General features: G+C 33.1%; 86 protein-coding genes and 1 riboswitch (2 of these 87 running past the window's edge). Of the genes, 53 read left to right on the top strand and 33 right to left on the bottom strand.

Translation table 11 applies throughout. The annotated features are described in order from the left end of the window. Nucleotides 1-1638 carry the 5' portion of a ComEC/Rec2 family competence protein gene (locus ACUN3A_RS07435; RefSeq protein WP_445550676.1) on the bottom strand. The gene continues 399 nt to the left of window position 1, outside the view, so the window shows 1638 of its 2037 coding nt (coding positions 1-1638); it begins with the start codon at nucleotides 1636-1638; its stop codon lies off the left edge, out of view. A 447-nt stretch (nucleotides 1639-2085) separates the two neighbouring features. Here ACUN3A_RS07435 and ACUN3A_RS07430 point away from each other — a divergent pair, with 447 nt between their 5' ends. Further along, the gene (locus ACUN3A_RS07430) at nucleotides 2086-2544 is read left to right on the top strand and encodes a GNAT family N-acetyltransferase (RefSeq protein WP_315199710.1); all 459 of its coding nucleotides are present in this window, start codon (nucleotides 2086-2088) and stop codon (nucleotides 2542-2544) included. A gap of 2 nt (nucleotides 2545-2546) precedes the next feature. Here the strand turns inward: ACUN3A_RS07430 and lpxB are convergent, their stop codons facing one another. The 3 genes from lpxB to surE form a co-directional block, all read right to left on the bottom strand. Further along, entirely contained in the window at nucleotides 2547-3659 is a 1113-nt protein-coding gene (gene lpxB, locus ACUN3A_RS07425) for a lipid-A-disaccharide synthase (protein WP_445550675.1), read from the bottom strand. 127 nt (nucleotides 3660-3786) lie between these two features. Next, complete coding sequence (locus tag ACUN3A_RS07420) at nucleotides 3787-4059, bottom strand: hypothetical protein (RefSeq protein WP_445550674.1); 273 nt, start codon at nucleotides 4057-4059, stop codon at nucleotides 3787-3789. Next, on the bottom strand, nucleotides 4052-4831 hold the full coding sequence (surE, locus tag ACUN3A_RS07415; RefSeq protein ID WP_445550673.1) for a 5'/3'-nucleotidase SurE: 780 nt from the start codon (nucleotides 4829-4831) through the stop codon (nucleotides 4052-4054). Before surE ends, ACUN3A_RS07420 begins: the two co-directional genes overlap by 8 nt. A gap of 198 nt (nucleotides 4832-5029) precedes the next feature. On the opposite strand from surE, the gene ACUN3A_RS07410 reads away from it, so the two are divergent. After that, nucleotides 5030-7201, top strand: a complete 2172-nt coding sequence (locus ACUN3A_RS07410; RefSeq protein ID WP_445550672.1) for a carboxy terminal-processing peptidase — start codon at nucleotides 5030-5032, stop codon at nucleotides 7199-7201. Nucleotides 7202-7533: 332 nt separating this feature from the next. On the opposite strand, the gene rodA is transcribed toward ACUN3A_RS07410, so the two are convergent. Genes rodA through purH form a run of 6 tightly spaced genes read right to left on the bottom strand, consistent with a single transcriptional unit; the run spans nucleotide 7534 to nucleotide 14710 of the window. Further along, a complete protein-coding gene (gene rodA, locus ACUN3A_RS07405; RefSeq protein ID WP_445550671.1) occupies nucleotides 7534-8769 on the bottom strand; it encodes a rod shape-determining protein RodA in 1236 nt (411 codons plus the stop codon). Nucleotides 8770-8783: 14 nt separating this feature from the next. Beyond that, nucleotides 8784-10724 (bottom strand): penicillin-binding protein 2, encoded by a 1941-nt coding sequence (mrdA, locus tag ACUN3A_RS07400; RefSeq protein ID WP_445550670.1) that lies wholly within the window; start codon nucleotides 10722-10724, stop codon nucleotides 8784-8786. Beyond that, a complete protein-coding gene (locus ACUN3A_RS07395) occupies nucleotides 10721-11227 on the bottom strand; it encodes a rod shape-determining protein MreD (protein WP_445550669.1) in 507 nt (168 codons plus the stop codon). The genes mrdA and ACUN3A_RS07395 overlap by 4 nt, the downstream gene beginning before the upstream one ends. Then, nucleotides 11220-12047, bottom strand: coding sequence for a rod shape-determining protein MreC (mreC, locus tag ACUN3A_RS07390; protein WP_445550668.1), 828 nt, complete (start codon nucleotides 12045-12047; stop codon nucleotides 11220-11222). Before mreC ends, ACUN3A_RS07395 begins: the two co-directional genes overlap by 8 nt. Before the next feature lie 53 nt (nucleotides 12048-12100). After that, on the bottom strand, nucleotides 12101-13129 hold the full coding sequence (locus ACUN3A_RS07385) for a rod shape-determining protein (protein WP_445550667.1): 1029 nt from the start codon (nucleotides 13127-13129) through the stop codon (nucleotides 12101-12103). Between the two features lie 54 nt (nucleotides 13130-13183). Next, complete coding sequence (purH, locus tag ACUN3A_RS07380; protein ID WP_445550666.1) at nucleotides 13184-14710, bottom strand: bifunctional phosphoribosylaminoimidazolecarboxamide formyltransferase/IMP cyclohydrolase; 1527 nt, start codon at nucleotides 14708-14710, stop codon at nucleotides 13184-13186. A gap of 164 nt (nucleotides 14711-14874) precedes the next feature. Between purH and ACUN3A_RS07375 the strand changes: the two genes are divergently transcribed. Next, nucleotides 14875-16122, top strand: a complete 1248-nt coding sequence (locus tag ACUN3A_RS07375) for an ABC transporter permease (protein ID WP_445550665.1) — start codon at nucleotides 14875-14877, stop codon at nucleotides 16120-16122. A gap of 90 nt (nucleotides 16123-16212) precedes the next feature. After that, on the top strand, nucleotides 16213-17097 hold the full coding sequence (locus ACUN3A_RS07370; RefSeq protein WP_445550664.1) for a cupin-like domain-containing protein: 885 nt from the start codon (nucleotides 16213-16215) through the stop codon (nucleotides 17095-17097). A gap of 83 nt (nucleotides 17098-17180) precedes the next feature. Here ACUN3A_RS07370 and accD read toward each other — a convergent pair whose 3' ends face one another. From accD to tamL, 3 genes are all read right to left on the bottom strand, one after another. Further along, a complete protein-coding gene (gene accD / locus ACUN3A_RS07365) occupies nucleotides 17181-18035 on the bottom strand; it encodes an acetyl-CoA carboxylase, carboxyltransferase subunit beta (RefSeq protein ID WP_445550663.1) in 855 nt (284 codons plus the stop codon). Nucleotides 18036-18148: 113 nt separating this feature from the next. Further along, on the bottom strand, nucleotides 18149-19216 hold the full coding sequence (fbaA, locus tag ACUN3A_RS07360) for a class II fructose-bisphosphate aldolase (RefSeq protein WP_445550662.1): 1068 nt from the start codon (nucleotides 19214-19216) through the stop codon (nucleotides 18149-18151). A gap of 61 nt (nucleotides 19217-19277) precedes the next feature. Further along, nucleotides 19278-21902: a translocation and assembly module lipoprotein TamL gene (tamL, locus tag ACUN3A_RS07355; RefSeq protein ID WP_445550661.1), complete on the bottom strand. Its 2625-nt coding sequence runs from the start codon at nucleotides 21900-21902 to the stop codon at nucleotides 19278-19280. Between the two features lie 44 nt (nucleotides 21903-21946). Between tamL and ACUN3A_RS07350 the strand changes: the two genes are divergently transcribed. After that, entirely contained in the window at nucleotides 21947-22675 is a 729-nt protein-coding gene (locus ACUN3A_RS07350) for a TrmH family RNA methyltransferase (RefSeq protein WP_445550660.1), read from the top strand. A gap of 3 nt (nucleotides 22676-22678) precedes the next feature. On the opposite strand, the gene porT is transcribed toward ACUN3A_RS07350, so the two are convergent. The 4 genes from porT to ACUN3A_RS07330 all read right to left on the bottom strand — a co-directional run bounded on the left by porT (nucleotide 22679) and on the right by ACUN3A_RS07330 (nucleotide 25590). Then, complete coding sequence (gene porT, locus ACUN3A_RS07345; protein ID WP_445550659.1) at nucleotides 22679-23392, bottom strand: type IX secretion/gliding motility protein PorT/SprT; 714 nt, start codon at nucleotides 23390-23392, stop codon at nucleotides 22679-22681. Nucleotides 23393-23414: 22 nt separating this feature from the next. Then, nucleotides 23415-24146, bottom strand: a complete 732-nt coding sequence (gene ubiE / locus ACUN3A_RS07340; RefSeq protein WP_445550658.1) for a bifunctional demethylmenaquinone methyltransferase/2-methoxy-6-polyprenyl-1,4-benzoquinol methylase UbiE — start codon at nucleotides 24144-24146, stop codon at nucleotides 23415-23417. Nucleotides 24147-24764: 618 nt separating this feature from the next. After that, nucleotides 24765-25247, bottom strand: coding sequence for a dihydrofolate reductase (locus ACUN3A_RS07335; RefSeq protein WP_445550657.1), 483 nt, complete (start codon nucleotides 25245-25247; stop codon nucleotides 24765-24767). 10 nt (nucleotides 25248-25257) lie between these two features. Then, a complete protein-coding gene (locus ACUN3A_RS07330) occupies nucleotides 25258-25590 on the bottom strand; it encodes a 2TM domain-containing protein (protein ID WP_445550656.1) in 333 nt (110 codons plus the stop codon). A 234-nt stretch (nucleotides 25591-25824) separates the two neighbouring features. Here ACUN3A_RS07330 and ACUN3A_RS07325 point away from each other — a divergent pair, with 234 nt between their 5' ends. Continuing rightward, the gene (locus ACUN3A_RS07325) at nucleotides 25825-26121 is read left to right on the top strand and encodes an isoamylase early set domain-containing protein (protein WP_445550655.1); all 297 of its coding nucleotides are present in this window, start codon (nucleotides 25825-25827) and stop codon (nucleotides 26119-26121) included. Nucleotides 26122-26158: 37 nt separating this feature from the next. Here ACUN3A_RS07325 and ACUN3A_RS07320 read toward each other — a convergent pair whose 3' ends face one another. The 4 genes from ACUN3A_RS07320 to ACUN3A_RS07305 form a co-directional block, all read right to left on the bottom strand. Beyond that, nucleotides 26159-27010, bottom strand: a complete 852-nt coding sequence (locus tag ACUN3A_RS07320; protein ID WP_445550654.1) for a thymidylate synthase — start codon at nucleotides 27008-27010, stop codon at nucleotides 26159-26161. Between the two features lie 95 nt (nucleotides 27011-27105). Further along, the gene (locus ACUN3A_RS07315) at nucleotides 27106-27723 is read right to left on the bottom strand and encodes a bifunctional nuclease domain-containing protein (RefSeq protein WP_445550653.1); all 618 of its coding nucleotides are present in this window, start codon (nucleotides 27721-27723) and stop codon (nucleotides 27106-27108) included. Nucleotides 27724-27883: 160 nt separating this feature from the next. Further along, nucleotides 27884-28852 (bottom strand): electron transfer flavoprotein subunit alpha/FixB family protein, encoded by a 969-nt coding sequence (locus ACUN3A_RS07310; RefSeq protein ID WP_445550652.1) that lies wholly within the window; start codon nucleotides 28850-28852, stop codon nucleotides 27884-27886. 121 nt (nucleotides 28853-28973) lie between these two features. After that, complete coding sequence (locus ACUN3A_RS07305) at nucleotides 28974-29720, bottom strand: electron transfer flavoprotein subunit beta/FixA family protein (protein WP_445550651.1); 747 nt, start codon at nucleotides 29718-29720, stop codon at nucleotides 28974-28976. A gap of 527 nt (nucleotides 29721-30247) precedes the next feature. On the opposite strand from ACUN3A_RS07305, the gene ACUN3A_RS07300 reads away from it, so the two are divergent. From ACUN3A_RS07300 to ACUN3A_RS07275, 6 genes are all read left to right on the top strand, one after another. Then, nucleotides 30248-31225 (top strand): pyruvate dehydrogenase complex E1 component subunit beta, encoded by a 978-nt coding sequence (locus tag ACUN3A_RS07300; protein ID WP_315251735.1) that lies wholly within the window; start codon nucleotides 30248-30250, stop codon nucleotides 31223-31225. 43 nt (nucleotides 31226-31268) lie between these two features. Continuing rightward, nucleotides 31269-33788, top strand: a complete 2520-nt coding sequence (locus tag ACUN3A_RS07295; RefSeq protein WP_445550650.1) for a DUF5686 family protein — start codon at nucleotides 31269-31271, stop codon at nucleotides 33786-33788. Nucleotides 33789-33945: 157 nt separating this feature from the next. Next, nucleotides 33946-34548: a DNA-3-methyladenine glycosylase family protein gene (locus tag ACUN3A_RS07290; protein ID WP_445550649.1), complete on the top strand. Its 603-nt coding sequence runs from the start codon at nucleotides 33946-33948 to the stop codon at nucleotides 34546-34548. A 114-nt stretch (nucleotides 34549-34662) separates the two neighbouring features. After that, nucleotides 34663-35193 carry an inorganic diphosphatase gene (locus tag ACUN3A_RS07285; RefSeq protein WP_445550648.1) on the top strand — a complete coding sequence of 177 codons (531 nt, stop codon included), beginning with the start codon at nucleotides 34663-34665 and terminating at the stop codon, nucleotides 35191-35193. A 65-nt stretch (nucleotides 35194-35258) separates the two neighbouring features. Beyond that, a complete protein-coding gene (locus ACUN3A_RS07280; protein WP_445550647.1) occupies nucleotides 35259-36113 on the top strand; it encodes a T9SS type A sorting domain-containing protein in 855 nt (284 codons plus the stop codon). Between the two features lie 106 nt (nucleotides 36114-36219). Further along, nucleotides 36220-38802: a sodium-translocating pyrophosphatase gene (locus ACUN3A_RS07275; RefSeq protein WP_445550646.1), complete on the top strand. Its 2583-nt coding sequence runs from the start codon at nucleotides 36220-36222 to the stop codon at nucleotides 38800-38802. An 81-nt stretch (nucleotides 38803-38883) separates the two neighbouring features. Here the strand turns inward: ACUN3A_RS07275 and ACUN3A_RS07270 are convergent, their stop codons facing one another. Continuing rightward, nucleotides 38884-39498, bottom strand: coding sequence for a deoxynucleoside kinase (locus ACUN3A_RS07270; protein ID WP_445550645.1), 615 nt, complete (start codon nucleotides 39496-39498; stop codon nucleotides 38884-38886). 257 nt (nucleotides 39499-39755) lie between these two features. Then, nucleotides 39756-41006 carry a methionine adenosyltransferase gene (gene metK / locus ACUN3A_RS07265; RefSeq protein WP_445550644.1) on the bottom strand — a complete coding sequence of 417 codons (1251 nt, stop codon included), beginning with the start codon at nucleotides 41004-41006 and terminating at the stop codon, nucleotides 39756-39758. A gap of 891 nt (nucleotides 41007-41897) precedes the next feature. On the opposite strand from metK, the gene ACUN3A_RS07260 reads away from it, so the two are divergent. The 24 genes from ACUN3A_RS07260 to ACUN3A_RS07145 all read left to right on the top strand — a co-directional run bounded on the left by ACUN3A_RS07260 (nucleotide 41898) and on the right by ACUN3A_RS07145 (nucleotide 72683). Next, the gene (locus ACUN3A_RS07260) at nucleotides 41898-43193 is read left to right on the top strand and encodes an O-acetylhomoserine aminocarboxypropyltransferase/cysteine synthase family protein (RefSeq protein ID WP_445550643.1); all 1296 of its coding nucleotides are present in this window, start codon (nucleotides 41898-41900) and stop codon (nucleotides 43191-43193) included. 98 nt (nucleotides 43194-43291) lie between these two features. Further along, nucleotides 43292-44293, top strand: coding sequence for an alpha/beta fold hydrolase (locus tag ACUN3A_RS07255; protein ID WP_445550642.1), 1002 nt, complete (start codon nucleotides 43292-43294; stop codon nucleotides 44291-44293). Next, nucleotides 44280-45386, top strand: a complete 1107-nt coding sequence (locus tag ACUN3A_RS07250; protein ID WP_445550641.1) for an aspartate kinase — start codon at nucleotides 44280-44282, stop codon at nucleotides 45384-45386. Before ACUN3A_RS07255 ends, ACUN3A_RS07250 begins: the two co-directional genes overlap by 14 nt. A gap of 19 nt (nucleotides 45387-45405) precedes the next feature. After that, the gene (locus ACUN3A_RS07245) at nucleotides 45406-46620 is read left to right on the top strand and encodes a sterol desaturase family protein (RefSeq protein WP_445550640.1); all 1215 of its coding nucleotides are present in this window, start codon (nucleotides 45406-45408) and stop codon (nucleotides 46618-46620) included. 814 nt (nucleotides 46621-47434) lie between these two features. Beyond that, nucleotides 47435-47644 (top strand): hypothetical protein, encoded by a 210-nt coding sequence (locus tag ACUN3A_RS07240; RefSeq protein WP_445550639.1) that lies wholly within the window; start codon nucleotides 47435-47437, stop codon nucleotides 47642-47644. Nucleotides 47645-47879: 235 nt separating this feature from the next. After that, a riboswitch (SAM riboswitch) is annotated at nucleotides 47880-47987 on the top strand. A 70-nt stretch (nucleotides 47988-48057) separates the two neighbouring features. Then, complete coding sequence (locus ACUN3A_RS07235; protein WP_445550638.1) at nucleotides 48058-49029, top strand: alpha/beta fold hydrolase; 972 nt, start codon at nucleotides 48058-48060, stop codon at nucleotides 49027-49029. A 211-nt stretch (nucleotides 49030-49240) separates the two neighbouring features. Next, nucleotides 49241-51655 (top strand): bifunctional aspartate kinase/homoserine dehydrogenase I, encoded by a 2415-nt coding sequence (thrA, locus tag ACUN3A_RS07230; RefSeq protein WP_445550637.1) that lies wholly within the window; start codon nucleotides 49241-49243, stop codon nucleotides 51653-51655. Between the two features lie 45 nt (nucleotides 51656-51700). After that, nucleotides 51701-52516: a hypothetical protein gene (locus ACUN3A_RS07225; protein WP_445550636.1), complete on the top strand. Its 816-nt coding sequence runs from the start codon at nucleotides 51701-51703 to the stop codon at nucleotides 52514-52516. A gap of 12 nt (nucleotides 52517-52528) precedes the next feature. Next, nucleotides 52529-52963 carry an OsmC family protein gene (locus tag ACUN3A_RS07220; protein ID WP_445550635.1) on the top strand — a complete coding sequence of 145 codons (435 nt, stop codon included), beginning with the start codon at nucleotides 52529-52531 and terminating at the stop codon, nucleotides 52961-52963. A gap of 66 nt (nucleotides 52964-53029) precedes the next feature. After that, nucleotides 53030-54202 (top strand): trans-sulfuration enzyme family protein, encoded by a 1173-nt coding sequence (locus ACUN3A_RS07215; RefSeq protein WP_445550634.1) that lies wholly within the window; start codon nucleotides 53030-53032, stop codon nucleotides 54200-54202. A gap of 115 nt (nucleotides 54203-54317) precedes the next feature. Continuing rightward, nucleotides 54318-54836 (top strand): alpha/beta hydrolase, encoded by a 519-nt coding sequence (locus ACUN3A_RS07210; protein WP_445550633.1) that lies wholly within the window; start codon nucleotides 54318-54320, stop codon nucleotides 54834-54836. 97 nt (nucleotides 54837-54933) lie between these two features. Next, on the top strand, nucleotides 54934-55344 hold the full coding sequence (locus tag ACUN3A_RS07205) for an RrF2 family transcriptional regulator (RefSeq protein ID WP_445550632.1): 411 nt from the start codon (nucleotides 54934-54936) through the stop codon (nucleotides 55342-55344). 291 nt (nucleotides 55345-55635) lie between these two features. Next, nucleotides 55636-56337, top strand: coding sequence for a phosphoadenylyl-sulfate reductase (locus ACUN3A_RS07200; protein ID WP_445550631.1), 702 nt, complete (start codon nucleotides 55636-55638; stop codon nucleotides 56335-56337). A 128-nt stretch (nucleotides 56338-56465) separates the two neighbouring features. Beyond that, on the top strand, nucleotides 56466-57365 hold the full coding sequence (cysD, locus tag ACUN3A_RS07195) for a sulfate adenylyltransferase subunit CysD (RefSeq protein WP_445550630.1): 900 nt from the start codon (nucleotides 56466-56468) through the stop codon (nucleotides 57363-57365). Nucleotides 57366-57528: 163 nt separating this feature from the next. Beyond that, nucleotides 57529-58773 carry a sulfate adenylyltransferase subunit 1 gene (locus ACUN3A_RS07190; protein ID WP_445550629.1) on the top strand — a complete coding sequence of 415 codons (1245 nt, stop codon included), beginning with the start codon at nucleotides 57529-57531 and terminating at the stop codon, nucleotides 58771-58773. A 74-nt stretch (nucleotides 58774-58847) separates the two neighbouring features. Further along, nucleotides 58848-60938, top strand: coding sequence for a nitrite reductase (locus tag ACUN3A_RS07185; RefSeq protein WP_445550628.1), 2091 nt, complete (start codon nucleotides 58848-58850; stop codon nucleotides 60936-60938). Next, entirely contained in the window at nucleotides 60931-61707 is a 777-nt protein-coding gene (cobA, locus tag ACUN3A_RS07180; protein ID WP_445550627.1) for a uroporphyrinogen-III C-methyltransferase, read from the top strand. Before ACUN3A_RS07185 ends, cobA begins: the two co-directional genes overlap by 8 nt. Next, the gene (locus ACUN3A_RS07175) at nucleotides 61707-62291 is read left to right on the top strand and encodes a precorrin-2 dehydrogenase/sirohydrochlorin ferrochelatase family protein (RefSeq protein ID WP_445550626.1); all 585 of its coding nucleotides are present in this window, start codon (nucleotides 61707-61709) and stop codon (nucleotides 62289-62291) included. The genes cobA and ACUN3A_RS07175 overlap by 1 nt, the downstream gene beginning before the upstream one ends. 99 nt (nucleotides 62292-62390) lie before the next feature. After that, complete coding sequence (locus ACUN3A_RS07170; RefSeq protein ID WP_445550625.1) at nucleotides 62391-63443, top strand: NAD(P)/FAD-dependent oxidoreductase; 1053 nt, start codon at nucleotides 62391-62393, stop codon at nucleotides 63441-63443. Nucleotides 63444-63644: 201 nt separating this feature from the next. After that, nucleotides 63645-64646 (top strand): homocysteine S-methyltransferase family protein, encoded by a 1002-nt coding sequence (locus ACUN3A_RS07165; RefSeq protein WP_445550624.1) that lies wholly within the window; start codon nucleotides 63645-63647, stop codon nucleotides 64644-64646. An 89-nt stretch (nucleotides 64647-64735) separates the two neighbouring features. Beyond that, complete coding sequence (locus ACUN3A_RS07160; RefSeq protein ID WP_445550623.1) at nucleotides 64736-65254, top strand: hypothetical protein; 519 nt, start codon at nucleotides 64736-64738, stop codon at nucleotides 65252-65254. A 415-nt stretch (nucleotides 65255-65669) separates the two neighbouring features. Further along, complete coding sequence (metH, locus tag ACUN3A_RS07155; protein WP_445550622.1) at nucleotides 65670-68345, top strand: methionine synthase; 2676 nt, start codon at nucleotides 65670-65672, stop codon at nucleotides 68343-68345. A gap of 80 nt (nucleotides 68346-68425) precedes the next feature. After that, the gene (metF, locus tag ACUN3A_RS07150) at nucleotides 68426-69379 is read left to right on the top strand and encodes a methylenetetrahydrofolate reductase [NAD(P)H] (RefSeq protein WP_445550621.1); all 954 of its coding nucleotides are present in this window, start codon (nucleotides 68426-68428) and stop codon (nucleotides 69377-69379) included. Nucleotides 69380-69617: 238 nt separating this feature from the next. Then, a complete protein-coding gene (locus ACUN3A_RS07145) occupies nucleotides 69618-72683 on the top strand; it encodes a T9SS type B sorting domain-containing protein (RefSeq protein WP_445550620.1) in 3066 nt (1021 codons plus the stop codon). An 81-nt stretch (nucleotides 72684-72764) separates the two neighbouring features. Here the strand turns inward: ACUN3A_RS07145 and gldA are convergent, their stop codons facing one another. Next, a complete protein-coding gene (gene gldA / locus ACUN3A_RS07140; RefSeq protein WP_445550619.1) occupies nucleotides 72765-73661 on the bottom strand; it encodes a gliding motility-associated ABC transporter ATP-binding subunit GldA in 897 nt (298 codons plus the stop codon). A gap of 641 nt (nucleotides 73662-74302) precedes the next feature. On the opposite strand from gldA, the gene ACUN3A_RS07135 reads away from it, so the two are divergent. The 6 genes from ACUN3A_RS07135 (at nucleotide 74303) to dtd (ending at nucleotide 80161) form a co-directional block, all read left to right on the top strand. Then, nucleotides 74303-75130 (top strand): prephenate dehydratase, encoded by an 828-nt coding sequence (locus ACUN3A_RS07135; RefSeq protein ID WP_445550618.1) that lies wholly within the window; start codon nucleotides 74303-74305, stop codon nucleotides 75128-75130. Nucleotides 75131-75222: 92 nt separating this feature from the next. Then, the gene (locus ACUN3A_RS07130; RefSeq protein WP_445550617.1) at nucleotides 75223-76368 is read left to right on the top strand and encodes a pyridoxal phosphate-dependent aminotransferase; all 1146 of its coding nucleotides are present in this window, start codon (nucleotides 75223-75225) and stop codon (nucleotides 76366-76368) included. 73 nt (nucleotides 76369-76441) lie between these two features. Beyond that, nucleotides 76442-77299: a prephenate dehydrogenase gene (locus ACUN3A_RS07125; protein ID WP_445550616.1), complete on the top strand. Its 858-nt coding sequence runs from the start codon at nucleotides 76442-76444 to the stop codon at nucleotides 77297-77299. A gap of 68 nt (nucleotides 77300-77367) precedes the next feature. Further along, entirely contained in the window at nucleotides 77368-78450 is a 1083-nt protein-coding gene (locus tag ACUN3A_RS07120; protein ID WP_445550615.1) for a chorismate mutase, read from the top strand. A 231-nt stretch (nucleotides 78451-78681) separates the two neighbouring features. After that, nucleotides 78682-79659: a ribosome small subunit-dependent GTPase A gene (gene rsgA, locus ACUN3A_RS07115; protein WP_445550614.1), complete on the top strand. Its 978-nt coding sequence runs from the start codon at nucleotides 78682-78684 to the stop codon at nucleotides 79657-79659. A 49-nt stretch (nucleotides 79660-79708) separates the two neighbouring features. Continuing rightward, nucleotides 79709-80161, top strand: a complete 453-nt coding sequence (dtd, locus tag ACUN3A_RS07110; protein WP_445550613.1) for a D-aminoacyl-tRNA deacylase — start codon at nucleotides 79709-79711, stop codon at nucleotides 80159-80161. 65 nt (nucleotides 80162-80226) lie between these two features. On the opposite strand, the gene ACUN3A_RS07105 is transcribed toward dtd, so the two are convergent. From ACUN3A_RS07105 to ACUN3A_RS07065, 9 genes are all read right to left on the bottom strand, one after another. After that, nucleotides 80227-81969 carry an APC family permease gene (locus ACUN3A_RS07105; RefSeq protein WP_445550612.1) on the bottom strand — a complete coding sequence of 581 codons (1743 nt, stop codon included), beginning with the start codon at nucleotides 81967-81969 and terminating at the stop codon, nucleotides 80227-80229. A 454-nt stretch (nucleotides 81970-82423) separates the two neighbouring features. After that, complete coding sequence (locus tag ACUN3A_RS07100; protein ID WP_445550611.1) at nucleotides 82424-85330, bottom strand: polysaccharide lyase family protein; 2907 nt, start codon at nucleotides 85328-85330, stop codon at nucleotides 82424-82426. 345 nt (nucleotides 85331-85675) lie between these two features. Further along, on the bottom strand, nucleotides 85676-86623 hold the full coding sequence (locus ACUN3A_RS07095) for a glycoside hydrolase family 43 protein (protein ID WP_445550610.1): 948 nt from the start codon (nucleotides 86621-86623) through the stop codon (nucleotides 85676-85678). Between the two features lie 77 nt (nucleotides 86624-86700). Continuing rightward, nucleotides 86701-87579 carry an alpha/beta hydrolase gene (locus tag ACUN3A_RS07090; RefSeq protein WP_445550609.1) on the bottom strand — a complete coding sequence of 293 codons (879 nt, stop codon included), beginning with the start codon at nucleotides 87577-87579 and terminating at the stop codon, nucleotides 86701-86703. Nucleotides 87580-87637: 58 nt separating this feature from the next. Next, nucleotides 87638-90646 (bottom strand): glycoside hydrolase family 2 protein, encoded by a 3009-nt coding sequence (locus ACUN3A_RS07085; RefSeq protein WP_445550608.1) that lies wholly within the window; start codon nucleotides 90644-90646, stop codon nucleotides 87638-87640. Nucleotides 90647-90804: 158 nt separating this feature from the next. Beyond that, nucleotides 90805-92406 (bottom strand): right-handed parallel beta-helix repeat-containing protein, encoded by a 1602-nt coding sequence (locus ACUN3A_RS07080; protein ID WP_445550607.1) that lies wholly within the window; start codon nucleotides 92404-92406, stop codon nucleotides 90805-90807. A 51-nt stretch (nucleotides 92407-92457) separates the two neighbouring features. Continuing rightward, nucleotides 92458-93825 carry a right-handed parallel beta-helix repeat-containing protein gene (locus tag ACUN3A_RS07075; RefSeq protein ID WP_445550606.1) on the bottom strand — a complete coding sequence of 456 codons (1368 nt, stop codon included), beginning with the start codon at nucleotides 93823-93825 and terminating at the stop codon, nucleotides 92458-92460. Between the two features lie 112 nt (nucleotides 93826-93937). Then, entirely contained in the window at nucleotides 93938-95062 is a 1125-nt protein-coding gene (locus tag ACUN3A_RS07070) for a glycoside hydrolase family 88/105 protein (RefSeq protein ID WP_445550605.1), read from the bottom strand. A gap of 9 nt (nucleotides 95063-95071) precedes the next feature. After that, nucleotides 95072-97822 carry a glycosyl hydrolase gene (locus tag ACUN3A_RS07065; protein WP_445550604.1) on the bottom strand — a complete coding sequence of 917 codons (2751 nt, stop codon included), beginning with the start codon at nucleotides 97820-97822 and terminating at the stop codon, nucleotides 95072-95074. A 605-nt stretch (nucleotides 97823-98427) separates the two neighbouring features. On the opposite strand from ACUN3A_RS07065, the gene ACUN3A_RS07060 reads away from it, so the two are divergent. The 11 genes from ACUN3A_RS07060 to ACUN3A_RS07010 form a co-directional block, all read left to right on the top strand. Beyond that, the gene (locus ACUN3A_RS07060; RefSeq protein WP_445550603.1) at nucleotides 98428-101568 is read left to right on the top strand and encodes a SusC/RagA family TonB-linked outer membrane protein; all 3141 of its coding nucleotides are present in this window, start codon (nucleotides 98428-98430) and stop codon (nucleotides 101566-101568) included. Nucleotides 101569-101592: 24 nt separating this feature from the next. Next, nucleotides 101593-103545, top strand: a complete 1953-nt coding sequence (locus ACUN3A_RS07055; protein ID WP_445550602.1) for a RagB/SusD family nutrient uptake outer membrane protein — start codon at nucleotides 101593-101595, stop codon at nucleotides 103543-103545. A 140-nt stretch (nucleotides 103546-103685) separates the two neighbouring features. Next, a complete protein-coding gene (locus ACUN3A_RS07050) occupies nucleotides 103686-105188 on the top strand; it encodes a sialate O-acetylesterase (RefSeq protein ID WP_445550601.1) in 1503 nt (500 codons plus the stop codon). Nucleotides 105189-105201: 13 nt separating this feature from the next. Then, nucleotides 105202-106233, top strand: coding sequence for a family 43 glycosylhydrolase (locus ACUN3A_RS07045; protein WP_445550600.1), 1032 nt, complete (start codon nucleotides 105202-105204; stop codon nucleotides 106231-106233). Next, the gene (gene rhaM, locus ACUN3A_RS07040) at nucleotides 106230-106553 is read left to right on the top strand and encodes an L-rhamnose mutarotase (RefSeq protein ID WP_445550599.1); all 324 of its coding nucleotides are present in this window, start codon (nucleotides 106230-106232) and stop codon (nucleotides 106551-106553) included. The genes ACUN3A_RS07045 and rhaM overlap by 4 nt, the downstream gene beginning before the upstream one ends. Nucleotides 106554-106950: 397 nt before the next feature. After that, on the top strand, nucleotides 106951-108240 hold the full coding sequence (locus ACUN3A_RS07035; protein WP_445550598.1) for a DUF4861 domain-containing protein: 1290 nt from the start codon (nucleotides 106951-106953) through the stop codon (nucleotides 108238-108240). A gap of 34 nt (nucleotides 108241-108274) precedes the next feature. Continuing rightward, nucleotides 108275-109606: a glycoside hydrolase family 88/105 protein gene (locus ACUN3A_RS07030; protein WP_445550597.1), complete on the top strand. Its 1332-nt coding sequence runs from the start codon at nucleotides 108275-108277 to the stop codon at nucleotides 109604-109606. Between the two features lie 12 nt (nucleotides 109607-109618). Continuing rightward, entirely contained in the window at nucleotides 109619-110968 is a 1350-nt protein-coding gene (locus ACUN3A_RS07025) for a hypothetical protein (RefSeq protein ID WP_445550596.1), read from the top strand. A gap of 16 nt (nucleotides 110969-110984) precedes the next feature. Further along, complete coding sequence (locus tag ACUN3A_RS07020) at nucleotides 110985-112313, top strand: rhamnogalacturonidase (RefSeq protein ID WP_445550595.1); 1329 nt, start codon at nucleotides 110985-110987, stop codon at nucleotides 112311-112313. An 81-nt stretch (nucleotides 112314-112394) separates the two neighbouring features. Continuing rightward, nucleotides 112395-113774, top strand: a complete 1380-nt coding sequence (locus tag ACUN3A_RS07015) for a sulfatase-like hydrolase/transferase (RefSeq protein ID WP_445550594.1) — start codon at nucleotides 112395-112397, stop codon at nucleotides 113772-113774. A 13-nt stretch (nucleotides 113775-113787) separates the two neighbouring features. Beyond that, a protein-coding gene (locus tag ACUN3A_RS07010; RefSeq protein ID WP_445550593.1) for a glycosyl hydrolase 115 family protein crosses the window boundary here: on the top strand, nucleotides 113788-115343 show its 5' portion. 862 nt of this gene lie beyond the right edge of the window; 1556 of the gene's 2418 nt are visible here — the first part of the coding sequence; its start codon is at nucleotides 113788-113790; its stop codon lies off the right edge, out of view.

Genomic DNA, 115343 nt, shown 5'->3' with positions numbered 1-115343 from the left:
TTGTGTTTTTTTTGAACTATTTAAAACTATAAATTCAGTTTGATTTTGGATTTCCCATTTGGTAGTTATACAAGCTATTTGTAAAAGTATAATAGCTGATAATACGGAAAATATGCTTTTTGTATTTTTTACTTGAAAGGCAATAATCAATGTAATAATTACGAGATAGCTACTTATTAAAAGGGAAGTATTTAAGGGAATATTTTTAATAATGAATTGTTCGAAAGAGGCGATTGCACCAATTATTTTGTCTAAATAATAAATACTTAATTCTAGTGTTTTTGCTGGATAATAAGGAACCCAGTTCAATGCCGCCAAAAGCATTACAAGAACCCCTAGACTCATGATAAAACCTAAAAACGGAATTACAATTAAATTCGTAATGAAGAATAATCCAGGGAATTGATGGAAGTAATAAATACTAAGTGGCAAAGTACCAATTTGTGCCGCAAAGGAAACGGTTAGTATGTCCCAAAAGTAGTTCAGGATTTTGTTTTTTGGTTCCCAAAGATCGGCAAATAAAGGCTGCAGCCAAATTATAAAAAATAATGCTACATAGCTTAATTGAAAACCGACATCGAATAAAAAGGACGGCTGAAACAATAAAATAAGTAAAATTGAAACGAGCAATGTGTGATAAATATTAGTAGTTCTTCTTAAGTATTGTCCAATGGCTACAAATGAAAACATGGTCACAGATCGTACAACCGAAGGCGCTAATCCTGCTAAAATACCAAAAAGAGACAAAGAGATTAATACGATTACCAGTTTAATAAAAGAACCTCTTTTGGTATTTGGAAAAGGTTTTAAGAGAAAAGAAATAAAGAGTAATATAAACCCAATATGCAATCCCGAAACCGATAAAATATGTACAGCGCCAGCATATTGATAATCTTGTATAATGTCATTGTCAATATCTTGTTGTTGTCCCATTATCAAGGCAACGGCTACATTGAGTTCTTTAGCTTGGAATTTACTTTTTTCTAAATTTTGAATAATTCTAGTTCTTAATGCTGCGGTGTAATACCAAATATCTTTATCAATTTTTGAATTGATTTGTATTTCATTTGATTCTGCATAGAGTTGAGCATAAATTTGTTTGTTTTCAAGATATTTTGAATAATCAAATTGATTTGGATTTTTTTGAGACTTATTTTTATTTAATAATGCATTTATTTTTAATTGATTTCCAATAATAAAAGAATGTGTCAAGCTGTTTTTGTGAATGTTGAGCAAAATCCTACCTGAGGTTTTCTTTTCGTCAACAAAATTCAGTTGGGCAATATAACGTTCACTGAAAGCGTTGGTTTTTAATTTTTCCCTTAATGTGACTGTAAAAGTGTGTTTTTTATCAAAGATGTTTTTACGTTGCGTATAATTATTTTGCTGTAGGGAATCTGTATGAACGGTTTGTGTTGTAGTTCCGATGGAAAAGGCTAGGAGATAAGTTGTTATTCCAAAAAGGAAATGAGGTTTTGTGTTTCCTATGAATGAATAATAGATTCCAATAAAAAATAGAGTGCTTATAGTAAGAAAAATATATACAATCGAAGGAATAGGTTTTATATAATAGGCGAGAATGATGCCTGCGATAAAGGCTAATGTGATTCTAGTTAATGGGAATTGCAGTACTTTCATATCGCAAAATACAAATATTTTGTAAGAAATAGAATATTTTTTAAATTACTTATTCTATGTTCAATTATTACTGAGCAAAATCCTTTTGAAGCAAAAAATAATCCATCAGAAGATTGCAATCGTGAGGCAGAACTACATATATGCTACACCGTAACATTCACAAGTATTCCGAAGATTATAATAGGAAATTTGAAGTTCGCATCTGGGAAGCCTTTATTATTTGGATACTTTATTTTATTGTGCGTAGCGCAAAAAAATAAGAAGAAACAAAATTCACATTTTTCAAGGTTGTAGCCATTATTTATTATATTTGAAAAAAGATACAAATTAATTTTTATCAGATTAATCTATCTAAATTAAAATAATTAGGTTGATTTTATCCTATTTATTGGCAGTTTAGCGGCAAGTATGCCACACAAGATAAAAAAGCATCTAGAAAATTATATTATGGATATTGAAATAAAAAAAATTAATTTTTCAGAAAATGAAATAGTAACTGAACTATTTAATAAATATCAAATATTTTACAAGCAATCAAATATTGAACTTGCAAAAACATATACAAAAGAGCGACTAGAGAAAAATGAAGCACAAATATATGCTGCATTCAAAAAGGAAAATCCAAACCCTGTAGGTTTTACGTTACTGTACCCAAAAAGTTCTTTTGTTTCTACTAAAAAGAATTGGCATATTGGATATTTATTCGTTGAGATAGACCAAAGAAAAAAAGGTATTGGACAAAGATTAATAAATACAGCTTTAAATTTTGCTAAAAATGAAGGAGCAAATTTTATTTCATTGAACACTGAAACTGATAATTACCCCGCTCAAAAACTATATGAAAACATTGGTTTTGTAAAAGAAGGATATTTTTCTGGCTATCTATATTATCAACTTAATCTCTAAAATTACTTTATAGAATCAACAATTAAGTGTGCTGTTTTTTTGCTGGCACCGATTCCGCCAAGTTTTTCTTCCAGTAAATCGTAATTTTTCAGCAGTGTTGTACGGTAATTGGGTTCAAGAATTTTAGTCAGTTCTTCTCGAATGCGTTTGGTTGAACAATCATCTTGAATTAATTCAGTAACCACTTCCTTGTCCATGATTAAATTAACGAGGGAAATGTATTTGAGAGTGATGATGCGTTTGGCAATTTGGTAAGAAGCCCAACTTCCTTTGTAACACACCACTTCAGGAACTTTGAAAAGCGCAGTTTCAAGAGTTGCAGTTCCAGAAGTTACTAATGCGGCTGTCGAATTACGCAATAATGCATAGGTCTTATTAGAGATAAATTTTATGTTTTCGCTGGAAATAAATTGCTGATAAAATGTGTAATCCTGACTTGGAGCTCCTGCAATTACAAATTGATAATCAGGAAAATCACCAACAACACTTAACATTACAGCTAGCATTTTGCTGATTTCTTGTTTTCGACTTCCTGGTAATATAGCTATAATTGGTTTGTCTGATAATTGATTTTCTATTCTAAAAGCATTCGTGTCTATGTTCGACTGATTGTGAATCGCATCTATTAGTGGGTGGCCAACAAAGGTAACTGGGAAATTATGTTTGACTTCATAGAAATCTTTTTCGAAAGGCAAAATTACATACATTTTGTCAACGTCGTGTTTGATGGCCTTGATTCGGTTTTCTTTCCAAGCCCAAATTTGAGGTGAAATATAATAATGATTTTTATATCCAATTTCTTTGGCCCATTTGGCTATTCGCATATTAAAACCAGGATAGTCAATATATATAATGACATCTGGATTGAATTGTGTAATGTCTTTTTTGCAAATTTCAATGTTATTCAGAACCGTTTTCAGATTAAAAAGTACTTCGACAAAACCCATAAAAGCCAAATCACGATAATGTTTTACTAAAGTGCCACCTACATTTTGCATCAAATCGCCACCCCAAAAACGGATGTCGGCCTGTGGGTCTTCTTCGTAAAGTGCTTTCATCAAATTAGATCCATGTAAATCTCCCGAAGCTTCTCCTGCAATAATATAGTATTTCATTTTTGTGATTTTTTGGTAAACAAAGATAATATTTTAGACTCTAAGATTCTGAGTTACTAAGTTGCTAAGATTAAAGAGATAATAAAAAAAACTAGAATCTAAGAATCTTAGTGTCTTAGTTGCTTTATTAAATAAACAAAGTGATGATGGTCAATATAATTACTGCCAAAACGACGCCTCTTGCCATGAGTTCTTTATTCATTTTTAATAGAATTCCAAAAGCTACTAAGTCGAGTATGGAGCCTAAAGTAACTATTTTTCCGAGGTTGCCTTCATTCTTCATGAGTTGCATTCCCGTTATAAAATCGGTATGCATTATAAATGTGATATAGAGGAACATTCCCAGTATTGAGACAATTATTCCAATTACAAATCCAATGAGTAAGTCTATTTTATTCATTCCATTTCCAGGTGTTTAGTTGTTGCATACTATGATGGGCAGTTAAATCAAATTGAACGGGAACTACAGATATATAGCCGTTTTCTAAAGCCCATTCGTCGGTATCTTCACCTTTATCTTCGTTGATGAATTCTCCAGCAAGCCAATAATAATCTTTGCCTTGAGGAGTTTGTCGTTTGTCAAATTTTTGATCATATTTAGCATTCGCTTGACGACAGATTTTAATTCCCTTGATTTCTTTTTCTTTCAATTTTGGAAAATTGACATTCAAGACAACGCCTTTTGGAAGTTTGTTTTTTAATACTTCAAGAGCTATTGTTTTAACGTACGATGTAATTTGCGAAAAATCAGCATTCCAATCAAAATCTAATAATGAGAATCCAATGCCTTGAATGCCTTCGATACCTGCTTCAACAGCAGCACTCATAGTACCTGAATAAATAACATTTATAGAAGAATTTGTACCATGATTGATGCCAGAAACGCATAAGTCTGGTTTTTGCTTAAGAATTTCGTTTACTGCTATTTTTACACAATCTACGGGCGTGCCAGAACAACTGTATTCTGTTATTGAGTCAGTATCTTTCGATATTTTATTAAGATATAGTGTGTTGTTTATAGTTATGGCATGACCCATGGCGCTTTGTGGTTTGTCTGGTGCGACAACAACAACCTCTCCTATTGTAGCCATTACTTCTATTAAAGTTCTGATTCCAGGTGCCGTCACTCCGTCATCATTTGTGATGAGTATTAATGGCTTTTTGTTTTTCATTATAAAATAATTTTTTAAAAAAAATTGAGTTCAAGAACAAATGTAGTAACACAAAATCTTATATTGCACACAAATAAAATATATTTTTAGTGTATTTTTTTTAAAAAATTAAAAATCTGTTTTATACCTTTAACAAAAAATTATGTAGTGTTGTTAGGGGTTGGCATGGTTTTTAACGTAACTTAGTTTAAAAAATTGATGAATTCTATTGTAAGCTTTATGAAAAGAAATTATAAAATACTCATAGCTGTGGTATGCCTTTCGGTTACCTTATTTGCCTTTAATATAAATTCTAGAAAATCTGTTGATCCAGACAGGGATAAATTACTATTGGAGTTATTGACATTTGTGATTGAGAAAGGACATTATAACCCTGCTGTTATTGATGATAATTTTTCTAAAGGTGTATATAAAGATTATATTTCAGCATTAGATCCTTCTAAACGTTTTTTCTTGCAATCAGATATTAATGAGTTCTCTAAATTTGAATTAGAACTTGATGATCAGTTGACTAACAAAGATTTAACTTTTTTTAATCTTACTTATGATCGTTTGATGCTTCGTATGGATGAAAGCAAGAAAGTATTTAAAGATATTTTAAGTAAGCCATTTAACTATAATATTGATGAGAGTTTTAATGTGGATTATGATAAAGCTCCTTATTCTAAAAATAGTGCGGAATTAGCTGAAAAATGGAGAAAACAAATTAAATTATCTACCCTTTCATCTTATACTGATAAGAAAAAAATGGAAGAAGATAAAAAACTGAAAGATCCAAAATATGTTATGAAAACGGATGCTGTTTTAGAAGCCGAGACTAGAGCAAGCTCTTTGAGTTCTTTGAATGACTCTTTTGGATTTATGAGCGAATTGAAAAGAGATGATTGGTTTACTTTATACATTAACTCAATTATGTCTCGTTTTGATCCACATACAACTTATTTTGCTCCAGAGGAAAAAGAAAGGTTTGATGTAAGTATGAGTGGTAAACTTGAGGGGATTGGAGCCAGATTACAAAAAAAGAATGATTACACAGAAATTTCAGAATTAATATCTGGAGGTCCAGCTTGGAGAGGAAAAAAACTGGAAGCAGGAGATTTAGTGATGAAAGTAGCACAAGGTAATGGAGTGCCAGTAGATGTTGTTGGGATGCGATTGGATGATGTTGTTAAAAAAATTAAAGGACCAAAAGGTTCTGAAGTTCGTTTGACAGTTAAAAAAGTAGATGGAACTATTCAAGTAATTTCAATAATACGTGATATTGTTGAAATCGAAGAAACGTATGCGAAATCAAGTGTGGTTGAAAAGAATGGCAACAAATATGGGGTGATTTATTTGCCTAAATTTTATATCGATTTTGAAAATAAAGATGGTAGAGATGCTGGGAAAGATATCGCACTAGAAGTTGATAGATTGAAAAAAGCGGGTGTAAACGGTATTGTTCTAGATGTTCGTGATGATGGTGGAGGATCTTTGTCTACAGTGGTTGATATTGCTGGTTTGTTTATCGAGCAAGGTCCAATAGTTCAAATAAAATCGGCTGAAAAGAAAAAAGAAATTTTATATGATACTGATAAAAAAATTGAATGGGATGGTCCATTGGTAATAATGGTTAATGAATTTTCGGCGTCAGCTTCTGAGATATTAGCAGCGGCTATTCAAGATTATAAAAGAGGAATCATCATAGGGAGTAAGCAAACTTATGGAAAAGGAACTGTTCAAAATGTGATTGATTTGAATCAATTTGTACGTAATAATGCTGCAGGTGATTTAGGAGCATTAAAAACTACAACTCAAAAATTTTATAGAATCAATGGAGGTTCTACTCAGCTTGAAGGTGTTAGTAGTGATGTGGTTATGCCAGATCGTTATGCTTATTTAAAGATGGGTGAGCGCGATGAAGAAAATGCGATGCCATGGGACAAAATTGATCCAGCTACATATACTGTTTGGAATAAAAATTCAAAATTCGATCAAGCAATTGCTAATAGTAAACAACGAATTAGTAAAAATGAACAATTTCAATTGATCGAAGAGAATGCGAAATGGATTGATAGTAGAAGTAATGAAAATACCTATAGTTTGAATTTTGAAAAATTTAAAATAGCTCAAAATCAAATTGAAGAAGCTGCAAAAAAATACAAACCAATTGTTGAGTATAAAAATAATTTAAAATTTACTTCGTTACCATATGAGTTGGAAGGGTTTACTAAAGATCCAGTTCTGAAAGAAAAGAGAGATAGATGGCATGAAAGTTTAGCAAAAGATATATATGTTGACGAGGCCTTAAATGTACTCGATGATTTGCAAACTAAATCAATTGTAAAAAATACTATTTCGGATAAAAAAGGGAAATTAGTTAAATCTTAATCCTTTTTTAATATTAAAAAAAGCTTCGAATTTCGAAGCTTTTTTTTGCTATTCGTCGTAATTGTTTTGGTTCTGAAAAGATAAAATTATATGACCGCTTTTGTTTAAATACGAATTTACGAATGGTTTTTAAAATGCCATTCTGTGTCTGTAGGTAGGGAAGTATATGAAGCAATATTTGATATGTAGCTAATAACTAGTGAATTGAGACTAGTGTGATTATGAGAGTCAATTGTATTGTAGGTCATACAAAAAATTATAAAACGGTCATGCTTATAATGTGATTCTAGAGTTCTTTTAGTTTTATTACCCTTTAAAAGCAATAAATTAGACTACCATTCATTGACTTTGTTAGCATCCATTTTGATAAAAATGAATAATAAAATTGTAAATCCCCACAGTCCAGATCCTCCGTAAGAAAAGAAAGGTAATGGTACACCAATGGTTGGGAAAACGCCAATGACCATAGCGATATTTACAAAAAAGTGAGTAAATAAAATACCAGCTACACAATAGCCATATACTCTGCTAAATTTAGTTTTTTGTCTTTCTGCAAGATAAATCACTCTAAGAAACAGTCCGGCAAAAAGACCAATTACAACTAAACATCCAACAAATCCCCATTCTTCACCAACGGTTGTAAAAATATAATCAGTATGTTGTTCTGGTACAAAACCTCCTTTGGTTTGTGTTCCTTCAAGAAAGCCTTTGCCTAACCAACCTCCTGAACCTACGGCAATTTCAGACTGGTTGGTATTATAACCAATACCTTTCATATCGACTTCTTTGCCTAATAATATATTAAAACGGTCACGATGATGCTGTTTGAAAACATTTGTGAAAACATAATTTACAGATAAAACAAAGCCTGATATAATTGTAAAAAGAATACCGCTCAAAACAATATTTCTTTCACCAATTCTAGATTTATAATGGACTAGAATAATAACCAAAAGTGATATTAAAATGACATATTCAGGTTCTATAACCAGCGTAAGCACGAACAGCAAAATTGTTATAAATCCTGTCCAGACATACCAAGCAGGTAATCCTTCTCTAAATAAAACAATAATAAAAATACTGTAAATTAAAGCGCTACCAGGGTCAGGCTGAGGTAAAATGAGCATGACCGGTAAAAAAACTATTGCTAATGCCTGTATTTGTCTGTTAGTTTCTTTTAAGTTTATCTGTGTATCGCTGAGGTATTTTGCAATGGCTAATGACGTTGCTGCTTTAGCAAATTCTGAAGGTTGCAATGTAAAACTTCCAAAACCATACCAGCAACGTTGTCCAGCAATTGTTTTTCCGAAAACAAACAGACCTGCAAGAGAAATTAGTGAGACAACAAAGATGATACTGGCATATTTTTCATAAAATTTACCGTCGATGTATAATAAAATAAAAATCATAGGAATTGCCAAAGCAATAAATATCGCTTGCTTTTCATAAGTTCCTTCTGTAGACGATAATGATGAAGAATAAATATTTAACCAACCTAAAAACACAAGTGCTATATAGATAATGATACATATCCAATCAATATTGCTTGATAAACTTTGATTTTTCATTTGATATGAATATATTATTTTTTGGTTTTGGTCGTGTCAATTTTTTTTTGCAAAGCTACTTTTATTTTGCTTTGGGTAATAGAATCTTGTATGCGTAATTGTTTTTTAACGTCTTCCGAAAGCCCACCAAGTTTAGCGTAGCGGCTTTGTAGGCTAATATTTAATACACGTGTTTCTAAATCTGTTCTTGAGATTTTCTTTTTTAAATATTTTTCAATCATTAAGCTGGCAATTGGACCTGCAATAGTTGCTCCAAAACCACCATTTTCGACCAAAACAGCTATTGCAATTTTTGGGTTGTCCTTTGGTGCAAAAGCAACAAATATGGAATGATCCTGCATTTTTGTTCTAACGCCATTAATTTTAGCAAAATTTTCTGCCGTTCCAGTTTTACCACATATATCAATTCCTTCTACTCTAAGAGCATAAGCTGTTCCTCTATTATAAACATCGAATAATCCACTAATCATAGGTGGAAAATATTTTTTATCAATAGTTGTTACGTGTTTTGTCGTAAACTTTGTGTCAATTTGTTCGCCTTTTATCTTTTTAATGATATGGGGAGTGTAATAATAACCCTCATTTGCAACAGCAGACATCATATTAGCCAATTGAATAGGAGTCATTAATACTTCTCCTTGACCAATGGCATTGGATATAATCGTTTTTCCACTATAGCCCCAACCTGGATACATTTTTTTATAAGTTTTTGAAGTAGGGATTTTTCCTTTTCTACCAGTTGGTAAATCGTAACCCATAAATTGACCTAATCCAAAACTTTTAACATGATTACTCCATACATCCACAGCATAAGGAGTCTTTTTATATTTGGCAATAGTTCTCAAATATACATTCGAAAAATAAGCATTACAGGATTTGTAAATCCCAACATGAAGATCTAATACACCACCGCCACAATGGCATTTTTGAAATCGGCCAGGAGCATAATAAAAACCATGATTACAAACAAAAGTAGTTTCCTCGCCAATTACTTCCTCTTGTAATCCAACCAATCCAGTCATAATTTTAAAAGGCGATCCAGGAGGATATTCAGCTAATAATCCTCTATCATAAAGTGGCTTGGCGATAGAATCATGGTATAGTTTTGTGTAGTTCTTAGAACGTTGTCTTCCTACCAAAATCCCAGGATCATAAGAAGGTGCTGTAACAAGAGCCAAAATTTCACCCGTTTTGGGTTCAATGGCAACTATTCCTCCTCGTTTATTTATCATTAATTGTTCTCCGTATTTTTGAATTTCGGAATCAATGGTAAGATTTATATCTTCTCCTTGTTGAGAAATTGTATCGTATTTACCTTCTTTATAAGAGCCAATCTCTCTATTGAATTTGTCTTTTTGAAAATATTTAACTCCTTTTATCCCACGAAGAATTTTTTCATAACTTTCTTCTACGCCTTGTCTTCCAATTAAATCACCACTTTTATAATAATGATTTTTTTCAATAAGTTTTTCATTTGCTTGTGTTATGAAACCAAAAATATTCGCTCCATAATTTACTTCATAATCACGTAAGGAACGTTTTTGAAAATAAAAACCTTCAAATTTTCTGATTTTTTCTTGAAATGCTGCAAATTCATTCTTGTTCAATTGTGCCAAAAATACAGATGGTAATCTTGGACTATATACTCTAGCTTTTTCTATTCTTTTTATAAAATCATCCTTAGTGATATTTAGTAATTTACAAAACTCAAGAGTGTCAGTTTTATTTAACTCTCTTGGTATAACCATGATGTCATAAGAAGGCTGATTAGCAACTAATAAGACGCCATTTCTGTCATAAATATAACCTCTCTCTGGATAATCATATTTTATTTTTATAGCATTATTTTCCGATTTTAGTTTAAAAGAATCGTCAATAATTTGCAAGTAAAAAACACGTATGATTAACAAAGATGCACCAATAATAATTAAAGCTGGCAACAAAACTTTTCTCATCGTTTATTTGGCTTTATTAGGTAAATAAGGATAATACAGGTTAGAATAGTAAATACTGTACTTAAAACTGTTCTAATTAAAATGTCGATAATGAAAGAAATTTCAAAAGATTCTAATAAAAATAATACAGTATTATGTGTGATAACTGATAATAAGATAAAGGTAAATCGTTCTGGCGTTAGTACATCATTAAGTTTGACTGTTTGGTATTCATAACTAAGTCCAAATGAGAATTTAAAAAAAGTAGGTCTCAAATAAGCTAAAAGGACGCATGCAGTAGCATGAACACCTCCTGAGTTACAGAATAAATCCATAATCAATCCTAAAAAAAAGCTGGCGATAAGAAGATTGGCTTTATTCCCGTTTACTGGGTAAAGAATAATAAAAAGAATGTAAGGAAATGCGCTTACATAACCTCCAAAATTCATATTGTTAAAAACTAGAATTTGTAAAGCTAATAAGAGCACAAAACGAAAAATATTCACTAACAACGTGCTATTCATCTTTTCTTTGGTTTTCTAAATTTTTAATCTCTTCGCTGTTTTCTGTTTTTATAATATAGACATGCCCTAAATTGGTCATATCATTAAACAATTTTACATTTATAGTGTAATAATGTGTTTTGTCACCAGGAATGAATATTTTATCAATAGTTCCAATGCCAATGTTTTCTGGGAAAATAACGGATTGTCCACCGGTTACTATGGTGTCACCTTTTCTAATAGATGCTAATCTTGGTACGTCTATCAATTGGACAAAACCAGTATTTTTTCCGTCCCAATTCAAAGTTCCGAAGTGATCTGAATTTTTAATTTTTGCGTTTATTTGTGATTTGGTATTAAGTATACTTATCACAGTAGCATAATTTGTAGAAACATTATCAATAATACCAACTATACCTAAACTATTGATTACTCCCATGTCAGATTTAACTCCGTCTTTTGCTCCGGAATTTAATGTTAAGAAATTTTCATACACATTAAAGGAGTTATGAATTACTTTAGAGACTATAATGTCTTTTGGTAAAACTCCTTTTAGGCTGTCTAAATTAGGGATTTTTGAAGTGTCTTGTGTTTTGAATAATATACTTTTTAAGTTGGCATTCTCTATTGCAAGCTCATTATTTTGCTCTCTTAAATGAAGATACTCTTCTATAGAATTTATTTTTTCATAGACACCACCAGTTAAATAATTAGCAGAACTGATTATTTTACTTCTATGAAAAGAATGAGATTGAATGGTAAGGGATAAAGAAATACCCAAAAGCAGCAAAAACAGTATTCTATTACTGTTTTTTATAATAAATGAAAATATTTGCTGCATTTCTTAACGGTATAATAGTGTTAAATAATTATAAGATTTTGTTAACCTGAGTATTACTTAATTAATATGTTTTTAAATTTTGAAATGTTTTTAAGAGCCATTCCAGTTCCTCTAACTACTGCTCTCAATGGATCCTCAGCAATATAAACTGGTAAATCTGTCTTTTGAGAGATTCTTTTGTCTAGTCCTCTTAACATTGATCCACCACCTGCAAGATAAATACCAGTGTTGTAAATATCGGCTGCTAATTCGGGTGGAGTTTGAGATAAAGTTTCCATTACTGCATCTTCAATTCGTTGAATTGATTTATCCAATGCTTTTGCAATTTCTCTGTAAGATACTTCTACTTGCTTTGGTTTTCCAGTCAACAAATCTCTACCTTGAACCGACATGTCCTCTGGAGGAGTTTCTAAGTTTTCGATAGCGGCACCAATTTGAATTTTTATTTTTTCAGCAGTACTTTCTCCAACAAATAAGTTGTGTTGTGTACGCATGTAATAAACAATGTCATTGGTAAATACATCTCCTGCAATTTTTACAGATTTGTCGCAAACGATTCCGCCTAATGCAATTACAGCAATTTCTGTTGTACCACCACCTATATCTACAATCATGTTTCCTTTTGGTTGCATAATATCAATTCCGATACCAATTGCTGCAGCCATAGGTTCATGTATCAAGTATACTTCTTTACCATTTACTCTTTCACAAGATTCTTTTACCGCTCTCATTTCTACTTCGGTAATTCCCGAAGGTATACAAACAACCATTCTAAGGGCAGGAGTAAACATTCTTTTTTTCAATGCAGGTATGCTTCTTATGAACATACTGATCATTTTTTCAGAAGCATCAAAATCAGCAATTACACCATCTTTTAATGGTCTAATTGTTTTAATGTTTTCATGTGTCTTCCCTTGCATCATATTGGCTTCTTTACCAACTGCAATAATCTTGCCTGATATTCTATCACGCGCCACGATAGATGGACTGTCAATTACGACCTTGTCATTGTGAATGATTAAAGTGTTTGCTGTACCAAGGTCTATCGCAATATCCTCGGTCATGAAATCAAAAAATCCCATATGCCTTTTAGGGGTTAAAAAGTTATAAATAAATTACGCACAAAGTTAAACAAATTAATGTTTAAAATGACGAGTTCCTGTAAATACCATTGCAAGATTGTTCTCATTACAATAATTAATACTCAATTCGTCTTTGATAGATCCTCCTGGTTGAATTACGGCAGTTACTCCTGCTTTTTTAGCTAATTCTACGCAGTCTGGAAAAGGGAAAAAAGCATCACTTGCCATAGAAGCTCCTTCTAAACTAAATCCAAAAACTTTTGCTTTTTCTATGGCTTGTAATAACGCATCTACTCTTGACGTTTGTCCAGTTCCAGAAGAAATTAAAGTTCCATTTTTAGCAAATACGATTGTATTTGATTTAGTATTCTTGCACACTTTTGAAGCAAAAATCAAATCTTCAATTTCTTGCGCTGTAGGTGTTGTTGTAGTAACGGTTTTTAAGTCTGCTTTAGTATCAGTGATATTGTTTCTTTCCTGAATCAACAACCCGTTCAAGCATGTTCTTACCTGTTTTTGAGGTAATTCGACTTCATTTTGAATTAAAATAATTCTATTTTTCTTTTCTTGTAAAATAGCGATTGCCTCAGCATCATAAGATGGAGCGATAACTACTTCGCAAAATAATTTGTTTATTTCATTAGCCGTAGCAACATCTATTGTTGTGTTAGCAATTAATACGCCACCAAAAGCAGAAGTAGGATCACATGCTAATGCAACATTGTAAGCTTCAGAAATAGTTTTTCTTGTAGCTAATCCGCAAGCATTATTGTGTTTTAAAATAGCAAATGTTGGTCCGTCTGTTTTGAATTCGTGAATTAAATTTACAGCGGCATCAACATCAAGTAAGTTGTTGTATGATAATTCTTTTCCGTGAACTTTGGTAAACATAGCTTCAAAATCACCAAAGAAGAATCCTTTTTGATGTGGATTTTCACCATATCGTAATACTTGACCATTTTCTATACTCGCTTTATAGATAGTTTCATCAGTATTAAAATAGTTGAAAATAGCTCCATCATAATGAGAAGATACGTGGAAAGCTTTAGTTGCTAATAATTTTCTGTCTTCTAATGATGTAGCACCATTTTGAGTCGAAATCATATCCAAAAACAAACTGTATTGATCCATAGAAGCAACAATCGCTGTGTCTTTGAAGTTTTTTGCTGCAGCACGGATTAATGAAATTCCACCAATATCTATTTTTTCGATAATATCGCTTTCACTAGCCCCAGAAGCTACAGTTTTTTCAAAAGGATATAAATCAACAATTACCAAATCAATTTGAGGGATTTCATATTCCTTCATTTGTTGTACATCACTTTCGTTGTCTTGACGATTTAGGATTCCTCCAAAAACCTTTGGGTGTAATGTTTTTACTCTTCCACCAAGGATAGAAGGGTAAGAAGTAACATCTTCAACTGGGACTACAGGAATTCCTAAGTTTTTAATAAATTCTTCTGTACCTCCAGTAGAATAAAAAATTACATTTTGTTCGTGTAGTTTTCTAACAATTGGCTCTAGACCCTCTTTTGAAAAGACTGAAATTAATGCTGATTTGATTGTTTTTGTTGTGCTCATCGAGTAGTTAAAATTTTAAAGTGCAAAAATAGTTTTTTTTGATAACATAATTCAATAAAAAACATGTAACAATCTCTTAAAATATTATACCAATTGTTAAATATGTTTTTTTAGGTTTTTGAAATAAAAAGATTGAATTTTACTGTAATAGAAATTTTAAGAATATGCTGGTTTACCTACGATTATTAAAAGAGAGTTTTGGTTTTGCGATGAATGCATTGCGAAGTAATAAACTAAGAACATTGCTTTCTTTGTTGGGGGTTACAATTGGAATATTTTCAATCATAGCAGTACTTGCAGCAGTAGATTCTTTGGATAGAAAAATTTCAAAAGATTTGAGTAGTATGGATAAAAATACTATTTATTTATTAAAATCTCCTTTTGGCGCTTCGGATGTACCACAATGGAAAAGAGAGCAATTCCCTAATGTAAAATATTCTGAATACATTTATTTGAAAAGTGCGATGACGCATACCGACCAATTGGGGTATCGTATATTTACTAGAAGCGAATCTATAAAGTATGGTTCCAATACCGTAAGTTCTGTGCAGATATTACCCGTTTCACATGAATTTATAGATATTGAAGGATTAGAATTTGAAGAAGGAAGATTTTATAATGAATCTGAAGCCAATTCTGGCGCAGCTGTAATTGTGCTAGGGGCGGATGTTGCCAAGTCACTTTTTGAAGATTCTGAACCTATTGGAAAAAATCTACGATTGTATGGACAGCGATTTACAGTTATAGGGGTTTTGAAAAAACAAGGAGCTACTTTTGGAAGCAGTGATGACACAGCGGCTTATATTCCAGTTAATTTTGTTCGAAGATTGTATGGAGATAATAATCCAAATTTAACGAACGTAATTATATTTAAACCCGAAAAGGGAGTTGACATGGAAGAATATAAAGGCGAAATATCACAAAAACTTAGAAATTTCAGAGGATTGAAAGCGGGTGAAATTGATGATTTTTTTATTAATGTTTTTGCAGGATTTTTAGATATTATAGATCAATTTTTAGGAGCTTTACGTTTTGGAGGAATCTGTATAAGTTTTTTTTCTTTTTTAGTTGGCGGTTTTGGTGTTGCTAATATTATGTTTGTTTCTGTAAAAGAACGTACAAATTTAATAGGGATTCAAAAATCATTAGGTGCTAAAAACCGTTTTATATTATTTCAATTTTTATTTGAAGCGATTATTCTTTGTGTAATTGGTGGCTCAATAGGGTTATTATTAGTTTGGATTACATCAATACTTCTTACGAATTTATTAGATTTTGAATTTGTTTTAAGTTTATGGAATGTTTTAATTGGTTCAGGATTATCAATTATTGTTGGGGTTGTGTCTGGTATTATACCAGCTATTGCAGCGTCTAAGTTGGATCCTGTTGAAGCTATTAGAACAGGAATGTAGTATTATATTATTGTAACTTTAGGGTAAATTTGGAGGGATATAAATATTTAATTAGTTTTGGGTAAACATCCAATGATTAAATATTTATAGATGAGCTTTATTTTAAAAAATGTAGATACAGTTGATTCTATTTCTAAAGAGGATTTTAAGAAAAACTATTTAGATAAAAGAAAGCCTTTAATTATAAAAGGATTGACAAATGATTGGCCTGCTCGTGAAAAATGGTCAACAGATTATTTTAAAGAAATAGCAGGTGATATAGAGGTAAAGCTAGTAGATAATTCAAAAGCTGATCCCAACAAACCAATTAATGCGTCTATTGCCAGTATGAAATTTGGCGAATATTTGGATTTAATAAAAAGAGAACCTACGGAATTGCGTATTTTTTTCTTTAATCTGTTTAAACATAGGCCTGAATTAGTTAATGATGTAAAAATACCCAAAGATTTGATGGGCGGTTTTATAGAAAGTATGCCTGCCATGTTTTTTGGCGGATCCAAAGCAATTACTTTTTTGCATTATGACATTGATTTGCCTCACCTTTTTCACACTCACTTCGGAGGTCGTAAACACATTATATTATTTGACAATAAGTGGAAAAAAAGACTTTATTGTATCCCCAATACGACATATGCATTAGAAGATTATGATGTCGCTAATCCAGATTTCGAAAAATTTCCTGCATTAAAAGGGGTAGAAGGTTATGAGGTTTTTCTAGAGCATGGAGATACTTTGTTTATGCCAACAGGAATGTGGCATTGGATGCGGTATATAGATGGTTCTTTTTCATTGACACTTCGTGCATGGGATCGGTCTATTGCTAGAAAAATAGCCAGTGTTTGGAGTCTGTTTATGCATGGAGCTATCGACAGTGCGATAAAAGTAACCTTCAAAGGAAGTTATGCAAAATGGCGAGAAAAACTAGTATTCAAAATTGCTGAAAAGGAACTAAAAAAAGGCAGACCAAGAAACTAAAGGAATTACAGAAGCTTTTAAAGATAGATACAAAACAAAAAATCCCGATTGCTCGGGATTTTTTATTTTTAGAAGTTTAAAAACTATCTAATAGGGTTATTTTGAATTAAATCAAGATATAAATTAATTTTATCTTTTAATTCTTTTCTTGGCGTTATAAAATCTAAGAAACCATGTTCAAGTAGAAATTCTGCAGTTTGAAATCCTTCTGGCAAATCTTTACCAGTAGTGTCTCTTACTACACGTGGTCCAGCGAACCCAATTAATGCACCTGGTTCTGAAATATTGATATCTCCTAACATAGCGTAAGATGCAGTAGTTCCACCGGTAGTTGGGTCAGTACAAAGAGAAATGTAAGGGAGTTTTGCTTCCGAAAGTTGCGCTAGTTTTACAGATGTTTTTGCTAATTGCATCAAAGAATAAGCAGCTTCCATCATTCTGGCTCCTCCTGATTTGGATATCATTACAAAAGGTAACTTGTTTTTTATAGCGTGATCAATTCCTCTTGCGATTTTTTCTCCAACTACAGCTCCCATAGATCCACCAATAAAGGCAAAATCCATACAGCAAATTACTACTTCTTTTCCTTTTGATTTTCCAACTCCAGTACGAACAGCATCTTTGAGTTTTGTTTTTTCCATGACATCTTTTAATCGATCTGCATATTTTTTTGTATCAACAAAATGCAAAGGATCTTTTGAAGTCATGTTTTTGTCTAATTCAACAAATTCATTATTGTCGAATAAAATATCAAAATAGGCTTCACTTCCAATTCTAACATGGAAACCATCTTCGGGACTTACAAATAAATTTCGAGCCAATTCATCAGCATCAATAATTTTCCCAGTAGGAGATTTGTACCAAAGTCCTTTTGGAATATCCATTTTGTCTTCGGTAGCCGTAGTGATTCCTTTTTCTTTTCTTTTAAACCAAGCCATTTGTATAGTATTCAGTGTTCAGTAATCAAGTATTCAGTGTTTAGTAATCAGTTTTTAGTGTTCAATACCAGTTTGAGAACTGAACACTAAAAAACTGAAAACTGATCACTTTTTTATAGTGTATTCACATTATTTAAGTCAGCAAATGCTTGTTCCAATCTTGCATTGAAAGTTGATTCTCCTTCACGTAACCATTTTCTTGGGTCGTAGTGTTTTTTATTTGGAGAGTCTGCACCAGTTGGGTTTCCAATTTGAGTTTTAAGGTAGTCAATGTTGTTAACCATAAAATCACGGATACCTTCTGTAAATGCAAATTGCAAATCAGTATCAATATTCATTTTGATAACACCGTAGCTAATTCCTTCTCTAATTTCTTCTAATGTAGAACCAGATCCTCCGTGGAAAACAAAATCAACAGGATTTGATCCAGTTTTGAATTTATCTTGTACGTAATCTTGAGAATTTTTTAAGATTTTTGGAGTTAATTTTACGTTACCTGGTTTGTAAACACCATGAACGTTTCCAAAAGCTGCAGCAATTGTAAATCTTGGGCTAACTTTAGAAAGTTCTTCGTAAGCATAAGCTACTTCTTCAGGTTGAGTATATAATTTTGAACTATCTACATCAGAGTTGTCTACACCGTCTTCTTCACCACCTGTGATTCCAAGTTCGATTTCTAGAGTCATTCCCATTTTGCTCATTCTTTCTAAATAACCTTTACAGATTTCGATGTTCTCTTCGATAGGCTCTTCAGATAAATCGATCATGTGAGAAGAGAATAATGGTTTTCCAGTTGCAGCAAAATGTACTTCTGAAGCATCTAATAATCCGTCAATCCAAGGTAATAATTTTTTAGCGCAGTGGTCAGTATGCAAAATAACAGTTGCTCCGTAAGCTTCTGCTAATGTATGAATGTGTTTTGCTCCAGCAATACCACCAGCAATAGCGGCTTTTTCTCCAGCGTTAGAAAGTCCTTTTCCAGCGTTAAATTGTGCTCCACCATTAGAGAATTGAATGATAACTGGTGCATTTAATTTAGCAGCAGTTTCTAGTACTCCATTAATGGTATCAGATCCAATAACATTTACTGCAGGTAGTGCAAAACCTTTTTCTTTTGCATAACTAAATATTTCTTGAACTTGATCGCCTGTCGCTACTCCGGGTTTAATATTGTGTGCCATTTTTGTTTCTTTTAAATTGTTTATTTGGTTTAAGTTTGCAAAAATAAGAATTAATTAGCATTTAAAAAGGGTAATTGATCCCAAAATTAAGTACAGAGTTTGCGAAATTATATTGTGTAAACCATCTTTCCCCTATTTCCTTGGCAGGATTGTAGGTTTTAAATCCGATATCGAACCTTATAACAAAGAAACTTAAATCATATCGAACTCCAAAACCTGTTCCTAAAGCGATTTCGCTTAAGTCTTTTATACTATCAAATTTTGCTGATTCGTAGGTAACGGCGTCAAGTACGTTCCAAATATTTCCTGCATCTGCAAATAAAGCACCGCCCCATTTACCTGCAATTGAAAAACGGTATTCTCCACTAAATGCAATTTTCATATTGGCTTCGTTAAAATCATTGGAAAAAGAACTGCTTCCTGGTCCAAGATTATAAGGTTGCCATGCTCTGTTGTCATTAGATCCTCCTGCAAAATAACTCTTTGTAAACGGAACTGAATTTGAATTTCCGTAAGGTACCGCAATACCAAAAAAGGAACGCATGGCAAATATGCCCGATTTACCTAAACTCCAATGTTTAATAAAATCAAATTCTGTTTTTATATATTCGGAATATTCTAAATTAAAAATCTCATAATTTCCGTTTTGATTTTTAGGAATATTTCCAATGGAAGATATTGCGGATAATAGAGTTCCCGCAGATTCTATTTTTGTTCTAAATGTATAAAAATCATTATCCTGCAGGTTTCTTTTACTCGTTTTTGTAAAGCCAAAACTGGTAGCCAAGATAAAATCATTATCTGTTAGTCGTATTCTTTGTTGTTCAATACTATTTACATTTTGAAAATCAGGGTTGCTTGGTGTTAATGCAGTTTGACCTGTTAGAACATCATTTGTAAAGCCAGTTGTTCCACTTTCGATAATCAAATTTCCGTTGGTGTCAACATAGGTTGGGTTTGTGTTATAGGTTTTAGCAATATCATTTAAAGCATCATAAGAACTGGTGTAAACATTGAAATAGTTTTCAGGATTTAGATTTCGAACAAATTGAAAATTTAAAAGATCCAATCGAGTGGTTGTATTTTTCTTTGGTGTCCAATTGTATGAAAACGATCCCGTAAAATTTTCTTTATCCAGTCCAATGTTAGTTTGCTTGGATAGTCCAAGACTTACTACAGTAGAAGGAAGCATGCTTTTTGGAATTATTTTTTCCGTTTTCACGGGAAATAATACCCGAGGAAAGTTTAATTTCGCATCTATACCATATTCGGATACATTAAAGAAGCTGTCTTTTGAATTTGCGATATCATTCGATGCTCCAATATTCCCTCTAGCTGAAAGTTCTAATGTTTCGGCACCATTAAATACATTTCGTATTGTTTCGGTGATGCTTCCGGTAATTCCAAAATCTTCTATATTAGAATGTGTGAAATCTAAAGTATAGCCAAAACTGTATTTTTTTCTTGGTGTTAAATAAATTTTGGCAACCAAGGATTGAGCAGTCGTATCTTTTTTATCCACTTCATACTGAATGGTTGGGTAATTAAATGTCCTTAGATTAGTTAAATATCTAGTAGATAAAACGGTTTTGGTATCACTAAAGTTATCTCCTTTATTGATGAATACAGCATCGGTGATAGCGTGTGGTGTATATTTTATTTTTTGAAAACCATATAAGGTCATATTGTTATAAGTTACGCTATCCTTAACAGGCTGATTGTGATTTGCTGCTGAATAATCAGTGTAAATTTGAACATCACTAATCTTATATATTTTAAAAGGCTCAGTTTTAGTAGAATCATTTTCCTGATAAGAATAATTCTCAATGTTTAAAAGTACAGATGCCTTGTCTTTTTTATTAATTGTATCGATATCAAAATTAATATAGTTGGACTGAAAGCGATAAGCTCCATGGTCTCTAAAATATGTTGTAATATGGTTTTTTTCATTTTCAAAATCCTCTGTTTTAAATTGTTTTCCAATAGTGAGTTGGGAACGCATTTTTTTGTAAAGAGAATCTAAAGCAGGAGTTTTTATTTTGGTTTTTAATGTGTCTATAAAATAAGGATTTCCTGTAGTTAAAAAGTATGATATTTGGGCTTTTTTAGGAGATAATGAATCTAGTTTATAGGATGCTTTAATGTTAAAATAACCATTGTTAAAATAATAACTTCTAATTCTTGCCAATGATTTTTTAGCTTTTAAAGTATCCGCTATTACAGGTGCTTCCCCAGTTTCTTTCAGAAAATTATGAATGCCAAGATACCAAAATGATTTACGAAGTCCTTCAATTTGTTTTGCAGAAAGCCATTTAACCTCTCGGTCATATTTCTTTTTGTTGTTTAAATATTTTAAATTAAAAGTAGAATCAGGGTTTGGGTTGGCCAAATTATAAATATTCAACAACATTCGGTATCCCAGCAAGCTAGAGTTAGGCTGTTGGTATAATTGATCGTTTACGTTTTGGTTTTTGAGTATTTTGTCATTCTCAAAGATTTCGTTTTTGACTAGAAGTTGTTTTTTGGCAGGAACTCTTTTTTCTGAATTACAAGCGTAGAAAAAAGCGCTAATTAGGATAAATAATGATATTTTTGCAACATTCTTTTTCTTTCTAAAAAGTATGGATTGCTTAAAATCTTCAGCAAATCCATTTTTTATTTTAAAAGAAAAAAACCATTTATTCATGTAGGTTAGTGTTATAGAATATTTAATTCAAAAGTACATTTTTTATGCTTAGTAAAAACCAAATAAAGCTGATATCTAGTTTGCAACAAAAAAAATATCGATTTGCTAATCAATTGTTTTTTGCTGAGGGTGCAAAAGTAATTCAAGAATTAGTAAAATCAAATTTTGAACTGGAACATCTTTATACAACTCAAAATAATTTTGAAGAGATTACTTCTGATAAGAGAACTATTATTGATCAAAATGAATTGAATAAAATAAGCGCTTTGAATACGCCGAATAATTGTTTGGCAGTATTCAAAATTCCTTTAGAATCTAATATCGTTGAATCAGGATTGGTTCTTGCTCTCGATTCTGTTAGAGATCCTGGTAATATGGGAACCATTCTCCGATTGTGTGATTGGTTTGGAATTCAGCAGTTGGTTTGCTCTAAAGAAACAGTTGATATTTATAATCCGAAAGTTGTTCAAGCTACTATGGGGTCTATCGCTAGAGTAAATGTTAATTATGTCGATTTAGATGCTTTTCTTGGAAAAACTAAATTGCCAGTTTTTGGAACATTTATGGACAGTGATAACATTTACAAAACAACTTTACCTCAAGAAGGTATTATTGTTATGGGAAATGAAGCAAACGGAATTTCAGAAAGTATAGAAAAATTAATTACAAAAAGAATTACCATTCCTCGTTTTGGAGCACTTCAAATTACCGAGAGCTTAAATGTCGCGACAGCCACAGCAATTATTTTAAGCGAATTTAGAAGACAAAATTAAAGCTTAATGGAAGGTGAAATTAATTAAAATCGCTCTCGATTTCATAGATTCTATATTGCCAGTCCAAGGGCTGTTCGGGTCTTTATCACGAATTAATTCGTCTGAAATTCCAAATTGCCCTCTAATAGAAGGGGAAAATATAAAATACTCCGAAAAAATATCAATACCAATTCCTAATTCATAATTGGTAGTCCATGTTTTTACTCTAAATCGTTCTTCAAGATTGTCATCGATAGATTTAGCATTACTGGATAAATTTAAATTTGCAGAAACACCTCCCAATAAATAAGGTCGGACATTTCCTGTTCTAAGCGCTGAAAATTTTAATAACAACGGGAAGTTAATATAGGTGCTGTTTACTTCTCTTATAGCATCGCTGCGAGAGTCAAAAGCTGCGTTTGGAGGATAATGTAAAGTTCTATCCGAATAATAAAGTCCCGGTTCAAATCGTAAGTCTAAATATTCTTGCAGTCTAAAGTTAGTTACTAGTCCGACATTGAATCCTCCTGATTTGTCTACTTGTATATCGGGTCCTACAGTTTTATAGTCAATTTTGAAATCATAGTTGTTAAATCCTAAGAAAAAACCAAAATAGAGTCTTTTCTTTTGCCAGTTTTCAAGGTTTATTATCGGATCCTTGCCAAAAATACTTTTAGAATTTTGGGAATTTCCTTTTATGGCAATGCTTAATAGGATTAGTACAATTATTTTTTTCATATTTATGCTAAATATTTCAGTATTATTTTTTTGAAGCAGAGTAGATAGTTGCAACGCCAAATGTTTGAGGCATAGCATTTACCATTATAAACCCAGTTTTTTTCAAAATATTGTTTAAAGCTTCTCCATAAGGGAATGCAGCGGCTGATTCAGATAGATATTCGTAAGCCACATCATCTTTTGAAAATAATTTTCCAATCAATGGTAAGATGTTTTTGCTATAAAAGTTGTACCCTTGTTTATATGGTGTTTTGTCTGGAACAGAAGTTTCTAGAATAACAAATATTCCGCCTGGTTTTAAAACTCTTAATATTTCAGTAAGTCCTTTCTCTAGATGTTCAAAATTTCTAACCCCGAAAGCTACGGTTATAGCATCAAAAAAATTGTCCTCAAAAGGCATGTTTTCAGAATCTGCTAATACCATTTCGATAGTCTGTGAGAGATTTTTTTCTTGAATTTTTTTAGTGCCTATTTCAAGCATTCCTGCCGAGATGTCTAGACCAATAATTTTTTTGGCTTTGGTTTGTGCCATCAAAATAGCAAGATCCCCAGTTCCAGTAGCAATATCTAATATGGTTTGGGGATTAGTTTTAGCAACCAATTGCAAAACTTTTTTTCTCCATTTAACATCGATTCCAAATGAAATAACACGGTTAAGGTTGTCATAGTTTCCAGAAATGGTGTCAAACATTTGAGCAACTTGTTCTTTTTTACTAAGTGAAGAGTCTTTATAAGGGGTGATTTCTTTTGGCATTTTTTTAATTTCTACAAATATAAACAAACTGTATAAACTATAAATGTGTTTTTTCTGTCAATCAAAATTTTATTCGATTATCGTTTTCGAAAGAAAAACTCATTTCAGCGTGAATAGCATTTTAAAAGTGAGAATAATTGAAATATCACTAAAAGTGGGTATTGTGGAAACTGTTTTTATTGCGGATGTTTGTACTTTAAAATTTAAATATTTTTAAAATGATTAGACGGGAACTAATGACCCAAACCAAATGGATGCTTCTTGCGCTATTTATCTCATTTGTTCTTGTATTGTTTTTTGAAGGTACCGTCACTAGTGGCAGTATTATTTTAAAAGCGCAAAATACGTTCTTAGGATTAAATTTGTTTTTGGAAATTTTAATTTTCTTCGCCTTTAGTACCTTCGTGGTATTTGGTACTAAAGGTTTTTTTGAGTTGTACTCTCAAAAATCATCAAATTATATTGTCTTCATATCGGGGATGATATTAATAGTTGTGATTTGTATATTATGTTATCAAATTGTAGTACAAGAATAGGTCCTTCCGCTAATCATTTAAAAAAAGCATCCCAGTCATGGGATGCTTTTTTATTTTTATTCATTTGCCTTTTTAATATAAATTATACTTTGACAAATGTTTGGTAAGTATACGCAAATTGATGTTTTTCGTCAATGGGGTTTAGTTCGGTTTGAATTTCTTTCCACTTATTGGAATCGATTTCTGGAAAAAAGGTATCGGCTTCAAAACTATGGTGTACTTTGGTTATTTCAAGTTTATCAGCAAAAGGAAGTGCTAAATTATAGATTTCCCCCCCACCAATTATAAAGGAAGTTTCACTTTCTGGACAAACGGCAATAGCTTTTTCAATACTATCCACTACAATGCAATCTGTTGGGTTGTAATCTTTTTGTCGGGTTATTATAACATGTGTTCTATTAGGAAGAGGTTTTGGAAAGCTTTCAAATGTTTTTCTTCCCATTATTATATGATGACCAGTAGTTAGTGATTTAAATCTTTTGAAATCATTAGGCAAATGCCAAACTAATTCGTTATTCTTTCCTAATGCATTGTTTTCTGCAACTGCAGCAATCATAATGATCATATTTTAGTATTTATTTAGAATTATTCTCTTCAATTTTGGATTCTAATTGAGTTATCTTTTTTTTTTGTAAAGCTACAAGTCGCTCTATTTGATCTTTTTCCCAATATTTATTCATGAATCTGTCGGTTATAAAAACCTTTATAAAGTGCAATACAAAAATAAATAGCCATGCAGCAATAATCCAAATAGACCAATTTAACTCAATTGCAGTTTCAAAAAAATATACTGCAATAAATAAAAATATACTACACAGTGCAAAGAAAACAAAATGGTAGTATAATCTTTTTTTTTGTTTTATACGGTTTCTCGCATATTCATATTGTTCGTATAATTCATTTTCCATAATGTGAAATTTTGCTTCTAAAGATAAAATTTATTTTCAAATGTAACAATTTTGGCTATGGAATATTTAAACTGAAATCGTTTCCTAATATTGAAATTAGTATTTATAGTATTCAATTTTTTTCAATAATAAAAAAAAAGTATAGTTTTTTGTTAATATACTAAAAATGAGGCTCTTTGTTTATGTTTAAAATTATTTTACTTACTTTGTTATAACATTAAAAATTAAATAGTTATGTCTGTAAAAAAACAATTTATAAAAACGAAGCCTGTTTGTAAAGTTACTTTTTCTTTAGAAGCAAAAGAGGCTAATCAAGTGTCTGTAATTGGTGACTTTAATGATTGGAAAGTTGAAGAAGGTGCTTTAGGTAAATTGAAAAATGGTACTTTTAAAGGCACTTTCGAATTACCAAAAGACACAACATATGAATATAAATATGTAGTCGATGGTGTTTATGTGAATGAGCCAGAGGCAGAAGCTTTAAAATGGAATGATTTTGCAGGGGCTGAAAATAGTGTATTAACAGTATAGCATGAAAAAATCCGCTCATAGAGCGGATTTTTATGTTTTATACAGCTACATTGCCTTTTATTAAGGCGTGTGGCTCATATCCTTCTAAAGTAAAATCATCGAAATCAAAATCGAAGATGTTTTTTATGTTTGGATTTAAAATCATTTTTGGCAGTGGTTTGGGTTCACGACTAAGTTGTAATTCCAATTGCTCAAAATGGTTATTGTAAATATGAGCATCTCCAAAAGTATGGATGAAATCACCTACGTCAAGATCACAAACTTGTGCAATCATCATTGTTAACAAAGCGTATGATGCAATATTGAAAGGAACTCCAAGAAATATGTCAGCACTGCGTTGATACAGTTGACATGAAAGTTTTCCTTTCGTTTCTCTTTTAGAAGCATCAGGCGAAGCTACATAAAATTGAAAAAAGGCGTGACAAGGAGGTAAGGCAGCTTTGTTATTGGCTACATTTTCCTCAAATGACTTGGTAGTATCTGGCAATACAGATGGATTCCATGCCGAAACAAGCATTCTTCTGCTGTTTGGATTTGTTTTTAATTCTGTAATAAGTTCTGAAATTTGGTCAATTTCTTCGCTATTCCAATTACGCCACTGATGTCCATAAACAGGACCTAAATCACCATTATTATCAGCCCAGGCATCCCAAATTTTCACTCCGTTTTCTTGAAGGTATTTGATATTAGTATCGCCCTTTAAGAACCAAAGTAATTCATAAATAATGGATTTTAGGTGTAATTTTTTGGTGGTAACCATAGGGAAACCTTCACTTAAATCAAACCGCATTTGATAACCAAATACGCTTTTTGTTCCGGTTCCGGTTCGATCTCCTTTTTGACAACCGTTAGTCATAACATGTTGTACTAAGTCTAGATATTGCTTCATTTGCGTTTAATCGTTAAACTGTTTAATCGTTAATTTGTCGATTTGCTTAACCATAAACGATTAAACAAATTACCGATTAAACTATTTTAAAATAATTATCTTTTAGAAATTTCATCGCGGATTTTAGCCGCTTTTTCATAATCTTCATGCTCTACTGCTTGAGCTAGTAATTCGTTTAATTCCTGTAAACTATGGTTGGAATACGTATTGCCCGATTCGTTGCTCTCGTTAGTTCCAAACGTTTCCGGATTCGAAAGAATATCGTCTATTTCAGTTGAAGCTTCGCTTTCTAGTGGATTTGCTTTCAAAAATATTCCAGCTTTATCCAATATGTTTTTATAAGTAAAAATAGGCGCATTAAATCGAATGGCTAAAGCTATGGCATCAGAAGTTCGAGCGTCAATGATTTCTTCGATTTTATCTCTTTCGCAAATGATGCTAGAATAAAAAACACCATCGACTAGTTTGTGAATAATTACTTGTTTTACAACAATGTCAAAACGTTCTGCAAAGTTCTTAAACAAATCGTGAGTCAAAGGGCGAGGCGGTTTGATTTCTTTTTCTAAAGCAATTGCAATAGATTGAGCTTCAAATGCTCCGATGACGATAGGTAATTTTCTTTCCCCGTCAACCTCATTTAAAATTAACGCATAAGCGCCATTTTGAGTTTGACTGTATGAAATTCCTTTTATAGATAATTTAACTAAGCTCATGTTGGTATAATGGGAAGTACAAAGTACTTTATTAATTGTGTCTTTTCTGGTTTTAAATAAAGTGCAATTTTAATCAAAATTAATGGAACAAAAAAGCTACCTAAAGCAAAGATACAATTATCTTATTTTTAGGTAGCTTAATTATATGAGAAATTAAATATTAGGATTGTTGCTCTTTAAAAGCTTTAAATTTAGCGATTAGTTGAGGTACAATTTCGAATGCATCTCCAACCACTCCATAATCGGCTACTTTGAAGAAAGGAGCTTCTGGGTCACTATTAATAACTACTTTTACTTTAGAGGAGTTAATCCCTGCAATATGTTGAATCGCTCCTGAGATTCCAATAGCGATGTATAGATTAGTTGCTACTGGTTTTCCGGTTTGTCCTACGTGTTCTCCGTGAGGTCTCCATCCTAAATCAGATACTGGTTTTGAACAAGCTGTTGCAGCTCCAAGAACGCCAGCTAATTCTTCAATCATTCCCCAGTTTTCAGGACCTTTAAGACCGCGTCCACCAGATACTACAATGTCAGCATCAGCAATTGAAACTTTTCCTGATACTTTTTCTACTGATGCCACTTTTACTCCAAAATCAGTATCTCCGATAGTTGGGTTAAAATCTTCTTCAGTTAATGATGAAGCGTTTTCAAAGATTCCATAAGAGTTTTTACCAATTGATAATACTTTTATATCAGTATTGATTTCGGTAATATTGAACGCTTTGTTTGAAAAAGCATTTCTTTTTACTTGAAACGGTGAAGTACTCACGGGTAAACCAACAACATTTGAAGCATAACCCGCCTCTAATGCAACTGAAACTAATGGTGCTAAGTAAATACTATCTGTTGTAGATGATAACAAAACTATTTTAGTAGCTTCTTTTTGAGCAGCTTGTTTGATGACATCAGCGTATGCTTTGGCAGTAAAACCTGTTAGTTTATCGTTGTTTACTTTTAAAACCTTATCGACTCCATATTTTGATAATTCAGAAATGTCACCAGTATTTACAGTCACTGCTGTAACGGTTGTTCCTAATGATTCGGCTACTTTTTTTGCATAAGAAGCTAATTCCAATGCTACTTTTTTAAATTTTCCTTCTGCAGATTCTGCATATATTAATATTGACATGATGATTTGTGATTTTAGATTTTAGACTTGTGATTTTAGATTTTAGAAATAAGACTAGAGATTAAAGATTTTTTGCCATCAGCAATCAAAAATCGTTAATCTTCAATCAGCAATCTAATTCTTAAATTACTTTCGCTTCGTTGTGTAATAAATTGATTAATTCATCCAAATTATCTGCTGAGACTAATTTTACTGCTGATTTTGGAGCTGGTTTTTCAAATTTTACCGCTTTGGTATTTACTGCAGCATCAACTGGTTCAAGGATTGTTAATACTTTTGTTCTTGCAGTCATAATTCCTCTCATGTTTGGAATGCGAAGGTCTTTTTCTTCAACTAATCCTTTTTGTCCACCAATAATTAATGGTAAAGTTGTAGCTACTGTTTCTTTTCCGCCATCAATTTCGCGAACAGCAGTAACATTAGCTCCATCAACAGTAATGGCTGTACAAGAATTTAAAAAGTTGTAACCTAAAATCCCTGCAATCATACCAGGAACCATTCCACCATTATAATCTAATGATTCTTTTCCGGCAATTATAATATCGTATCCTCCGTTTTTAATTACTTCGGCTAATTGTTTAGCAACAAAAAAACCATCAGTTGGGTTAGCATTGACGCGGATTGCTTCGTTGGCACCAATTGCCAATGCTTTTCTTAAAGTAGGTTCGGTTTCTGGTCCTCCAACATTAACAACAGTTACTGTAGCACCTTGTTGCTCTTGAAACCAAATAGCGCGTGTTAGACCAAATTCATCGTTTGGGTTTATTACATATTGAACTCCATTGGTGTCAAACTCAGAGTCTCCGTTAGTGAAGTTGATTTTTGATGTAGTATCAGGAACGTGACTGATGCAAACTAATATTTTCATAACTATAATATATATTAAATTCTTTTTTTCTCTGACAAATTTAAAATAATAAATTGAATAATTTACTATGCGTGCATAATATTATTTATAACTATTACGATTTCGTAGCTTATATTGCTTTATGATTGCTTTTAATCAAAGTTTTTATAATTAATCAGCTAAATTTTGTGAATTATAGTTAATTGTGATCAATGCCTGGATGTTTCGAAATGAATTGCAAGTGAAATAAATGTTTTTGAATAAAATAAGGATTAATTATTTTTTTAAAGTTTGAAATTAAGATTTTTTAGAAAAATATGTTTTTAAAGCGCCGATAGTACAAAATAATTGCGAAATCATTCCTGTAAAGGTATTTGTCACAGAAAATATAGCTGATAGTAGGGGCCAGAGAAACGAACTGATGAAGTAAAAAGCTTCTAAATAAAACAATAGTATAAAACCTTGTTATTTTAAATCAGTTTATGCCTTTAAGTAATTTAAAATAATTATTTTTGCATTTCTAAAAATTACACACAGACTATATAAATATGAGAACGATACAATTTAGAGAGGCCATTTGTGAAGCAATGAGTGAAGAAATGCGTCGCGATGAGTCCATATACTTAATGGGTGAAGAGGTAGCAGAATACAATGGTGCTTATAAAGCATCTAAAGGAATGCTAGCTGAATTTGGTGAAAAAAGAGTAATTGATACACCTATTGCTGAACTTGGTTTTACTGGTATTGCAGTAGGATCGGCAATGAATGGTTGTCGTCCGATTGTTGAATATATGACTTTCAACTTTTGTTTGGTAGGTATTGATCAAATTATTAATAACGCAGCTAAAATGCGTCAAATGACAGGTGGTCAGTTTAACGTGCCTATCGTTTTTCGTGGACCAACTGCTTCGGCTGGTCAATTGGGTGCGACTCACTCTCAAGCTATCGAAAACTGGTTTGCAAATACTCCAGGTTTAAAAGTGGTAGTTCCATCAAATGTTTATGATGCCAAAGGTTTATTAAAATCGGCTATTCGTGATAATGACCCAGTTATTTTCATGGAATCAGAGCAAATGTATGGTGATAAAGGTGAAGTGCCAGATGGTGAATATACTATTCCAATTGGAGTTGCTGATATCAAAAGAGAAGGAACTGATGTAACAATCGTTTCTTTTGGAAAAATTATTAAAGAAGCTTATATAGCAGCTGATGAATTAGCAAAAGAAGGGATTTCATGCGAAATTATCGACTTAAGAACTGTTCGTCCAATGGATAATGAAGCGATTTTAACTTCAGTTAGAAAAACAAATAGATTGGTAATTCTTGAAGAGGCTTGGCCTTTTGCAAGTGTGTCATCTGAGATTGCTTACCTTGTTCAGGAGCAAGCTTTTGATTTCCTTGATGCACCAATTCAACGTATCACTACTGCTGATACTCCAGCACCATATTCTCCAGTATTGTTGAAAGAATGGTTGCCAAATGCAACTGATGTTGTGAAAGCAGTTAAGAAAGTTTTATACAAATAATTAAAGTATAACTATTTAAAAAGCTTCATCAATTGTAATTTTGATGAAGCTTTTTTTTATTATTATGAAGAAAACATTAGCCATTATCGTATTAATTTTTATAGCAACCAGCTCCATTTTGGCTCAAACAAAAGTGAGTGGTATTGTTGTAGATAAACTTAAACAACCTGTTCCTTTTGCTAATGTTGTTTTTAAAAATTCGAGTATAGGTATTGTTACTAATGAAGATGGAAGATTTTATATAGAGTCTCCAAATTCTTATACCACATTGGTAATTAGTTCGGTTGGTTTTGCTGATAAAGAAGTTGAGCTTCCCAAAGCAGTTAATTATAATTTTACTATTGAACTAAGTGAACAACAATCGTTGAAAGAGGTAGTGATTTTTACTGGAAAAACTTCCAAAAAGAACAATCCTGCACTTGATATTCTTCGAAAAATTTGGGAGAAAAAGCGTAAAAATGGATTGTACCAGTTTGCTCAATACCAAATGGAGAAATATGAGAAAGTAGAATTTGATATCAATTCTATTGATAGCGCCTATAGAAAACAAAAGATTTTTAAAGGCATGGAATTCATATTTGACCACGTTGATACTTCTAAAGTTACGGGAAAAACATACTTACCTATTTTTATTAATGAAGCATTGGTAGATGTTTATGGTGATAATAAAATAGCCAAAGTTAAAGAGATTACAAAAGCCAATAAAACTTCTGGTTTTGAGGGGAATCAACAAATTTTATCATTCATTAAAGATTTATATTCAGACTACAATATATATAATAACTACATCGCTTTATTTGACAAAAGCTTTACGAGTCCGCTTTCTAGGACAGGAATAGATGTATATAATTATGTGCTAAAGGACAGTGCGTTTATTGATAAAAAATGGTGTTATAATATTGTTTTTTATCCAAGACGAAAAAATGAATTGACTTTCAAAGGAGATTTTTGGGTAAATGATACCACATTTGCCATCAAGAGAATCAATATGGCGGTTACCAAAAGCGCCAACATCAACTGGGTAAAAGATATTTATGTAGAACAAGAATTTGAAGTTTTAAGTGATTCTGTTTTTCTTTTGACAAAGGATTATTTGATGTCTGATTTTGCCCTGAATAAGAACGAAAAATCAAAAGGTGTATATGGGAAGCGAACCACTTATTATCAAAATCATAAATTCAACATTCCAAAACCTGAGAAATTCTACAAAGAGGAAGTCAATTTTGTAGACAACGAAATCTATAAAAAAAGCGATGAATATTGGGAGGAGAATCGTTTTGAGAAATTAACCAAAGACGAGCAAGGTGTTTATAAAATGCTCGACACATTAAAAACAGTCAATGCCTTTAAGCAAATCACCAGTTTGGTAACGATGCTGGCGAGTGGTTATGTCAATTATGGTAATTATGATTTCGGACCCATTTTTTCCACCTTTGGTTATAATGAAGTCGAAGGTTTTAAAACACGACTTGGGGCGCGAACCTACTTTGGCCCTAATGATCCTTGGCGCGTACAAGCATTTATTGCCTATGGCGCGAAAGACAATAAGTTTAAATATGGTTTTGCCGGAAAATGGATGGTCGACAAGAAAAATCGAGTTATTATCTCTGGGGGAAACAGGCGAGACATCGAACAATTAGGGTCTCAATTAACAACAACCAATGATATATTGGCTAGAAATTATGGTTCATCTGCTTTTTTTACGACAGGATCTAATGGAAAATTGACCAATATAGGACTAACCAATGTCTATGTTGCTATAGAACCCATAAAAAATCTAACGTTCCAAACGGGAGTTTCGTATAAGACATTAGAATCAGCATCACCTGTTTTTAGTTTAGATTATTATACCACTTTACCCACTGCAACAAACCCAGATGGAGTAGTAAAAAGCACTACCACGCAATCTGAGTTTAATATTCAGGCAGAGTGGACGCCTAATCGACGAACCATTGCTTATGGAGTTGAAAGAAGTATTGCCAATAGTCCTTATACAACCGTCTTTGTTAATTATAGTCAGGGATATAAAGGAGTCTTTAATAGCGATTTTAATTATAAAAAGCTCGAACTTTATTATAAACAACCCATCGTTATAGGTCCTCTTGGTCGTACCAATTTAATTTTAGAACTTGGGAAAACTTTTGGTGCAGTTCCTCTAGGTTTAATGAGTATAGTGCCTGGGAATCAAACTTTTTTTACTATCGAAAACACTTTTAGTAATCTTAACTATTACGAATTTGTTACCGATAAATATGCAACTTTACAATGGTATCACGATTTCAATGGAAGATTGTTTGCTAGAGTTCCTTTTTTACGAAAACTTAATTGGAGAGAAATTATAGGTGTAAAAGGTGTTTACGGAACCGTAAGTGACGCCAATAAAGCTATAAATGCTTCGGGCTTAGAATACATCGCACCAGAGAATGTGTATTGGGAATACAATGCAGGAATAGGAAATATTTTCAAGATATTCCGTTTGGATTTTTCTTGGAGAGGTGGCTATCTCGACGTGCCAAATGCTAATAAATTTGCTGTAAAAGCATCGGTTGGTTTTTATTTTTAGGAGCTATTTCCAGCTATTCATTACAAGCTTATTCAAAAACTGCTATTTTTGTAAAAAGTAAAAAGAGCTTCCTTTGGTCGCTTTTTTACTTTCACAAAAATTAGCAGTTTTTTTCATAAGGCTTTTCATTTTATCTGGGCTAAAAAACAAACAAACCATGCAAGAAGCCATAGACCATTTATCATCCAAAAGTCCAATATTTTTTGATATCATTGAAAAATATGGATTGCCAACAATTCCCAAAAGGCCACAAGGTTTTGAAACTTTGGTATTGTTAATTTTAGAACAACAAGTTTCAATAGATTCTGCCAAAGCTACTTTTTTAAAAATAAAAGAAGCGCATTCCACATTCAAACCCGAATTATTGGTTGCAGTTTCCGAAGAAGAGTTTAGGGCCTTTGGTGTAAGCCGACAAAAAGCTACCTATATAAAAGCATTGTCATCAGCTATTTTAAATAAAGAAATAGATTTAGAAAGTCTGCCTCAAAAATCAGCACAGCAAGTACGTGAAGAACTCATTAAAATTAAAGGAATAGGCAATTGGACAATAGATATTTATTTGATGTTTTGTTTACAAGAGCCTGATTTGTTGCCATTGGGAGATATCGCAGTAGTGAATACCATAAAAGAATTACTTGATATTCATGATAAAGAAAGTATGGAATTCCACACTATTAATTGGAGTCCTTATCGTTCTTATGCTACTTTTTTGCTTTGGCACTATTATTTAAAAAAGCGAAAAAGAACAATTGTGTATTAAAAATTTAAACTTACGTAAACTTTATCGTTATAATTGTTGTTTTTTATTGCAAAAAAGTATTGTTTGATTACTTTTGCAATCGTTAGTAAATTAAGAAAGATAAAACAAAAAAGAATGACTGCAGACAAAATAAAAACTTTTGATGTATTAATTGAGATACCGAGAGGAAGTAGAAATAAATACGAATACGATTTTGAAATAAAAAGAATGCGTTTTGATAGAATGCTATTCTCTTCTATGATGTATCCAGCTGATTATGGTTTTATTCCAGAAACTTTAGCTTTAGATGGTGACCCGTTAGACGTTTTGGTTTTGATAAACGAACCAACTTTTCCTGGTTGTGTAATTGAAGTAAAACCTATTGGAGTTTTTCACATGGCTGATGATAAAGGTCCAGATGAAAAAATAATCTGTGTACCAGTTTCAGATCCTATCTGGAATTCATTGGAAAACCTTTCTGATATCAATCCACACTTATTAAAGGAAATTGAGCATTTTTTCCAAGTTTACAAAGATTTGGAGAACAAAGTTGTAGACGTAGAAGGTTGGGGAGATATAAACGAAGCATTTGCTATTATCAAAGAATGTACCGACCGTTTTAATGATATTCCAAATAAACCAGAGGGGTTATTTAGTATTAAATAAAAAACATAAAAAATACTTCTATTTTTAGAAGTATTTTTTTTACCCATAACTTAAATTTTTATAATATGATGAAAAACTACTTTTTTATTTTAATAGCAATTTTTAGTTTTAAATTTGCTTTTGCACAAACACTTAGTTCAGCTCCCGTTTTAAATTTCACTAGTAATACTGGAATTTCAACAGATAATAGGGCTACCGATGGTGAAGGTGGTTCAATAAATATATCAGATATTGATATTCAAATTTATAATATCTCAGATGCCAATGGAACATTTGCAACGCCTTTATCTTGGCAAGGCACTGGTTTTTATTTTGCTGGTTCATACACAGGTTTAACTTGCGAAAACAATTCAGGTTCAAAAGGGATGGCAATCAAATCAGTAAGCGGTAGTGAATTTGATCTTAATCAATTTGCTTATTTGAATTGGGGTGAGTCGGCATCCTTTACTAATACTGTAAAAGGATTTAGAAATGGTATAGAAGTAGCTTCAATGACTTTTAACGGATATAATAGTGTTAGTTTTACTCCTATGACAATTGTTTTAAATGCTACATTTAATAATGTTGATGAAGTACGTTTTTACATAACTTCTGGAGGATATTTAGGAAATCAGTCTGCAACAAATCATAGTATTAATTCGATTAAGGTAAGTACTCCGATTTTAGGTTTAGATGATTTTGATTTAAGTTCAAAAATTAGTCTTTATCCAAATCCTGCGACCAGTGAGGTAACTATTGAGGCAAAAGAATTAGATAATGCTAGTTTAGAAATTTCTGATATTAATGGAAGAAAGTTATTGACTCAAAAGTTACATAAAACTTCTAATAGAATAAAGATTGATCATTTTACGCCAGGAATATATTTGTTTAAAATAAATTCTAATGAAGGTAGCTCGATTGCAAAAGTGATTAAAAACTAATATAAAGCATTTTTTTTATTAATAAAGCAATATTTCGTTAGGAGTATTGCTTTTTTGTTTAAATTCGTTTAGTTCGTTGACTATTAACCAAAACTACTTTAAAATTATGAATGCAATTATGATTTATGTGCCGATTATTATGGCGCTAATAGGGCTTGTTTTTATGGCTATCAAAAGATCTTGGGTTTTAAAGCAGGATTCGGGTGATGGTAAAATGAAAGAGATATCAGATTATATTTATGAGGGAGCTTTGGCTTTCTTAAAGGCAGAATACCGATTGTTGGCTGTCTTTGTGTTAATTGCAAGTGTTGTATTAGCAGGTATTACTTTTTTACCAGGAGTTAAGACAAATATATTAATAGTAGTTGCATTTGTGTTCGGAGCATTTTTTTCTGCATTGGCAGGGAATATGGGGATGAAAATTGCAACAAAAACCAATGTAAGAACTACTCAGGCTGCACGTACTAGTTTACCACAAGCTTTGAAAGTGTCTTTTGGCGGTGGAACTGTAATGGGATTAGGTGTAGCTGGTTTAGCTGTTTTAGGTTTAACCGGTTTTTTTATTCTTTTTTTCAGAATATTCATGAACGGACAATGGACTTCGACTGAAGACATGACCGTTGTTCTAGAAACTTTGGCAGGTTTTTCTCTCGGGGCTGAATCAATTGCTTTGTTTGCTCGTGTGGGTGGAGGGATTTATACTAAAGCTGCCGATGTAGGTGCCGATTTAGTAGGTAAAGTAGAAGCAGGAATTCCAGAGGATGACCCTCGTAATCCTGCTACAATCGCAGATAACGTAGGAGATAATGTAGGGGACGTTGCAGGAATGGGAGCCGATTTATTTGGATCGTATGTTGCAACCGTTTTGGCAGCTATGGTTCTTGGAAACTATGTAATAAAAGATATGGGCGGAAATATTCAAGATGCTTTTGGCGGAATTGGACCAATTTTATTACCAATGGCAATTGCAGGTTTTGGAATTTTGTTTTCTATAATTGGTACCATGCTAGTTAAAATTACTGATGAGAATGCCAAAGAAGCTCAAGTTCAAAAAGCATTGAATATTGGGAACTGGGTTTCTATTGTTTTAACTGCGATCTCTTGTTATTTCTTAGTTCAATATATGCTTCCAGAAACTATGAGCATGTCTTTCTTTGGTGAAGGATCAAAAGACATTTCATCTATGCGTGTTTTTTATGCAACGCTGATTGGTTTAGTTGTAGGTGGTGCTATTTCATCGGTAACCGAATATTATACAGGTTTAGGAACAAAACCTGTAATGGCTATTGTTCAAAAATCGAGTACAGGCGCAGGAACAAATGTAATTGCAGGTTTGGCAACAGGAATGATTTCTACTTTTCCAACAGTATTATTGTTTGCGGCAGCGATTTGGTCTTCTTATGCATTGGCAGGATTTTATGGTGTAGCATTAGCAGCTTCAGCAATGATGGCAACTACAGCAATGCAATTAGCAATTGACGCTTTTGGACCTATATCTGATAATGCTGGAGGAATCGCCGAAATGAGCGAATTGCCAAAAGAAGTGCGTACTAGAACTGATATTTTGGATTCAGTAGGGAATACAACGGCTGCAACTGGAAAAGGCTTTGCTATTGCTTCGGCGGCTTTAACGTCTTTAGCTTTATTTGCGGCGTATGTAACTTTTACGGGTATTGACGGAATTAATATTTTCAAAGCGCCTGTATTGGCGATGTTATTTGTTGGAGGGATGATTCCTGTAGTTTTCTCGGCTTTGGCAATGAATTCAGTAGGAAAAGCAGCGATGGATATGGTGTACGAAGTACGTCGACAGTTCAAAGAGATTCCAGGAATTATGGAAGGTACTGGAAAACCAGAATACGCAAAATGTGTAGATATTTCGACTAAGGCTGCTTTACGCGAAATGATGTTGCCAGGTGTTTTAACAATAGGTTTTCCAATTGCTATTGTACTTTTGGGTAAATTGGTATACGGAGATAACAATCAGTTAATCGCCGAAATGTTAGGAGGTTATATGGCTGGAGTTACTGTTTCAGGTGTGCTTTGGGCAGTTTTTCAAAACAATGCTGGTGGTGCTTGGGATAATGCTAAAAAATCTTTTGAGGCTGGAGTTATGATTAATGGAGAGATGACGTATAAAGGATCGGATGCTCACAAAGCAGCTGTTACTGGTGATACTGTTGGAGATCCATTTAAAGATACTTCTGGACCATCAATGAATATTTTGATTAAGTTAACGTGTTTAATCGGATTGGTAATGGCTCCAATTTTAGGAAATGGAAGTAGTACTATTGAAGGTGCTAGCTCTTGTCATATGAAAGAAATCAAAATGAAAGAATGTCATATGGGCGAAGGAGCTATGATGATGGGTAAATGTGACATGTCCAAATGTGCAAAAATGACGAAAGAGGAATGTGCAAAAATGTGTGATAGTCTAAAATGTTCTCCTGAGGAAAAAGAAAAGTGTTTGTCTCATTACGATAAAGACGGAAAATTTATTGCTCCAAAAGGGAAAGCTTGCTGTGCCAAAAAAGCAAAGTCAATGGATCGTGAAATCAGAATTGAAAAAACAAATTTGAATGGAAAAGTAACTGCTACGGTTACCACTACAGTAAATGGAATGGAAGTTGTTAAACAATTTCAAGGAACAGATGCTGAGGTACAAGCACAGATTGATGCTTTGGAATAATAATCATTCAAATATTAAATAAAAAATGCCTTGAAATTTTCGAGGCATTTTTATTTATCTAAATAGAAGAATGATTGAACATTAAAACAATCCATTCAATTCCGCATCAATACGATTAATGATATTTCCTAAATCTTCAGGATTATCAACAAAATTGATATTATCTACATCTATGATCATGATTTTTCCTTTCTTATAGGTTTGAACCCAAGCTTCATAACGCTCGTTAAGTCGGCTTAAATAGTCAATAGAAATGGTGTTTTCGTATTCGCGTCCACGTTTATGAATTTGTCCGACTAAGTTAGGAATTGAACTTCTTAAGTAGATTAACAAATCAGGAGCTTTGACAAGAGATTCCATTAACTCAAAAAGTGAAGAATAATTTTCAAAATCGCGGCTAGTCATTAATCCCATAGCATACAGGTTGGGAGCAAATATATGAGCATCTTCATAAATTGTTCTGTCCTGAACGATTTTTTTACCACTTTCACGAATTTGCATTACTTGACGAAAACGGCTATTCAAGAAATAGATTTGTAAATTAAAAGACCAGCGTTCCATTTGATGGTAAAAATCATCAAGATAAGGATTGTCTACTACTTCTTCAAAATGGGGTTCCCATTTAAAATGTTTGGCTAGCAAACGGGTTAATGTTGTTTTTCCTGAACCTATGTTTCCAGCTATAGCTATGTGCATTACGATGTTGCGATTTTATAATTCATACTTTACAAGATTGTAAAAATAGCTAAAATTTGGTTTTAGCAAAGGTATTTAACGAACGTTTTTTAAATATTAACTTTAGGATTTAAACAATTTTGAAAAGCAAATAGAGAACAGCATAAATAAAGAGAAGATGATATTTTTTGTGTATCGTTTTTTATGGCATGACTTGTATTCAAAAAAAAACCATTCGATTGCCGAATGGTTTTGTATATAAAATTTGTTTTAGATTTTTACAATCCAAAAGCAGCTTTTACTTGATCTACGAAATCTAATTTTTCCCAAGTAAATAAATCAACAGTAACTGTTTTTGTTAATCCACCAGGAGCAGAGAAAATTTTGGTTACAGTTTCAGGAGTACGTCCCATGTGTCCGTAAGCAGCAGTTTCACTATAGATAGGATTTCTTAATTTCAAACGTTGTTCGATGAAGTAAGGACGCATGTCAAAAATAGCTTCTACTTTTTTCGCAATTTCACCATTAGTCAAATTAACTTTAGATGTTCCGTAAGTATCAATAAAGATTCCCATTGGTTTTGCAACTCCAATTGCATACGAAACTTGAACTAAAATTTCATCAGCAACACCAGCTGCAACAAGATTTTTAGCAATATGACGTGTTGCATAAGCAGCGCTTCTATCAACTTTACTTGGATCTTTTCCAGAGAAAGCACCACCACCGTGAGCTCCTTTTCCACCGTAAGTATCAACGATGATTTTTCTTCCTGTCAATCCAGTATCTCCGTGAGGACCTCCAATTACGAATTTCCCTGTTGGGTTAATATGGTATTGAATTTTGTCATTGAATAAATGTGCGTGAGTAGGATTTTTCGCAATGATTCTTGGGATCAATATATCGATGATGTCTTTTTTGATTTTAGCAAGCATAGTAGCTTCTTCATCAAAATCGTCGTGTTGTGTAGAAATTACAATAGCATCAATACGAGTAGGTTTGTTATCATCGCTATATTCTAAAGTAACTTGTGATTTTGCATCAGGACGTAAATAAGTGATTTCATTATTTTCACGTCTCAATATAGCTAATTCTTGCAATAATTTATGAGATAAATCAAGTGCCAAAGGCATGTAATTTTCAGTTTCATTAGTTGCATAACCAAACATCATTCCTTGATCTCCAGCTCCTTGTTCTTCTTTACTTGCTCTGTCAACCCCTTGATTAATATCTGCAGATTGTTCATGAATAGCAGAAAGGATACCGCAAGAGTTTGCTTCAAACATATATTCACTTTTGGTATAACCAATTTTACGAATTACATCACGAGCAATTTGTTGTACGTCTAAGTAAGTGTCCGATTTTACTTCACCTGCCAAGATTACTTGACCAGTAGTTACTAACGTCTCACAAGCTACTTTTGATTCAGCATCAAATGCCAAAAAGTTATCAATTAATGCATCCGAAATCTGATCTGCAACTTTGTCTGGGTGTCCCTCACTTACAGATTCTGACGTAAATAAATAAGCCATAATAAATATAAATTTTAAAATTAATCGAGGAAAATAATTGCAGGAAATGCTAAAGGAGAGTTTCTGCTTTAGCATTTTTTATACTGAAAATTTTTCAGCACTCATAATGAATTCGTTTCATTATGAAGAGGTTGCAATCAGTTCAAATTTTTCCTCTTGTATTCGGGTGCAAAGGTATGAAACCATTTTGAATTGCAAATTATTCTTTTACTTTTTTTATTTAATTAAGAGGAAATTAACAAACTATACTAATTCTATAGAATTTATAAAATAAATCGATTTTTCCTTGGTGGATTCAAAAATAGTTTGCAAATTTGCTCCAAGAAAAAGAAACATAATGAAGTTGATGATGTGTAATATATGTTGTAGAATGTGGAAAATTTCTGCAGAGCGTAGCATTGTTTAAATTGTAAAAAAATTAAAAAACAATTGAAGCCTCTGCTACAACAGAGGCTTCAATTGTTTTAAAAAGAATTATTAAATAAGAATATAGGATGAAACCAGTAAAAAATAAATCAATGAATTGTTGTATGATGTGTATGTGCATCCCAGTTCCCTATTGCTGAAAGTGTAAGATTTAATCTTCGTGTCTAGTTTAATTATTAGCCCTTTTGGTAGCCATCCGAAAGGGCTTTTTTATTTCACAACTTAAATTAAAGAATCATGAAAACACTATATAAAATAATAAGAACAATTGTTTCAAGAAACGCAAATGGTTTATTTCCTATCCAAAAGACGAAACTCAATAAGCTAAAGCATGGATTGCATTCTAATACTGTGAACTCCTTGTTTTCGCAAATGTATTCAGCTGAAAATGGAAATCTTTTCATATAAATAATTCAATTTTTATACTAATAAAATAAAATTCAAAACATCTAAAAAACTAAAATTATGAGCACACAAAAATTCGCAACAAACGCATTACACGCAGGACACGACGTAACTAAAAACGGTGGAAGCAGAGCAGTACCAATTTATCAAACATCTTCATATGTATTTAATAATTCAGATCATGCAGCCAATTTATTTGGTCTTGCTGAAGAAGGATATATTTATACAAGACTAAATAACCCAACAAATGACATTTTAGAAAAACGATTAGCCACTCTAGAAGGAGGAATTGGAGCCGTAGTTACTGCTTCTGGAGCATCGGCAATATCGACTGCGTTGTTGGTGTTGCTTAAAGCTGGTGATCATATTGTAGCTTCTAGCAGTTTGTATGGGGGAACCTATAATTTATTAAAAGTAACACTGCCGCGATTAGGAATTACTACCACTTTTGTAGATGCTACAGATCCAGAAAACTTTACTCGTGCAGCCAAAACAAATACAAGAGCTTTTTTTGTAGAAAGTTTAGGAAATCCAAAATTGGATGTGCTGAATTTAAAAGCAATTTCACTAGAAGCAAAAGCTTATAAAGTTCCTTTTATAGTTGACAATACAGTTGCTTCTCCTTATTTATTAAATCCGATTGAGCATGGTGCTGATATTGTGGTTCATTCTTTGACCAAATATATTTCAGGAAATGGAACTGCTTTGGGAGGAGTAATTATTGATGCCGGAAAATTTGATTGGTCCAATGGAAAATTCCCTGAATTTACGGAGCCTTCTATAGGATACCATGGTTTAGTTTATCATCAAACATTAGGGGCCGCAGCTTTTATTGCTAAAGCGCGTATCGAAGGGTTGCGAGATTTTGGAGCAGCTTTGAGTCCATTTAATGCGTTTCAAATTATTCAAGGGCTAGAAACTTTAGAAATTCGTATTAAAAGACATAGTGAAAATGCTTTGGCATTAGCACAATGGTTAGAGCTTCAAGATGAGGTGGCTTGGGTAAACTATCCAGGTTTAAAATCGAGTAAGTATTATGTCCTAGTGCAAAAATATTTGCCAAAAGGACAGAGCGGAGTTGTAACTTTTGGTTTAAAAGCTGGTTTTGAAGCCGCCAAAAAAGTGGCAGATAACACCAAGTTGTTTTCATTACTAGCCAATATTGGTGATACCAAATCCCTAATCATTCATCCTGCCAGCACCACACATCAACAATTGTCTGATGAGGAGCAAATTACTGCTGGAGTTACTAAAGATTTAATTCGATTGTCAGTTGGACTTGAGGATGTAGAAGATTTAAAAGCAGATTTGAAAGCAGTTTTTGAAACCATCAAAACACCGCAATTAGCATCATAATGAAATTATTTTGTGTTAGTTGAAACTGCCTTAGCATTTAGGATTGTTAGTTTAGGCTAAGGTAGTTTTTTTATAATAATTTTAAAAAAGTACTAAAAATGGAAAATTTAGAAAAAATAGATCTCTTTAATTTTGATTTAGAGATCGGAAAACAAAAGCAGTATCTTCCTTTGTTTTATCATGTTTATGGAAGACCATTGGGCAGTGCGCCTATTGTAGTTGTTAATCATTCTTTGACTGGAAATTCTAGGGTTATTGGAGAAAAAGGATGGTGGAGTGGCATTGTTGGTGAAAATAAAGCAATCGATACTGACTATTTCACAGTCATTGCGTTTAATATTCCTGGAAATGGATTTGATGACAATGTTGATAATTTGATAGATAATTATCGTGATTTTAGTATTCGTGATATTGCCAGAATCTTTTGGGAAGGTTTGTTTTATTTAAAAGTAAAAAACGTTTATGCTGTTATTGGTGGAAGCTTAGGTGGAGCTATAGCATGGGAAATGGCCGCTTTACAACCTGATAAAATTGATAATCTTATTCCAATTGCAACAGATTGGAAAGCTACTGATTGGGTTATTGCAAATGTTTTAATCCAAGACCAAATTTTAAATCACTCTGATGATCCAGTTGTAGATGCTCGTTTGCATGCGACACTATTATATAGGACTCCAGAATATGTTAATCAAAGATTTAAAAGAAGCAAATTAGATGAATTGTCAGTTTTGAAAATTGAGAACTGGTTACTCGATCATGGTTTTGAATTGAAGAACAGATACCGATTGGCGGCTTACAAATTGATGAATCATTTGCTAAAAACAATTGATATTACTAGAAATAGACCTGATTTTTTAACAGTTGCTAATGCCATTGAAGCTAATATTCATCTTGTAACTGTAGATACCGATTATTTGTTTATTGCCGAGGAAACTCGTAAAACCTACAGAGAATTGACGAATAAAAAGCAAAATGTTTTTTATCACCAAATCCAATCTATTCATGGTCATGATGCCTATTTGATTGAATTTAATCAGTTATCAGATATTTTAAAGCCAATTTTTAACTTTAGTAAACAACATCTCTATGCAAGCGCTTAGAATAAATGTTATCCTTTTTGGAATTGGAAATGTGGGGAGCGCATTGATAAATCAAGTGATTGAGAGTCAGCAATTTTTTCTAGAAAATAGAAATATTGATTTGCGCTTTCCTATAATAACCAATTCTACTTTGGCCTTTTTTGAAAAAGAAGGAGTCAAAAATAGTTGGGAGGCTAATTTTACTCAATTAGCATTTCCTTTTACGATAGCGGATATTATTGAATTTGCCAAAAATAATGAGCTAGAGAATGTAATAGTAGTAGACGCTACAAATAGTTCAGAATTAGTAAAGCATTATATTCCTTTTATACAAAGCGAATTTGATATTGTGGCGGCCAATCAAAGCGCAAACGTATTGCACATTGATTTTTATAAAGAAATACGAAGAAATCTAAAAAAGTTTGATAAGACTTTTTTGTATGAAACTAATATTGACGCAGGAATTCCAGTTTTACAAATTATAAAAGACTTGTACTATTCAGGAGAAAAAATAACTAAAATTAGAGGTGTTTTTTCAGATTCACTGAGCTATATTTTTAATACATTTTCATCAAAAGATTTGCCTTTTTCGAGTGTACTAAAGGATGCAGATAAAAAAGGGTTGTTAAAAGCTGATTTTAAAGAAGAGCTTTCGGGAATTGGAGTAGCTAAGAAATTATTGGTTTTAGCAAGAGAATTGGGAAAAGAAACCGAGTTTTTGGATGTAGAAATTACGTCGCTTTTATCACATCGTTTGGAAGAGTCAAATCTCAAGTCCGGATTTTTATCCAATGCAACTGTGTTGGATAAAGATTTTGAAGTTGGCAAAATTATTCAGCCAGAAGGTGAGGTATTACGATATGTTGGAGAGATTTCTATTCCAGAAAACAGACTTGAAGTCAAATTGGTTTCAGAGCCTATATCTTCTGCTATTGGTCAATTAAAAGATACCGAAACAGTCTATGAAATTTATACTCAATCTAGAGGTAATAATCCAATTATTGTTCGTGGAGACAATTCAGAAAAAAAGTCGGAAACCATCGCCAGAGGAATTCTTATAGATATTCTAAAAGTAAGTGAAAAAATAAAATTAAAAGAAACAATTTGGCTCTAAAGCAAATAAAAAATACCCAATGAAATTAAATTATATAGCTCTTGCAGTTCCATTTTTTGCAATATTCATGTTTTTGGAATACTATATTAGTATAAGAAAAAACAAAAAGCTTCATCATTTTAATGAAAGTATTGCCAATCTTAACGTCGGAATTGCCGAACGTATTGCCGATCTGTTGACTACAGGAACTTTTTTCTTTATTTTTTCTTGGCTACATGCAAATTTTTCTATCTTTTCAATTGAACCTACAGTTACGACATGGGTTCTTTTGTTTTTTGCGACAGATTTGCTTTGGTATTGGTATCATAGATTTGGGCATACTGTTAATCTTTTTTGGGCATCTCATATTGTACATCATCAAAGTGACGATTTTAATTACACGGCTGCGGCTAGAATAACCGTTCTTCAGGCTGTTGCCAGAGGCGTATTTTGGTGTGCTTTACCTATTATTGGTTTCAATGCACAAATGATTACTGTTTTATTGTTAATTCATGGAACGTATCCGTTTTTTACACATACACAATTGGTTGGAAAATTAGGTTGGCTGGAATACATAATTGTTACGCCATCGCATCATAGAGTGCATCATAGCAGTAATCCAGAGTATTTGGATAAAAATTATGGTGACATGTTAATTATATGGGATAAAATTTTTGGAACTTTTAAGGAAGAAACTATAGAACCAAAATATGGATTAACGAAGTCGTTGGGGAGTTATAGTTTTTTATGGCAACATTTTCATTATGTTTTGGAATTAACAGTAGCTTTTAGGATGGCTAAAACAGTAAAACAGAAATTAAAAGTAATTTTTGGAGGACCAAATGATATTGATGCAAGAATACGAACGCTTTTAGAAAGGAAGTTTTCTAAAAAAATAGTTGACGTTAATGTGAAGTATTCAAAGAAGTTGACGAACTCAATTATAGCCAAAACAATAGTGACAATGATTGTTTTATTCTTGACTATTCTCTTCTCAGAATTTATAACTGCGTTCAATATTTTTTTAATAACTGTTTTTATTATTTTGAGTGTAATTGCAACTGGAGCTATGCTGGATCAAAAAAAATGGATTTTTCATCTAGATTTTTTAAGAAGTATTATTATTGGTTATTTGAGTTTTTCTTTTTTCCCAGATCCATATTTGCATTTTATTATCGCATTGCTAGGAGTTATAGGTGTTTTATTTTATCAATCGATACATTCAAAGTATCAAAATTTTCTGTTTTCGGTCTAATTTTCAGCTATTTAATAGCGTATAAATGAGAAAGTTTTGTTAAAAAACATAAGAATTTACCAGTATTTATTTGTCTAAATCCTATAGAGTGTTGATTTTTAAGTTGTTTGTGTTTTAACTTAGTATTTATTAATCATTAATTTTACGTTTAGTGTTTGGATAATTGGAAAAAAGTTTGGATATTTGTTCAACAAAATAAGAAAAGAGAAAATGAAATTTAATTTATGCAATATGTCTAAACAAGCCATTCAGGTGAAAACCTGTAGGGAGAGGTATATATAGTATTATTCATAAATTAAATAATATATAACAAAACCTCTCAACTTATTGGGAGGTTTTTTTTTTAGTCCATTTTTAAGTCATTTTTTCAAGGTTAAAACAATAATAAGATTACGTTAAACAATAATTAAATATGCAACAACTCGACACTGTTATGATTACCATTTGCAAGGCGAAGAAGATAATGAAGATGATGCGTGTCAATGCCATGATGGTTGCCCGTATTTGTTGATTCCAAAAGTATAAGTTTATAGTACAACTTAAAACCCTTTTGGATATATGTCTAAAAGGGTTTTTTGTTTTACAGTCTTATTGAAAAAGTAAAAGTTGAAAAGTTAAAAAAGAAGATTATGAGTTCTAAAAAAATAAAATCAAGTGTATCACACGCAGCCAGTTTGTCAACCTTTTTTTGTTGTATTAAACGGGAAAGCGTCCAGATGTTTTTTAGAAAATAAACTCATAGTGACAAAAAATAAAAGAGTAAAAAAATAAATATAAGCCGTTAGTAAAAAATCAATTATAAAATTACAAGATCATGAGAACTATATCATATATCAGAAATAAAGTAGAGTTGTTCAGAAGGACAATTACAAAAACTATAAATATAGAGCCATTCAATCCTAAAAACGAATTGAATCACCCAAGATTTGACGTGGACGAAAACTTCGATTTGAAAGAGAGAAGAGGTAATAATTCTTTGTTGTTTCACATGTATTCTAAAGAGAATGAAACTCTTTTTATTTGAAGCATAAGACAGTTACCTCGGGAAATGTTCAGGTTAAAATTATTTGCCAAAAATTTCACTGATAAAAACACGTCATATTCTTTTTGAATAAAGAGAAATGCGTGAGAATAAGTGCGATTTTTGGCAATTTTTTTAATATTGAAGAATGATTGCTTCTGAGATGAGTTGCATAATTATTTGGTCGTTTGATAAAATTGTAGTTAATTTGCATCATTAAGTTCAGAAACGTATTGAAATGTTATAAAGAAAGGCAGAGGGATTAGACCCGATGAAGCCTTAGCAACCCTTCGATTTATCGAAGAAGGTGCTGCATTCTACCACGCCAAACGTGGAAAGATAACAGAAAAAAAAGCATCTAGTTTTTTTACCTTTCTTTATAATATTTCCAGTACAAATCAAAAAATAATAAAGATTTGAAATTGGAAAATAAACCAACAACAATTACAATACAAAATTTTACTACCGAGAGTGGTGTTTTTTACGCTACTATTAATTTGAGTTATCAGCTTTTTGGCTGTGCATTACATACAGCACCTATTGTTTTGGTGAATCATGCCTTAACTGGGAATTCACATGTGGTGGGTTCAAAAGGATGGTGGAATGTGCTAATTGGTGAGAAAAGAACAATAGACACAAATAAATATACAGTACTGGCTTTTAATGTTCCAGGAAATGGTTTTGATGATACTATTATCGAAAATTATTTGGATTTTACAGCCAGAGATGTTGCTAGGCTTTTTATAGAAGGAATAAAAGCACTTCAAATTGAGCAATTGTATGCCATTATTGGTGGTTCTGTTGGTGGAGGAATTGCATGGGAAATTGCTGGATTGGAACCTAAGATTACAAAGCATTTAATTCCGATTGCTACGGATTGGAAATCGACAGATTGGTTGATTGCCAATTGTTTTTTGCAAGAACAAATTTTGAAAAATTCGGCTAAGCCAATAGAGGATGCTCGTATTCACGCAATGTTGTGTTACCGAACTCCGGAATCTTTTAAAGCGAAATTTGACCGTACAATAAACGAAGATTTAGCGATTTTTAATATCGAAAGTTGGCTGAATCATCATGGTGAGAAATTACAAAAACGTTTTCAGCTTTCGGCATATAAGTTAATGAATCAATTGCTGAAGACAATTGATATTGCTAGAGATAGAGAGTCTTTTATCGCAGTTGCATCAAAAATAGAAGCTGATATTCATATTATCGGAATTAATTCGGATTTGTTTTTTACGGTAAAAGAGAATAAAGAAACTTACGAAACATTGAAAAAGCATAAAGACAATGTGACGTTTCAAGAGATTGATTCGATTCATGGACATGATGCTTTTTTGATTGAATATAAACAATTAGACAGTTTTCTAAAAGAGGTTTTTGTTTAGGAAATATAAAGTTTGGGTCACACCGGTCGCGTGAGGGATAGAAGCTAGCTACCGAAGTAGCGCGGATAGCCCGACAGCATTAGGGAAAGGGGCCGAATGAGCGCAAAGTGGAGTTGGCCCCTTTTTCTAATGGTGGCACGCCCAAAATGTACTTTTAAGAAAAGAGATGAAAAATGGTTGAAACGAGATTTTGACTTTAAAAAATAAGATAATGAAGATATTAAAATTTGGAGGAAAGTCTTTGTCAAACGGAGACGGAATCAATAAAGTGATCGCAATTATTGAGAGTAAAGTAAATGCAGGTGAACAAATTGCGGTGGTAGTTTCGGCACGTGGAAATGCTACGGATGAATTGGAAAAAATATTGGCTTTGGCTTCTAAAAATGGAGATTACAAAACCCTTTTTGAAGATTTTAAACGTTATCAGCAAGATGTTTATGCTGATGTGGATTTGTCTGTGGAGTTCAATAAACTGGAAAAACTTTTTGAAGGTGTGAGTTTAATTGGAGACTATAGTGTGAAGATTAAAGATGAGGTGCTTTCAAAAGGAGAATTGATTTCGGCTAAATTGCTTACTGCTATTTTAACTCAGAAAGGGATAAATGCTCGCTTTACCGACACTAGAGAGTTGATTAAAACGGATTCAAACTATGGTGATGCACAGCCTGTAGAACAACTTTCGAAGAAAAATGTTATCGCTTATTTTAAAGAAAACAATGGTTCAACGGTAAATGTTGTGACTGGTTTTATAGGTTCTAATAGTAAAAATGAAGCTACGACGCTGGGGAGAAACGGTAGTAATTATACGGCTTCTTTACTAGCTAATTACTTGGATGCTAAAGAACTTCAAAATTATACACACGTTGATGGTATTTATACTGCTAATCCTGATTTAGTTTTGGATGCCAAAAAAATTGACCAATTATCGTTTAATGAAGCGAATGAGTTGGCCAATTTTGGAGCAACAATTTTGCATGCGAAAACTATTATTCCTTTGTTGGAAAAAAATATTCCGCTTCGTATTTTGAATACGTTTAATCACGAAAATCAAGGAACTTTAATTACATCTCATGCAGATAAAGAAGGAATTAAAACGCTTTCGGTTCTTGAAAATGTGGCTTTGGTGAATCTGGAAGGAAGAGGATTACTTGGAAAAACAGGGGTTGATGCTCGTATTTTTAGAGTAATGGGCGATAATGATATTAGTGTGAGTATTATTTCGCAAGGTTCTTCTGAACGTGGAATTGGGCTTGTAGTAAATGCTGACCAAGCTACAAAAGCAATGATTGAATTAGAGAAAGAATTTGAAAATGATTTTTATTCTAAAGACGTTAATAAAATTTCGGTAACGGATAATGTTTCGGTGATTTCGATTATCGGACAGGATTTGAGTACGTTTCATAAACCGTATACGGCTTTAATCAAAAATAAAATTGTTCCGATTCTTTTCAATAACACCGTTACGGGTAAAAACGTGAGTCTGGTGGTTAAAAAAGAAGAACTGAACAAAGCCTTGAACGTGATTCATGGTGAGATTTTTGGAGTTTCTAAAAAAATCAATATCGCGATATTTGGTCACGGACTAGTTGGAGGAACATTGATTAATCAAATTTTAGAATCACAAAATGCTATTGAAAAACGTAAAGGCGTTAAACTGAATGTTTTTGCAATTGCCAATTCTAAGAGTGTGCTTTTGAACAAAAATGGTGTTTCGCCAAATTGGAAAAATGAAATTCAAACCAATGGTGCTTCTTATACAATTGATGATGTTATTGCTTATGCAAATGACAATCACTTAGAGAATTTGATTGCTATTGATAATTCTGCAAGTACTGCTTTTGTTGAAAATTATATCAAATTGGCTGAAAATAGTTTCGACTTAATTTCATCAAATAAAGTAGCTAATACTTTGAGTTATGATTTCTATAAACAGTTGAGACAGGTATTGGAGCAGAATCAAAAAACGTATTTGTATGAAACCAATGTTGGTGCAGGTTTGCCTTTGATTGATACGATAAAATTATTACACCTTTCAGGTGAAAATATTACTAAGATAAAAGGAGTTTTCTCAGGAACATTGAGTTATTTGTTTAATAATTTCTCTGCGAAAGATGTTCCATTTAGCGAAATATTAAAAGAAGCTATCGATAACGGTTATACAGAGCCAGATCCAAGAGAAGACCTTTGTGGAAATGATGTTGGTAGAAAATTATTGATTTTGGCAAGAGAATTGGACTTGCAAAATGAATTTGAAGAGATTTCGATTCAGAATTTAATTCCAGAGCATTTACGTGAAGGAGAGGTTTCTGATTTCTTGAATAAATTGAAGGAATTTGATCCTATTTATGATAAAATAAAAGCGGAACAACAACCAAATCATGTATTGAGATACATTGGAGAATTGTCTGGAGATTTGCAAAATGATAAAGGAGATTTAGAGGTGAAACTAGTTTCAGTACCAAAAGATACTGCTCTTGGCGGATTGAAAGGATCGGATTCGTTCTTCGAAATTTATACAGAATCTTATGGAGACAGGCCAATTGTAATTCAAGGAGCTGGAGCAGGATCTGCAGTAACAGCGAGGGGGGTTTTTGGAGATATTTTGAGATTATCGGATAAAGGATAGAAGATTTTAGATTGCAGATTTTCAGATTATAAAGCAATAAAAGTTATGAAAGCCGTCAAATGTTTATTTTTAGTTATTCTTGTTTTTTTGATTTATAGTTGTAATGATAATAAACCAAAGTCAAAGCAAACAATTAGTTATAAGAAGATTGATGAACCAAATCCCAAAAAAGCAATTAGTGATTTGGTAGTTAAATTTCCGCAATTAATTGACGATAAAAATGTAAAAGATAGAGAGTTTAAGCTTATAAGGACTGTTATTGCTGCAAAAACAAAAGTTCAAATTCAACTATATTCACAGGATAAGTATAATAGGTATAGGTCTGTAAAAAAACCTAATCAAATTATTGTTTTTATTAATAAAAATAATAAATGTGTTGCTATTCCATTTTTTGATAATATGTGGAGAGGTTATTGGCAATTTACAAATGAGAAATCAGTTTATAATGTTAACCAGCCAAGCAGAACTTTTGAGAAAGAATATAATTATGCAATTTCTTTATTAGAGGAAGGGAGTAAATTTGAAAAAGAAAACATAGCAATAAATGTTACTATGGAATTGTTTGAATCTGTTTTACATTTGCAACCTATTAATGATTCGAACAGAAATCTAGAAATCTGTAAAAAAGGATATGGAGTTACAGATGTTCCCATAGAGAATGAAGATTCTGTTAAAGTAAGATTTGAAAAAAACTATAAGGATATAAAAAAAGATTTGAAAAATTATAGTTTCGGGTATTACTACGATAGTAATTCATATAGAATTTATGGAATTAATTATGATTACAAAGAGCAAAAATTTAAATTTAAAGTATATAGACAGGATTGTGGTGTCAAACCAATTCAACCAATATATATGTAAAAAAATAAAAAAATGAAAATAACACTTAACAGAGTAAACGAAAATTTCCATTTCGAATTAAAAAACGAACGTGGTCACATTGTGAATGTTGATGCAAGACCTGAATTTGGAGGAAATGATAATGGACCAAGCCCAATGGAATTAGTATTGATGGGTGTTGCAGGTTGTAGCGGTATTGATATGATTTCGATTCTAAAGAAACAGCGTCAGGAAATCACTTCTTTTAAGGCTGAGGTAGAAGGCGAGCGTGTACAAGTAGGAGAAGCAAAACCATTCAAAGATATTTACGTAGTTTTTTCTTTGGAAGGAAATATTAAAGAAGACAAAGCGGCAAAAGCAGCACAATTGTCTTTCGATAAATACTGTTCAGTTTCAAAAACAGTAGAGCCAACTGCAACGATTCATTACAAAGTTGTTTTGAATGGAGTTGAATTGGCAAAAATTTAAATAAAATTATAACTAGCTATTATCGATTAGTAGAAAACTAAAAGGAAATAGCAAAAAGCTAAAAAAATGGACGAACAAGAATTTGGGTTTGAAACTCAAGCAATACGTAATCATTTAGAAAAATCACAATTTCAAGAGCATTCTACGCCTTTGTATTTGTCTTCAAGTTTTGTATTTGATGATGCTGAGGACATGAGAGCTTCTTTTACAGAAGAAAAAGTGCGTAATATTTATAGCCGTTTTAGCAATCCAAATACAACTGAATTTGTTGATAAGGTTTGTGCTATGGAAGGTGCCGAGGCAGGTTATGCTTTTGCAACTGGAATGGCAGCAATCTATTCTACTTTTGCAGCATTGTTAGAATCGGGCGATCATATTGTGTCAGCAGGTAGTGTTTTTGGTTCTACTCATGCGCTTTTTATGACATATTTCCCAAAATGGAATATTGAAACTAGTTATTTTGACATTAATAAACCTGAAACGATTGAAAGTTTTATCAAGCCAAATACAAAAATTCTATACGTAGAAACACCAACAAATCCAGGTGTTGATGTAATTGATTTGGAATTATTGGGAGTTATTGCTAAAAAACATAACTTGATTTTAATTGTAGATAATTGTTTTGCAACACCTTATGTTCAGCAGCCTATTAAATATGGTGCAAATATAGTGGTGCATTCGGCAACAAAGTTGATGGATGGTCAAGGACGAGTTTTAGGAGGAGTTGCTGTTGGAGATGCTGATTTGATTCGTAAAATTTACTTATTCTCGAGAAATACAGGTCCAGCAATGTCGCCATTTAATGCTTGGGTTTTGTCTAAAAGTTTAGAGACTTTAGCAGTTCGCGTTGATAGACATTGCGAAAATGCATTAAAAGTTGCTGAGTTTTTAGAAAGTCATCCAAATGTAAATAGTGTGAAATACCCTTTCTTGAAATCACATCCAAAATATGAAGTTGCTAAAAAGCAAATGCTTTTAGGTGGTAATATTATTGCGTTCGAAATTAAAGGAGGAATTGATGGAGGAAGAAGATTTTTAGATAAAATCAGATTATGTTCGCTATCGGCAAATATTGGTGATGTAAAAAGTATCGTAACTCATCCAGCTTCTACAACTCATAGTAAATTATCTGCTGAAGAAAAATTAGCAGTTGGTATTACCGAAGGTTTAGTGCGAGTTTCTGTTGGTTTAGAAAATGTAAAAGATGTTATTGCTGATTTAGAGCAGGCGCTTTCTTAAAGATAATAGATTTTAGAATGATGATTAACGATTTGAGATTGCAGATTTGTATTGCTTTCAAAAATCGTTAATCATCATTTGTTTTTTGAGATTTATTTCAAAATTTTTTGATCATATGAAGAAACCAAGACTTATCATTTTATCGGATTTGTGGGGAAAAGAAAAATCGGGTTGGGTTTCTGATTATGAATTATTAAAAGATAAATTCGAAATTCAATATTATGATTGCTGTGAATTGGGTGAAATTGATAAAACAAATTATAGTGAAGAAAATCTTCACAATCAATTTATTAATAGCGGAATAGAAAAAGCGGTAGAGAATCTTTTGAAAAAAGAAAAGAATCCAATCTACATTTTAGCCTTCAGTATTGGCGGAACAATTGCTTGGAAAGCGACTTTAAAAGGGTTGAAAGTTAGAAGTTTGTTTGCAGTTTCATCAACAAGATTACGCTTTGAAAACGAAGTTCCAAACTGTGAAATCAAACTGTATTTTGGAGAGAATGACAACAATGCCCCAAATGAAAATTGGTTTGAAAATTATTCAATAAATTTTGAAATTTTGAAAAATAAAGAGCACCATTTTTATACCGAAAAAGAATTTTCAAATTCAATTTGTATTGAAATTTTAAAATAGTTCCATACAATTTGGTAATAAAAGGATAAAGTTTGTAGTTTCGTAAACAAATAAAAATCAAAAATCTTCAATCGCTAATCCGCAATCTTAAATAATAATGCTTTCAAAGAAAACAAAATACGGAATTAAAGCTTTGACATTTTTGGCCAGACGTGAGAATAACGAGCCTGTTGCTATTTCTGAAATTGCTCAGAGTGAACATATTTCGATTAAGTTTCTGGAAAGCATTCTGTTGTTACTTCGAAATTCAGGTTTTTTGGGAGCCAAAAAAGGAAAAGGCGGTGGTTATTACTTGATAAAAGAACCAAAAGATATCAGTATGGCCAAAGTATATCGCATTCTCGAAGGGCCAATTGCATTGCTTCCCTGCGCTAGTCATAATTTTTACGAAAAATGCGATGATTGCGATGATGAAACTACTTGTGCAGCTCGTCGATTAATGACTCAGGTTAGAGATAATACATTAAAAATTCTTGAAAGCAACACATTGGCAGATATAGCTTTTTAACCTTTTATATCAAATCAAAAATAACATGGTAAGAGCTATTTGTTAAGTTTTTTAAACGATATAGTTTTTTATAATTATTTTAATATTCTGTTTTTTAGTTAGTTGTATATTTGAATAAAATTTTTGAGTTATTTGTTTTTTGTAAGAATCTTTTTTAGATGCTTGAGATTTAGTTGTTTTTTAGAGTAAAAATTCCAAATTTTTATTTTGTTATTTAGAAATAAGTAGTACTTTTGCAAAGTAATCTACTAAGCCGATAGGGTAATAGATTTTAAATTAAAAAGAAAAGAAATGAATGTGTCGATAGTACAGACTTTGTTAGATAAAACCAAAGATTTATCCATTGATGAAACTTTGGCTTTTTTAGCTAATGAATATAAAGGGAAAGTGGTGTTTTCTACTTCATTTGGGCAGGAAGACCAGGTTATTACTGCTTTGATTGCTAAAAATGATTTGCCAATTACCATTTTTACATTGGATACGGGAAGATTGTTTCAAGAAACGTATGATGTTTTTCATAAAACCTTGAAAAAATATAAAAAACATATTGAGGTTTATTTTCCGGAAGCTGCTTCAGTAGAAAATTTATTAAAGCAAAAAGGACCAAATAGTTTTTACGAGTCAGTTGAAAACAGAAAAGAATGTTGTTTTATCCGTAAAGTAGTACCTTTGACAAAAGCCTTAAAAGGAAATGAAATTTGGATTACAGGATTAAGAGCAGAGCAATCTGAAAACAGAAATGATTTAGCGCTGTTTGAATATGATGCCAATTTTGATATCATAAAATTCAATCCATTGTTAAGATGGAGTTTAGAAGAAGTTCAAAAATATATTGATGATAATAATGTACCACAAAACGCTTTGCATAAAAAAGGGTTTGTGAGTATTGGTTGTGCACCTTGTACTAGAGCAATTGCTCCTGGCGAAGATATTAGAGCAGGAAGATGGTCATGGGAATCGAGCCATAAAGAATGTGGTTTACACCAAAAATAAAAATTTAAAAAGTTTAATCGGTTATTTGTTTAATTGTTTAATCGGGAAATAGTTTAATAGTTGAGATAAATCAACGACTTAAAGGAACGAATCAACAAAAAACGAATCAACAAATCAACAAATAAATAATGAGTTCAGTATTAAAAACAAATGCTTTAGAAAGCGAAGCAATTTACATATTCAGAGAAGTAATTTCTCAATTTGACAAGCCTGTTTTGCTTTTCTCTGGTGGAAAAGATTCAATTACATTGGTACGTTTGGCACAAAAAGCCTTTTTTCCAGCAAAAATTCCTTTTCCATTGTTACACGTGGACACAGGACATAACTTTCCAGAAACTATCGAATTTAGAGATAAATTAGTTGCTGAATTAGGATTAGAATTAATCGTTAGAAATGTTCAAGACGCTATCGATTCAGGTAAAGTTGTTGAAGAATCTGGAAAATATTCAAGTAGAAACAGTTTACAAACGACTACACTTTTAGATGCTATCGAAGAATTTAAATTTGATGCTTGTATTGGTGGAGCGCGTCGTGATGAAGAAAAAGCAAGAGCGAAAGAACGTATTTTTTCTGTTCGTGATGATTTTGGTCAATGGGATGAAAAAAACCAACGTCCAGAATTATTTGATTTATTAAACGGTAAAATTGAAAATGGTCAAAACGTTCGTGTTTTCCCAATTTCAAACTGGACTGAATTAGATGTTTGGAGTTATATCGAACAAGAGCAAATCGAAATTCCTTCTATTTACTTTTCACACAAACGTAAAGTATTTTTAAGAGATGGTATGATTTGGTCACATTCTCCTTTTGTTTACCAAGAAGAAGATGAAGAAATCGAAGAAAGAATTGTTCGTTTTAGAACTGTTGGAGATATGAGTTGTACTGCTGCAGTAGATTCTTATGCTGCAACAATCGCCGAAGTTGTTGGTGAAATTAGACAATCTACAATTTCAGAAAGAGGTGCCAGAATCGATGATAAACGTTCTGAAGCAGCGATGGAGAAAAGAAAACAACAAGGATACTTTTAGTTGATGGTTGATGGTTTTTGGTTGATAGTTTAGATATCATCAATTACCATCTTTAAAATTCAACAACTAAATCTAATAATTATTTGTTGTTAGGTGATGAACTAAATGGAGTAGTTTAACTCCAACAACCATCAACTAACAACCATCAACTAAAATAAAAAGAATGGAAGTTTTAAAAATAGCAACAGCAGGAAGTGTAGATGACGGAAAAAGTACTTTAATCGGAAGATTATTGTATGATACACAATCATTGACTACAGATAAATTAGAAGCAATAGAAAAAAGCAGTAAGCAAAAAGGATACGATTATTTAGATTTTTCGTTAGCTACTGACGGATTAGTTGCTGAAAGAGAACAAGGAATTACAATTGATGTTGCTCATATTTATTTTTCAACTGCGAAAAAAAGTTACATTATTGCCGATACTCCAGGTCACGTAGAATATACTCGTAACATGGTTACAGGAGCTTCGACTTCACAGGTATCTATCATTTTGATTGATGCTCGTAAAGGAGTTATTGAGCAAACGTACCGTCACTTTTTTATCAATAATTTATTGAGAGTAAAAGATGTGATTGTTGCGGTAAACAAAATGGATTTGGTTGATTATTCTGAAGAAGTTTACGAAAAAATCAAAGCTGATTTTCAAGCTTTAAATGCAAAAAGTGCTTACAAAGAACAAAACGTAAGTTACATTCCGTTAAGTGCATTAACAGGAGATAATGTGGTAGAAACATTAGGGAAAATGCCTTGGTACACTGGACAAACTATCCTTCAACATTTAGAAGGTTTAGAGCCAAAAGATATTTATGATAATGGACAGGCTCGTTTTCCAGTACAAACCGTAATTCGTCCAAAAACGGAAGAATACCACGATTTTAGAGGATATGCTGGGAAATTATATGGTAACAATATTAAAGTTGGAGATGCTGTAACAGTTCTTCCTTCTTTGACAGAATCTACAGTGACTAATATTCACTTTTTTGATCAACAATTTGACGAGGCGAGCGTTGGTTCTTCAGTTACAATTGAATTAGAAAATGATATTAATGTGACTAGAGGAGATATGATTGTAAAATCAGGTGAACTTCCTAAAGTAGAAAAAGATATTACAACAACTGTTTGTTGGATGGACAGTAAAAAATTAGTAGCAGGTGCTAAATATTTTGTACAGCACAATACTAATAGAGTTTTGGCAAAAATTGATAGCGTGAAAAATGTAATTGCAACTGATTACTCTGGAACTACGCCAGCTTCACAATTAGCTATTAATGAAATTGGAGAAGTTACTATTAAATTAAGCAAAGCCATTTATTTTGATGCCTATAATGACAACAAATCAAATGGGGCTTTTATCTTAATAGATGCAGCTACTAATACAACAGCAGGAGTTGGATTTATAAAATAGTTGATGGTTGATGGTTTTTAGTTGATAGTACGCTACCAACAACCATCAACCAACAACCAACAACTAAAAAAAATATGGAAAGTTTTAGAACAGAAATAGAAAACCCGATAGTTCAAAAAGAGATTATCGATTTAGAAAAAAAGATTCATTTATTCCGTGGCGGACAAATTGATGACGAACGTTTTCGTAGTCTTCGTTTAGCACGTGGAATTTACGGTCAGCGTCAGGAAGGTGTGCAGATGATTCGTATTAAATTACCTTATGGTAAAGTGACCAGCGAGCAATTGAGAAGAATCACTGAAGTGTCTGATAAATATTCTACAGGACGTTTGCACATTACAACACGTCAGGATATTCAAATTCACTATGTAAGTTTAGACAGAACTCCTGAACTTTGGGCAGATTTAGCTAAAGATGATATTACGTTGCGTGAAGCTTGTGGAAACACAGTTCGTAATATTACAGGAAGTGAATTAGCCGGTGTAGATGTTGAGGAACCATTTGATGTGACGCCTTATGCACATGGTTTGTTCCAATATTTATTGCGTAACCCAATCTGTCAGGAAATGGGACGTAAGTTCAAAATTTCATTCTCATCATCTGATAAAGATACGGCTTTGAGTTATTTACACGATTTAGGATTTATTCCAAAAATTGTAAATGGCGAAAAAGGATTCAAAATAATGTTTGCAGGAGGTTTGGGTTCTCAACCAAGTCACGCTGAATTGCTTTCAGAATTCGTACCAGTAAACCAAATTATTCCAACTGCTGAAGGTATAATCAGAGTTTTTGACCGTCACGGAGAAAGAGCAAAACGTTTGAAAGCACGTATGAAATTCTTAATCAAAGACCTAGGTCGTGATGAATTTTTACGTTTAGTAGAAGAAGAGAAAAAAGCATTGCCTTTTCACTCTTACGAAATAGATACAACTGCATTTGAAGGACCAATTACAGAGTCTTTATTAGCAGTACCATCAGTAACAATTGATGATGTTGAAGCTTTTGAAGCTTGGAAAAAATCAAATGTAATTGCACAAAAACAAGCAGGATATGTTGCAATTGGTGTAAAAGTACTTTTAGGAGATTTCTACACAGACAAAGCAAGATTATTAGCCGATTTGATTAAAAATTATGGAGCTAACGAATTGCGTTTTTCATTAAGACAAAACATCGTTATCCGTAATATTAAAGAAGAAAATTTACCTTTCTTTTACCAAGAATTAGCTAAATTAGAAATGGTTAGTTTAGGATATGATACGATTGGAGATATCACAGCTTGTCCAGGAACTGATACTTGTAATTTAGGTATTGCAAGCAGTACAGGTATTGCAGACGAATTAGAAAGAGTAATCAAAGCTGAATATCCACAATATCATAACAACACAGAAATTGAAATCAAAATCAGTGGTTGTATGAATGCTTGTGGACAACATAATATGTCTGCAATTGGTTTCCAAGGAATGTCTATCAACTCAGGAAAATTAGTAGCGCCAGCGTTACAGGTTTTGTTAGGAGGAGGAAGATTAGGAAATGGTGAAGGACGTTTTTCTGATAAAGTAATCAAAATTCCAAGTAGAAGAGGACCTGATGCGTTGCGTTATATCTTAAATGATTTTGATGCAAACGGAAACGGACAATCATTCTTGAATTATTACGATGCTAAAGGAGAGAAATATTTCTACGAATTTTTGAAACCATTAGCGGATGTAACGAATTTAACCGATGCCGATTTCGTAGATTGGGGTAATGCCGATAACTACGTAAAAGCAGTTGGAGTTGGAGAATGTGCTGGTGTTGTGATTGATTTAGTAGCTACATTATTATTCGAAGCTAAAGATAAATTAACAGTTGCTCAAGAATCTTTCGCAGATGGAAAATGGTCTGATTCTATTTACCAAGCATACGCAGGATTTGTAAATGGAGCGAAAGCTTTATTGTTATCTGAAAACGAAAAAACAAATACACACTCAGGAATTATTGATTTATTTGATACTGTTTTTGTTGCAACTAATAAAATTCAATTGGATTCTACTTTTGCTGAATTGGTTTACCAAATCAATAAAAATGAGCCTTCTGAAGCTTTCGCAAAACAATACATTCAAGAAGGAATTAACTTTTTTGACAAAATTGAAGTTTACAGAGCCAAAGATTTAGCTGATGCTTAATACCATTCAACCCCAAGTAACTTTAGTAGGTGCAGGACCTGGTGATCCAGATCTGCTTACGCTAAAAGCTGTAAAAGCACTTGCTAAAGCGAATGTGGTGTTGTATGATGCTTTGGCAAATGATGAAATATTAGCCTATGCTCCACAAGAATCGATTAAGATTTTTGTTGGAAAAAGAATAGGAAATCATGCCTATACACAAGATCAAATTAATCAATTGATTGTTGATAATGCGCTTACGTATGGTCATGTGGTGAGATTAAAAGGTGGTGATCCTTTTATTTTTGGAAGAGGAAGTGAAGAAATTGAATATGCAGAAAGTTTTGGAATTCCTACAGCTGTAGTGCCTGGAATTTCTTCGGCGATTGCAGTTCCTGCTAATTTGGGAATTTCATTGACTAAAAGAGGAACTTCAGAAAGTTTTTGGGTAATTACTGGAACCACTTCTGATAGAAATTTGTCTAATGATATTACTCTTGCCGCACAATCATCAGCGACAGTTGTAATTTTGATGGGAATGAGTAAACTATCACAAATTGTTTCATTATTTCAAAAAGAATCAAAAGGAGAAACTCCGATTGCTATTATTCAAAATGGAACAACTCTAAATGAAAAAATTGGAGTCAGTACGATTGATACGATTGAAGCAGTAGTAGCTCAGAACAAATTAAGCTCACCAGCAATCATCGTTATCGGTGAAGTTGTAAAAGAAAGTAATAAATTAAAAGGGTTTTACGAAGAATTTGTATCTGCTGAAATAAAATTATAATGGAAGAAAGAAACGAATTATATCCAATTTTTTTAAAACTCCATAACATCAATGTACTTATTGTAGGTGGTGGAAATGTTGGGTTAGAAAAGTTATCTTTTATGTTGAAATCCAGTCCTAACGCCAATGTTGAGGTTATTGCTACAAAGTTCTTGCCGGAATTGGAAGCATTAGTCGAAAAACATCCTTCGGTTAAATTGACGCAAGCGAAGTTCAAGAAAAAAATGTTGAAAAAACGTCACATGGTTATCGCTTGTACTGATGATTTGGAAGTTAATAAGAGAGTATATGATTTGGCTCGAAAAAGATATTTGATTTGTAACATTGCCGACACGCCACCATTATGTGATTATTATTTGGGTGGAATTGTAACCAAAGGAAATGTGAAAATTGCTATTTCGACAAATGGAAAATCACCAACGACAGCCAAAAGGCTTCGGGAGTTTTTCGAAGAAGTAATTCCAGAGGATATCAATAAAATGGTTGAAAACCTCAATGAATACAGAAAAAGTTTAAAAGGCAATTTTGAAGAAAAAGTGCAAAGAATGAATGAAATTACAGATTCATTAAAAAATAAAGAGTAAAAAATTTGTCAGAGAAATGAATGATAAAAATCATTGAGATTAAAATTATTTTTTCGTTTCTTTGTAATTATTAAGAATGATTATAAATAAAATATAGAAATGGTTAAAACTGATATACTTATAATTGGAGCCGGACCGACAGGTCTATTTACTGTTTTCGAAGCAGGATTGTTAAAACTAAAATGTCATATTTTAGATGCATTACCACAACCAGGTGGACAATTGTCTGAGTTGTATCCTAAAAAACCAATTTATGATATTCCTGGATTTCCAGAAGTATTAGCTGGAGATTTGGTTGATGGATTAATGGAGCAAATCAAGCAGTTTGAACCAGGATTTACTCTTGGAGAGCGTGCAGAAACTATCGAAAAACAAGAAGACGGTAGCTTTATAGTAACTTCAAATAAAGGAAAGAGATTTCATGCACCAGTTATTGCAATTGCAGGTGGTTTAGGAAGTTTCGAACCAAGAAAACCATTAATAGAAGATATCGAATTTTACGAAGATAAAGGAATTAAATATTTCATCAAGAATCCAGAGAAATTCAGAGACAAAAGAGTTGTGATTTCTGGAGGAGGAGATTCAGCTTTAGACTGGAGTATTTTCTTGTCGAATGTTGCTTCTGAGGTAACTTTGATTCACCGTAGAAATGAATTTAGAGGAGCTTTGGATTCAGTTGAAAAAGTACAGGAATTAAAAAATTCTGGAAAAATCAAAATGATTACTCCAGGAGAAGTAGTTGGTTTAAACGGAGCAGAGCATTTAGAATCTGTAGATGTAGAAATCGACGGAGCTCACATGAACATTCCAACGGATTATTTTATTCCACTTTTTGGTCTTACACCAAAATTAGGTCCAATCGCTGACTGGGGATTAGAAATAGAAAAAAATGCAATCAAAGTGAACAATGCTTTGGATTATCAAACGAATATCCCAGGTATTTTTGCAATCGGAGACGTAAACACATACCCAGGAAAACTAAAATTGATTCTTTGTGGATTCCACGAAGCTACAATGATGTGTCAATCAGCTTACCAAATTATCAATCCAGGTAAAAAATATGTGATGAAATACACCACAGTTTCTGGTGTTGATGGATTCGACGGAACTCGTAAAGAAGCTCCAAAAGCAGTAGTGAAAGCGATCGTATAAAACAGCTTTTTGTTCAAATTATAAATAGCCTTACTACTTGCAAGTGGTAAGGCTATTGCTTTACTTTGCAGTTCCAAAATTTTAATAAATTCATTAGAGGCGTAATACATTACGTCTTTTGTAAAATATAGTAATGCGAAGCATCGCATCTAAAAATATAGCATTGCGTTTTAGCGTCTTTGCGGTAAAAAAATAAGTTTTATGTCAACAATTCAAGAAGCAATCAAAGAAAGAATCCTTGTACTCGATGGAGCAATGGGAACGATGTTGCAACGTTACAATTTCTCTGAAGAAGATTTTAGAGGAGAACGTTTCAAAGATTTTCCACATTCTCTAAAAGGGAATAACGATTTATTGTCGCTTACGCAACCCCAAGCTATTGCTGCTGTTCATGCTGCTTATTACGAAGCAGGTGCAGATATTGTAGAAACCAATACATTCTCAGGAACAACTATTGGTATGGCTGATTACCATATGGAAGATTTGGTTTATGAATTGAACTACGAGTCGGCAAAAATTGCCCGCAAAGTAGCCGATGAATTTACAGCCAAAAATCCAGACAAACCTCGTTTTGTTGCTGGTTCAATAGGGCCGACAAACAGAACAGCAAGTATGTCGCCAGACGTAAATGATCCAGGATACAGAGCAGTAACTTTTGATGATTTGCGAATTGCCTACAAACAGCAAGTAGAAGCGTTGCTAGATGGGGGAAGTGATATATTATTGGTAGAAACCATTTTTGATACCTTAAATGCCAAAGCAGCACTTTTTGCTATTGAAGAAGTAAAAGACGAAAGAAATATCGATGTGCCTATTATGGTTTCGGGAACAATTACGGATGCATCTGGAAGAACACTTTCAGGGCAAACGGTAGAAGCTTTCCTGATTTCGGTTTCGCATATTCCGTTGTTGAGTGTTGGGTTCAATTGTGCTTTGGGAGCAGATTTATTAAAACCATATTTGCAGACTTTATCACATAATACTTCATTCAATATTTCGGCACATCCAAATGCTGGATTGCCAAATGCCTTTGGAGAATACGATGAAACACCAGAACAAACACAAGCTTTGATTCGTGAATATTTAGAAGATAATTTAGTAAATATTATAGGCGGTTGTTGCGGAACAACTCCAGATCATATTCGTTTAATTGCTGAAGCAGCTAGCGAGTATAAACCTAGAGTTTCGACGGCGGTGATGTAAATTGTAGAGACACGATTTATTGCGTCTTAATATCTTAACATACGTTTGTTTAATTAGTCGATATATTGTCTAATTTTTATAATAGAGAAATGAAAAAATTAAAGACAATAATAATTGTGTTTGCCATTTTTAGTTTGTTAAGTTTTAGAGATGAAAAATCTTCGCTTATATTGCAAAAAAATGAAAAGTATTCAGTTCCAAATGATTTTAGTTTTGTAATTAATAGTGGTGCTAATGATAGTTATAATTCTAAATATAATAGTTTTTATCGGTTATATTTAGAAGAAGAAAAAACAATAAAAGTGGAATTAACAAAGGGTGAAAAAGAAAAGATATATTCATTTATTATGAAAAGCAATTTTTTCAAAATGCCCGTTAAGTTCCAACCAAAAGGAGTTATTTATAAAACTGATCCAAATTTTTCAGAGAGTATAGTTGTTTATGTAAATGGAAAGAATAAAACAGTAATTTATAATCGTGGTTATACAAATGATTCAAATGATAAAAAAGCAAAACCTTTTTTGAATTTGTATAAAATGATTTGGGATGTTTTATATAAAAAGAAAGAGATAATAGAATTACCAGTATCAGATTTTCATTATGAATAACTTGATAACACGATTGGAATTCATGTCCGAAAAATGAATGTAGTCTAGTTTTGTCATTCCGAGGAACGAGGAATCACATTACGAATATTACCTGATGAGATTCCTCGTTCCTCGGAATGACAGGCTGGATTGAAAAGGAGTTCCATAGGAACGATACATATTTTAGCTATGGAATTTTTCCTTTGAAATTATGAAAAGGGAATCGTTTTTATTGAAAACAGAATAGCATTGAATAGAGCAATATCCGCGTGAGGGATAGTAGTGGAAAGCCCACAGACCAATGGAGTGATAACGGAATTGGACGAGGACTTGAAACGAATAGCCCGACCCTTGTGGTCACGCCCAAAATAAGAAGAATAGAATTTAACTTAATGACTAATAATCTTAGAAAGTTAAGTAACTCAAAATAAAAAAAATGGCAGAAGCAAGAAGAAACTTGGTATTATCGGGATTAGAACCCTTAATCATTACGCCGGAAAGCGTATTTGTAAACATTGGGGAAAGAACGAATGTTACGGGTTCTAGAAAATTTCTTCGATTAATCAAGGAAGAAAAATACGATGAAGCATTAAGTATTGCCAAAGAGCAGGTAGAAGGTGGGGCGCAAATCATCGATATTAATATGGATGAGGGAATGCTGGATGGCGAATATGCGATGGTGAAATTCCTAAACTTAATTGCAGCCGAACCAGATATTGCTCGTGTGCCGATTATGATTGATAGCTCGAAATGGCATATCATTGAGGCCGGTTTGAAAGTGGTTCAGGGAAAAAGTGTGGTAAACTCGATTTCGTTGAAAGAAGGAGAAGAGCAATTTATTCATCACGCCCAATTGATAAAACGCTACGGTGCAGCAGCTATTATTATGGCTTTTGACGAAGTAGGACAAGCTGATAATTTTGAGCGTAGAGTAGAAATTTGTCAGCGTTCGTATGATATTTTAGTGAATAAAGTGGGTTTTCCACCGCAGGATATTATTTTCGATTTGAATATATTTCCAGTAGCAACAGGTATGGAAGAACACCGCCTGAATGCTATTGATTTCTTTAAAGGAACAAAATGGGTTCGTGAAAATTTACCCCACGCACATATTAGTGGAGGTGTGAGTAACGTTTCGTTTTCGTTTAGAGGAAATGATACAGTGAGAGAGGCGATGCACTCGGTTTTCTTGTACCATGCTATCAAAGATGGAATGACGATGGGAATTGTAAACCCAGAAATGCTTTCCATTTATGACGAAATTCCAAAAGATTTATTAGAACACGTTGAAGATGTAATTTTGAATCGTCGTGATGATGCTACGGAACGTTTATTGGATTTTGCCGAGAATGTAAAAGGTGGTCCAAAAAGCACTGAAAAAGAAATTCAGGAATGGCGTTTGGGAACGGTTCAGGAAAGAATAACACACTCTTTGGTAAAAGGAGTAGATGCTTTTATAGAAATTGATGTTGAAGAGGCAAGATTAGCAGCTACAAAACCTATTGAAGTAATCGAAATCAACTTGATGACGGGAATGAATGTCGTTGGAGATTTATTTGGTTCTGGAAAAATGTTTTTGCCACAGGTGGTGAAATCGGCACGTGTAATGAAAAAAGCCGTTGCTTATTTGCTACCTTATATAGAAGCTGCCAAACAGGTTGGTGATAAAGAAGGAAATGGAAAAATATTGATGGCAACCGTAAAAGGGGATGTTCACGATATTGGTAAAAATATTGTTTCGGTTGTGCTGGCTTGTAATAATTATGAAATCATTGACCTTGGTGTAATGGTTCCTCCTGAAAAGATTATTGCAGCAGCTATTGAGCACGATGTAGATATTATTGGTCTTAGCGGATTAATCACTCCGTCATTGGACGAAATGGTGTACCTGGCCAAAGAATTAGATAAAAGAGGAATGAAAATTCCAGTAATGATTGGAGGTGCAACAACTTCTCGTGCGCATACTGCCGTGAAAATTGCGCCACAATATCGTGCTACTGCGATTCATGTTAATGATGCTTCGAGAGCAGTGACCGTGGCTGGAAATTTATTAGACCAGAATAAGGAAACGTATATGAATGGTATTCGTGAAGAATACGATGCTTTTAGAGAAACGTTTTTGAATCGTTCGAGAGATAAAAATTTCTTATCGATTGAAGATGCTCGTAAAAATAAATTGCCATTGGATTGGGCAAATTTTACTCCTGTGAAACCAAATGTAATTGGAGCGCAAACCATTGAAGTGGATTTGGATGTTTTGGTTCCATATATAGATTGGACGCCGTTTTTTCAAACTTGGGAATTGCACGGAAAATATCCTGCAATTTTGACGGATGAAGTGGTTGGTGAACAAGCGACTTCAGTTTTTGCTGATGCGCAAGCGATGTTAGCTGTAATTTTAAAAGAAAAGAAATTAGAAGCTAAAGGAATCTTCGGAATTTTCCCTGCGAATCAAATCAACGATGATGATATTGAATTGACAGACGAAAACGGAAAACCATTGCAGACATTTTTGACCTTACGTCAGCAATCACAAAAAACTAAAGGTGCTCCAAATATAGCTTTGGCCGATTTTATTACGCCAAAGGATAATGGTGTAGTGGATTATATGGGAGCATTTTGTGTAACTACCGGTTTTGGTGTGGATGAATGGGCTGATGAATACCGTGATAATTTAGATGATTACAATTCGATTATGGTGAAAGCTTTGGCAGATCGTCTTGCAGAAGCATTTGCCGAATATTTACACGAAAAAGTGCGTAAAGAATTTTGGGGATATGATTCGGATGAATCTTTGTCAAACGCAGAATTGATTAAAGAAGATTATATAGGTATTCGTCCGGCACCGGGTTATCCAGCTTGTCCTGACCATTTAGAAAAACCAACGATTTGGAAATTATTAAATGTTGAGGCAGCAATCGGAGTAACTTTGACTGAGAGTATGGCAATGTGGCCGGCTTCTTCAGTTTCGGGTTATTACTTTGGAAATCCAAAAAGTAAATATTTCGGACTTGGAAAAATAAAAGAAGATCAGGTTATTGATTACGCCAAACGTAGAAGTATTTCAACAGATATGGCAATGAAATGGTTGAATCCAAATATAGCAGATTAGATTAGTCAGAAAGTCAAAAGTCATAAAGTCTCAAAGAGCGTGACTTTCGACCTTCGACTTTCAAACTTTAAGACATAATAATGAAAGTAACACAGCATATAGAAGAGGCAAAAGGAAAACCATTGTTCTCTTTTGAAATTGTCCCGCCACAAAAGGGAAGTAATATCAATGATTTATACGTAAATATAGATCCTTTGATGGAGTTCAAGCCGCCTTTTATAGATGTAACCACTTCGAGAGAAGAATACGTGTATATAGAAAAAGATGGGCTTTTTGATCGTCGCATTACTCGTATGCGCCCGGGAACAGTGGGTATTTGTGCTTCTATTCAACATAAGTATGGAGTAGATGCTATTCCTCACGTTTTGTGTGGTGGATTTACCAAAGAAGAAACAGAATATTTATTAGTAGATTGCCAGTATTTAGGAATCGAAAATTTGGTAGCATTACGTGGTGACCCAATGAAAGGCGAGAAGTATTTTGAACCTACAAAAGGAGGAAATAATTATGCAGTTGATTTGGTAAAACAAATTAAGGCGATGAATAACGGTCAGTTTTTGCACGATACTTTACCAATGCAAAACGCACCTGATTTTTGCGTGGGTGTGGCAGGTTATCCTGAAAAACATATTGAAGCACCAAGTTTGGAAGCCGATTTGAAAAGACTTAAAGAAAAAGTAGATGCCGGTGCCGATTATATCGTAACCCAAATGTTCTTTGATAATCAACGCTATTTCAAGTTTGTTGAAGCGGCTCGTGCTATCGGAATTACAGTACCAATTATACCAGGAATCAAGCCTGTCGCAGTGAAACGTCATTTGCAATTATTGCCTCAGGTTTTTTGGCTGGATATGCCACAAGATTTAATTCATTCTATCGAACAAGCCAAAGACAATGCAGCTGTTCGTCAGATTGGAGTAGAATTTGCCATTCAGCAATCCAAAGAATTAATTGAATTTGGTGTGCCTTGCGTGCATTATTATTCAATGGGAAAATCCGATAATATTCACCAAATAGCGAGTCATATTTTTTAGAAATACTCACTTTATTTTATATGAAAACCAGCTTTTAAAAGGCTGGTTTTTTTATGTAAACAGGTTTTATCTGATGAAGAGATGTTTTTATTTTTCACATTAAAACTATTTAAAACAGATAGTATATTTTTTAATCGACAAGTATCTAATTTCCATCGATTAATATTGCTAACTGGTATAAGATTTTTGAAGAACATTTTATTATAGGGTAGTTTTACTTCATTAAAGCACCCCGATTTTGAATTTTAAACATCTTATTTTACTGGTAGTAAGCGTCTTTTTCTTTTCGAAAGGACATGCCCAATTATGCACAGGTAGTTTGGGAGATCCTGTTGTCAAGTTAGATTTTGGTTCAGGATCATCGACACATGGATCGGCTTTGGGAACTGGAATTACGAGTTATACTTATACCTCGGCTGATTTTCCAAGCGATGGTTCTTATACAGTTGAAAAAACTACAAATACTGCAGGAACCTGGTGGACTACAACAGACCATACAGGAGGAGGCTATATGATGGTGGTGAATGCCAGTTTTTCGACCACCGATTATTTTTATAAAAACACCGTTTCGGGTTTGTGTGCAGGTACGACTTATGAGTTTGCCGCTTGGATTATGAATCTTTTAAGAAGTCAAGACAATAGCCCACCTAATATTACTTTTACAATTGAAGATACTGGCGGGACTATTTTGGGGACCTATAATACAGGAAATATTGGATTATCAAGTAGCGCAACATGGAAACAATATGGATTCTTTTTTACCACACCATCAGGAGTTTCTACGGTAGTAATTCGGATGCGAAATAATAAAGCAGGAGCAGCTCCAGGTAATGATATCGCTTTGGATGATATTACTTTCAGAGCCTGCGGACCAACGGTTACTTCGGCAATTGTAAACGAGTCGGTAACTAATTTAGAAGTATGTGAAAATGAATCAAAATCAATTACACTTAACGGAATTGTTTCATCTTCTGCCTATACAACAGTAGGTTATCAATGGCAAAATAGTACTGATGGAGGAATTTCTTGGACAGATATTTCGGGTGCAAATGCGGCTACTTATACGTTTGTCTCTGGTGTAGTAGGAACTTATAAATACCGTTTGGCAACTGCTGATAGCTCGAATATTAACTCTAATAATTGTCGTGTTTTTTCTAACGAAATTACTATTAATGTAAAATCAGGGCCAATATCACCAACAGTACAAACCACACAACCGGATTGTGATGTGCCTTCGGGAACTATTACAGTGACATCTCCAGCAGGACTTTTGTATAGTATAGATGGTGTTAATTATCAATCGTCTATGGTTTTTTCGGGCTTGGCGGGTGGCGATTATAAGGTTACAGCTAAAAGTTTCAGTTGCGTTTCGGCTCCAGTTAACGCGCATATTAATTTAATAGCTGTTTCTACAGCGACACCAACAATAAGTATTATTCAGCCTGTCATTTGTAATAGTCCATATGGTACGGTTACAGTAACAAGTTTGGATGCTGAATATAGTTTTGATAATGGTTTAAGTTGGCAGACAAGTAATGTAAAAACAGGACTCTATCCTGGGAATTATTCGGTCAAAACTAGAAATAGTACTTTGTGTGAAACCACGCCAATTATCGCAACAATTATTATTCCGCCAGGATATCCGCCAACACCAATAGTAAATATTACACAACCAGATTGTTTTATAAATACTGGTGCCATAACCGTTTTAGATAATGCAGTGTCTTATAGTTTTGATGGGGGTCAAAGTTGGGGAACAAGCAATAGTAAAACAAACATGGTTCTGGGAACTTATCAAGTTTTAATAAAAAATTCAATCGGTTGTGTTTCTTTCGTAGCAAATACTTCTGAAATCAAAGCTTTTATTAATACCGAACCGCTTCCAGTCACTACAACACCACAAATTTTTTGTATCCAACAAAATGCAACAATCAATGATATTGCTGTATCTGGTACAAATGTTAAATGGTATGATGTAAGTACCAATGGAAATCTGCTAGCTACTACAACTGTGTTACAAAGTAAAACCTATTATGCATCGCAAAGTGTAACAGCTTGCGAAAGTTTGCGTATTCCAGTTGTTATAAATATTCAAAATACTCCAGTTCCAACAGGAGATGCAATACAAAATTTTTGCACTACACAAAAACCAACAATAGGGAATTTGGAGGGTACAGGTAAAGCTGTTATTTGGTATGATAGTGTAACAGGAGGAACGATTTTGCCAATTACAACAGCTCTAGTAAATGGAGTGACTTATTATGCTACTCAAACGGTAAATGGTTGTGAGAGTGTAAACAGATTAGCAGTTTCGGTATTTATAGTCACCCCAAGTTTACTTGTAAATGATAATGCAGATTTTATCTGTGATGATAAAAGCGACGGTTCAGAACTAGTAGATTTAACAACCTATAATTCGAAAATAGCAATGTGCAGTAGTTGTACTTTTACTTATTTTACATCATTGTCTAGTGCGGAAAATCAAACTGTAGCCGAACAAATTACTGCGCCAACTAACTATAATATAATGTTGGGTACTTCTATAATTTATGTTAGAATTGATTCTAATGATAAATGTTATCAAGTGGGTAAACTGAGTTTGACGCTGGTGAGCGAGCCTGTTCTTTCGGTTCCAAGTAGTATCCCTGTTTGCGAAAATCATAATATTGTCATTAATGCAGGTTCAGGCTTTGATAGTTATTTATGGTCAACTTTAGAAACGACACCTTCAATAACGGTTTCAAATGTTGGAAGTTATTCGGTAACGGTAACTCAAAATCATGGAAGTACAGTTTGTTCAACAACCAAAAACTTTTCGGTAGTATTGTCGAATGTTGCTGTTATTTCAACCGAAATAAAAGATTGGACCGATACTGAAAATGTAATTTCAATCTATTTTTCTGCTTCAAGTGTAGGGAATTATGAGTATTCGTTAGATGGAATTACTTATCAGGACAGTAATACTTTTTCGGGATTAATAAGTGGCGATTACACGGTTTATGTTCGAGATAAAAATGGTTGTGGAATTTCAAGTCAGGAAGTTTATATTTTGAATTATCCAAAGTTTTTTACACCCAATGGAGATGGGTATAATGATAGCTGGGCCGTAAAATTTTCAGCATCAGAACCCGAACTCATGGTCAAAATATTTGATCGATATGGTAAATTCATTAAAGAATTAAATGCAACTTCATCCTGGGATGGTACTTACAATGGACATGAATTACCCTCTACTGATTATTGGTTTGTTGTAACTCGGGCGAATGGGAAAGTGTATAAAGGTCATTTTGCAATGAAAAGATAAAAAAAACAAGCTCGTTTAAATCCATTTTAAACGAGCTTGTTTTTTTTGCAATCTGCAGACTAAAATCTGCAACCTGCAACCTTACTTCGTAATCTCTCTAAACACAGCTTCCAAATTTTTATTTTTTTGGTTAAGTTGTAAAGTTTTCAAACCATTATCATAAGCAAAATCAAAAACAGTAGAACGCATATCTTTGTCAGAAACAAAAATTAGCTCCCAAGAATTCCCCTGATTGTTTTTGAACGATTTCAAATGTGGAATCTGAGCAATAAGTTCCTCTTCCACTTTTTTGTCAAATTCTACCTCGATTACTTGTTCTTTATTCGCAGAAATTAAGTTGTCTAATTTTTTATCGGCAACGATTTGTCCTTTGTCAATAATAATAACACGGTCACAAATCGCTTCTACTTCCTGCATGATGTGTGTCGAAAGAAAAACCGTTTTGTCTTTTCCAACATTTTTAATCACGTTTCTAATTTCAACCAATTGGTTTGGATCTAAACCTGTAGTTGGTTCGTCCAAAATCAAAACATCGGGATTATGCAATAAAGCATTAGCCAATCCCACACGCTGGCGATACCCTTTAGATAGTTGTCCTATTTTTTTATGACTTTCGCTTTGCAAACCCGTCAACTGAATCACTTCTTCAATTCTTGATTTCGCTACCTTATATACATCAGCGTTAAAAGCCAGATATTCTCTAACATACAAATCCAAATATAACGGATTGTGTTCCGGCAAATAACCAATAGAAAGCTGAACTGATTTTTCCTGACTGTTTACATCAAAGTCATTCACAAGCGCAACACCCGAATCGGCATTGATGTATGTCGTCAAAATTTTCATCAACGTCGATTTTCCAGCACCATTCGGACCTAGAAAACCAACAATCTCTCCTTTTTTGACAGAAAAAGAAATATTGTTCAATGCTTTTTGAGCACCATAACTCTTCGAAACGTTTTTTACTTCTATTGACATAAAACTTTATTTGATGCAAAAGTAAATAGAAAATAGCTAGTTCGTTATGAATCACAAAAAATTTATGTTTTGATTAATGACTCTAAAAATCATTTGGGCGTGCCACCCTCCCACTATAAGGGCTATTTCACTTTGCGGTTATTCGCCCTTATAGTGGGAGGCTGTCGGGCTATCCATGCTACTTTGGTAGCTTATTTCTATCCCTCACGCAGTCACAATCACCTTTAAAGCAATTCAAAAACCATTTTTTAATCAATATTTATGGATAAAAGATGAAAAACAAGTGCTTTTGATTAAAGATGAAATTCAAAATTCCTTTTTTTGTTTTGAAATCAATAATTTTAACCGTTCAAAAGGCTCCTTTTTTATGAAATAGTAATTGTAAATCCATTTTAACAAAGAAGTCTTCTTTTGTTATACAAAATATTATTTTTATTTTGGGCGACGCAAAATAAGTTATACATTTGCATCAAATATTTGAAACACAAACAATACAATGTCTAATAACCGTTTTTATTTTAGCAACTCTTTTTATTTCTTCTTTAGGAAGTAAGGGATTGTGCTATGGTTATTTGAAAGCTTAAAAAACAAATAAAACTAATATACAATCCTGATGAAAATCAGGATTTTTTTTTGACCCAATGAGAACGAAAATTGCAATACAAGGAATTAAAGGATCTTTCCATCATCAAGTGGTTAAGGAATATTATGATAGTAAAGTAAGTGTTGACGAATGCATGTCTTTTGAGGAATTGGTGTCTAGTTTGTTATCTGGAAAATCAGATCAGGCGGTTATGGCAATTGAAAATTCTATAGCAGGACCAATTATTCCGAATTACGCATTAATTGATAAAAATAATTTGCACATAATAGGAGAGCATTATTTAAATATTCATCAAAATTTAATGGCTTTGAAAGGTCAGAAAATAGAAGATATTCAGGAAGTGCATTCGCATCCAATGGCATTGTTGCAATGTATGGAGTTTTTGAAAAAATACCCAAACATAAAATTGGTAGAAGACAAAGATACTGCCGAAACAGCTAGAAGAATACACGAAAAACAGCTAAAAGGAATTGCAGCTATCGCTAGTAAAACAGCTTCGGAAATGTATGATTTAGAAATTCTGGCTCCCGAAATCCAAACGATAAACAATAATATGACTCGTTTTGTGATTATCAATAGAGAGAATCATTTTGTACCAGAGAGCGAAATAAACAGAGCTTCGATAAAATTTGAATTGGATCACAAACGCGGAAGTTTGGCAGCTGTTTTGAATGTAATGAGTGATTGCAAATTGAATTTGACTAAAATTCAGTCATTACCAAAAATTGAAACGCCTTGGAAATATTCGTTTTTCGTAGATGTGACTTTTGAGAAGTACGAAGATTTTGCCAAAGCAAAATCATTATTAGAAATTATGGCGGAGTATTTTAAAATTTTAGGAGAATACAAAAACACAAAACCTTAACTTAGTCTGAAAGTCGAAAGTCAAAGGTGAAAAGTTAAAAAAGAAAGCATAAAGCTTACGGCTTAAAGCCTAAAGCAAAAAAATATAAAATCATGATTACACTAGCAAATCGTTTAAATGTAGTTGAAGAATATTACTTCTCATCAAAATTGAGAGAAGTGAGACAATTAGCCTCAGAAGGAAAGCCAATTATCAATATGGGAATTGGAAGTCCAGATTTAAAACCATCACAAGCGGTTATTGATGCTGTTGTAAATGCAATGCAAGACGAAAATGCACATCAATATCAAAGTTATCAAGGTCTGCCAGAATTGAGAAAAGGAATGGCTGATTTTTATCAAAATAATTATGGTGTTGCTTTGAATTCGAATACAGAGATTTTACCATTGATGGGTTCGAAAGAAGGGATTATGCATATTTCATTGGCTTTTTTGAATGAAGGAGATGAGGTTTTGATTCCAAATCCAGGGTATCCAACGTATACTTCGGTTACAAATCTAGTTGGAGCAGTGCCTGTTTATTACGATTTGAAAGAAGCTAATAATTGGGAACCTGATTTTGAAGCTTTGGAAAAATTAAACTTATCGAAAGTAAAGTTGATGTGGTTGGGTTATCCGCACATGCCAACAGGAGCAAGAGGAAGTTTAGAATTGTTTGCAAAATTAATAGCTTTTGCTAAAAAACATAACATATTGTTGGTAAACGACAATCCGTATAGTTTTGTTTTGAATGACAATCCAATGAGTTTGTTGCAGGTGGAAGGAGCCAAAGATGTTGCGTTAGAATTGAATTCGTTGAGCAAAACCTTCAATATGGCGGGATGGAGAGTAGGAATGGTTTTGGGAAGCGCAACACTTATTGATGCAGTTCTTAAAGTAAAAAGCAACATGGATAGCGGCATGTTTTTCGGAATTCAGAAAGGGGCTGTTGCGGCTTTAAATAGCGATAAATCCTGGTTTGAAGATATGAATAAAATCTATCGCAAAAGAAGAATTTTGACAGAACAATTAGCAGAAAAACTAGGTTGTGAAGTATATAAAGAAGGAGTAGGTTTATTTGTTTGGGCAAAATTACCAGCAGGAATCGAATCTTCGGAGGATTTTATCGATAAAATTTTAATTGAGAAATCTATTTTTATCACACCAGGAACTATTTTCGGAAGTAACGGAGAAGGGTATATTCGATTTGCACTTTGCGTGAAAGAAGAAAAAATAGAAGAAGCAATTAGTAGATTTTAGTTAATAGTTGATAGTTGTTGGTTGATAGTTCGAACCAGCAACCAACAACAAATAACCACCAACTTTAAATAAAATGAATGTACACGTAATAGGAATAGGATTAATTGGGGGTTCGATGGTGCTGGACATCAAAGGGCTGTATCCTGAAGCGACTATTCACGGTATTGATACTAACGAAAAACACGTTCAGGAAGCAATTGCTTTGGGAGTGATTGATAAAGAATCTAGTTTTGAGGATTTGGCAACTGCCGATTTTGTGATTGTTTCTGTACCAGTAGATGTTGCGATGACGGTTTTGCCTAAAGTGTTGGATGTTATTGGTGAGCAAACTATCGTTTTTGACGTGGGTTCTACTAAAACACCAATTTGTGAGGCACTAGTTGATCATCCGAAAAGAAGAAATTTTATTGCCGCGCATCCTATTGCAGGAACTGAGTTTTCGGGACCTTCGGCAGCGATAAAAGGGTTGTTTCAAGGGAAAACGAATATTATTTGTGAGGTGGAGAAAACGACTTTTAAGCTGCAAGAAAAAGCATTGGAGCTGTTTAAAAGTATCGGAATGAGAATCCGTTATATGGATCCGAAATCACATGATAAACATATTGCTTATGTGTCGCATTTATCGCATATCAGTTCGTTTATGCTTGGTAAAACGGTGATCAATAAAGAAAAGGACGAGCAGGACATTTTTGATATGGCTGGTTCTGGTTTTGAAAGTACGGTTCGTCTGGCCAAAAGTTCTCCAGCAATGTGGACGCCAATTTTTAAACAAAACAAAAAACAGGTTGTTAAAACCTTAGAAGAATACATAGCTAATTTATCTAATTTTAAAGAACTTTTGGTAAATGATGATTATGAGGCTATTTATAATGAAATGCAAAGTGTAAATAAAATAAGAGAAATATTAAACGGAATGAATGCTAAAAAATAGCGCATTGCGGAGGAGTAAAAAAACTAAATTAAACTAAATTAAACTAAAAAAGAATAAAATTAGAAAAGATGGAAAACAAGAAAGAAATGAGAGATTGGTTGAACGAGTTCAAATTGTCTCATCCATTCGTAATTGCAGGACCTTGTAGTGCTGAAACTGAAGAGCAAGTATTGAAAATTGCTCATGAATTGAAAGACTCAGACGTAAGTGTTTTTAGAGCTGGTATCTGGAAACCAAGAACTCGTCCAGGAGGATTTGAAGGTGTTGGAGAAATTGGATTAAAATGGTTGAAAAAAGCTAAAGCAGAAACTGGTTTGCTTATGGGAACTGAGGTAGCTACTGCTGCTCACTGTAAATTAGCTTTGGAAAATGATATTGATGTTTTATGGGTTGGTGCTCGTACAACTGCAAATCCTTTTGCGGTTCAAGAGATTGCTGATACATTGGCAGGAACAGATAAAATTGTATTGATTAAAAACCCTGTAAATCCAGATATGGCTTTATGGTTGGGTGGTGTAGAGCGTTTGTATGCTGCTGGAATCAAAAAATTAGGAGTTATTCACAGAGGTTTTTCTACTTACGAAAAAACAAAATACAGAAACATTCCAGAATGGCAAATTGCTATTGAATTGCAAAATAAATTCCCTGATTTACCATTAATCATCGATCCATCACATATTACAGGAAACCGTGAGATGATTCTTGAAGTAACTCAAGAAGCTTTGGATTTAAATTATGATGGTATGATTATCGAAACTCATAATGATCCAGATAATGCTTGGTCTGATGCAGCTCAACAAGTTACTCCAGATGCTTTGAAACAAATTTTCAAAGATTTGAAAGTAAGAAAAGTGAGTGGAGATACTGCTGATTTTGAGCAAAAAATGACAAAATTAAGAGCTAATATCGATGTTTTAGATGCTAATTTATTAGACTTGCTAGGAAAACGTATGAAAGTAGCTGACGAAATTGGTCAAGTGAAAAAAGACAATAACGTAGCTGTTTTGCAAAACAATCGTTGGAATGAAATCCAAGCGAAAATGATTGCTGAAGGTGGTAAAAAAGGATTAACTGAAGAATTTATCGTTAAATTGTTCAAAGAAATTCACCAAGAAAGTATTGGTCATCAAGAAAAAGTATTGAATTCATAAAAAGATTTCAGACTGATGATTAACGATTTTTGACTTCAGATTTCGTGAGTTGTAAAATTTAGATTTTAATAAATCCCAAGGCTTAGGTTTTGGGATTTTTTGTTTATTTCAAAGTCTTCAAAATCATAAGTACAAAATCGTTAGTCTTCAATTATAAATCAATTATCTTTGCAGAATGTTAGGTTTTAAATCATAAATCTAAAATCGTTAATCTTCAATCAAAAATCCTCTATGACAGGACTCGTTTATAAATCTACAGGAAGTTGGTACACTGTAAAATCTGAACAAGGTGATTTTATAGAATGCCGTATGAAAGGGAAATTCCGAATCAAAGGAATTAAAAGCACCAATCCAATTGCTGTAGGCGATATTGTCGATTATGAACTCGAAGAAACATCCGATACTGTTACAGGAACGATTCATAATATTCATGACAGAAAGAATTATATCGTTCGAAAATCGGTGAATCTGTCACATCAAATGCATATTATTGCTTCGAATATTGATCGTGTTTTCCTTTTGGTTACTATCAATAATCCACCAACTACTTTTAATTTCATAGATAGATTTTTAGTAACTGCCGAGGCCTATGGAATTGAAACGATATTGGTTTTTAATAAAATAGACACTTTTGACGATGCTACATTAGACGAACAGTTGTATATGCAGCACGTTTATCAGGAAATTGGATACCAATGCCTTCGGGTTTCCGCTACTGCAAATAAAGGAGTAGAGGAATTAAAACAATTGATGATTGGAAAAGTTACTATGTTCTCAGGTCATTCGGGAGTTGGAAAATCAACTTTGGTCAACGCTTTAGAACCTTCTTTACATCTAAAAACCAAAACGATTTCTGAAGCCAGTAAACAAGGACAGCACACTACGACTTTTGCCGAAATGTATGATTTGAGTTTCGATGCTCGAATAATTGATACTCCAGGAATCAAAGGTTTCGGGATTGTTGATATGGAAAAGGAAGAAATCAGTGGTTATTTTCCAGAGTTTTTTAAGTTGAAAGAGCAATGCAAGTTCAATAATTGCCTACATAAAGAAGAACCGCATTGTGCCATAAAAGCAGCTCTAGAAAAAGATGAGATTGCTTGGTCCCGTTACAATAGTTACCTTAAAATTTTGGAAGGTGACGATGAGCATTATCGCGTTGATTCCTATGATGAAGAACGAAAAGCAAGTGATGAAACGAGGAAATAACAATTTCAATTTCAAAAATTAATATTTTTAAATCTGCAATTTGATATAAATGAAAGTTGTTATTCAAAGAGTTTCTCAAGCCTCCGTAACTGTCGAAAATAAAATAGTAGCCGATATCCAGAAAGGATTATTGGTTTTGGTAGGAATAGAAGATTTTGACACACAGGAAGATATCAATTGGCTTTGCCAAAAAATCACTAATCTCCGCATTTTTGGAGATGAGAATGATGTTATGAATCTTTCAGTAAAAGATATTCAGGGTGATATTATTGTTGTTTCACAATTTACACTCCATGCTTCGACCAAAAAAGGAAACCGTCCGTCATATTTAAAAGCGTCCAAACCTGAAATTGCTATTCCTGTCTATGAAAATTTTGTAAATCAAATGGAAAAAGAATTGGGTAAAAAAGTGCAAACGGGTGTTTTTGGTGTCGACATGAAAATTGCATTGCTCAATGACGGTCCAGTTACTATTATAATGGACAGTAAAAATAAAGAGTAAAAGAAAAAAACTCTGAAAAGTTGTGAAATGCCATAATTAAGAATAATTCATTTCACTGCAGATAATTACATTATTAATCGTACACCGCCTAAATCAGCAACGCGATAGGAAAATTTATCACCAGGTGAGCCAATAAACATGAAGTTTTTAGGTATTTTCCATTTTTCCGAAAGTTCAGAAATTAATTCAGGACCAAAAACACCTTCAATTTCAATAAATTCTATGTGGACTTCTGGATAAGCCCTGTCTAAAACTTCTAAATCAATTTTTAATTTTTGATTCGAATTTGTTCCATTGGTTACATTAACGATTTTTAATTTTTTGGTTGTTTCATTATCCTCAACATATTGCATTACTTTATTTAATATAGCTACATTATCATTTTTAGTAAAAAAAACAAATTCTTGAGAGTTGATTTTGTTATGGAGTCTATTCAAAAATCGGTTACTGTTAACAACAAATTTTCGGAGAGGGTTATAAAGATACTCTAACATAGAAATGCTAAATTCGATTATAAGAAGTCTATTTAGCATTAGTAAAATAAATAATAATGCAGGTATAAAATATTTTACAAAAGTGTAAAATGAATTGACATTCAGAATGTAATTACCCATAAAAGCCGTTATGATTAGGCTAATAGCAATTACAACCGCCAGTCCTCTTGCTTTTTCTGGGCGGGGTAATTTTTTTCGTTTAAATTTTAATAATAAATTTCCAATGCCGAATAAAGCCATAACGGCAAGAAACGAAAAGGTATAAACACCAGCAAGGGATACTAAATCACCTTCGGTTACTATTAAAACAGAAACGCATAAAATCAAGAAGCTGATTATGATTCTATAATTAGAACCGTTTTTATTTTCTTTCAGAAAATAGTTAGGCAAAATTCTGTCCAAAGTCATTCTTTTCAAAAGGCCTGTAACTCCTACGAAAGATGTTAAAACTGCTCCGCATAACACCAAAACGGCATCGACTGATATTAACCAAGCCAACCAGTTTCCGCCAGCAGTATTGCCTAAAAAAGCTAATAATGATTCTTTATGATCGCCTAGTTGTGCCATTGGAATAATAGCAATAATCAGTATCGCAATAACGGGATTAAAAAAACTTACGATAGCCCACATATTGCGTAATGTTTTTGGGAAAACGCCATTTTCTTGTTCTTCAACAAAATTTGCAGAACTTTCAAATCCAGAAATACCAAGCATAGCGACTGAAAAACCTAAGAATAAAGTATATAGTAAACTATGTGTTGTTAGAGGGATTTCCCAATTGAGTTGAAACGTTTGCAGACCATTAAAAGTAATAAATAATACAGAAGTCACAACTAATAAAACCAATGAGACTAAATGAAAAATAAAGATTCCAACAGCTACTTTAGCAGATTCACCAATACCGATTATAGCTAATATTGTGAAGATAACCAAAACAACTATGGTTGCAATTGTTATGGGGATTGTATTAAAAATGTGTTGCAAATAATGCATCGCTTCTGAGGCTGAAATCACGGCGGTTGCCATATACGAAAGTACTGTTAGTATGGCCGCAATTGATGCTATTTTCTTGCTTGAAGTATTTAATAAAACATTATAAGCACCACCATTTAGAGGTAAAGCGCCAACAACTTCTGCATATATTTTTCGAAATAAAAATAGAACTACACCAACAAATAATAACGATATCCAAGCGTACTGACCCGCATAGCCAATGGTTAAAGCTGATACATATAAACAAGAAGAACTAATGTCGTTGCCACAAATTGCTGTCGATTGTAACTCGTTTAATTTTTTATGGATAGCTTTTGTCATTAATTGTATGATTTAGATTAGAATATTTTGAATTTCGAATCTTAAATTAATTTTGACTTTTTTCTTATGAATTATTTTTTTGGGCTATCTCAAAGATAAAGTTATTTTTTGATTGTTGGTTGTTTTGTGGTTGATATTCATTTGGTTATAATTTGTTTTGTTCTTTTTGAATAGTTGTTAAATAGGTAATAAAGTTTTCTTTTTTTTCAGATATAATAGGAATTGCATGATTTTATAAAGTATAAACACTAATGTTTTTTTTGATAATTGAGGTATTAAGCTAATGATTTGATAGGGAGTAGTAATTGTTATAGTTTATTGAAAACAAAAAATCAGTATTCGAAATCATGATGAAATCGAATACTGATTATAATTTTAATTTGGAAGTTTTAGATTATTCTTTTTTATAAATACTCTAAAAAATCTTCCTTACGGTTTATGTGAAGCAAAAAGACTATTCAATAATAACTTTGTTTGAATACACTTTACCGCTTTCGGTATTTATTTTTACGATATAAACCCCAGATGTCAATTTGTTTTTAATGTCTAATGAATAAAAAGTTGAACTATTATTTTTGAAATCTTTTTTAAGTAACGTTTTTCCAGTAAAGTCTAGTATTGACATTGTAATATTACTTGAGTCTTCATCGTTAAATTCTATATTGATAAATTCTGACGTTGGATTTGGAAAAATTTTAATTTTTCTTTCCTTACTCTGAAAATCATTTGTTCCTAATGTCGTTAGATCACCTTCTAAACTGATATAATCATACATAACATGATTACTTCCGCTTGATGTAGACGGCATCTGTAATTTTAGAGTGTTTTTGCCCACTTTTAATTTGCTATATGGAATATCAAAAGTCGCCAACCCGTATTTAGCGTGATTAGATTGTCTTAAAAAAGCATTTCCACCACCATTAGGGGGATAGTATCCAGAGGATGGAGTGATACGATTACCACTAGCAGTACCATTCAAATAAATCCAATTTTGAGCATGATCTGAACTCGCATAAGCAATTGTTAATTTTGCATTTCCTGTTGTTGGAATTGTTCCCGTTAATGTGAAATTGATATTCCAATCCCAAACTGATCTCGTTGCATCGGCATTAAAATAAGCAGAATGAACATAAGGAAGTGCTGTTGCCCAATTTTTATTTTCTACATTATATTCAATAGGATTAGTAAATGTAGTTGCAAATTTATTTTCTACAAAACCTTCACAATAATCAAAATCTCCGAATTTATACTCTTCAGCCGTTCTATTAGGAACTCCGATTTCAAAAATCATTTTTCCATTAGCACGAGGAATCGCCCAGTCAATATTTCCAAGAGTTGTTGTCGTTGCAGCAGTAACTACAACTGTTTCTTGTCGGTACTCTCCTGTAGTTCCATTTTTGTAAGCGAATAAAGTATAGGTTCCAGGGCGAACATTTTTGATGTTAAAATTACCCGAAGCATCCGTTTGAACCCAATATTGATAATTTTCTTCTTCAAATTGCCAATTTCCTGATGAGTCATCACTCAATTTAGTAACTCCTATCCAAGCACCGCCACCATTAACCTCAGTTTTAGAAGGATCTGTGATAGAAAATTTACCTGTAATATTTCCGCGTCCTGCTGCCAAAGGATATTCTGGGGTGCTAGTTAACCAAGCAAAAGGCCACTCTGTTTCGTCTTTAGCAGCTCTAGTTTTTGCATCGTCCCAATTAGAATTGGCAGTTGACTTTTGGTTGGCATAAATTAAATATGGGCCATAAATTTTAGACCATTCTTCACCTTGCAATACGTTAAAACCTGCTGAACCATAATGCACACCATTCATGCAAACGTGAATAATTCCTGATGCAGCATTCAAATCATGGTGTGTAGGGCCGCTGTTAAAATATTCGTGATTGGCTGTAACTGCCCATATTCCGATGTTGTTTTTATCACTAGAATGACCGTAAGCTTTAAGTCCAATTAAGGCTTCACTAAATTCATATTTCCCGTCATATTTTCCAGCACGTTCGCCAGATTCTATTTTGATAATCTCTGGAATTCCTGTTGCAGACCAAGTATCCGTTGGCTGTGGCATATTCCAAGTTTTCAAATCGTTTACACAGATTTTATCTGTTACTGTATTATTAATCCAAAGTACTTGTCTCCAAGAACCTAAGCTAAAATTAGGATATGTCGCTTTGTGTTTCAAAATGGAGTAGGTGTACAGTCCGTTATCTGCTTTTTTTAGCACATAATGTATGTCGACGTCGCATGTAGTAACATTGCTTCCTGGATTATAAGGTCTAGAGAAAGAAACGTCTATGTAGTCAGCTGTTTCTTCTTTTACTGAAAATGTAGCACCGCCAATTTGTTCAAATACTCCGTCAGTAGCCACAAAATCATAATAACCGCCTACTCTAGTTGGATTAGCTGTATTTGTTTGGAGCAAAGTTTCTACTCCATTTATTTTCATTGACATTAGGTTACTTGTGTTTTTCTCAATTTTTGCTTCGATAATACCGTTTTTAAGTATGACATACGATGGGTATTCTGTAAGTAAGCTGTTAGGGTTTTGCGGAATATTTACTGTGGTTCTTCCTGTTGTACTATTATAGACAACACTTAACGTTTTTCCACTAGTACAAGTAAGTTGACCACTGGTTATATAAGCTTGCAAAGCGGTTGTTTTGTCGCCAGTAACGATAAGTTGCCCAATTCCACTGATAAAAACATGACCATTGGTGCCAATATTAATGTTGTTATAAACATCAACCGTTCCTCCAACTATATTCAAATTTCCGGTAGGATTCCCAGTTCCATTTCCAACTTCTAAATTGTAAGAACCTGCTGCACCACCTGCATAAAGTGTACCTCCACTTACATTTACTAAACCATTACCTCCAGTACCATTACCAATAAAAAAAGAGTATTTACTGGCTACACTCCCAGCATTAATATTTAATATACCCGTTGCTGCTTTACCTAAATAAACATAATTTCGGTTATTAAAATTGGCCGAACCATTTACCGTAAGGGTACCATTTAAATTAGAAACTCCATTAGGGAAAAGTGTACCTGTAATAATAACGTTTGCCCCAATATTTGTTGTTAAAGTAGATGGTCTTTTTGCTGTAGAATCTGCTCCAGAATAACCTGCATTGATTGGGTTATTTGGTATTCCTGCCCCAATTATTAAATTAGAACTGCTTAAAGCGGCAAAGTTGATCGCAGTATTATCCCAGTTATTTACATCATAAAAATCGGTACTAACCCCTCCAACCCAGTTATAGGTTTGTGCATTAGAGAAATTAATAAATCCAAAAAATGAAATTGCAAAAAGAAAAATTTTCATTTGTGTTTTAGTAAAATTAGTTTTCATTGGCTAATGTTTTTATTGTTGTTATAAGGCTTTTAGAGTTATTTCTAGCTCAGTAAATTTTCTGTTTTCTTCAAATCAAAATTATTTTAGCAGTTAATAGAATTGTTAAAATAATTTCAAAACAAAAAGGGAAAACGACTTTTTTTATTAATGTGATTTTTTATGAATACTAATCTAACGAAATCGTTTTAGTGTAAAAATAACACTTGTAAAAGTATAGCAATTAATAACATAAAATTAATATTAGTGTCCTGTGGTAACCTGCCTCAAAAGAATACGAAAAAGCCCACTTAAAAGCGTTAGATTTTAAGTGGGCTGAAGTAATTTTGAACTTTATTTTTTATATTATTTCTCTTCCATAAGTTGTAAAAGAGTTGATTTTGGTATTTCAATAACCGTTCCGTGACGTAGTCCTTGCGGGAAACTAACTTTATCTGAAACATCTTCCCAACCGCTGGCAGTTTGTTTAACAGCTCCGTATTTATGATCTTTGTATTTATCAAAATAAACCAACCATTGTCCGTCAATTTTAATAGCTGTTGGTCCTTCTGCCCAATAATTTCCAGTAATTGGAGTACTTGCTTTTGAATATGGTCCTGTTAATTTATCGCTATAAGCTACTTTAAGATTTTTTTGTACAGGAACTTTTGTTTCGTCTTTTAAAAACATAATATAGCCTTTTCCATCTTTCATGATTGAAGAATCTATCACGTTAAAACCTGGATCATAAAGCAATTTTGTTGGAGAATAGGTTTTAAAATCCTTAGTGATTGTATAATATATTCTATGGTTGTATCCTTTTTCTTCAGTGGATTGCGTTTCAGTAAATTTTCCTTCAACGGTACTTGCCCAATAAATCATGTATTCTTTTTTGGCTTTGTCATAAGTAATTTCAGGAGCCCATGTATTACGAGTGCCACTTTCGTATTCCATAACGGGTAAAAACTCTTGTTTTGACCAATGAATCATGTCTTTAGAAGAAGCATAGCCAATACCTTTATCGGTCCAACTTACAGTCCAAACCATATGATATAATCCATCTGCTCCTTTTATGATACAAGGATCTCTCATCAATTTGTCTTTTGCAACTTCTGGAGTTAAAAAAGAAGTGTCATTTTTCAGCGACTGCCATTTATAAGCATCTTCGCTATAAGCTAAATGTAAACCATCTTGACCATTCCCTTTAAAGTAGCAAAATAAATAAGCTGTATTTTTTTGAGAAAAACATTTTATTGATAATCCTAAAAGAAAGATTAATCCAAATAATAGGGTTTTGTTAATTTTATTCATCATTTTTTATAAATGTCTATTTGTGTTATGAGCAATTGTTTTTGGGTTTGACTACATTTTAAAATTTGGGTTAAAAACTATTATTTTTTAACTATTATTTTGTTTGCAACTAACCAATGTTCACAAGCTGTTGGCCAATCTGTATTCGTTCCTTTTGTTCCTAAACCAAAACCATGACCTCCGTTTTGATATAAATGCATTTCTGCTGGAACTTTATTTTTCTTTAGTGCCAAATAATAATTAATACTATTCTCTACTGGAACAGCATTGTCATCAGTAGCATGTACTAAAAATGTAGGAGGTGTTTTTTCGTTTACAGCTTTTTCATTCGAATATTTAATAATCAAATCGTCAGAAGCTGTTTTTCCTAAAAGACTTTCTTTTGATCCATTGTGGGTTATTCCTTTTTCCATTGAAATAACAGGATAAATCAACATAGAAAAATCAGGACGTGCGCTAATATCCTCTTTAGTATCATATACTTTATCTTCATAATGAGTCGAAGCGGTTGAAGCTAAATGACCTCCAGCCGAAAAGCCCATAATACCAATTTTAGTAACATCTAGATTCCATTTCACTGCATTTCTTCGCAATGTTCGTATGGCTTCTTGTGCATCTTGAAGTGGACCTACGGTTTTGTCTTTCATAATTGCATCAGCTGGTAAACGGTATTTAAGCACAAAAGCCGAAATTCCTATCGAATTAAACCATTTTGCAACATTGATACCTTCTTTATCAATCGATAAAACAGCATAACCGCCACCAGGACAAATAATAACTGCAGCATTTTTACTTGATTTATTTTCGACCAAAAAAGGGATTAAAGTTGGCTCAATTACCTTTCTAATACCTGTTCTATTTCCTTGAGCATCTAGTCTTGGTTCTTCTTTATACGTGTCATTTTTAATAACTCCGGGAATTTCGCTCCATAACGGGAAGGCTGAGCTTTCTTGTGACATACATTTTATCGATAACCCTAAAAAAAATACTAATCCAAAAAGGAGTGTTTTGTTAATTCTATTCATCATTTTTTTTATAAAATTCTATTTCTACAATACGCAGTTGTCCTTTGGCTTTGGCTGCATCTTTATCTTTAAATAAATCTAGTTCTTTATTTGGATCAACTTCTACAATAGTTTCAAAACCATCTTTTTCAGAATTTGCTCCGATTAATTCGATGGATATTTCTTTTGCTAATACAGGTTTTAAAGGAATGGTGATATATCCCAAACTTTGTTCAGTGTTACCACGATATACTTCTTTTCCATCTGCTAATATACGAATTGGATAACTTTTGGTACGCCAGCCCGTAAACTTAACTACAGTTTCATTTACCACTGAAGGTTCTGCTAGCGTATAGGTAATTTTTCCAGTACTAATTTTTCCGTCATTTGCCCATTCCGATAGTTCATTATCGTCATAGCTTTTATAAGTATCATTGGCATTCGAGCTAGCAGTGGAATTAGTTATAAAAACAGGAGTTCTTTTTATTGTATATGAAGGTGTTTGCGGTGTTTCTCCTCTGTCTAAGTAAGACGGCATTTTATCGCTAGGTAATTGTTCAGTAAGTCCGTTTTTAGTTATAAAAGATTTTGATGTCAAAACGACTTTAGCCGATTGTAATCCTTTAAATTTAGCTGAAAGAGTAATTTCGCCTGCTTGTAAAGTAGATCGAATCATAACTCGGTTTATTCCATTTTCTACAGGTAATTTTTCAGATAAAATATAATTATCAGGACCTTGGGCAATTCCACCCAACCAAGTAGCATTTCCGTTTAAAGTAAATTCAATTAAACTGTTGTCCAAAACACAACGATTTCCTTTTTTATCCACAACTTCTACATCAACCAAAGCAATATCGGCAGCATTGGCCAATAAACCTTCTGGGCTTGTATGAGGAGTTAATTTAATTGCAAAAGGTTTTCCCGAAGTTGTTTTTTCATCTTCACTTAGCACTTTATTATTAGCATCATAACTCACCGCTTTCAAAGTGCCTGATTCCCAATGGATGTTTTCGAAAGTGAATAAAAACTGTGAACTTTGTTTGCCAAAACCTTTGGATTTACCATTAACAAAAAGTTCCACTTTAGCACCCGAAGAAACAACAGAGATGGTTTTGGTTACTTCATTAGTGTAATTCCAGTGACCGATAATATGGGTTCTGTATTTTTCAATATCAACCCAGCCATCCCACATAACTTGATGAGCAAAGTAGCCATCTTTTGGAATTCTCATTGCATCAACTTCGCCACTTCTTCTGTAATTTTCGGCACCTCTAAAATGGGTATTACTATCCGAAAAAATAATATTTACACCACCTGAATTTACTCTTTTTCCAGTTCCAGGACGTTCACGGTAATAGTCAAACCAACGGGCTACATCTTCAATGGCGTGAGCATCTTGATTATGGTTATATGAACTAGCATCTACTATTTTGCTACCATCAACATTAGAATGATTGGTTCCGCCTGTGCCTTCTTTATGGAAAGGAGGGGAGTACTCGTCCCAATATTTTCTCAAGCCTTCGTCTCTAGAATATTCCATAGCCCAAAGAGGTTTGCCAGCACTTTTATTGATATATAACATTTCTCCACCGTATTCGGCTATTTTGCTGTCTAGCATTTCACGAGAACCAATAGCTCTTCCTCCAAACGGATCATAAGTATCACGCAAGTCTTTCATTTCATGCATGTGTTCTTCGCTGATTACTTCGTTTCCTGATTCATAAAATAAGATACTTGGATTGTTTCTATTATAAATGATAGCATCACGCATTAAATTAACACGTTGTGTCCACTGTACTCCTTTTGAGTCTTTTTCGGCATCACCAGCAGGCATGGCTTGTATTAAACCTACTCTGTCGCATGATTCCACATCTTGTTTCCAAGGCGTAACGTGCATCCATCTTACTAAATTACCATTGCTCTCTACAATTAAATGATTGCTAAAATCACTCAACCAAGCTGGTACTGACATTCCTATTGCAGGCCATTCGTTACTCGTACGTTGTGCATACCCTTTCATTTGAAGTACTCGGTCGTTTAAGACTACTTCACCATTTCTAAAAGCCGTTTTTCTAAATCCTGTTTTGGTTGTAACTGCGTCAATTTCTTTATTGTCAATTTTTAAAATGGTTTTTACGTTGTATAAATACCCATAACCCCAACTCCAAAAATGTAAATTGTCTAATTCTTTTGACGCCTTAATAATCTTGGTTTCACCCGAATTTAATGTTGTATTCAAACCTGAAAAGTCAGCTACTTTTTTACCATCAATATCAAAAACCTGAACTTGATAAGAAAATGTTTTAGCAATAGGATATTCATTTTTAACTTCGGTTTCTGCAGTTACCAAAGCCGTTTTTTGAGCAATATTTATATTCGAAGCATATACATAAGTTCCAATTGTTTTTAGATTAGAATACAATGGAAGTGTTTGATATAATTTGTCCGTTACATGAAGGTATACATTCTTTGGAATTCCACCGTAATTGGCATTAAAATTACTGTTATTCCATTGAAAAGTAGTTTCTGTTGCTTGCTCTTTGTATTTCCAATCATTATCAATGCGAAGTGCTATAGTGTTTTCTGCAGGATATGGTTTTACCAATGCTGTAATATCATAACCAAAAGCCATTACTCCATTTTCATGAAGTCCTACCTTTTGACCATTAACATAAATAGTTCCACCTTGGCGAATACCTTCAAACTCGATAAAAACTTTTTTATCATTCACACCTTCCGGCAGTTTGAATTTTTTTCGATACCAAACAATGCCAGTTGTAAGTTGTGTGATGTCTTTTTTGAATGCTTCGTTTTCGTTAAAAGCATAAGGAAGTGTTACTGACGTCCAATTGGAAGTTGAAAAATCAACAGATTCAGCTCCTTTGAGGTCTTCGGTTCTAAATTTCCAATCTGAATTAAAATTGTACTTTTTTCTACTGAATTCTTGCACTTGTGAATGAACAGAAAAACAAAAAGTCAATAATATTACTGATAAAAACAATTTTTTTAAACTACCTAACATATACAAAGTGTATTTTATTTATATTCAGAACTTCAAATAGAATTTAGATAGAAGTCCTGTTTGTCAATAACATTAATTTTTTATTTCGTGTTAAACTTAACGGTAAAATTTACCGCTTATTTTGGAATTTGATTGGCTAATGAAACAATCGATATATTTTATTTCAAAATAATTTTAAATGTTTCTTCCTCTTTTTCTCCAGAAATTTTAATCATATATAATCCTGCTGCCAGACCTTTTAAGTTGATGCTTTTAGTTTCGTCGACCTCTTTTTCGATTAGTAATCTACCGTTATTATTGTAAACGCGAATTTTACCTGCATTTATACCTTGCAAATAGAGTATATCTGAAGTTGGATTTGGATAAACAGCCACAGTTCGAGTTGTTGTTGAATGAAGTCCTAGAGTAGTACTATTTGATTCAAAACATCCTAAATCTGGAGCAATGCCTTTAAATGTAAAACCAATATCAGTTCCTGCATCAATAAGTTTACTTGTAGATTTTAATTTTAAAAAATTGTTGTTAGGAAGACTTCCATCTGCTTGTCTTGGTGCGGTTAGTAGCGTTTCATCGGTACTTAAAAAATCATTACTAGTAACGGTTATAGCAGTCAGATCAAAATAATTAGTTGTTAACACGCAACGTGGTTTGTCTATATCTGTCAATTCAGCTGTGGTCGCTGCAAAACCTAAATTGTTCGCCAATGTATGATTCCATCCAGGTCCATCAGTAGCGTAATCCGTTGCGTTTAATGCTACGCAATTAAGCATATTATAATTTCTTTTATTTAAGTAGGCAGTGTTATTATACCAATAATTTCCATCTAAATGATGATTGGCATAAAATCCACTTTGTTTATTTTTTACCGCAAGACAAAATCGAATGATATTCTTTGGAATTGGAGTGTAGCTTGATAAAATAGTTGCGTATGGAGTTCCTCCAGCACCATATCCTCCAGCTTTAAAGCCATTTCCGTCACCGCGACTTACAAAATTATTGGAACCACTAATGGAATATCCATTATAAAAAGACCAACAGTTTTCAATTAAAACAGCCTCTGCATTATTGATTAAATCAAAACCATCATCGCTATTATACCAAGAACGACATCCTCTAATAACATTATTGATGCTCCCTTTTTTTAGGTGAAAACCAAAACCATCTGTATTCCCTCCAGTTCCTCCTTCAGAAACAGAATCATAATTTCTATAGGCATCGCAATTTAATATTAGGTTATTAGAACCCTTTATCATATAAACACCAATAGCCATATTGTCGTGCATTTTTATTTGCTCCAGTGTGTTGTTGCTCCCTTGAATTTCAAAACATTCCGATTGAGTGTGAGTTGTGATTGTTACTTGAACGCCAATGACTTCAATTCCTTTGATGCGGATATTACTTCCATTTATGTAAAATGCGGTTACTCGATAATTTGCTGGTTTGACATTCTGATAGTCGAAAATTGGGGTTTCATTCGGATAGGCTAAATAAGATATTCCGCTTTTATCTAATTTGGTAACAAAGGCCCAAATGCTACTATTGTATTCAGCTATTTGATCCTCACGCATTGTATAAACACCACCTCTGATATATACAATGTCACCACTAATTGCCAATGCTTGAGCCCGTTTAATGGTTTCAACAGGGTTAGTTATGCTTCCGTCATTTGTATCATTGCCTGTAGGTGCAACATACAGCTCTTTAGCAAATGATAGAAAACAATTAAAAAAAGTTAAAATAAGTAAAACTTTGTATTTCATTGGTTGGGGCTTTGTTAGCTGTTATTTATGATTCTTAAGTATGAGTAAAAATTATTCTTTAATGGTATGATTTTTTTTATTTTTTATTTTTTGTTCAAAACAACCTAAATCAGGAGCCGTTCCAGTAAATGGAAATCCGATATCGGTTCCAGCATTTATAAGTTTACTTGAAGGAGCCAATCTTAAAAAATCATTATTAGGCAGACTTCCATCTGCTTGTCTTGGAGCGGTTAGTAGAGTTTCATCAAGACTTAAGAAATCGGAAGCAGTAACTGAACCATCAGCTAAATCAAAATAATTAGTTTTCAAAACGCAACGTGATTTATCAATGTTAGCTAATTCTCTTGCTTTAGCAGCAAAGCCTAAGTTGTTAACCAATTCGTGATTCCAACCTGGACCATCAGTTCCAAAATCAGTTAGGTTTAATGCTACACAGTTAAGCATATCATAGTTAACTCTATTTTTATAGGCAGTATTATTGTACCAATAATTCCCTTCTAAATGATGATTGGCATAAAAACCACCTTGTTTATTTCCGACAGCCAAACAAAAACGAATTGTATTTCTAGGAATTGGAGTAAAATTAGCAACGACATTATCATAAGGGTTTCTTCCTTTGGCATATCCACCAGCTTTAAATCCATTTCCATCACCACGGCTTACAAAATCAGGAGTGTAACCATTGTAAAAAGCCCAACAGTTTTCTATTAGAAGAGGTTCGGCATTATTAATTAAATCGAATCCATCATCGCTATTGAACCAAGCACGACAACCTCTGAAAATGTTGTTAACACTTCCTTTTTTTAGATGCGCACCAAAACCATCCGTATTTCCACCTCTTCCGCCTTCTGAAACAGAATCCCAGTTATTATAGGCGTCACAATTTAATATAAGGTTGTTTGATCCAGTCAACATATAGACTCCAATGGCCATATTATCGTGCATCTTTAGTTGTTCTAGTGTATTGTTACTCCCTCTAATTTCAAAACATTCTGACTGAGTGTGGGTTTTTATAGTAACTTGGACATTAACTACTTCAATACCTTTTATATAAATATTACTTCCATTTACTAAAAAGGCAATGATACGATACCCATCTGGGTTTATATTTTTATAATCAAATACAGGTTTTTCATTTTTATAAGCTAAATACGAAACACCATTTTTACTCAAGTTTGTTGTATAAGCCCAAATGCCTTTGTATTGCTCAATTTGCTCTTGTCTCATGATATAAAGTCCACCTCTTATATAAACAATATCACCTGTGGCAGCTAATTCTTGTGCTTTTTTTATACTCTCAATAGGGCTTGTTATAGTTCCGTTATTAGCGTCATTACCTTTAGGCGAAACATAAATATCTTTAGCTGACAAAAGCAGGCTATTTAAAAAAATGAGGACAAATAAAATTCTATATTTCATGAGATTTAAAATTTATATTCATTAAAATTAAAAAGGGAAGTTTAGTACTTCCATTTTTAATTTTTATTGATTGTTTTTTTGAATTTTGAATATGAGACAATTTCAATTGAAATTATTTCATTTTATAAATTTCAGATCCAGCTAACAAGAAACAACCTAAGCCGTAATCTTCAAAATCAGGAATTTTATCAGCGGTAAGAGGTTGTCCATCTTTTGGCTCTTTTCCAGTAGACTGCATGTATCCTAAGAATCCATCTTTATGTAAACTATCCGCAATTAATGCATTCCATGCTTTTTCTACAACTGGTAAATATGTTTTTTTATCTAAAATTCCGCTGTTAATTCCGTAAGTAATACCATAAACAAATAAAGCAGTTCCAGAAGCTTCTTTTTCTCCAAAATTAGTTGGATCATGTAAACTCACATTCCAGAAACCATCTTTTCTTTGAATTGGAACTAAGGCTTTTGCCATAGCTTGTAAATCTTTGATATATTGATCTCTGTGCGGAGCATTTTGTGGAATTATAGTCAATACTTTTGCGAGAGCAGCAATAACCCATCCGTTTCCACGACTCCAATAACAATCTTCTCCGTTTGGTTCTTTGTACGGCGGATCAAAATCTGCATCTCTCCACCATAATCCGTCTTTAGGATTATACAATCCATGATCTCCATGATTATTTCTAGAGTACATGTACATATCATACATTTTCTCGTAGTAACGATTGTCATTATCTAAAACACCCATTTTGGCAAAAACTGGCATTCCCATTTGTATAGCATCAATCCATGACCAATCATTATTTTGAGGCGTGTTAAGTAGCATATTTACACATTGTCTAGTGTTTTTTAACTTTTTAGCATCTGGCTCAATATTGTATAAATCAATATAGGTCTGTGCTGCACAATAATCATCGGCATTTCTATTTGCATTTCCATTTCTAAAACCCCAGTTATGGAATTCAGACCAATCGTAGGCGTATTTGTAATACACATCTTTTGGGCAAATTTCATGTAAAGCCATTAATCCTTCATAATAAACCCCACGTGTCCAGATATTACTTGGACGTTCTTTGTTGGTAACAATGGTTTTTCCAGTGTCTGGCCATTTATCCATAAAATATTTGTTAGCCAATTCCATTTGAGATAAAACTGCTTTTTTGTCAAATGGTTGTTGTGCTTGGGAAGCTGTAGTATAGGCTAAAATTGCGGTAATAAATAAAACTAATTTTTTCATTTTGCTGTTTTAATTCTTGATTTCGTTTTTTAAAGGAGTTATCGAAACTGGTCCTAACAATCCTGATGGTGTAGGATTCCATTTGGTAGCATCGAATTTTTTATAATCTTTATCAACCATATTGATTTCGTAAAATATTTTCCATTCAATACCTTTGAGTTCCATGTCACGAACTCTATTGGCTGCTAAATTAGTAACTTGAATTTTAAGTTCGTTTTTACCAGGTTTTAATTTACCAATATTTAATTGATACGGAACAGACCAAGCTGTGCCAATATAAGTGCCGTTTAACCAAACTTTTGCGCTTTCGCGAACATCACCAAGGTTTAAGTTCCAATTTTCAGCAGTAATTTTTGGACTGTCGAATTGTAATGTATAAGTAGATGAACCCGAAAAAGCTTCTGCTTGTGGTGATAATTTTGTCCAAGATTCTAGAGTTGTAAAACTTGCCGTTGGCGGAAGTTCTGGTCCTCCTTTATCGAAGTTTAATTGCCATTTTCCGGTTAGAGGAATAGCAGTGGACGCTGTTTCCCAATAATTCCATTTTTGTACCGAAGCAGTATTCTCTGTAATTAAGAAGAACGATTGTCCTGGTTCAATATGCAATTTTACTAATGTTTTATCATTTGATTTTTGCACGATAGCATTTCCATATAATTTGGTTAATGGGTCATAAATAACGACTTCTTTATTACCAATTTGTAGTGGAATCATTCCATCAATAGTTTTGCTAGTATGATTAACTATATAATATAATTTTTCATTGTCAAGAGATCTTCTAATGAATTTTAATCCTGTATTGACTAAGGTTTCGGGATAAATAGATTCTGAACTTAAACTTTGTAAAATGTCTGAAGTTGGTTGAACTAAGCTCTTATTTTCTGTTATTAATTTTTGAAGTTCTGCATTTTGTTTTTCATAGTCATTAAATCCAGGAACTGATTGAGGTACTCCTTCAAAAATAATTTTGGCACCATTTTTCTTTAATTCAATTAACTTTTTTAATGTTTCCAAAGGCATTGTGTTGCAAATAGGAATAACAAGTGATTTGAAAGTACCACCAGGTAAAACTATATTTCCATCTTTTACAACTGCTTCTTTTATAAAAGCATCAGAAATAAAATCGACACCATATCCTTTGCTCATTAAGTTTTTGGTAGTGTCATAAAATGAAGTTCCATACAGCCAGTCTGCTAATGAATGAATTTTGAACTGCATAAACATATCACCTTTTGCAAATTTATTCCATTGGTCATAAATAGGCCAATAAAGTAAAATTTCGTTATCCGGTTTTCCTTGTTGTAATAACGACTGACAATTGGAAATATAAGAGAATAAAGATGGAGCATCTTCCCAAATAGTATTGTTACTGTTAAAATTTACTGAAGCATAAAACTTCCAACCTGGCCAAATAGCTCTTGTTGGTGAGTAAGTAGATCCATGTAAAAAAGCATGATTAACTCCGTTTAAAAATAAATCTTCAACCTCAGGTTTGCATTGCGATAATGCAGTTTTAAAGTGTTCTCTCAGCCAGGTAAATGATTCGGAAGACACTAATGGTTTTCCTGAAATATGGGCTGCTGATGAAGAGAATTTTAGCATTACAGGATCGGCATCGCCTTCACGAACATCTTCCTTTTCACGTCTAAAACCTGGAATGTCATATGGCATGGATCCAAAAGTTTCACACTCAGGAATATCCGCAGAAGCGTACAGGTCGATTAAGTTACCAGGAGAACCATGGGCTTGTAATTTGGTTTTAAAGTTTTTACTGTTTGCCCAATTTGTCCAAGATTTATCAAATTGGTTTAAAAGTAAATCCGAAATAGTTTCTCGATAATCACTTTTAACGCGATTTCCTTTTTCAGTATCTTCAGTACTGGTCAATTCGGCTAAGTGTTGCTTTAAATCATACCCTCTTCTTTTTTGAAATTCATCAAAAAGATTTGGTGTAAAATCAGCTCCATATACTTCAAAGCTATCATTAAAAATGGAACGAATTTTTCCTTCGCGACCTTTAAAAGCAGCATCAAAGGGAACAACATATTCATTAAAAGCTTCTTTTGAATAATGGTCTAAAGTATATCCTTTTCCACCAGGAGCAGATCTTTTTACCTCCTGACCGGTTTTTCCGCTAAATACAGCATAAATGGTATAATTGGTTTTAGCTGCTTTCCAGTTTAGTTGGTTTTCTGTAATCGATGTTCTTTTGATTTGATTGGTAACATCAATATAACTACCATTATCTCCATAGGCTACAACGTAAAGTAGTTGAGCTGGGACTTTTTCTGGTTTTGGAGTGGTAATATTTTGGTTTATTATTTCTCCTTTTTTGACTTCAAATTTATTGATAATTAGTTTTGTAGCGGCATGTGGTATTGTTACCTGTGGTCCTCCATAAGGCCATCCAGTTCCTAAAACCATATCTACTTGCATGTGCAAACTGTCGCTTACATGAATGGTGTAGTCTAACATGTCTAACCATTTTGGGGAAAGAAAATCAATGAAGTTATTCTCTTCTCCTTTTACTCCGTATATAGGAGTAATTTCAACACCTCCGATTCCAGCTTTGTGAAAATCAATTAAACTTTTTTTGAGATTAGGTTTGTCTACAGCACTCCCCATCCACCACCAACGAGCCCATGGCTGATTTGTGTTGTTTGTTTCTTGCAAACGAAATTTAGATACCGTTTGAGCTGAAGCTAATGAGATAAAAGTTAATGTTATAACTGTAAATAAGCACGCTTTTTTAAGTGTCATTTGTTGTTTGTTCTTTGTTGTTTGATTTTGGATTATTCAAAAAAGTAAAAATAAGGAGGTAAGTGCTAATGTGTATCCTGTTGCGTCCTGTTTGAATAAATCGTTGTTTTTCTGTGTTTTTATGCTGATAATTCTTATTTTATAGTAGAATTAAAACAGCTGCTATTTTATAATTTGGCTTTTTATTAGTAAGTTATTTATGTATAAATCTTAAAATTACTCTAATGCTTTTTATTTATTAGTTATTAAATTTGTATATTGTTGTAAATGAGGATTTTTTAAAAGTCAATTGCGAAATATTTATTATATTTATTGTTTTATTGCAAATGTAATAATTTTACTTAATATTGTTTTTAGCAATAAAAAAATGTAAATAATTTTAAAAATCTTATATTTTTTTAATATTGTATTTTTTTAACATAATTTTGTGTATTTAATTTTAAATCAATCGGTTGTGTTGTTTTTAAAAAGATAAAACTTAAACAATAGACCTCTAATGGCTTGATAATTATAGGTGTGCGTGTGTAAAAGCAGGACAGTACAGGATAGTTGAAGGACAACTTCTGAATAAGTTTGAAGTAACTAATTAACTAAAATTTAACTTTATGAAAAACAAATTAATTGTTCTGTTCGTAATGATGGTGTTTTCATTATTGAATTCACCTCTTTATGCGCAGAATAAAACCGTAAAAGGTGTCGTAAAAGATGCATCGGGGATACCAGTGCCAGGTGCAAATGTGAATGTCAAGAATTCCAAAACTGGTACAAGTACAGATATTGATGGATCTTATTCTATAGAAGCTGCAAAAGGATCTATCCTTGTTTATAGTTTTATAGGTTTTAAATCGGAAGAAAAAATTGTTGGAGATTCTAATAATTATGATGTATCATTAAAAGAAGTTGATAATACTTTAAATGAGGTTGTGGTTGTAGGTTATGGAGTAAGAAAGAAAAAAGATTTAACAGGTTCTATTGTAAGCGTTGGTGCTGAAGAAATTGCTTCTAGACCAGTTCAAAATGCTGTTCAAGCTATGCAAGGTAAGGCAGCAGGAGTAGATGTTGGTTCAAATGAGCGTCCTGGACAGGTAGGATCTGTTACCATCCGTGGAGCTCGTTCAATTTCTGCTACCAATGCTCCTCTTTATGTTGTAGATGGGATTCCTATTAATACAAAACTGGTGGCCGATTCAGCAGGAAAAATTACTGTTGATGCAAATTCAGGGGGGATTGATTTTTTAAATCCTAATGATATTGAAACAATGGATATTTTAAAAGATGCATCAGCAACGGCTATTTATGGTTCTAGAGGTGCTAATGGGGTAATTATTATAACAACTAAAAAAGGTAAAAATGGAAAGTTTACTTTGAATTATGATTCTTCTATCATCACAGAAACGATTCACGAGAATGCTCCAATGATGTCAGCTGGAGAATATATTGAATTTCGTCGTTGGGGAAAATATTATTCTAATCCTCTTAGTGCTACTAATCCGACTGGTTTTCCAAGTGGAAATGCACCAACTATTGCGAATGATGAAACAATTTTCTTGAAATCTGCGGATCCTTCAGCTTGGGCAAACATTGCTAAAGGATGGAGTAAAGTTGATGGTAAAGATGTATGGGATGGTTCTAAAGTGGCTACTACTGATTGGACTAAATTTGTTACGCGTACAGGAGTCACTCAACAACACAATTTAAGTGTTAGTGGTGGTACTGAAAAAATGAAAGGTTATGGTTCTTTTGGATATTTAGATAATACAGGTACTCTTTTTGGTCAAGGATATAAGCGCTACAGTGCAAATGCTAATGTTGATATTACACCAACCAAATGGTTCTCTATGGGAATTAATCTTAATACTAGTTATACCATTAACGAATATGGGCAATCCAATACAGGAAGAACAGCAGTTACAAGTTCAACAGGGATATATGCTACAGCTCGTACAAATCTTCCTTATGCAGTTCCTTATGATGCTAACGGAAATAGAATTGATAGTCCAGGAGGAGATTCTACAATTAGAACTCCTGTAGATGAATATAAATACTCGCAAGATCAACGTGTTACTTTGCGAGCTTTTGGTAGTTTATATACTCAGTTTGACTTGGGGGCGGTTTCTTCAGTACTTGATGGATTAAAGTATCGTATAAATTTTGGTCCAGATTTAAGTTCTTACCGTGATGGAGTTTTCTTAGACGCAAAATCAGCTATTCGTTCTGGAACAAGTTTTGCGTCCTTAGCAAAGGAGGAAACCATTTCTTATACACTAGACAATTTGATCTTTTATAATAAAACTGTTGGGAATCACAATTTCGGTTTAACTTTATTAGCGAGTCAAACACAATACCATAATGAAGGAAGTGCTATGTCTGCCAATTCTATTCCAAATCCTGAGAATAAATGGAATGCACTAACACCTTCCAATGTAACACTTGCAAGTTATTCTTCTGGATTGAATGAAACGGCTTTATTGTCTTATATGGCGAGAATCACTTACGGTTATGCTGATAAATACTTGGTTACGGCTTCTTGGCGTAGGGATTATGCGTCTCAGCTAGCACCTGGGCATAAAGATGGTGATTTTCCTAGTTTATCTTTAGGGTGGCGCATAGATAAAGAGTCATTTATGAAAAATGTCACTTGGATTGATTTATTAAAATTGAGAGCTGGATATGGTGAGACAGGTAATTCTGCCGTACCAGCTTATACGACTGATCCAGCATTGACCGGAATTCTCTACGGAACGAGTTCAGGGGTTGTTAATAGTACTTCTTTGTCTAATTTAGATTTGGGTTGGGAAGAAACTGCACAGTTTAATTATGGTTTGGATTTCTCTATGTTTAATAGTAGAGTATCGGGAGCTTTGGAATATTATACAAGTAACACTACTGAGTTATTATTTAAAAGAAGTGTTCCTACGCCTCTTGGAGTTAGTACCACGTATCAAAACGTTGGAGAAACAGAAGCAAATGGGGTCGAACTTACTTTGAATACTATTAATATTAAAGCTAAAGACTTTGAATGGAGTACTAATTTTAGTGGTTCCTATCAAAAAAATAAAATCGTTAGTTTACAGAATGGTAAAGTTGACGACATCAATAATAACTTGTTTATCGGTCAATCTCAAAATGCAATTTATGGTTTTGCGTCAAATGGAATTTGGAAAGCAGAAGATGCTGTAGAAATGGCAAAATTCAATGCTAATGGTGCTGGATTTACAGTTGGTAATGCAAGACCTGTTGATCAAAATGGTGATTATAAAATTGATGCAAATAATGATCGTGTGATTATAGGTAACAAAGATCCAAAATTCATTGCAGGAATGACAAATACTTTTAATTATAAGAATTTTGATTTATCTTTCTTTGTATATGGAAAAATGGGATATATTTATGATACAAGTGGTGAAAATGAAGGAGCAAAAGGAAGTCAGAGATCAATTAACTATTATAATGACAACAATACTAACTCTGAATACCAAAAACCAATCTATTCAGCAGGAACAGGTGACTCTTATTATCCTACTTTAGGATATCGTAATGGTTCATTCTTAAAAATGAGAAATATCTCTTTAGGGTACAGATTCTCAGATGATTTGGTAGAAAAAGTAGGGCTCTCTAAATTGAGATTGTATTTTCAAGTGAATAATCCTGGTATGGTTTTTACGAAAGTTAAATGGACTGATTTGGATACGCAAACTACAGCTTCAAACAAAGGGATCACAATGGGGTTAAATGTGCAATTCTAAAATAGAATTTTAATAAAATAAATTATGAAAAATTATAACAAAATATATATTCATTTAATTCTTGCAGCTACATTAGTACTTAGTAGTTCCTGTAATGATAATTTCCTCGAGGAGGATTTGACAACTGCTTATAATAAGGATTATTACAAAACTGAAGCAGGGATTCAAGCTTTAGCAGTTGGGACATATTACCAAACATTTGCATCCGAATTGGCAACAGAAGTTCCTCTGACTGCAAATGAATCAGGTACAGATGAATTTCATGCTGGAGGAGATCCTTCGAACTGGACTTGGAATTCTTATTCTCCTTCAGGTTTTCAGGCTTTTGTAACTGTGTCTAATACTAATACAGTTGCGGCTAATACGAATTGGGACAATTTGTATATTGGAATTGGTAATGCTAATCAGTTAATTGAATCAGCTACAGCAATTGTATCAACCAACGACGCTATCAAGAAAATAGCATTAGGGGAAGGGTATTTTTTGAGAGCTTTCAATTATTTAAAATTGGTAAGTCAGTATGGTGGAGTGCCATTAGTATTGAAGACTAGTTCATCTGTAAATTTAGAATTTACTAGAGCAACTCCACAACAAGTTTTGGATCAAATAATAGCTGATTTTACACAAGCATATGATTTATTGAGTAATGCAGGATTTCCAGCTAAAATTACTAAAGATGCAGCTGCGCATTATTTAGCAAAAGCCTACTTGACTCGTGCTAGTGAAATTAATGACTCTTGGAATGCAGCTACAAAAACTACTGATTTGCAAAAAGTAGTTACATTATCTGATGAAGTTATTTCTCACCATCCATTGGCAGCGAATTTTATTGATTTATGGAATTATACTGCTGCGGATGGTACAAATGAAAAAGTATCAGAATTAATTTTGTCAGCACAGTTTAATGCTAATGCTTTGACTACTGGAGGAAATCAACAACACTTGTATTTTCTTTCTACTTATGATCAGTTGCCTCAAATGAAGCGTAATCTTGCAGGTGGAAGACCATTTAGTCGTTTAGCACCTACCTATTTTATGTATGATGTATATGATCAAGTAAATGATTCTCGTTTTTGGAAAAGTTTTCAAACAAAAAGTATTGTTAATAATGCTTCAGGAGCAGTTTATAAAAATGGAGATTTAGGTATTATGTATATTGTTAACAATGCCGCGGATACTCGTTTTGCAAAAACTAAAAATAACGACAGTCCAGCGATACTTTACAAAGGGAAAACAATTCCAAGTGTATATGTGGCCTACGCTGCAGATAAAATTGGCTTAATGGCAGATGTTCGTTTTCCTTCTTTAAGTAAGTATATGGATGGGAATAGAGTTGATTTGAGTGTTACAAAAGGTTCTCGTGATGTAATTTTAGCGCGCTCGGCAGAGACATATTTAATGGCAGCCGAAGCAAAAGTACGTTTAGCAAAAGTAGGTGGAGCCGCATTTGCAGATGCATTACCTTATATTAATACTGTTCGTGCACGTGCCGCATATAAAGGGGGAGAAAATCGTGCTCTTTATGCAGATGGTGGTGCTGCATATACACAAACAGGACAAGCAGGAATCCCGATCTCGTATATTCCAGAAAGTTCTTACTATGAGTCTAATAATATTGCAACTACTGTAACTACAGCAACAAGTTTGAGTATAGCTAGTATTGGAGCTTTGCCTGCGAGTGATTTAGCTGTTATTACAAAGTTAGGGTATTCTAGCGATTATGATAAAATGTTATGTTTGGTTTTGAATGAGCGTGCTAGAGAGCTTTGTGGTGAATTTCATCGTTGGGAGGATTTAAGTAGAACAATGACTTTGGTTGCTAGAGCAAAAGCATATAATATTGAAGCGAATCCAAATATTCAAGCTTACCATAATTTGAGACCTATTCCTCAAACTTTTTTAGATGGAATTTTTGCTAATGGAGCTCCTTTATCAGCAGCTCAGAAAAAAGAAATGCAAAATCCAGGATATAACTAATCCTTGATTCTCATAATTATTCTAAACCGTCTCAAAATTCAATTTTGAGGCGGTTTGTTTTTTGTGCTCAGGAAAGTACAGGATACTTATTTAGAAAGAGTCAACTATTTTTAAAAATTCCAATAAAATCAAAAATAGAAATGAAAATAGTTAAAAAGAATCTGATATTGTTCAGTTTTATACTAACATGTCAATTTATAATTGCCCAAATAAAATTACCTGCTCTAGTAAGTAATAATATGGTTTTGCAACAAAATGCAAAAGTAAATTTGTGGGGCTGGGCTGCACCAAATGAAAGCATAAAAATTCAATTGGGTTGGCAAAATGAATTGGTTGAAACAAAAGCAGATGCCAAAGGGAATTGGAAAATAGAAGTGTCTACTCCAAAAGCAGACGAAAAAAAGTATACTATTACGCTTGAAGCTTCTAATAAAATCACCCTTAATAATGTTTTATTAGGAGAAGTTTGGATTTGTTCTGGACAATCTAATATGTTTTTTCCTGTCGGTAAACAAGAAGGTACTTGGAAGACAGGAGTTAAAAATTATGAAGAAGAAATTAAAAATGCTAATTATCCATTATTACGATTGTTTACAGTTGCGACCGTAGCGTCGGAGAAGCCATTAGAAGATGTACAAGGAAATTGGCAGGAATGTACTCCAGAAACTATAAATGCTTTTTCGGCAGTAGGCTATTTTTTTGGGCGTGATTTGTTTCAGAATATCAAAACACCAATTGGATTGATTTCTACTTCTTGGGGAGGTACTAAAGCAGAAGCTTGGACATCGACAAAAGTTTTAGAAGAAAATAAAGATTTGGTAACAATTCTTGAAGAAAATGCGCAAAAAGAAAAACAATATTATACTGATTTAGAAGCCTATTATACTAATCTAAAAAATGGAACAGTAACAAAGGAATTAAAAAAGCCAAAGAGAAACGAGGAGAATAAATATCCATACGTTTTGTACAATGGAATGCTTCATCCGATAATTAATTATACCATGAAAGGTGTTATTTGGTATCAGGGAGAGAGTAATGCTGAAAAAGCATTATTGTATCAAACACTTTTTCCAGCAATGGTTCAAAGTTGGAGAGACGATTGGAAACAAGGCGACTTTCCATTTTACTATGTTCAAATTGCGCCTCATAAAGGTCAAAATGCATACATTCGAGAAGCACAGTTACTATCTTTAAATAAAATTAAAAACAGCGGAATGGTCGTTACTACCGATGTTGGTAATGAAACTAATATTCATCCAATAGACAAACAAACTGTTGGTTATAGATTGTCACTTATCGCTCGTGCTAAAACATATAATGAAAGTAAACTTGTGTATTCTGGTCCTATTTACAATCATATGAAAATGGATAAAAAGCAAATACAATTGTTTTTTGATTATGCTGAATCAGGATTAGTACAAAAAGGAGATGTATTAAAAGAATTTGAAATTGCAGGAGAGGATAAAGTATTTTATCCAGCTAATGCCAAAATTAAAGGAAAAACAGTAGTTGTTTCTTCTGATAGGGTAAAAAATCCAGTAGCAGTTCGATTTGCTTGGAAACCAGTTCCCGATCCAAATCTATTCAATACCGAAAATTTACCAGCTTCGCCATTTAGGACTGATAATTGGGGAAATCAATAAAAAGTGTTATTTTATGAGTGCAATAAATAAAAAGTTCTTGTTCGTTATTTTTCTGTTTCTACAGATTTTTAGTTTTTCTGTTGAGGCTCAAAATGCTAAAAAACAAATCGGAAATCTGGCTGCTAAACCTTTGTTTCGTGATCCGGTTTTTGACGGAACAGCAGATCCAGTTATTATTTGGAACAAAAAACAAAAAAAATGGTTTATGTTCTATACTAATCGCAGGGCTAATGATTCTACTGCTAAAGGTATTAGTTGGGTTCACGGAACTCGAATTGGTATTGCAGAATCCAAAAATGGGACAAATTGGGTGTATAAAGACACCTGTAATATAGGTTATAAATTACCCGAAATTACTCATTGGGCACCAGATGTTATAGAAGATAAAGGATTATATCATATGTATTTGACTATTGTTCCTGGGGTTTTTCTAGATTGGTACCATCCCCGTTATATTATTCATTTGACTAGTCAAAATCTAATAGATTGGAAATTTGAGTCGAAACTAAAATTAGCATCTGAGCGTTGTATTGATGCTTCTGTTTTTCGCTTACCAAATGGGACTTGGCGTATGTATTACAATAATGAAAATGATGGGAAATCTATTTATTATGCAGATAGTCCTGATTTGTACAATTGGGCAGATGCTGGTAAAAAGGTTGTAAAAGACAGAGGTGAAGGGCCAAAGGTTTTTCAATGGAAAGGTAAAAACTGGATGATCTCGGATACTTGGCGTGGATTAGCTGTATTTACTTCAGATGATTTTTTAAATTGGAAACGACAAGAAAAAAACATATTGGAAATTCCAGGTACAGGCGCAGATGATAAGGTAATTGGAGGGCATCCAGATGTGGTGGTAAATGAAGGAAGAGCTTATATTTTTTATTTTACTCATCCCGGAAGAACACCTGAAAATAAAGGAAAAGATAATTATGGAACACGAAGAAGTTCTATACAAGTTGCCGAATTAGAATTAGAAAATGGAGAGATAGTTTGTCACAGAGACAATCCAGTTTATATTAATTTAAAAGAACCAAAAAAATGAAAAATACCTACAGGAATGCATTCAAAATGAAATTAAAAAAAGGTTTTGAAGTTGAATACAAAAAAAGGCATGATGAAATTTGGCCTGAATTAGCATCTTTACTTTCTGAGTCTGGAATTCAGGATTATAGCATTTTTTTGGATGAAGAAACATTAATCCTTTTTGCAGTTCAAAAGTTGAGTGCTGATTTTGATGTTGCCTTTTTACCCAACCATCCAATTGTAAAAAAATGGTGGGCATACATGGGAGATATTATGGAAACAAACCCTGATAATTCGCCACTTTCGGCTTCGTTAAAAGAGGTTTTTCATTTGGATTAATTTATGAATTTACATTTTAAAAAATAATAAGCATAAGGCAGTATACAGCAGGATACACTAACGCATTTTAATAGATATATTTGATTCATTGATAGAGTGATAAGTGTCAAAGTTAATTTTGTTGGTTAATGGTTTTAAATTTTTTAAAAGAAAGTTAATTCTATAAGTGTGAGTTTACAAAGCCTTCTTTTTAAACGCTATAATCATTTGATTTGGCGTTTTTTTTTGGAATTAATTCGTATTTTTAAACTAAAAATAGACGATAAAATATATGAAAATATTTAAAATATCGATTTTAAATATTTATGCTTAATTCTAAAATGAACAAAATTATCCCAAAATACTTGTTTTTTTGAGTCGTAGTTTTGATGTTTTTAACAAAGTAATAAAGAAAAAAATGAAAAAAAATATTCAATTTGGGTTAACAATAACTACTACGTTACTATTATTGAATAGTTGTATAGCTCAAAAAAATGAAGCTCCAACAAAAATTGTTCTCAAAAACACTTCAGATATTGCCCTGCCTCAAAAGACAGTTGAAATTAAAAGAAGCAATCTTCCTTTTATAAAGAACGCAACCAATTTTCCAATTGTTACGCAGCAAAAAGATACCATTCCAGCTCAGCTTAATGATCTTGACGGAGATGGAAAATGGGATGAAATTTTTATAGTTACTGATTTTGCTGCGAAAGAGAAAAAAGAATTAGTATTAAAATGGTCTGAAACTGATCCTAAATTTCCCATTAGAACTAGTGTTCGTTTTGGGAAAAGAGCTGGTAAAAATGAACCAGTAAAACCTGCAACTGAAGAAGTAATGCCCGCCAATGAAGTTCATACAGCATTAGGATATCAACGTTACCAAACTGATGGGCCTTCCTGGGAAAATGATAAAGTAGGATTTAGACATTATTTGGACGGAAGAAATGCTAAAGATGTTTTTGGAAAAAGAATTCCAGCTATTACACCAGAAGACGTAGGTATAAACAGTAAAGGGGGCGTGGAAGATAATTACCACCAGATGTACGATTGGGGAAGAGATATTTTTCCTGTTGGTAACTCAGCTGGTTTAGGCGGTTATGCTTTATTGGTGAATGGTGAAATAAAAAGATTAGGAATTACTACAAAAGAGTCTTTAAATAATATTGAAACCACCACTTTTAAAATTGTAAGTGAAGGTCCTGAAAATTCGGTTTTGGCTTATAATTACCACAACTGGGATATCAATGGAAAAAAGTATCAGGTACAAGAAACGACTTCAATTTGGCCGGGAATGTATGGATACGAAAACACGGTAACGGTGAACGGACTTCAAGGTAACGAGGTGTTTTTAGCTGCACTTTCTAATATCAACAATACAAACCCATTAATAGAAATTAAGTCGGGCGATTTTGTATGTTTGATTCAACATGGGCATTTAACTTATGAAAAACAATGGATATTAGGAACAGCAATTATAGTACCTAAGAATATTTACAAAGGATATATTGAAGCGCCAAAAACAGGGCAGTTAACGGATTCATTTTTGGCAAAATTAACAGTTAAAAATAATGAGCCAATTAGTTATTATGCGGTTGCTGGATGGGAAATGAGTGCTGATCCTAATTTTAAAGATGCTGCTTATTTTACGAAATACGTTACCACTCTTGCAACTCAACTTTCGGCTAAAATTGATGTTGTAATAAAATAATGATCTAAACAAAAAATAATTTAATTTAAGAATTATGAAAAAACTAAACCAAATTTTCGTTTTACTTTTTTTGGGAACATTTGCAACTACACAGTCTCAAACAACTGATGCTACTGCTCCTTTGCATTTGCTTCAACCAGAATATCCTACTCCGTATGTTATTCCTGAAAAGGCAAACGTAAAAGAGGTTTTGGATAGAGTTTATACTTTTTTAGAAGCTAATACAGCTTCAAAAGTTATAAATAAAAAGGATAATTCTGAAGTTACTAATTTTAAAAAAAATGACGGTAATCTTGCTTTTGAGAAAGGTGCATTTAGACTTACGAGTTACGAATGGGGAGTTACTTATGCAGGAATGCTCTTGACATCGGAAGTTACTTCTGATAAAAATTACGAAAATTATGTAGACAAAAGATTGCAATTGATTGCTGATCTTTATGCCAATACGGATGAGAAAAACATTGAAAACTCTCCAATACATTCTGTAATTAAGCCACATGCTTTGGATGATGCAGGAGCTTTATGTGCTGCTTTTATTAAGGCGAAAAAAATGGGTTTAAAAGCAAATATAGATCCAGTAATCAATAATTTAATTACATTCATAAGCCAAAAACAACAGCGTTTGAGTGACGGAACTCTAGCCCGAAACAGACCTCAGATGAACACACTTTGGCTAGACGATATGTTTATGAGTGTTCCTGCATTGGCACAAATGGGTGCTTATACTGGAGATGTAAAATATTTTGATGATGCAGTAAAACAAGTGACTCAATTTTCGCAAAGAATGTTTAATGCCGAAAAAGGTCTCTATATGCATGGTTGGGTTGAGTCAATGAAGGTACATCCTCAATTTCATTGGGCAAGAGCAAATGGGTGGGCAGTTATGACTATGGTCGAATTGTTAGAAACATTACCAAAAAACCATCCAGGATATCCAAAGGTTTTGGCACAATTACAAGCGCATATTGCAGGATTACAAAAATACCAAGACGGAACTGGTTTTTGGCATCAGTTAATTGATAGAAATGATACTTATTTAGAAACTTCTGCAACAGCAATATATACTTATTCTATTGCAAGAGCTATAAATAGAGGCTATGTAGATAAAATGACATATGCTCCAACGGTCTTATTAGGGTGGAATGCAGTAGCTTCAAAAGTAAATGCAAAAGGTCAGGTTGAAGGAACTTGTGTAGGTACAGGAATGGGTTTTGATCCGGCATTTTATTACTATCGTCCTGTAAATTTATTTGCGGCTCATGGTTATGGTCCCGTTTTATTGGCTGGTGCTGAAGTTATTTCATTGTTAAATAACAGTCAATTTGAGATTAATGATAGTTCTATTCAATTAAAGAATAAAGGATAAAATTTTATCAATATGAAGTCAAAATCGACATTTTTATTATTTTGTATTCTCTCTACATTTGGTGCTTTTGCACAAATAGGGCAGCGATTTCCATCTGAAAAAAAGATTATTAAAGATCCTGTAACAGGGTATGAAATAACTTTTTTGACAAGTAAATCAAAAGGAGATTCCAAAATTTATCCAACTCATCCGCAATGGACTTCTGACGGGAATTGGGTGTTGTTTCGTTCTCATCGTGTTGAAGGGGAGATTATGGCAGTCAATGAAAAATCCGGAGAAATTGTTCAGGTTACCGAAGGAGGTTACTCAGGAACATTTTGTATTGCTCAAAAATCGATGAAAGTTTATTTTATGCGTGATACAGCTGAAAAAGCAATGCAGGTTATTGAAGTGGATCTTGATAAAGTTTTTAAAGATAGTAAAGCAGGAAAAATGAAGGCTGTTGCTAATTACGAAAGGATTTGCGGAAAAAGTGTGCCAGAAATGGAAGCTTCAGGAGATATGGCATTAGATGCTGATGAGGATAAAGTATATTTTAGAATCGGTAAAAAAGAAGCTCTAAAATATTTAGATAAAAATACAACTCTCGAAAAGAATTTTGGTCCCAGAAATATGGGAGCAGGACCAGGAGGTATTTCTAGTATGAATTTGAAAACGGGAGAATTTAAACACGTAATTTCTGTTCCATTTCAAGTGGGGCATATTCAATCTAATTTATGGAATCCTAACGAAATTATTTTTTGCTGGGAAACTGGGGGTAAATCGCCACAACGTACTTGGGTGGTTATGGCTGACGGTTCGGGTTTACGACCATTATACCCTGAAGCACCCTACGAATGGGTTACTCATGAAGCTGTAATTGGAAAAGATGAAGTCGCTATGGCAATAATGGGACATAGAAAAATTGACATTCAAAAAGAAACTCCTGTTCAAGTAACCGATAGTAAAGAAGTTAAAAATCCAGAAAACCCTGGGCAAGAAAGCAATTGGGGTGCTACAGGAACTCGTGAAAAGCCAACAGGTTTAGCAATTGTTAATCTCAGAACAAGAGAAATGATTATTGCAGGACAAACAAAATCGGGTAGTGGTTTTTGGCATGTTCATGGTTCTTCTGATGGAAGATGGGCTGTAGGGGATGATTTTTCTAGAAGTCTGTATTTGATTGATAGAAAAACAAGCGAAGTAGTAATGCTTACAACAGGGCATAAAGAAACAGCAAAAGATCACATTCATCCCACTTTTAATAGAGAAGGAACCAAAATACAATTTGAATCGGCAATGCTTTCGGAAGATAATAAAACGATGAACATTTGTACTATAAATGTACCTGAAGCATGGTTAAGTAGAAAATATAAAAACTAAAATTAAATTGATTATAATGAAAAAAGGCATAGCATTAATTATCTTGGTTATCGGATTATCTCAAATTTCGGTGGCACAAAAAAACTCTAAAAACATTTTTCCTGATGGTACAAAAATTCCAGCTTGGTTTAATGATGCGTCTAAAATTAAATTAGATAAATTAGGAAAACAATATGTTATTACTGATTATGATGTTCAAAAAGATAGTACTGTAGTTCAGACAGTAGCGATTCAAAAAGTGATCGATAAAGCTTCTGAAAATGGAGGTGGAGTAGTGATTATTCCTAAAGGAGTATTCTTGAGTGGGGCTTTATTTTTTAAACCAAAAACACATTTATACGTTTCTGAAGGTGGTGTTTTAAAAGGTTCAGATGATATTTCTAATTATCCAATTATGCCTTCGCGTATGGAAGGTCAAAACTTAGATTATTTCCCTGCTTTAGTCAATGCTTATGGCTTGGATGGATTTACTATTTCTGGAAAAGGGACCATTAACGGAAATGGCTATAAATATTATGAAGCTTTTTGGGCAAGACGTAAAGAGAATCCAAAATGTACTAATTTAGAAGTGTCAAGACCGAGATTGGTTTTTGTTTGGAATTCTAAGAATGTGCAATTTCAAGATGTGAAGTTGATTAATTCTGGTTTTTGGACAAACCATTTTTATAAATGTCAAAATGTAAAATTGATTGATTTGTATATTTTTTCTCCACATGATAAGGTTAAAGCACCAAGTACAGACGCTATCGATATTGATGTATGTTCGAATTTTTTAGTAAAAAGATGTTTTATGTCTGTAAATGATGATGCCATCGCATTAAAAGGAGGTAAAGGACCGTGGGCAGATAAAGAAGAAGGTAATGGAGAAAATACAAACATTATTATTGAAGACTGTACATACGGATTTTCGCATTCAGCGTTAACAAATGGTAGTGAATCAATTCATAACAGAAACGTTATTATGCGTAATTGTTCAGTTACAGATGTTTCTCGTTTGTTATGGTTAAAAATGAGACCAGATACACCACAAAAATATGAGTATATTTTGGTAGAAAATATCAAAGGAACTGCTGTAAGAGGATTAGTAGTTTATCAGTGGAATCAGTTTTTTGATTTAAAAGGACGTCAAGATCCACCTCCTTCGTATGGTGAGCATGTTACGTTGCGTAATATTGAATTAAAATGTGATAAGTTCTATGAAGTTCAAAAAGACCCGCTTATATTTTTATCCGACTTTACTTTTGAAAATCTAAACATTGAATCTAAAAACAGTGAAATTGATAAAACTGCCATTAAAGGTGTGACTTTTAAAAATGTAAAAGTTAATGGTAAATTAGTGGATTAGTTATTATAAAATTTATAAAAGGCTGTTGCACAAATGTGGAACAGCCTTTTTTCTACGTTATTGATTGTTTAAAAATTTTTCATGATGAATTTAAAAAAAGTATTTCTTTATTCGACTTTAGTATCTTTAAGTATTACAGGAACGCAAGCTCAGCAAAAAAAAGCAACAAAAGAAAATAAGCCTAATGTTATTGTTATTATTGCAGATGACATGGGTTGGAATGATGTTGGTTACAATGGATCGGAAATCAAAACTCCCAATATTGACAATTTGGCTAAAAATGGTGTACAGCTTAATCGTTTTTATGTGAGTCCTACTTGTTCTCCTACACGAGCAGCATTGCTTACGGGCAGACCTGCAAGCCGTATGGGGATTTTAGCACCAATTAGCGATAAAAGCGAATTGAAACTGCCAGATTCTATTCCGACTTTACCTCAATTATTGAAAAAAAGTGGCTATGAAACAGCTCTTATTGGAAAATGGCATCTCGGTTTGCAATTGAGCAGTAGTCCAAAAGCATACGGTTTTGATTATTCATATGGTTTTTTGCATGGTCAAATTGATCAATATACGCACCTTTATAAAAATGGAGATCAAAGTTGGTACAGAAATGGAAAATTTATTGAAGAAAAAGGCCATACAACCGATTTGGTAACTCAAGAATCGATTAAATGGCTTTCAAGTATTAGGAATAAAAAGGAGAACTTCTATTTACAAGTAGCTTATAGTGCGCCACATTTTCCGTTGCAGGAAGAAGAAAAATGGAAGACTCCTTATAATAAAATTGCCAAAGATAGTTCCCGTAGAGATTATGATGCAGCAATGGCGCATTTGGATCACAGTATTGGTATTTTACTCAAAAGTTTAAAACAACAAAAATTGGATGACAATACACTTATTATTTTTATGAGTGATAATGGCGCAATGGAAAATTGGGATTCTCGAAAAGAATATGGAGGAATCCATCGACCAAATACAACTTTGGGTGATAATTCACCATTGCGGGATTGGAAAACTTCAAATTATGAAGGAGCAGTAAGAGTACCTTGTTTGTTGTATTGGAAAGGACATTTAAAAAGCTATAAAAATTCAGATTATATTTCGGTGATTGACTTTTTACCGACCATTTTAGGATTAGCTGGAACTGAAAAATTACCTCAAACGGTAGAGGGTCAGAATATATGGAATGAACTTTCTGAGAATAAGAAAATTAAAAATCGTTCTCTTTATATTCGAGGACATTTGCAAGCTTGTTTAATCCAAGAGCCTTGGAAATTGGTTCAAAACTTACCTTCAAAAAAAGGTAAAGATGATTATGAACTGTTCAATATCGAAAAGGATCCTGAAGAAAAAAATAACATTATATCTCAAAATCAACCAATATTTGTGAAAATGAAACAAGAATTGGATATTCAAATTAAGAAGGATCCAAAAATAACCGAGAAAACTAAATCAGAATAAAAATATAGCAACAATGTTCAAAATACAATTTCCCTTTTTAATAATAATTGCTCTTTTAACAAATACAACATTTGCTCAAAATAATAAAGTTGTTGATTTCCCAATCGTAGAATCTAATAAAGCTGCGACCATTTTTATTGACTCCAAAACAGATGATTTGATACTTTGGGCAATCAAAGAGTTGGTGACCGATGTAGAAGATATTACTGGAAAACACTTAGAGATTGTTCCAGTGGCTAAAATGACTAAACCTGGAATTTATATTGGTCAGGCTTCGAGTTCTTTATTTCAATCCAAAGCCATTCAAAAAGAATTGTCTAACGAATGGGAGAAATTATATATTAAAAAAGAGGAACAAAATTTAATTATAGCAGGAAGCGATGTTCGAGGAACTGTTTTTGCAATTTTTGAATTAGCGGAACAATTAGGTGTTTCACCTTGGAAATGGTGGGCAGATGTAAATCCAATTCAAAAAAAGGAATTAGTATTTCAATTACCAGCAAATGGAATAATCGAAAAACCTTCTGTTCAATACAGAGGTATCTTTTTGAATGATGAAGACTGGGCATTACAACCTTGGGCAGCAAAAACCTTTGAACCAGAAACAGGTGATATTGGACCTAAAACTTACGAAAAAATATTTCAATTGCTTTTGAGATTAAAAGCGAATACCATTTGGCCAGCGATGCATCCGAGTACTAAAGGTTTTTTTACTATTAAAGGGAATAAGGAGATAGCGCAAAAATATCACATGGTAATTGGTTCTTCTCATGCAGAACCAATGCTTAGAAATAATGTTGATGAATGGAAAAAAAGCTTCGGGGAATTTAATTATTTTACCAATAGCGATCAAGTCAATAAATATTGGGAAACTCGAATAGAGGAAGTAAGTTCTAGTAAAAACGAGACTATTATGACTCTGGGTATGCGTGGGGTTCATGATAGTAAAATGGAAGGTGCGAAAAATTTAGAAGAATCCATAACAATGGTGGATAAGATAATTGGTATTCAACGAAATATGTTATCAAAGGCATTTAAAAAACCATTGAATGAAATCCCACAAGCATTTGTTCCTTACAAAGAAGTATTGGAATTGTACGATAATGGACTAAAAGTACCAGATGATGTTACGCTAGTTTGGCCAGATGATAATTACGGTTATATTCGTCGTTTGAGCAATGAAAAAGAGCAAAAAAGAATTGGTGGAGGTGGCGTTTATTACCATCTTAGTTATTGGGGCCGTCCTCACGATTATCTTTGGTTAAGCACTACACAACCAGGATTAATCTGGAGTGAAATGTCAAAAGCATATCAAAACGGAGCTAAAAAAATGTGGATAGTGAATGTGGGAGATATTAAACCGGCCGAATATAATATAGAGTTTTTCATGGATTTAGCATGGAATATCAATAGTATTCCGTCAGTTGGTATAAATGAAAATCTTAAAAAATGGATTTCGAGAGAGTTTACACCAACTTTAGCAACCGACTTGAGTCCTGTTATTTCCGAATATTATCGTTTGGCTTTTATTAGAAAACCAGAATATATGGGATGGAGTCAAACGGAGCC

This window comes from Flavobacterium sp. WC2509, assembly GCF_052683105.1.
This window is presented reverse-complemented; position numbering and strand designations above follow the sequence as displayed.

Bases quoted from the DNA above. Each gene is read 5' to 3' on its own strand.
- ACUN3A_RS07410 (WP_445550672.1), top strand. From the start codon at position 5,030: ATGAATTCTATTGTAAGCTTTATGAAAAGAAATTATAAAATACTCATA.
- ACUN3A_RS07210 (WP_445550633.1), top strand. From the start codon at position 54,318: ATGAAGAAACCAAGACTTATCATTTTATCGGATTTGTGGGGAAAAGAA.
- ACUN3A_RS07090 (WP_445550609.1), bottom strand. From the start codon at position 87,579: ATGTCACAAGAAAGCTCAGCCTTCCCGTTATGGAGCGAAATTCCCGGA.
- ACUN3A_RS07245 (WP_445550640.1), top strand. From the start codon at position 45,406: ATGAAATTAAATTATATAGCTCTTGCAGTTCCATTTTTTGCAATATTC.
- ACUN3A_RS07225 (WP_445550636.1), top strand. From the start codon at position 51,701: ATGAAAGCCGTCAAATGTTTATTTTTAGTTATTCTTGTTTTTTTGATT.
- ACUN3A_RS07160 (WP_445550623.1), top strand. From the start codon at position 64,736: ATGAAAAAATTAAAGACAATAATAATTGTGTTTGCCATTTTTAGTTTG.
- ACUN3A_RS07200 (WP_445550631.1), top strand. From the start codon at position 55,636: ATGAATGTGTCGATAGTACAGACTTTGTTAGATAAAACCAAAGATTTA.
- ACUN3A_RS07275 (WP_445550646.1), top strand. From the start codon at position 36,220: ATGAATGCAATTATGATTTATGTGCCGATTATTATGGCGCTAATAGGG.
- metH (WP_445550622.1), top strand. From the start codon at position 65,670: ATGGCAGAAGCAAGAAGAAACTTGGTATTATCGGGATTAGAACCCTTA.
- ACUN3A_RS07170 (WP_445550625.1), top strand. From the start codon at position 62,391: ATGGTTAAAACTGATATACTTATAATTGGAGCCGGACCGACAGGTCTA.
- ACUN3A_RS07315 (WP_445550653.1), bottom strand. From the start codon at position 27,723: ATGAGCTTAGTTAAATTATCTATAAAAGGAATTTCATACAGTCAAACT.
- metF (WP_445550621.1), top strand. From the start codon at position 68,426: ATGAAAGTAACACAGCATATAGAAGAGGCAAAAGGAAAACCATTGTTC.
- ACUN3A_RS07055 (WP_445550602.1), top strand. From the start codon at position 101,593: ATGAAAAATTATAACAAAATATATATTCATTTAATTCTTGCAGCTACA.
- rodA (WP_445550671.1), bottom strand. From the start codon at position 8,769: ATGAAAAATCAAAGTTTATCAAGCAATATTGATTGGATATGTATCATT.
- mreC (WP_445550668.1), bottom strand. From the start codon at position 12,047: ATGCAGCAAATATTTTCATTTATTATAAAAAACAGTAATAGAATACTG.
- ACUN3A_RS07270 (WP_445550645.1), bottom strand. From the start codon at position 39,498: ATGCACATAGCTATAGCTGGAAACATAGGTTCAGGAAAAACAACATTA.
- ACUN3A_RS07375 (WP_445550665.1), top strand. From the start codon at position 14,875: ATGCTGGTTTACCTACGATTATTAAAAGAGAGTTTTGGTTTTGCGATG.
- ACUN3A_RS07385 (WP_445550667.1), bottom strand. From the start codon at position 13,129: ATGGGATTTTTTGATTTCATGACCGAGGATATTGCGATAGACCTTGGT.
- rsgA (WP_445550614.1), top strand. From the start codon at position 78,682: ATGACAGGACTCGTTTATAAATCTACAGGAAGTTGGTACACTGTAAAA.
- ACUN3A_RS07025 (WP_445550596.1), top strand. From the start codon at position 109,619: ATGAAGTCAAAATCGACATTTTTATTATTTTGTATTCTCTCTACATTT.
- ACUN3A_RS07285 (WP_445550648.1), top strand. From the start codon at position 34,663: ATGACTGCAGACAAAATAAAAACTTTTGATGTATTAATTGAGATACCG.
- ACUN3A_RS07420 (WP_445550674.1), bottom strand. From the start codon at position 4,059: ATGAATAAAATAGACTTACTCATTGGATTTGTAATTGGAATAATTGTC.
- ACUN3A_RS07075 (WP_445550606.1), bottom strand. From the start codon at position 93,825: ATGAAATATAGAATTTTATTTGTCCTCATTTTTTTAAATAGCCTGCTT.
- ACUN3A_RS07250 (WP_445550641.1), top strand. From the start codon at position 44,280: ATGCAAGCGCTTAGAATAAATGTTATCCTTTTTGGAATTGGAAATGTG.
- ACUN3A_RS07305 (WP_445550651.1), bottom strand. From the start codon at position 29,720: ATGAAAATATTAGTTTGCATCAGTCACGTTCCTGATACTACATCAAAA.
- ACUN3A_RS07370 (WP_445550664.1), top strand. From the start codon at position 16,213: ATGAGCTTTATTTTAAAAAATGTAGATACAGTTGATTCTATTTCTAAA.
- ACUN3A_RS07310 (WP_445550652.1), bottom strand. From the start codon at position 28,852: ATGTCAATATTAATATATGCAGAATCTGCAGAAGGAAAATTTAAAAAA.
- ACUN3A_RS07080 (WP_445550607.1), bottom strand. From the start codon at position 92,406: ATGAAATACAAAGTTTTACTTATTTTAACTTTTTTTAATTGTTTTCTA.
- ACUN3A_RS07120 (WP_445550615.1), top strand. From the start codon at position 77,368: ATGGAAAACAAGAAAGAAATGAGAGATTGGTTGAACGAGTTCAAATTG.
- accD (WP_445550663.1), bottom strand. From the start codon at position 18,035: ATGGCTTGGTTTAAAAGAAAAGAAAAAGGAATCACTACGGCTACCGAA.
- ACUN3A_RS07045 (WP_445550600.1), top strand. From the start codon at position 105,202: ATGAGTGCAATAAATAAAAAGTTCTTGTTCGTTATTTTTCTGTTTCTA.
- ACUN3A_RS07220 (WP_445550635.1), top strand. From the start codon at position 52,529: ATGAAAATAACACTTAACAGAGTAAACGAAAATTTCCATTTCGAATTA.
- surE (WP_445550673.1), bottom strand. From the start codon at position 4,831: ATGAAAAACAAAAAGCCATTAATACTCATCACAAATGATGACGGAGTG.
- ACUN3A_RS07085 (WP_445550608.1), bottom strand. From the start codon at position 90,646: ATGTTAGGTAGTTTAAAAAAATTGTTTTTATCAGTAATATTATTGACT.
- ACUN3A_RS07135 (WP_445550618.1), top strand. From the start codon at position 74,303: ATGAGAACGAAAATTGCAATACAAGGAATTAAAGGATCTTTCCATCAT.
- ACUN3A_RS07300 (WP_315251735.1), top strand. From the start codon at position 30,248: ATGAGAACGATACAATTTAGAGAGGCCATTTGTGAAGCAATGAGTGAA.
- ACUN3A_RS07350 (WP_445550660.1), top strand. From the start codon at position 21,947: ATGCTTAGTAAAAACCAAATAAAGCTGATATCTAGTTTGCAACAAAAA.
- ACUN3A_RS07430 (WP_315199710.1), top strand. From the start codon at position 2,086: ATGGATATTGAAATAAAAAAAATTAATTTTTCAGAAAATGAAATAGTA.
- metK (WP_445550644.1), bottom strand. From the start codon at position 41,006: ATGGCTTATTTATTTACGTCAGAATCTGTAAGTGAGGGACACCCAGAC.
- ACUN3A_RS07095 (WP_445550610.1), bottom strand. From the start codon at position 86,623: ATGATGAATAAAATTAACAAAACCCTATTATTTGGATTAATCTTTCTT.
- ACUN3A_RS07100 (WP_445550611.1), bottom strand. From the start codon at position 85,330: ATGAAAACTAATTTTACTAAAACACAAATGAAAATTTTTCTTTTTGCA.
- ACUN3A_RS07260 (WP_445550643.1), top strand. From the start codon at position 41,898: ATGAGCACACAAAAATTCGCAACAAACGCATTACACGCAGGACACGAC.
- gldA (WP_445550619.1), bottom strand. From the start codon at position 73,661: ATGTCAATAGAAGTAAAAAACGTTTCGAAGAGTTATGGTGCTCAAAAA.
- ACUN3A_RS07175 (WP_445550626.1), top strand. From the start codon at position 61,707: ATGGAAGAAAGAAACGAATTATATCCAATTTTTTTAAAACTCCATAAC.
- ACUN3A_RS07165 (WP_445550624.1), top strand. From the start codon at position 63,645: ATGTCAACAATTCAAGAAGCAATCAAAGAAAGAATCCTTGTACTCGAT.
- ACUN3A_RS07395 (WP_445550669.1), bottom strand. From the start codon at position 11,227: ATGAATAGCACGTTGTTAGTGAATATTTTTCGTTTTGTGCTCTTATTA.
- ACUN3A_RS07280 (WP_445550647.1), top strand. From the start codon at position 35,259: ATGATGAAAAACTACTTTTTTATTTTAATAGCAATTTTTAGTTTTAAA.
- ACUN3A_RS07330 (WP_445550656.1), bottom strand. From the start codon at position 25,590: ATGGAAAATGAATTATACGAACAATATGAATATGCGAGAAACCGTATA.
- ACUN3A_RS07020 (WP_445550595.1), top strand. From the start codon at position 110,985: ATGAAAAAAGGCATAGCATTAATTATCTTGGTTATCGGATTATCTCAA.
- ACUN3A_RS07185 (WP_445550628.1), top strand. From the start codon at position 58,848: ATGGAAAGTTTTAGAACAGAAATAGAAAACCCGATAGTTCAAAAAGAG.
- cobA (WP_445550627.1), top strand. From the start codon at position 60,931: ATGCTTAATACCATTCAACCCCAAGTAACTTTAGTAGGTGCAGGACCT.
- ACUN3A_RS07325 (WP_445550655.1), top strand. From the start codon at position 25,825: ATGTCTGTAAAAAAACAATTTATAAAAACGAAGCCTGTTTGTAAAGTT.
- rhaM (WP_445550599.1), top strand. From the start codon at position 106,230: ATGAAAAATACCTACAGGAATGCATTCAAAATGAAATTAAAAAAAGGT.
- dtd (WP_445550613.1), top strand. From the start codon at position 79,709: ATGAAAGTTGTTATTCAAAGAGTTTCTCAAGCCTCCGTAACTGTCGAA.
- cysD (WP_445550630.1), top strand. From the start codon at position 56,466: ATGAGTTCAGTATTAAAAACAAATGCTTTAGAAAGCGAAGCAATTTAC.
- ACUN3A_RS07060 (WP_445550603.1), top strand. From the start codon at position 98,428: ATGAAAAACAAATTAATTGTTCTGTTCGTAATGATGGTGTTTTCATTA.
- ACUN3A_RS07015 (WP_445550594.1), top strand. From the start codon at position 112,395: ATGATGAATTTAAAAAAAGTATTTCTTTATTCGACTTTAGTATCTTTA.
- porT (WP_445550659.1), bottom strand. From the start codon at position 23,392: ATGAAAAAAATAATTGTACTAATCCTATTAAGCATTGCCATAAAAGGA.
- tamL (WP_445550661.1), bottom strand. From the start codon at position 21,902: ATGAATAAATGGTTTTTTTCTTTTAAAATAAAAAATGGATTTGCTGAA.
- ACUN3A_RS07215 (WP_445550634.1), top strand. From the start codon at position 53,030: ATGGACGAACAAGAATTTGGGTTTGAAACTCAAGCAATACGTAATCAT.
- ACUN3A_RS07050 (WP_445550601.1), top strand. From the start codon at position 103,686: ATGAAAATAGTTAAAAAGAATCTGATATTGTTCAGTTTTATACTAACA.
- purH (WP_445550666.1), bottom strand. From the start codon at position 14,710: ATGAGCACAACAAAAACAATCAAATCAGCATTAATTTCAGTCTTTTCA.
- ACUN3A_RS07335 (WP_445550657.1), bottom strand. From the start codon at position 25,247: ATGATCATTATGATTGCTGCAGTTGCAGAAAACAATGCATTAGGAAAG.
- ACUN3A_RS07065 (WP_445550604.1), bottom strand. From the start codon at position 97,822: ATGACACTTAAAAAAGCGTGCTTATTTACAGTTATAACATTAACTTTT.
- fbaA (WP_445550662.1), bottom strand. From the start codon at position 19,216: ATGGCACACAATATTAAACCCGGAGTAGCGACAGGCGATCAAGTTCAA.
- ACUN3A_RS07255 (WP_445550642.1), top strand. From the start codon at position 43,292: ATGGAAAATTTAGAAAAAATAGATCTCTTTAATTTTGATTTAGAGATC.
- ACUN3A_RS07130 (WP_445550617.1), top strand. From the start codon at position 75,223: ATGATTACACTAGCAAATCGTTTAAATGTAGTTGAAGAATATTACTTC.
- ubiE (WP_445550658.1), bottom strand. From the start codon at position 24,146: ATGCCAAAAGAAATCACCCCTTATAAAGACTCTTCACTTAGTAAAAAA.
- ACUN3A_RS07030 (WP_445550597.1), top strand. From the start codon at position 108,275: ATGAAAAAACTAAACCAAATTTTCGTTTTACTTTTTTTGGGAACATTT.
- ACUN3A_RS07070 (WP_445550605.1), bottom strand. From the start codon at position 95,062: ATGAAAAAATTAGTTTTATTTATTACCGCAATTTTAGCCTATACTACA.
- ACUN3A_RS07295 (WP_445550650.1), top strand. From the start codon at position 31,269: ATGAAGCTTTTTTTTATTATTATGAAGAAAACATTAGCCATTATCGTA.
- lpxB (WP_445550675.1), bottom strand. From the start codon at position 3,659: ATGAAATACTATATTATTGCAGGAGAAGCTTCGGGAGATTTACATGGA.
- ACUN3A_RS07190 (WP_445550629.1), top strand. From the start codon at position 57,529: ATGGAAGTTTTAAAAATAGCAACAGCAGGAAGTGTAGATGACGGAAAA.
- ACUN3A_RS07320 (WP_445550654.1), bottom strand. From the start codon at position 27,010: ATGAAGCAATATCTAGACTTAGTACAACATGTTATGACTAACGGTTGT.
- ACUN3A_RS07125 (WP_445550616.1), top strand. From the start codon at position 76,442: ATGAATGTACACGTAATAGGAATAGGATTAATTGGGGGTTCGATGGTG.
- ACUN3A_RS07105 (WP_445550612.1), bottom strand. From the start codon at position 81,969: ATGACAAAAGCTATCCATAAAAAATTAAACGAGTTACAATCGACAGCA.
- ACUN3A_RS07205 (WP_445550632.1), top strand. From the start codon at position 54,934: ATGCTTTCAAAGAAAACAAAATACGGAATTAAAGCTTTGACATTTTTG.
- ACUN3A_RS07035 (WP_445550598.1), top strand. From the start codon at position 106,951: ATGAAAAAAAATATTCAATTTGGGTTAACAATAACTACTACGTTACTA.
- ACUN3A_RS07240 (WP_445550639.1), top strand. From the start codon at position 47,435: ATGAGAACTATATCATATATCAGAAATAAAGTAGAGTTGTTCAGAAGG.
- mrdA (WP_445550670.1), bottom strand. From the start codon at position 10,724: ATGAGAAAAGTTTTGTTGCCAGCTTTAATTATTATTGGTGCATCTTTG.
- ACUN3A_RS07290 (WP_445550649.1), top strand. From the start codon at position 33,946: ATGCAAGAAGCCATAGACCATTTATCATCCAAAAGTCCAATATTTTTT.
- thrA (WP_445550637.1), top strand. From the start codon at position 49,241: ATGAAGATATTAAAATTTGGAGGAAAGTCTTTGTCAAACGGAGACGGA.